This window comes from Citrobacter sp. LUTT5 (assembly GCF_009905315.1).
GTDB classification, from domain to species: Bacteria; Pseudomonadota; Gammaproteobacteria; order Enterobacterales; family Enterobacteriaceae; genus Citrobacter; species Citrobacter freundii.
Genome location: NZ_CP047606.1, coordinates 1,841,566 through 1,956,908, shown reverse-complemented (window position 1 = coordinate 1,956,908; position 115,343 = coordinate 1,841,566). Strand labels below are relative to the sequence as shown.

Genomic DNA, 115,343 nt, shown 5'->3' with positions numbered 1-115,343 from the left:
AAAGAACGGCAGGATCACCAGCGCCACTACCATGCCCAATATAATCAGCGTCTTTTTCATCGTTAATGTCCTTGTGCGGTTATTAACTGGCGTTTGGTTAGCTGATCGTAAATCAGCACGGTGAGTAACCCTTCCGCAATCGCGATTGGGATCTGCGTCAGACAGAAAATCCCCATGAACTTAATGATTGAACCGGTAGCGCCAGCAGAGGGATCCGGGAACGCCACGCCCAGCTGTACCGACGTCACGAAATAGGTGACGAGATCCGCCAGCATCGCGCACAAGAAGACGCAAACATCACGACGCAGCCCTGCACGGCAGGCCATTTTCCACACCATGTAACCCACTACCGGGCCAATTACCGCCATCGACATGCCGTTCGCGCCGAGCGTCGTTAAACCACCGTGTGCCAGCAGCAGTGCCTGGAACAGCAGAACGATCGCCCCGAGGATGGCCACTACGCCAGGTCCAAACAGGATAACCGCCAGGCCTACGCCGGTAGGGTGTGAACAACTTCCGGTAACGGAAGGAATTTTCAGCGCCGACAGCACAAAAATAAAGGCGCCGCACAGTGCCAGTAAAACTTTCTGGTGGTTATCTTCCTGCACGATTTGGCGCAAGCGCACCAGCCCGTACCACAGGCAGGGTAAAAACAACAGCCACCAGGCCAGCGCCCACATCGGTGGCAAGAAACCTTCCATAATGTGCATGGCGAACGCTTGCTCAGGAACAATCATCAGTAATAGCGCCGCAGCCAACCCGCTGAAAGACAGCTGTTTTAGCTGTTGTTCAAGCTTCATTGTGCATACTCCCACTGTTTGTTGACCAAAATGGTCGAGAAATAAGGCAGCGGCTGATCGTCGCTCACCTCATCGAGATGACGCCAGCACTGTTCACCTGGCAGCGTGGCTTCAGACATCATTAATGCGCAGCCCAACAAACCTTCTTGTTGCAGCAGCGCTTTGATACGCGCAAAACGACCGTACACTTTCATCAACACCAGACTGTCATGCTGCTTTAACGCCTGCTGAATTTCAGCTTCCGGCGCGGTACAGGAGACCACTGCCAGCGATTGTTGCTCCATAGCGAGCGGGGTTTTCGAACGCGCGGCAATCGCAGCGAAAGAAGTCACGCCCGGGACGATTTCTAACCAGTCAGGCGAACCAATGCGCTGCAGTAAAAAGACCCAAGTGCTGAACAGCATGGCGTCGCCGAGCGTAATAAAGCCTACTTTTTTTCCAGCTTCTACTTCCTGAACCAGCGCGGTTGCAACCTCATCCCAGACGGCCTCTTTTTCCGCGCTGTCGGCACTCATGGGAAAATGGCAGCAGCGAACCTCGGTCTGCTCGCCGATATACTCCCGTACAATCGACAGCGCCAGGCTATCGCCGCCTTTACGCCCGGCAGGCGCATAGAGAATATCCAGCATGCCCAACGTACGCGCAGCGCGTACGGTGATCAGATCGGAAGCGCCAGGTCCGGTGCTTAATGCGTACAGTTTCCCGCTCATGCTGCTTCCTCCAGCGCCACATTAAGCGCCTGCTGTAAATGTGCCACGAACATGGCGCGAACCGCCGGATTCTCACCCAGTCCACTGAGCCATGGCGTAGCCTTTATCCCGGCCGCATTGAACAATGTTTTCCACGAATCATCTTCGTCAGAGGCCATATCATTGATGGCATGGTCACCAGCAACTAACATCAGCGGCATCAGATGCACCGCCGTCACCCCTTCCTGAGATAAACTTTCAATCAGCACATCTACTTCCGGATAGCTTTCCACCGCCCCAACCCGCGCCGGAAAGCGCTGCGCCGTCATCATATGGTCGAGACAGGCATAGGCGGCAAAGGCATGATGGCTGGCGCCGTGTCCCATAAACACCACTTTTTCATTTTCTCTAAGCGTCGGCATTTGCTGTTGCAGCGCCAGCATCAGCTGGGCGTAATCTTCATGGCTGCTCAGTAGCGGTACACCCAACGTCAGGCGTGAAAACAGCGGACGCATACTTTGCACTTCGCGGACAATTTTTTCGTATTCGTCGCCATTGATAATGTGCAGCGACTGAATAGCCACATCCTGATACCCCTGCTCCGCCAGTTTTTGCAGCGCCTGCAGCGGTGTGTCGATTTCAATGCCGTCACGCTGCTTGAGCTTGCGGATAATCATCCCGGAGGTAAACGCCCGGAACAGGTCGCGATCAGGGCAACTGGCTGCGAGATCGCGCTCACAGGCCACAATATTTTTTTCACAGGTGTCGTGATAGCTGGTGCCAAAGCTGACCACCAGAAGCGCCTTTTTCATCTCTAACTCCTTAAGCCGCGGCCAGCCAGCGCGTTAAACGCGCCGCAAAGGCGGCCTGACTTTCCAGTAACTCGTCTCCCGTCACCAACGGTGCCGGACGTGTAATCACGATGCAGGGGATACCGGCATCCAGACAGGGTTGAACTTTTTCCTGATAACCACCTTCAGCGCCTGAAGCCTTAGTGATCACCACATCAGCCTGACACTGGCGATAAAACGCGGCGTTGAACTCGGCGCTAAACGGCCCACACAGTGCGAAGATTTCACCGACGCCAAATCCCAGATCCGCGCATTGCTGAATGACCTCAGGAACAGGCAGAACACGCGCCAGCAGCGTTTTTTCAGGCAACCCTTCGCGCCAGGTGGCCAGATCTTTACTACCGGTCGTCAGCAGCACGCGATCGCCGAAGCGTCGCGCCACCTCACAGGCTTGCGGAATACTTTGTACGGTATAAAGCTGCGGGTGAGTTAATCCGCTCAACTGCTCAGGGCGCTGGTAGCGGCTCAGCAGTACGCCCGCCGCTTCGCAGGCATTCATAATGTTGCGACTCACCACCTCGGCGTACGGATGCGAGGCATCGATCACCCAGCGCGTCTGATTTTCCTGCAGCCAGGCAATCATTTGCTCGCGTTCCAGACGCCCGCAGCGCACCTGGCCTTTGATGTCTCCCGCCAGCTGCTTTCCCGTCGGGGTCGCAACGGACAGGGTGTAGGCCACGTTTGCTGCATCCAGTTGCTGGCACAGCATGCGCGCGTCGCTGGTGCCGCCCATGACCAGCACATCACCATAATTCACAGCACATAACCTCGTGGCGTGATCATCAGGCCGTCCTGAACATAGGTTGTTTTATTGCCCACGATCACAAGACTGGTCATATCAACCGGCTCAAAGTCCATTTCACCCAGCGTAGTCAGCCATTTTTCCTGCTTTTTACGTCCGGCTGACTTCACAATACCAACCGGCGTTTGTGCGCTCTTGCTGGCAGATAACAGCTCAAATGCGCGCGCCAGATGTCCTTCGCGACCCCGACTGCGTGGGTTGTAGAAACAGATAACAAAATCGGCCTCACCGGCGGCAACGATGCGTTTTTCGATAACCGGCCACGGCGTTAACAGATCGCTTAAGCTGATGTGGCAGAAATCGTGCATCAACGGCGCACCCAGCAAAGAGGCGGCGGCAATGCTGGCGGTCATCCCTGGGATTAGCCTGACCTCAACGTCCAGCTTTTGCTTGCTGACCAGTTCGAGCACCAGCCCGGCCATACCGTAAATCCCCGCGTCACCGCTGCTGATCAGCGCCACGTTGTGCCCCGCCTGCGCCAGTTCGATCGCCGCCTGACAGCGTTCAATCTCTTTGCACATCCCGGTTTTGATCACCTGCTTGTCGCCAGTGAACGCTTTTACCAGATGGGTGTAGGTTTTATAGCCCACGATGATTTCCGCTGCCTGCAGTGCTTCAACGGCTTCCATGGTCATCATTGCCTGCGAGCCAGGGCCAATTCCAATTACGCTTAACATCAGTGTGAAACTCCCAAAGTGATAGTGACGCCCTGTTCTCGCAGGGTCTCGCCTAACAGTTGTCCGTGGCTCAACAGCCAGGCTGCAGGACCAGAAACGCTTCCTGTACCCACCGTTTTGCGAACAAACGATGAGGCCGGAAAACGGTGCTCATGCTCACGCAGCGCGTCAGCAGTAAAGGTTTCGAAAGGAACGCGGCAGCATGAAGCCAGTTGGATAAGTCCCTGTTCATCTTTTTTCAGCGTGATGCTGCCAATCGCTTTTAGCGCCAGCGGATCGAGCTGTTGGGCTTCGAGTTGGCGGGCAAGCAGCGCAGCCAGCAGCGGGAACGGCGTATCACGGCGACAACCAATTCCGGCCACAACCCGCTGCGGCACCAGCTTCCAGTGCGGAACAGGCAGCTCAGGTAAATTGGTGCGTAAGGTGATGCACACCAAAGCATCCAGTTCAGGGAGTTGGTTGAGATCGGTGACCGTAATAAATCCGCGCCGGTCGCAATGGCTGACATCCTGCGTCAGTTCGTCATCCCACCACAGCCCAACCCGCTTATTGCTGACCAACATCTGATTGACGATCTTCACCGCCGAACGGAAATCACTCATTCGGGCATTCAGTTGAAATGCCAGCGTATCCAGTGCCGCCATATCGTTCACATCCGTCGCGGTGGTGATAACCGGGTCGGCACCCAACATGCCCGCCAGATAACGAGCCAACGCATTAGCACCGCCCGCATGACCGGAGAGCAGGCTGATGACATGCTGGGCACGTTCATCAATGACCACCACCGCCGGATCGCAAAACTTGTCGTTGACCAGCGGGGCCAGTACGCGCACCGCAATGCCGGTCGCCCCGATAAAAATCAGCGCCGAATAATTCGTAAACGCTTCGCGAGCGGTATTCGCAAAGCCGTTTTCGAAGGGAATAAACCCCTCCTCCAGCAGCTTTTCACTGGTAAAACAGGTAACCGGCAGCATAGCTGCCAGACGTTTCGCCAGCACAACGCCGCCAGGAGTCAGGCAAAAAAGCGCAATTGACTCAGGCTTTACGGTATTCATGGCTAAAGTCCGCCGCATAGAGTTTGGAGTAGTGATACTCCGAGCCCAGGAAATTACCGACCAGAATAAGGGCCGTTTTACGGATGCCAGCATCGCGAACCTTGTCGCCAATATCCGCCAGGGTCCCGCGCACGGTCTGGCTTTCCGGCCAGGTCGCTTTATAGATCACCGCTACGGGCGTGGTCGCCGGATAGCCGCCTTCAATCAGACGCTCAGCCACCCGATGAATACGCTGGACGGAAAGATATATCGCCATTGATGTCTGGTGGCTGGCAAAAGACTCCAGCTGTTCACGCTCTGGTACCGGGGTGCGGCCTTCCAGGCGCGTAATGATCAGGCTCTGTGACACTTCGGGCACGGTATACTCAACACCCAGCTCCGCCGCCGCGCCGAGGAACGCGCTGACGCCGGGCACCACCTGCCAGTCAATCCCGCGTTTGGTCAGCTCCTCGCCCTGCTCGCGCACGGAACCATACAACGAGACATCGCCGGTTTGCAGACGCACAACGGTCTTACCCGCTTTCACTCCGGCTTCCATCAGATCAAGGATCTGCTCCAGATGCAGTTCGGCACTGTCGTGACATTCAGCACCAGCAGGGCAATACTCCAGCAGTTCGGTGTTAATCAGCGATCCGGCGTAGATAACAACCTGCGCCTGTTGCAGCAACCGGTAACCTTTGAGGGTAATCAGCTCGCGATCGCCAGGACCTGCGCCAACAAACCACACGCTACGGGGATCAAAAATCTCAGACATGGTTTCCTTCCTTCTGACAGGCGATAACAAATACGGGGTTATTCGGTTTAAAATAGTGACCACTGCCAAGCGCGGTAAGCGAGGAAACCTGTAGCTGCAGGCAATCCACTCCCTGTACGCCAAGATGGTCCAGATGTGTTAGCGCGGTGTTGAGGTTTTCCTGGAGGATAAATGTCATCACCAAACGCCCTGCGGGATGCAATTGACGCATCGACCAGTCAATCAGGTCGGTCAGATGACCACCGCTGCCGCCCATAAAAATGGCATCGGCTTTTTCCGCGATGGTCATGGGAGCAACGCCGGGAAAAATATCGATATTTGCGCAGGCAAAATGCTGGCGGTTTTCATCCAACAACCTGAGCGCCGCCGGGTTACGTTCGATGGCCGTTACACGTAATCCGGGATATTGCAACGCCGCCTCTATCGACACGCTGCCGGTTCCGGCGCCTATATCAATCAGGTGACTGGCGCGGTGTAATTCAAGTTTTGAGAGGGCAAGTGCGCGTACCGCTTCTTTGGTCATCGGCACTTTCTCTCCACGCAGAAACAGCTCATCTTTCATCGAGGATCACCACTGCATTCATGTCATAGTCGGCGTTAACTTCACGCACAGGCAGGAAATGGATCTTTTCGTTTTCCATTGCCAGGTTTTCGCCAATCACCATCCAGCGATGCCCCTTGCCTCGGGCAATGAGCTGCTGCGCGATTTCACGCGGGCCACACAGCGCATCAGTCACCATCGCTACCTTGTTATGTCGCGCCAGCTCATCAAAACAGACGCTGCGGCCATGGCTACTGGTCAGCCACATATCGTTCATATCAATACCGGACTGCGCACACAGGTACTGCACCGCACTAATGCCGGGAATAATCCGCACATTCTCAATACCAAAATGCGCCACCATGCGCGTCCCGATGCCGTAAAACAGCGGATCGCCAGATGCCAGTACCACAACATGCTTCTCCTGGTGCGCGCTAATCCAGCTCAGGAGTTCCGGGATATTGGCGCCAAGAGCAAACTGTTCACCGGCAAAATCCGGGAATTGCTGCAAATGCCGCTTTCCACCGACCAGAACATCCGCCGCCGCGACCGCTTCACGTGCCGCAGGCGTCATCAAATGCAAACCGGCGGGGCCCATCCCTACAACGGTTAACATTGCATCTCCTCAGCAATTTCTGCGACCGGACGATTACTGCCAAGAACCTGATTATCAAAGGAAAACATGATGGCATCGCAGGTCGGTGGATTTTTGGTAAAGCGCAATGTTTGCAGAACACGCATACAAATGCGCTGAGCCAGATGGTCATAAATGTGCTGGAAACCGTATGCGTCGATATGTTCCATCGCCGCTTCGGTGGTATCGCACTCGCTGACCAGCGTCAGCAGCTCCAGCGGTGCGCCAAGTAATGCGAGGTGGGCCACCAGCGTTTCCATGCGGGCATCGGCAATATGGCTATGGGTATGGAAGATCCCCGCCGCGATTTTGACGAGCTTACCGGGATGTCCCACCAGCACAATTTGCCGGAATCCAAGACGTACGGCTTCTTCAATCATGTAGCCGACAAAGTTGCTCATGGTGACCACAACCTGGGTGTCGATACCCATCTGCTCGCGCACAAAACGCTCGCCGTGGTTTCCCGGCACCAGTACGACACGCTCCAGCCCAGCCGCCCGCTTAATTTCCAGCTCCAGCGACAGAGAACGTTTCCAGCTCTCTTCCGACATCGGCGTGACAATACCCGTGGTGCCGATAATCGAAATGCCGCCCAGAATGCCAAGGCGGGAGTTGTAGGTTTTTTGCGCCCGTTCTTCACCTTCTGGCGCGAAGATTTCAATCTGCGCCCCACGATTTGGGCCAATCGCTTCGCGGACGGCAGATTCAATGGTCTGGCGAGGTGTACGGTTAATCGCCGAACTACCGACCGGTAGGCCAATCCCTTTGCGGGTTACCGTACCAACCCCTTCACCGCCCTGTAAGGCAATCACGCCACTATCGTCTAACGTCACGCGCGCAAAAATCAGCATCCCATGTGTGGCGTCCACATCATCACCACCGTCTTTGCGGATGGCGGCTATCGCCTGCTGCCCTTCGATATGTGGCGACTCAACGTTCAGGCACAACGTCACCCCGGAAGGCGTGACGATGGAAACCTGATGGATGAGGTGTTGGCGCAATACCATCAACGCTGCCACTTTTGCCGCCGCCGTGGCGCACGATCCCGTGGTATATCCTTTACGCAGCGCTTTACCGTTGTGCCACACCGGCGTATCGAAGGCCTCGCTCATCGCGCCCCCTGCATGTGATAAAGCATGGCGTTGACGATAGCGGCAGCGACATTACTCCCCCCTTTACGGCCTAACGCGGCAATGGCGGGCAACTTGCTTTGGGTCAATGCATCTTTCGACTCTTCTGCACCAACGAACCCGACCGGTACGCCAACCACACCGCTGACAGCGACATCATGCTCAAGCAGGCGAAACAGCGCTGTTGGCGCGTTGCCAAAGACAAACAGCTTTTCCCCCTCTTCCTTCACCGCAATGTCGACAGCAGCCATGGACCGGGTAATCCCCTGCTCTTTTGCCGTACGCACAACTCTCGGGTCACTGATGTAACAGCGGCATTCACCGCCGAATTTTGCCAGCAGCGTTTTATTGATCCCGGAAAGCGCCATCGTGGTGTCGGTATAAATCACGCTCGAACGGCTAAGCGCCGCACAAAACTGCTCCAGCACATCACTGGAAAACCACAGAATGTCCAGCCAGTCGAAATCTGCCGTCGTGTGAATGACCCGCTTGATAATGGCTTCATGTAACGGACTGGCAAACTGATAGTCCGGACGGGTTTCACGGATGATCTCGCCAATAATGTCGAAACTTTTGGCTTCAATCGCCTGGGGTTGCTGGATATATTGCATTATGTTGTCCTCAGGCTACACCGGCCCACAGCCACCGCAGCGCAATAAACAGCGCCAGTGCCAGCGTCGATGCCACCCACATCAGTCGAATCGTATGGGAAATGTCGTCTACCGAAATGTCGCGTTGCGCATCACCGATCCACGGTTTCTCAACGCGCTCGCCAAAGTAGTCATTAGGACCACCCAGACGAATGCCTAATGCCCCGGCTACGGATGCCTCTGACCACGCACAGTTTGGGCTGCTGTGGTTGTAGCGATCGCGCCAGCCAATCTGTAAAGCTCGCGAGCCGTCTTTACGGCATAAAAATGCCGCCACGCCCAGCAGCAGCCAGCTCAGTCTTGCAGGAATAAAGTTCGCGACATCGTCCAGACGCGCGCTGACCATACCGATAGCGCGGTATTTTTCATGTTTGTAGCCCACCATGGAGTCAAGGGTGTTTACCGCTTTGTAGGCCATCGCAAGGGGCGCACCGCCGAGAAGGAGAAAAAACAGCGGCGCGATAATGCCGTCTACGGTGTTTTCAGCCACGGTTTCCACCACCGCACGATTGATCTGTTGCGGTTGCAGTTGCGAGGTATCACGCCCCACTATCCACGACAGTTTTTCCCGACTCGCAGCAAGGTCACCGGCCCGTAGAGGACGTTCGACATCCTGTGCGGCATTCGCCAGGCATCGCCCGGCCAGCACGGTAAAGATCATCCATACCTCTACCACCCAACCCAACCAGGGATGAACAGATTTTGCCAGTACCAGCACGCCCCAGGACGCAGCCCAGGTCAAACCAACCACCACAATCCACATCACCGCGCCACCAATGCGCAGCGCACGGTCGCTATGACAATAACGCCGAATAATTCGTTGCACGGCAGAAATCAGATTGCCAATCCAGCGCACCGGATGCGGCCAGTTCTGCGGATCGCCGATGATAAAATCAAGCAGCCAGGCAACACACCACGCAAGGATCGTCATAGCGCGCTCCTCGCGGCTGTCAGCCAGTGGTTAAGCATCTGCGGACGTTGAGCAAAATGAACGTGTAGATAGCTGGCGAAGGTGTTTCCGACCTGCCAGCCGCCAGACCAGGCTTGCAGCGTTTTACCATCGCGCACTTTGCGACAGTTCATCACCGCTGGTGTTTCAGGGGTAAAATCGGAATAGTGGAATTCATGCCCGCGCAGCACTTCGCCTTCTGCTGCTAACAATGTTTGTTGTGCGGCCTGCGCTTCGCAGTAGCCAAATCGGGTCAGACGTTTTCCCATTTTGCTGTGGCCGGGAATGATATCCGCCATCAGCCAGGTATCGCCGCTACTGTCCTCAAGCGAACTGCCGAGATACATCAGCCCCCCACACTCTGCGTAAATCGCGACGCCACGTTGATGTGCCGCTCGCAGTTGCTTCAGCATCGAGACATTGCGAGCCAGCGCCGCAGCGTGTAGCTCAGGATATCCACCGCCTAACCAGATCATCTGACAGTCGGGTAAGCAGATGTCGTGCAACGGGCTAAAACGAACAATATTAAGTCCCGTACGTTCCAGCAGCGTAATGTTGTCCGGGTAGTAGAAGTTGAAGGCTTCGTCATCGGCAATTGCAAGCGTTAGCCCTGCTCCAGCATCTGGGGCAGGCAGCGCGGGCCATTCGCCAGCAGGAAGATTGGTTGACTGGCTTAATGTCAGCAGTGCGTCAATATCAAGGGTTTGCTCCAACGTGGCAGCAAACTCCTGCCACGGTTGCTGATTGATAACCGACTCACGTGCGGTGACTAAACCCAAATGTCGTTCGGGAAGGGCAACCCCATCCATACGGGGTACGTAACCTAAGACGGGTACATCGCAGTAACGTTCGATTGCGACTTTCAGTAACTGGTAATGCGTTTCGCTGTTAACCCGATTAACAATAACGCCGGCGATGTTCAGGGTGGGATCAAAATGCTGAAAACCCATTACTGTTGCGGCGATTGAGGTGGAAACGGCTTTGCCATCAACCAGTAAGATGACCGGACAGCCTAACTGTTTAGCCATCGCGGCGGTGCTGCAGTAGTTTGGGTCGGTACCATAGCCGTCATACAACCCCATCACACCTTCAATAACGGCGATATCCGCATGTCGCATCTGCTCGTTGAATAGAGCGTTCAGCGTGGGGACGGGAAGCATAAAGCTATCAAGATTGCGGGAAGCAGTACCGCATACCGCTGTATGCCAGCCGGTATCAAGGTAATCAGGACCCACTTTGCAAGGCTGGACGCGCAAACCGCGTTTTTTCAACAAGCTCAACAAGCCCAGCGTCACCGTGGTTTTACCACAGCCGCTTCCGGTACCTGCAAGAACAAATGCGTGAAAATTGGCCGCCATACCCTGATCCTGTTCAGGGTGGTAGGGGTGTAGAGATACCCAGTCTCTCGACTGTATGCATCTGAACCACCCACTTCCCACCGAAGTTGTTGGTAGTCACTGACAGGCAGGTCTTCTGGCTTAGCGTCATCCTCACCCGTCCTTCCCAATCTTGCGATCAGTGGTCCATACGGGGTCGTCAGCATCACAGCAGCGGGGGCTGCGGGGGATTCTCACCCCCTTCCCTACCACAAATGTGGCAAACCTGTCAGTTCAAGAGCCTGGTTAATTAAGCTCTCTGTTATGAGGTAAATTCACGACCTCATGACAATAATTCAGTTTAATATCTTTCCGAATTCATTCAGCCAATTTCCTGGCCTTTTCCCACATATTCATACGTTCACTTTTTGAATGAAAGTATCAGCTAAGAATAAAGAAAGTCATTCACACAGACACTGTATCTCATCACAAAAATAAAAACTGGTGCAGTTTATCCCTCTAATACCATTATTTTGTTGCGCTATGACAATTTATTGGCAGCTGTCATTATTTTTCATTTTATAATGACGGGCATAGCACCACATATCAAAAATCGGCAATAGCAAAATATTGCTATTTAAGCGGACTCTCCGCGTGAAATGACATTAATTTGCTGGCGAAATGCCTGCGGCGTAACCTGATACGTTTGACGGAACACTTTGCAAAAATAGCTGGTTTGCGAAAAGCCTAAATTACGCGCAATGCTGGCTATGCTCCAGTCACTGTGGCAAAGCAGCTCTTTGGCACTTGCCATTCTCTGTTGGTTTACCCATGCGTTAAAACCGATACCCTGATATTTTTTGAACAATTTACTGAAATAGTACGGGCTAAGGAAAACATGAGAGGCAACATCTTCCAGACGCAGCTCGTCTGATAAATGCGCATCAATATAGCGCAGGGCTTTTTTCATTTTACTGTCATGCGGATTGGTACTGCGGTTAGCGCGTACCGGCTCTGACTGCTGCGGGTTATCTTTGATAACAACAAAATTGAGTTGTTTCTTAAGGCAATTTTCGACGATGAGCTTGAGTAAATCCGCTGAGGCAATGACTCGAGAATAGTCCATCTCAGGTACATTACGGAACTCGTTGACCAGCTCAGGATCGGCTTGCCAGCGGTCATCGACGTTCAGAATATCAACGAGGCCTACATCGTTACTTAAGCGTACTTGTCCACAAAGCACAAACCCTACCAGGTGTCCCGCGATGACCAGCGGAATTGAGAAATCGGTAAGCCCGGCATGGCATCGATAAATGCAAGGTTGATCGGACTTAGAGGCTTCCAACCCGCCACAGCGGTCGCTCATACGACAACGCGTACTATGCTGAGGATGCTGGCGCATCAACTGGCAAAAAGGAGTGAAATTAAAAAGCTCAGAAATTTCATCACCGTGAATATTGACAACCACAACAGCCAGACTGGTGGCCTGTGCAAAATCCTGTGCGATTTTATTAATGAGTTCTGAGTTCAGGGCACTCGCAGAAATCATGATAAAACCTCTCAGTTAATTTATTGTTATAAATAAAACATATTATTCACACATTCATTTTCATCTCGCGATCCAGCGCTCTGATGAAAGTCAGCATTGAACATAACAAAAGTCTCCCATTCTTGGGAGACTTTTTAAGCCGTTCAGGAAACCGGATCACGAAAACAGTTTTTACCTTTCAATAATAAACATCTTTCATGAAGCTAGCTCTCGTTTTCCTCCAACTTACACGAATTACACGGTAAATTTTTGCCAATAAAATAACGATAAATTGCTGCGCCCGCACAGGCGCCGATGATGGGAGCCACAATCGGCACGATGAAATAAGGGATATCGCGCCCACCGGTCATCGCAACATCACCCCACCCGGCCATCCAGGCAAACAATTTAGGACCAAAATCACGTGCCGGGTTCATCGCAAAACCGGTAAGTGGACCGGTTGATGCGCCGATAACAGCAACCAGAATACCAATCAACAGTGGTGCCAGAGGGCCTTTGGGAACACCGTTACCGTCGTCCGTTAGCGCCATAATCATCCCCATCAGAATGGAGGTAATCACCACTTCGACCAGTGCGGCCTGCCAGACACTCAGTGCGGCGGCAGGATACGTGCTAAAAATACTGGCAAGTTGCAGGCTTTCCAGACTGCCGCGTACCATTTGGTGGGCTGATTCATACTCAATAAATAAACTGCCGTACAACAAATAGGCCAGCATAGCGCCACCAAAGGCACCTGCTATCTGAGCGACAGAATAAGGCAGTACTTTACGGCCAGGAAAACAGGCAAACAACCAAAGTGCGATGGTAATAGCGGGATTGAGATGGGCCCCAGAAATCCCGGCTGTCAGGTAAACTGCAAGCGAGATCCCCAAGCCCCATATGATACAGATCTCCCACAATCCCAAACTGGCACCCGCGACCTTCAGGGCGCTCAGGCACCCAATACCAAAAAACAAAAATAGCCCGGTACCCAAAAACTCAGCAATACATTGCGCTCTTAGTGAATCGTTCATTGTGACACCTTCTAAGCAGAGTTCGTGTCTTTACCAGCGGACTCCTTGCTGGCAGGAAGGTTACTTCAAGACTTACTATAAAAATCTGTATCGGCAAATTGTTGGCAATCTGCAAGCGACATACCCTTAAAAATCGTGTTGTGATAGCAAATTTTTGCTATCACCTTTATTAAAACAGGCGACAAAACGTGGATTCACCCAATTAAAAGTACATTTTCAAAATAATAAAATATTGCGAACAGCAGAATTCCATTTTCAAACGATCATCACAATTTCATTTTTCTCGCATAGCAAATGATATTTAAACTGTCACTCAGAAAAGTGTAAATATGGAATTAACATAACCAAATAGTCATATCGATTAAGATTAAAATAACCAATAAAAACATAGTATTACAATAACTCACAGCAATTTTATCTCACCGTTACCCCACTATTTTTTCACTCTTACTTTCAACTCAGCCATTCTTTTTCCTCGCTTCTTTTTATAGTCATGAAAATCGGGACAACCCAGGCGAGGTCTTTATGCAACAAGAAGCGTTAGGAATGGTAGAAACCAAAGGCTTAACTGCAGCCATAGAGGCCGCAGATGCAATGGTGAAGTCAGCCAATGTAATGCTGGTCGGCTACGAAAAAATTGGTTCGGGGCTGGTAACAGTTATTGTCCGCGGCGATGTCGGCGCAGTCAAAGCAGCAACAGATGCCGGTGCCGCCGCAGCCCGTAATGTGGGAGAAGTGAAAGCCGTACACGTTATCCCACGCCCGCATACCGATGTAGAAAAAATCTTACCGAAGGGAATTAGCTAATGAGCAGCAATGAACTGGTTGAACAGATCATGGCGCAGGTGATTGCTCGTGTGGCAACGCCAGAACAGCAGGCTATCCCAGAAAATAATCACCCAACACGAGAAACGGCTATGGCAGAGAAAAGCTGCAGTTTAACGGAGTTTGTCGGTACCGCGATTGGCGACACCGTCGGTCTGGTAATCGCCAACGTAGACAGTGCCCTCTTGGACGCAATGAAACTTGAAAAACGCTATCGCTCCATTGGCATCCTTGGCGCCCGTACTGGTGCGGGTCCACACATCATGGCCGCTGATGAAGCGGTGAAAGCCACCAATACTGAAGTCGTCAGTATTGAGTTACCACGTGATACCAAAGGCGGCGCAGGTCATGGCTCGCTGATTATTCTTGGCGGCAACGATGTTTCCGACGTGAAACGCGGCATTGAAGTCGCACTGAAAGAACTGGATCGCACCTTTGGCGACGTTTATGCCAACGAGGCCGGTCACATCGAGATGCAATACACCGCACGCGCCAGCTACGCGCTGGAAAAAGCCTTTGGCGCACCGATTGGTCGTGCCTGTGGCGTCATCGTCGGCGCACCAGCATCCGTTGGTGTCCTGATGGCTGATACTGCCCTGAAATCCGCCAACGTGGAAGTTGTGGCTTACAGCTCCCCTGCTCATGGCACCAGCTTCAGTAACGAAGCCATTCTGGTTATTTCGGGTGACTCTGGCGCTGTTCGTCAGGCTGTTATCTCCGCCCGTGAAATCGGTAAAACCGTACTCGGGACCCTCGGCTCAGAGCCGAAAAACGATCGTCCGTCCTACATCTGATATCAGTGAGGCTGATTCATGAGATCGAAAAGATTTGAAGCACTGGCGAAGCGCCCTGTGAATCAGGATGGCTTCGTTAAGGAGTGGATCGAAGAAGGCTTCATTGCGATGGAAAGCCCGAACGACCCCAAACCGTCGATTAAAATCGTCAACGGTACAGTCACTGAACTGGACGGTAAATCCGCTAGTGAATTTGACTTAATCGACCATTTTATTGCCCGCTATGGCATTAACCTGGCGCGCGCTGAAGAAGTCATGGCGATGGATTCGGTCAAACTGGCCAATATGCTTTGCGATCCTAACGTGAAGCGCAAAGACATTGTGCCGCTGACCACCGCAATGACGCCGGCAAAAATTGTCGAAGTCGTGTCCCATATGAACGTCGTTGAGATGATGATGGCCATGCAGAAAATGCGTGCTCGTCGTACACCATCTCAACAAGCGCACGTCACTAATGTCAAAGATAACCCCGTGCAAATTGCCGCTGATGCCGCTGAAGGCGCATGGCGTGGATTTGACGAACAGGAAACGACCGTTGCCGTTGCGCGTTATGCGCCATTTAACGCCATTGCGCTGTTAGTCGGCTCACAGGTTGGACGCCCGGGCGTGTTAACTCAGTGTTCTCTGGAAGAAGCAACCGAACTCAAACTCGGGATGCTAGGCCACACTTGCTACGCTGAAACTATCTCCGTCTATGGTACTGAACCCGTCTTTACCGACGGCGATGACACGCCATGGTCTAAAGGCTTCCTCGCCTCGTCCTACGCATCCCGTGGTCTGAAAATGCGCTTTACCTCCGGCTCTGGTTCAGAAGTTCAGATGGGTTACGCCGAAGGCAAATCGATGCTTTATCTGGAAGCCCGCTGTATTTACATCACCAAAGCTGCTGGCGTACAGGGTCTGCAAAACGGTTCCGTAAGCTGCATCGGAGTCCCTTCCGCCGTGCCGTCAGGAATTCGTGCAGTGCTGGCTGAAAACCTGATCTGCTCCTCTCTGGATCTGGAATGCGCCTCCAGCAACGACCAAACCTTTACCCACTCGGATATGCGTCGTACTGCGCGTCTGCTGATGCAGTTCCTGCCGGGTACTGACTTCATTTCTTCTGGTTATTCCGCAGTGCCGAACTACGACAACATGTTTGCGGGTTCGAACGAGGATGCTGAAGATTTTGACGACTACAACGTTCTCCAGCGTGACCTGAAAGTAGACGGTGGTCTGCGCCCGGTTCGTGAAGAAGACGTTATCGCCATTCGTAACAAAGCGGCGCGTGCGCTGCAGGCCGTCTTTGCCGGGATGGGATTACCGCCAATCACTGATGAAGAAGTGGAAGCGGCGACCTACGCCCACGGTTCGAAAGATATGCCGGAACGTAACATCGTTGAAGATATCAAGTTTGCACAAGAGATCATCAACAAAAACCGTAACGGTCTGGAAGTGGTGAAAGCCCTTGCTCAGGGCGGATTTACCGATGTCGCTCAGGACATGCTCAACATCCAGAAAGCCAAGTTAACCGGGGATTACCTGCATACCTCCGCCATTATCGTTGGCGACGGACAGGTGCTATCCGCTGTCAATGATGTTAACGACTATGCCGGTCCGGCAACAGGTTATCGCCTGCAAGGCGAACGCTGGGAAGAGATCAAAAACATCCCTGGCGCACTTGATCCCAACGAGCTTGGCTAAGGGGTGAAAAATGGAAATTAATGAAAAACTGCTGCGCCAGATAATTGAAGATGTGTTGTCTGAAATGCAGACCAGCGACAAACCCGTCTCTTTCCGCGCATCTACAGCGGCAAGCGCACCTCAGGCTGCTGCGGCACAGGGCGACAGCTTTCTGACCGAGATTGGTGAAGCCAAACAAGGCCAGCAACAGGACGAAGTGATTATTGCCGTAGGGCCGGCGTTTGGCTTGTCACAAACCGTCAATATTGTTGGGATCCCGCATAAGAATATCTTGCGCGAAGTGATTGCCGGTATTGAAGAAGAAGGCATTAAAGCGCGCGTTATCCGCTGCTTTAAATCCTCCGATGTGGCGTTTGTTGCCGTTGAGGGTAACCGTCTGAGCGGTTCCGGGATCTCTATCGGTATCCAGTCAAAAGGCACGACGGTTATCCACCAGCAGGGGTTACCGCCGCTTTCAAACCTGGAGCTGTTCCCTCAGGCACCGCTTCTGACGCTGGAAACCTATCGTCAGATCGGTAAAAACGCCGCGCGTTATGCCAAGCGTGAATCTCCGCAACCGGTCCCTACGCTGAATGACCAGATGGCTCGTCCTAAGTACCAGGCGAAATCAGCCATTCTGCACATTAAAGAGACCAAATACGTTGTGACAGGCAAAAACCCGCAGGAACTGCGCGTGGCGCTTTGATAAAGGATACCTCCATGAATACCGACGCAATTGAATCGATGGTTCGGGATGTGTTGAGCCGGATGAACAGCCTGCAAGGCGAGTCCGCGACTCCGCCCGCGGCGAGTTCATCAGCACATACCGCGAAAGTCACGGATTACCCTCTCGCGAATAAACATCCTGAGTGGGTAAAAACTGCGACCAACAAAACGCTGGACGACTTCACGCTTGAAAATGTTCTGAGCAACAAAGTGACCGCGCAGGACATGCGCATCACTCCTGAAACACTGCGCCTCCAGGCGGAAATCGCCAAAGATGCCGGACGTGACAGGCTGGCGATGAACTTTGAGCGCGCTGCTGAGCTAACCGCTGTTCCTGACGATCGCATTCTTGAGATCTACAACGCGCTGCGCCCGTACCGCTCAACAAAAGATGAGCTGATGGCTATCGCCGACGATCTCGAAAATCGTTATCAGGCAAAAATCTGTGCAGCTTTCGTTCGTGAAGCGGCAGCGCTGTACGTTGAGCGTAAAAAACTCAAAGGCGACGACTAACTCAGGGACAGGATCATGCGATATATAGCTGGCATTGACATAGGCAACTCATCAACGGAAGTCGCTCTGGCTACTCTGGATGAGTCTGGCGTGCTGAGCATCACCGGCAGCGCGCTGGCAGAAACCACCGGAATTAAGGGCACATTACGTAATGTGTTTGGCATTCAGGAGGCCCTTACGCTGGCGGCAAAAAACGCCGGTATCAATGTCAGCGATATTTCGCTCATCCGTATTAACGAAGCCACCCCGGTCATTGGCGACGTGGCGATGGAAACAATAACCGAAACCATCATCACTGAATCCACCATGATCGGCCATAACCCTAAAACACCGGGCGGCGTCGGGTTAGGCGTGGGCGTCACTATTACGCCGGAAGACCTTCTCAGTCGCCCGGCGGATACGCCCTATATTCTGGTGGTGTCATCGGCATTTGATTTCGCCGATGTTGCTACGATGATTAATGCCTCCGTCCGCGCCGGATACCAGTTAACTGGTGTTATTTTGCAGCAGGACGATGGTGTGTTGGTCAGTAATCGTCTGACTCATCCCCTGCCCATCGTCGATGAAGTTCTTCATATTGACCGTATCCCGTTGGGGATGCTGGCTGCCATTGAGGTCGCAGTACCAGGAAAGGTCATTGAAACGCTTTCTAACCCCTACGGTATTGCAACTGTCTTTGGCCTCAATGCCGATGAGACTAAAAACATTGTTCCGATGGCACGGGCGCTGATCGGCAACCGTTCAGCCGTGGTGGTGAAAACGCCGTCAGGTGATGTGAAAGCGCGAGCGATTCCTGCCGGAAATCTGGAGCTACAGTCTCAGGGTCGTACAGTACGGGTCGACGTTGCAGCGGGCGCCGAAGCGATTATGAAAGCGGTTGGTGAATGCCCAAAACTGGATAACGTTACCGGAGAAGCTGGCACCAATATTGGCGGCATGCTGGAGCATGTGCGCCAGACGATGGCTGAATTAACCAATAAACCCAGTCATGAAATTTTTATTCAGGATCTGCTGGCGGTCGATACCTCGGTTCCTGTCAGCGTGACGGGTGGACTTGCCGGTGAGTTCTCGCTGGAACAGGCTGTCGGCATAGCCTCCATGGTGAAATCAGACCGCCTGCAAATGGCGACGATTGCCCAGGAGATCACGCAAAAGCTCAACATTGACGTCCAGGTTGGCGGGGCCGAAGCCGAAGCTGCCATTCTGGGGGCCTTAACTACTCCGGGCACCACGCGACCACTGGCTATTCTGGACCTCGGCGCGGGTTCAACCGACGCTTCTATCATCAATCCTAAGGGCGAAATTATTGCCACGCACCTGGCGGGTGCAGGCGATATGGTCACGATGATCATTGCCCGTGAACTGGGTCTGGATGACCGTTATCTCGCGGAAGAGATTAAAAAGTATCCGTTGGCGAAAGTTGAGAGCTTGTTCCATCTTCGCCACGAAGACGGCAGCGTTCAGTTCTTCCCTACGCCTCTCCCGCCAACGGTTTTTGCGCGCGTGTGCGTAGTGAAGCCCGATGAACTGGTGCCACTGCCGGGTGAACTGGCGCTGGAGAAAGTACGGGCCATTCGTCGAAGTGCTAAGGAACGCGTTTTCGTTACTAACGCACTCAGAGCGCTACGTCAGGTGAGTCCGACCGGGAACATTCGGGATATTCCCTTTGTGGTACTGGTTGGCGGCTCATCCCTGGATTTTGAAGTTCCGCAGCTGGTCACCGATGCTCTGGCGCATTATCGACTGGTTGCCGGGCGCGGCAATATTCGTGGTACCGAAGGTCCGCGCAATGCGGTTGCGACAGGGCTGATTCTCTCCTGGCATAAGGCATTCGCTCATGGAAAGTAATCTCACCACGCCAGCCATCGTTATCTTCACCAGTGCTGACTGCGCTGACGTCTGGAATGACGTACTGCTGGGTATTGAAGAAGAAGGGATCCCCTTTGTGATTCAGGAGAATGACTCAACTGACGTTATCCACAACGCATGGTTGGCCGCCTGCCAATCACCATTGCTGGTTGGTATTGGCTGTAGCCGTGAAAAACTGGTCGTGCACTACAAAAACTTACCCTCATCAGCACCGCTTTTTACGCTGACGTATCAACAAAATAGCCACGATCGCCGCAGCATTGGTAACAACGCTGCGCGGCTGGTTAAAGGCATTCCGTTCCGGGAATGCCACTCATAACCCACAGGAGAAAAGCAGTATGAATAACGCACTGGGACTGGTTGAAACAAAAGGGCTTGTCGGCGCTATTGAAGCCGCTGATGCCATGGTGAAATCCGCAAACGTGCAGTTGGTTGGTTACGAAAAAATCGGCTCTGGCCTCATCACCGTTATGGTTCGCGGTGATGTCGGCGCGGTGAAAGCAGCCGTAGATGCTGGAAGCGCAGCCGCAAGCGCCGTTGGCGAGGTGAAATCCTGCCACGTTATCCCGCGTCCGCACAGCGACGTTGAAGCCATTTTACCTAAATCCGCATAAGTCGTTGCAACCAAGGAGCACAGCGTGAAGCAATCACTGGGATTACTTGAAGTTAGTGGTCTGGCATTAGCCATCAGTTGCGCGGACGTCATGGCGAAAGCCGCCTCCATCACGCTGGTGGGCCTCGAAAAAACCAACGGTTCAGGCTGGACGGTGATCAAGATAATCGGGGATGTGGCCTCCGTCCAGGCGGCCATTTCCACCGGTGTCAGTTTCGCTGACCAGCGAGATGGACTGGTGGCTCACAAAGTCATTTCCAGACCCGGGGACGGGATCCTGTCGCATAGCGTTGTCCTGGAGCCTGAACCAACGCCCGACCCCATACCAGCCATACCGCATGAAGAGATATTTGTAGACCATGCGGCACCCGAAGCACCGCAAGATGCAGAATTGATTAGCTGCAATTTGTGTCTTGATCCTGCCTGCCCTCGCCAAAAAGGTGAGCCGCGCACACTTTGTCTTCATTCCGGCAAACGAGGTGAAGCGTGATGGATAAACAGCAACTGGAAACCACTGTCGCTAAGGTTCTGGATGAAATGCGCGAGCGCCCGATTCCGCTGGGGATCTCTAATCGGCATATTCATCTGTGCGCTGAAGATTACGGTCGCTTGTTTCCCAATCACCCAATTAGTGAGAAAAAAGAGCTGCTGCAGCCAGGGCAATATGCAGCAGAGCAGACTGTCACGCTGGTGGGGCCAAAAGGTCAGTTAAAAAATGTGCGTTTACTCGGTCCGCTGCGCAATACCAGCCAGGTCGAAATTTCCCGTACCGACGCCCGCACGTTGGGAATTGCTGCTCCGCTGCGGATGTCGGGCAATATTCAGGGCACACCCGGTGTTCGTCTTGTCAGCCCATTTGCTGAACTGGACTTAGCATCCGGGGTGATCGTTGCCCAACGGCATATCCATATGTCGCCGCTCGATGCTCTGATTCTGCGAGTTTCCCATGGTGATAAAGTCTCGGTCGCCATTAATGGCGATGAACGTCGACTGATTTTCGATAACGTCGCCGTACGCGTTTCGCCGGATATGCGCCTCGAAATGCATATCGATACAGACGAAGCCAATGCTGCAGGCGCTGATAATCCCCAGGCATTTGCCACACTGGTGACCTCACGATGAACAACGAACTGCTGCAACGCATTATCGAGGAGGTTGTTTCCCGATTAAAAAAACGCGCGGAAAGCACGCTCACTCTTAGCGTCGCGCAGTTACGGGAAATCGATTCACGGACAGTATGCTGCCAGTACTCGTCGCTCCATCTCCAGCAAGTGGACCTGCCATTTCTGGAGCAAATTGCCGAAGGCTGCCCAGTCAACATGTCGGTGGTAACGATTCACGACGCGCTGGCATGCGGAGTCCGCGTGAAGATTTCACTACAACACCGATTTTTACCCGCAATCCCCGTGAAAAAACTCGCGCGTCTGCCACTGGAGTTCAGTGACGAACTGGGGCGAATCATCTTTTTGCATCCTGAGAAGCTTCTCAGCTATGCCGACGTCGCCCAATTGAGGGATGGCGTACTGGTGTTACGCCGTCGATGTGTCGTGACGGCTCTGGCTCAGGAAGCTGTCAGTCTGCGAAATGTCCAACTAATTAAGCAGGAGTGAGCTATGCATCTGGCACGGGTTACAGGCGTTGTGGTTTCCACGCAAAAATCCCCATCACTGGTGGGAAAAAAACTGTTGCTGGTACGTCGGGTAAGTGCTGACGGAGAGCTTCCTGCGTCCCCAGTGAGTGGAGATGAAGTCGCTGTTGATTCTGTCGGCGCGGGGACCGGCGAACTGGTATTACTCAGCAGCGGGTCCAGCGCCAGACACGTATTTTCCGGCCCTAATGAGGCCATTGATCTGGCTATCGTCGGCATTGTCGACACGCTTTCTCGTTAGGAGGAACTATGGCGATTTATACCCGCACAGGTGATGCCGGAACAACAGCCCTATTTACCGGACAGCGCGTGAGCAAAACGCATCCGCGCGTGGAAGCCTACGGTACGCTGGACGAACTGAATGCGGCGCTTAGCCTGTGCGTTTGCGCGGCGAAAAACCCTCAGCACCGGCAGTTACTTGAAAATATCCAGCTGCAGCTTTTTTGGTTCAGCGCCGAACTGGCAAGCGAAAGCGAAGAACCAACGCCAGAGCAGCGCTACATCAGCTCAGAAGAAATTGCGGCATTGGAAGCTGCCATCGATATCGCAATGGGAAGAGTACCGCCCCTGCGCAGCTTTATTTTACCAGGCCGCAGCGAAGCCGCCAGCCGACTGCACTTTGCCCGAACTCTGGCACGTCGCGCAGAGAGACGACTGGTCGAGCTGTCCACCGAGATCTCCGTCAGACACGTGCTGATGCGTTATATCAACCGCCTGTCCGACTGCTTATATGCGCTTGCACGAGCAGAAGATCATGACGCCCATCAAAACGAAATCATTCAGAAAGTGGCTGAGCGCTATCTCGCTGCCGTTCAACCACCAGCCACAAAGGAGCCGACTATGTCTCTGTCTTTTCAGGAGCTCCACCAACTCACTCGCGCTGCGGTGACGAGAGCAGAAGAACTTCAGGTTCCGGTCGTCATTAGTATTGTTGATGCGAACGGGACCCAAACGGTGGCCTGGCGCATGCCTGACGCATTACTGGTGAGTAGCGAACTGGCACCGAAAAAAGCATGGACTGCCGTGGCGATGAAAACCGCCACGCATGAGCTGACATCAGCAGTGCAACCAGGCGCCGCGCTTTACGGTCTGGAAAGCCATATGCAGGGAAAAGTCGTCACCTTCGGTGGCGGGTACGCATTATGGCGTGAGGGTTTACTCCTCGGGGGTCTTGGCATCAGCGGAGGAAGCGTTGAACAGGATATGGACATTGCAGAAACGGCCATTGCGGCGATTAACGTGAGAACACATCAATGAATACTTCAGAACTTGAAACCCTTATTCGTAACATTTTGAGTGAGCAACTCGCCCCGGCAAAAGCAGAAGTTAAGGGTAACGGTATTTTTCCGTCCGTTGGCGAAGCGATCGATGCCGCTCATCAGGCTTTTCTGCGTTACCAGCAATGTCCATTGAAAACCCGCAGCGCCATCATAAACGCCCTACGCGAAGAACTGACGCCTCATCTTGCTTCACTGGCCGCTGAGAGCGCTGCCGAAACGGGTATGGGCAACAAAGAGGATAAGTTCCTTAAAAATAAAGCCGCGCTGGACAACACTCCGGGTATCGAAGATCTCACCACCACGGCGCTAACCGGCGATGGCGGCATGGTGTTATTCGAGTATTCACCGTTTGGCGTAATTGGTTCTGTCGCCCCCAGTACTAATCCGACAGAGACCATTATTAACAACAGCATCAGCATGCTGGCGGCAGGGAATAGCGTTTACTTCAGTCCGCATCCGGGTGCTAAAAAGATTTCACTCAAGCTGATTGCCATGATTGAAGATATTGCTTTCCGTTGCTGCGGAATTCGTAATCTTGTCGTCACGGTCACAGAACCCACTTTTGAGGCTACCCAGCAGATGATGGCGCACCCTAAAATCGCAGTTCTGGCGATTACCGGTGGCCCAGGCATTGTTGCTATGGGCATGAAAAGCGGGAAAAAAGTCATCGGCGCAGGCGCAGGAAATCCCCCCTGCATTGTTGATGAAACGGCCGACCTGGTTAAGGCGGCGGAAGATATCATCAATGGCGCATCCTTTGATTACAACCTCCCCTGCATTGCTGAGAAGAGCCTGATTGTTGTTGATGCCGTTGCCGAACGACTGGTTCAACAGATGCAGTCTTTTGGTGCGATGCTTCTCAATAGAGAAGAGGTAGACAAACTGCGAGCCGTCTGCCTACCAGAAGGCATAGCCAATAAAAAACTGGTAGGTAAAAGCCCGGCAACCTTACTGGAAGCAGCAGGAATACCAGTTCCGGCAAAAGCACCTCGATTACTGATAGGCATCGTCCAGGCGGACGACCCGTGGGTTACCAGCGAGCAACTGATGCCAATGCTCCCCGTCGTAACGGTGAGCGATTTTGATAGTGCATTAACGTTGGCCCTGAAGGTTGAAGAGGGATTGCATCACACGGCCATTATGCATTCGCAAAATGTGTCACGTTTGAACCTTGCCGCGCGCACGCTTCAGACCTCCATCTTTGTGAAAAATGGCCCCTCTTACGCCGGGATCGGCGTTGGTGGTGAAGGCTTTACAACCTTCACTATTGCGACGCCAACCGGTGAAGGAACAACATCTGCGCGCACTTTCGCACGCTCTCGTCGTTGCGTGCTGACAAACGGTTTTTCTATTCGTTAATGGGGCCGTTATGAATAGCTTTTCACTGCAAACTCGATTGTACAGCGGCCAGGGAAGTCTGGATGTGCTCAAGCGCTTCACGAATAAGCATATCTGGATTATTTGCGATGGTTTTCTCGCGCGTTCTCCCCTGATTGAAAAGCTGCGCAACGCTCTGCCAGCGGATAACCGCATCAGCATTTTCAGCGATATCACCCCCGATCCCACCATCAGCACTGTAGTTCAAGGGATTGCACAAATGCAGTCCCTGCGGCCGGACATCGTGATGGGTTTTGGTGGCGGCTCAGCACTGGACGCCGCAAAAGCCATCGTCTGGTTCAGCCGCCAGTTCGGTATTGAAATTGAAACCTGTGTCGCAATTCCCACTACCAGCGGTACGGGCTCCGAGGTAACCAGCGCCTGCGTGATTAGCGATCCGGATAAAGGCATTAAATATCCATTGTTTAATAATGCGCTTTATCCAGACATGGCCATCCTTGATCCAACGCTGGTCGTCAGCGTACCGCCAGCCATAACCGCGAATACCGGCATGGACGTGTTAACGCATGCGTTGGAGGCATACGTGTCCACGAAGGCCAGCGACTTCACCGATGCACTAGCTGAAAAAGCGGCTCAAATCGTCTTCCAGTATCTGCCTGTCGCCGTCAGCAAAGGCGAATGCCTGGCAACCAGAGGGAAAATGCACAATGCGTCAACGCTCGCGGGAATGGCATTTAGTCAGGCTGGACTGGGGATCAATCATGCGATTGCCCATCAGTTGGGCGGTCAGTTTCATCTGCCACACGGACTTGCCAATGCGCTGCTGCTGACCCATGTCATTCATTTTAATGCTCGCGATCCGCGGGCTGCGAAGCGCTATGCCCGTTTCGCTAAAGCCTGCCATTTATGCCCGGATAACGCGAACGATACAGCGGCATTGAATGCGCTCATTCATCATATCGAGCTACTCAAAAAACAGTGTGCGTTGCCTTCTTTAGTTGACGCGCTTAAAGACGGAAAGCAAGCCTGGTCGCAACGTATCCCGGTGATGGTTCAGGCCGCGCTGGCTGATGTCACGCTGCAAACCAATCCTCGTGTTGCCGACGCCAGTGCCATGCAGGAACTGCTTGAGGAATTATTATGAAGACAGCCATGACGGCAGAGTCCACGCTCTATGATGCGCAGACAATTCGCGAACGCGTTCGCGCAGCGGGTGTTGTCGGAGCCGGAGGCGCAGGCTTTCCTGCTCACGTAAAATTACAAGCGCAGGTCGATACTTTTCTGGTCAATGCGGCTGAATGTGAGCCAATGCTGAAAGTTGACCAGCAGTTGATGGCCGTCCAGGCTGAGCGACTTATCCACGGCGTTCAATATGCCATGACGGCTACCGGAGCCAGTTCCGGAATTATTGCGCTCAAAGAGAAATACCAAGAAGCTATCAATGCATTAACGCCCCTTCTGCCTGCCGGGATCCGCTTACATATTTTGCCCGATGTCTACCCGGCAGGTGACGAGGTTCTGACCATCTGGATGGCAACAGGCCGGAGAGTTCCGCCTGCCGCGCTGCCGGTCAGCGTCGGCGTAGTGGTCAATAACGTCCAGACCGTGCTCAACATCGCGAGAGCAGTTGAGCAGCAGTACCCCGTTACGCGTCGTACCTTGACCGTTAACGGCGCAGTCGCCAGTCCCATCACACTCACAGTCCCTGTCGGCATGTCTTTACGTGACGTTCTGGCGCTGGCCGGGGGTGCAACCGTTGACGATCCCGGCTTTATTAACGGTGGTCCGATGATGGGCGGCCTGATTACTTCACTGGATACCCCAGTCAGCAAGACCACCGGGGGCCTGCTGGTTTTGCCTAAGTCTCATGCGTTGATTCAGCGGCGGATGCAGGATGAACGCACTGTGCTTTCTGTTGCAAAAACCGTTTGCGAGCAGTGCCGTTTGTGTACGGATTTGTGCCCAAGGCATTTGATCGGTCATGAATTATCCCCGCATCTGCTGGTTCGTGCGGTTAATTATCAGCAGGCGGCCACGCCGCAGCTACTGCTCACGGCCCTGACCTGCTCAGAATGCAATGTGTGTGAAAGCGTTGCCTGTCCGGTTGGGATTTCGCCGATGCGAATCAACCGCATGCTTAAACGCGAGCTGCGGGCGCTCAACCATCGTTATGAAGGGCCGCTAAATCCTGAGGATGAAATGGCGAAGTACCGGCTGATCCCGGTTAAGCGCCTTATTACCAAACTGGGCCTTAGCGACTGGTATCACGATGCGCCACTGGCTGAGACTGACTACTCCACAGATAAAACGACGCTGTTGTTACGCCAGCATATAGGTGCCAGCGCCATCCCATGTGTAGAACAAGGCGAACGCGTTATTCGCGGTCAATGCGTTGCCGATGTGCCGTCCGGTGCATTAGGCGCGCCTGTTCACGCCAGTATTGACGGTATTGTCAGCGAAATCACTGAGCAATCCATCACGGTAATAAGAGGTTAAACATGTCTCAGGCTATAGGGATTTTAGAACTCACCAGCATTGCCAAAGGAATGGAAGCTGGCGATGCCATGTTAAAAAGCGCGAATGTGAATTTACTGGTCAGCAAGACCATCTGCCCGGGAAAATTTCTACTCATGCTCGGTGGTGACGTAGGTGCCGTACAACAGGCGATTGCCACTGGAACATCTCTTGCTGGCGATATGCTCGTTGATAGTCTGGTACTCCCCAACATTCATGCCAGCGTACTCCCCGCAATCAGCGGACTAAACAGCGTAGATAAGCGCCAGGCAGTTGGTATTGTCGAAACATGGAGCGTTGCTGCCTGCATCTGCGCCGCCGACAGGGCGGTTAAAGCCTCCAACGTCACGCTAGTCCGCGTCCATATGGCATTTGGTATTGGCGGCAAGTGCTACATGGTCGTTGCCGGCGATGTATCCGATGTGAATAACGCGGTAACGGTTGCCAGTGAAAGTGCGGGTGAAAAAGGCCTGCTGGTTTACCGCTCGGTCATTCCTCGCCCGCATGAAAGCATGTGGCGACAGATGGTGGAGGGATAATGGAAAGGCAACCCACCACGGATCGAATGATTCAGGAATATGTACCTGGCAAACAGGTCACATTAGCGCATCTTATCGCTAATCCGGGTAAGGATTTGTTCAAGAAACTGGGATTACCTGATTCGGTTTCTGCGATCGGTATTCTGACCATTACCCCTAGCGAAGCCTCAATCATCGCCTGTGATATCGCCACGAAATCAGGGGCGGTAGAGATTGGTTTTCTCGACCGGTTTACCGGCGCGGTGGTACTGACGGGCGATGTTTCAGCCGTTGAGTACGCGCTGAAACAGGTAACCCGAACGCTGGGCGAAATGATGCGTTTTACCGCGTGTCCCATCACCCGGACGTAATCTCATGAAACGTATCATGCTAATTGGTCCCAGCCAGTGCGGTAAAACGTCGCTCACGCAGTGCATGCGCGGAGAGGTGCTCCACTATCAGAAGACCCAGGCCATAGTCTGGTCTCCTACGACAATAGACACACCGGGTGAATATCTTGAGAACCGCTGCCTGTACAGTGCGCTGCTGGCCAGCGCCTGTGAAGCGGACATTATTGCGCTGGTACTCAATGCTGACGCGCCGTGGTCACCATTTTCTCCCGGTTTTACCGGACCAATGAACCGACCCGTTATTGGCCTCATTACCAAAGCCGATTTAGCCAACCCGCAGCGTATTTCTCTTGTGGAGGGCTGGTTAGTTCAGGCTGGCGCGCAAAAAGTATTTGTCACCAGCGCGCTGGAGAATACCGGGGTCGATGAGATGTTCATTTTTCTGAATGCAAAGGAACCTTCATGTCTCACAAAATAATGGCCATTAATGCAGGTAGTTCCTCGCTTAAGTTTCAACTACTGGCGATGCCGCAGGGTGAAATGATCTGCCAGGGGTTGATAGAACGTATCGGTTTGTCTGATGCACAGGTCACCCTAAAAACACCAGCGCAGAAATGGCAGGAGACTTTGCCTGTAGCAGATCACCGTGAAGCCGTAACGTTGCTTCTGGAAAAACTGCTCAACCACCACATTATCAGCAGTCTGGAAGAGATCGACGGCGTGGGCCACCGCGTCGCACACGGCGGGGAATCCTTTAAAGACTCCGCCCTGGTAACTGATGAAACGCTGGCAGAAATCGAGCGCCTCGCGGAACTGGCTCCTCTGCATAACCCAGTAAATGCGTTGGGGATCGCGGTATTCCGCCAGCTATTGCCCAAAACGCCAGCCGTTGCAGTGTTCGACACCGCGTTTCATCAAACGCTTGATGAGCCTTCTTTCATCTATCCCCTGCCCTGGCGTTACTATGTCGAGTTGGGTATTCGTCGTTACGGTTTTCATGGTACCAGCCACAAATACGTTAGCTCACAGCTTGCTGAAAAACTGGGTGTGCCACTCAGCGCCCTGCGCGTTGTTTGTTGTCATCTGGGCAACGGCAGCAGCATCTGCGCGATCAAAGGCGGACAATCGGTGAATACGTCAATGGGCTTTACACCACAGTCTGGCGTGATGATGGGCACGCGAAGTGGCGATATTGATCCATCCATTTTGCCCTGGATAGCCCTGCGAGAAGGCAAAACACCCCAGCAGCTCAACCAATTGCTCAACAATGAGTCCGGATTGCTCGGTGTTTCTGGCATCTCACCTGACTACCGCGACGTTGAACATGCCGCAGATACGGGCAATCACCAGGCTGCGCTGGCGTTGACGCTTTTTGCTGAGCGCATTCGTGCCACCATTGGTAGCTATATTATGCAGATGGGCGGTCTGGATGCCCTGGTGTTTACCGGTGGTATTGGCGAAAACTCCGCACGGGCGCGCGCTGCGATTTGCCGTAACCTGAATTTCCTGGGTCTGGCCGTTGATGAGGAAAAAAATCAGCGTAATGCCACCTTCATTCAAACGGAAAATGCGATGGTCAAAGTAGCAGTGATTAATACCAATGAAGAGCTAATGATTGCGCAAGACGTTATGCGTTTAGCGATATCTGAAACTGTGACATTGGGCATTCCTGCATAATACTGCCGCACCGCAAATTGCGGCAAATCATGGTAATAGCGCGATCGCCATGACACTATGCGCCGAGGATTGCTGATCACATAGGTGAAGACGTGGCTGTTGCGCAATGTCCCGCATCGTGCGGAGAACTTATCCAGGGCTGGATTCTGGGCAGTGAGAAATTGGTCTCCTGCCCGGTTGAATGGTATAGCACCGTTGAGGTCACTTCAGGTTCACCGCTGACAGATGAACGTCCACTTTCGCGGGCAATGGTTGAGAGGTTATTGCTGCACTGGCAATACCCGGCACACATGAGTCAGGATATCCGAATAGATGTCCAGTCAACCATTCCTGTCGCTAAAGGGATGGCCAGCAGCACAGCGGATATCGCCGCCACGGCAATCGCCACGGCACAGTATCTGGGGCATCAGCTAGACGAATCCACTCTGGCGCAGCTTTGCGTTTCGCTGGAACCTACCGACAGCACCGTTTTCCGCCAGCTTACGCTGTTCGATCATAACGACGCCTCCACGCAAATTGCCTGTGAATCCCAGCCACAACTCGATCTGCTGGTTCTCGAAAGCCCGGAAACCTTGCTTACTGCTGATTATCACCGTACTCCACGTCAGTCAGGGCTACTGGCGGGCGCCCCAGCTCTGAAACGCGCATGGGAAAAGGTACAGGAAGCCTGTATCAGTCAAAACCCTTATCGGATGGGCGAAGCCGCCACGCTGAGCGCGATCGCCAGCCAGTTGCTGTTACCTAAACCAGATTTTGATTCACTATTAGCACTGGTAGAAGAATGTGATTTATACGGCGTCAACGTCGCGCACAGCGGCAGCGTCGTCGGTCTGATGCTCGACAGAAGGCGTCATGATGTGGACTACATTAAATGGATGCTGACGCAGAAAAAATTGACAGTGCACTGGCCGGAACAACATTTGTTGCGGATGGTAACTGGCGGGGTCGAACTGCAATAAGGGCCGCCGCTAAGCAGCGACCCAAACGAGCATAAAATCGTTACTCAGCTTTCGCATCGGCGTTTTTCACTTCGCCCATCGCTTTCAGCTTTTTAGAGATGTCGCGGCGCTCTTTAGAGATCTCAGCGTTTTTGATGATGTAATCATCAACACGATCTTCATAATCGCTTTTCATGCTGGCGATAATGCCCTGAATCGCTTCCACGCTCATTCCAGGCTTGATGTAGTCGCTCAGGTTGTCCAACAGCAGAACGCGTTTCTGGTTGTCACGGATCTTTTTCTCAACGTCCTGAATTTCACGTTGCAGTTTGTTTTTACGACGGAACAGACGAACAAATTCCAGCACGTCCTGGAAAGAAGGCTTGGTAGTTTCCATTTTTACACCCCTGATAATGTGAGATTCGGATTCGTTAAAACAACGGCTAAAGTGGGTCAACATTACTTTCATGCCCGCCATACTTCAAGTTGCATCTGCATCGACAATGCATGGTTGAAACCTGAATTATCGAGGGTAAAGCCATTGCAGTTACCAATGGTTTTAGCCTTTTTCAGTATCATACCTCTAATCTTTGCTGAATCGAAGCAGCAGTAGAACCTATCGCCTCATCTGCTCTTTATTTGCGCAGCGCGCGACAGATTAAATGTGAGAGCAACTCCAGCTGTCGCGCCATTTCCATGTTCAACCAAACGTAGCCGTGAATGGGCGTTTCTGCGACATTATCGCCTTTATGCTCAGCAATGAGCTGACGCAACTCCGCCACGGTGTCATTGAGCTTTTCCGTATTGGCAAGCACCGGCTGCGGATTTCCTTCGTACAAGGCGTGGGTTATGGTCAGTAGCGCCTGCTGCGTCCTGAGCTGAGTTTCACGCAAAGTTTGTGCATTCAGCATGACAAAATGGCTGGTGCGGCTGGCCCAAAGCGCATTAATTTGCAGCTCAAGCATGCAGACCAGATTGCGGTTAACCGTTTGAATAGCCTCAAAAATGGATTTTTGAATACGGGTTTCTTTACTGGCGGGAACGATGAGTCCGCGCATTTTGACAACGTCGCTTAAGAGCTGCTGTAAATGCTTCTCAAGCCGCGGTTGCTCAAGCAAATTAGGGGATAGCGCGGCCTGATACACCCGATTGTATCCCGTCACACAATGTGCCAATTGGATACGCCAGTGTATAAATGCCCGCTGCGGCCAGATGCCAGTAAACAGCATCGCCAGTAACGAACCCAAAATAACGTCGCCACCGCGCCATAACGCGGTATTCATATCTCCGGCAGGCGCCCCCACGACCACGGCAAGCGTAATGCCAATCAGCAGCGCCTGATACGGCCTTTTACCCAACGCCAACCAGCCACAGAGGAACATCGCCACCGCGCACCAGATCAGCATTAGCGGAAGCGAAAAGAGTTCCAGACGCAGGGCAATCAATCCAAGCACCGAGCCCAGGATCGTTCCGCCTATACGCTCAAACGCTCTGGGAACAACGTTACCCCAAAAAGAAATTGGCCCCATAATCACCACCAGCGTGATCAGAGGCCATGTACCTTCGGGAATGTTTAACAGGCGTACCAACAGAAAAGTAAGAAGAAACGCCAGCGCAATGCGAATGCCATGCACCACACGATAATGACGATACAAACGAATTTCAAAAGGACTCAGCGACTTATCTGCACGCACTCATGCACTCCGTCAGGGAATAGCAAAGAAGCGAATTGTACCTGTTTTTACGGTGAAAACATCATCCTGATGACCAGGACATTCATCCTGATTTACACCAAAAACAGTTACTTCAACTGTACCGGCACGTACATTTCAATGTCCCAGTAACCGTCCTCCATGCCGTTGTTCAGATAAACTTCAAAACAGGGTTTAGCGGCTATCGCATACGTCGAATCCTGCATCAGGCGCTCAAAAAACTGATACCACGGCGTCGCGAAGTCATGATTTTCAACGCGCGCAACGGCTATAGCATAGTCGCCACCTGCCAGCTCGGTCTGGATCACCCCTTCACTGTTTTCCGGGATCTCAAAACCTTCAGGCACAGACACCACGGTATCACAACGCAGTTTTTCCGCCGGAACAACGTCAGGATTGTCGTAATAAACGGCTATCCATTCCAGCGGTACGATCTGCTTACCGTCGACCCACATCATTAACTGTTCGAAACCTTGCTTTACCGTTTGTTCCCACGGTCCAACCATATGGAAACCGGCAATTATGCGTTTCTCGACCTGCTTTATCTCGTACTCCATATAACCTCCGTTATTACACTGTATTTATATACAGTGTAATTTTTAGGTATGGCGGCCACAAGGAATCAGTGATTATTATGTGAGCAGATTCGCACTCTTGCCAGTCAGGCACATCAGGAAAAACTACGCCTTATGGCGGAAGTAATCGCTCAGACGCGAGAAGACGCCACCTTCGTTGACAGACTCCAGCGTAACCAGAGGCCAGTGCGCCACCAGTTTATCCCGATCGTAGAGTTCAATTTCCCCCACACGTTGATGGGCAGCGATGGGGGCGACCAGTTCTTTCTTATCAAGAACATATTTTGCCTTGATATTCGCGACTTCGGCTTTAGGCAGGGCCATCCAGAAATCCTGCTCTGTGCCAAGGCTAATTTTTTCTTTATCGCCATACCAGATCCGTTCAATACCGACCTGCTTACCGCTACGTAAAACCTGCACGGTATCGAAGTTCTTTTGTCCCCATTGCAGCAATTTTCTCGCCTGGTCTTCACGTCCTTTCGCACTCTCCGCCCCCATCACAACCGCAATCAGGCGGCGCTGCCCATCAACAGCAGAAGCAATCAGGTTGAATCCAGCGCCGGAGGTATGCCCAGTCTTCAGACCGTCGACGTTCATGGTTTTATCCCACAACAAACCGTTACGGTTTTGCTGCGTGATTCCGTTCCAGGTAAGGCTTTTTTCACTGTACATATGGTAGAAATCCGGCTCTCCATGGATGATAGCTCGCGACAGCACGGCCAGATCGTAAGCTGAGCTATGCTGACCTGGCGCATCCAGACCATGTACCGTTTCAAAATGCGTGTCACGCAGGTTCAGCTTTTGCACATAGTTATTCATCATCGCGACAAACTGTGGCTGCCCTCCGGCGATGTAATCCGCCAGCGCCACACAGGCATCATTACCGGAATCAACAATTAACCCGCGACTCAGGTCGCGCACAGAAACGCGATCCCCTTCTTTCAGGAACATTAAGGATGAACCGACGAATACCGGATTATCTTTCGCCCAGGCGTCGCGCCCAACGGTGACAATATCTGTCGGACTAATACGCTTGCTGTCGATTGCGCGATCGACAACATAACCAGTCATCAGCTTGGTCAGGCTGGCAGGGTTGCGCTGCTGGTGTTCATTTCCGGCTGTCAGGATTTGGCCCGTGGTGTAATCCATTAATACCCACGCTCCGGCATTAATCGCAGGTGGCTGTGGGGAAAAGCTTACGACCTCGGTCGCGTACGCGGGCGAAAAACTCATCGCAAAGAGTGAAGCGGCAATAAACAAACGGCGTTTCAACAGCATGTCCTCAGGAAATGGAAAAATAGCCGTTCTTTTTACGGAAGTTCTGGCGAACAAACATGGATAAATTGCAAGAAAATGTGACATAAGGCACATTTTCTTGCTGTAAGGAAAGGTTTTCAGATATCAACCGCGGCGGGCATTAGCCTTTGCGCGGTGCTGTCTCTGCGTGATGGCTGCGATGACGATGATAGCCATCTATCATGCTGCGGAAAATTTGCCCCGGTGTGTCACCCAGCGTGCACAGGTAAATATGTGCACAGATGAACAGTAAGCCGACAATCGCCAACACCATATGCAGCACCAGCATCACAGGCCCTGCCCCTATTACCTGCGGGTAGAGACATAACAACCCGGTAATGATCAACAGCGGAACCAGCGCATACATGATGGCCAGATAAGCCAACTGTTGTAGCGGGTTAAATTTACTCTCTGCCGTTGCTGCAAACGGGTGCGGCTCACCTTTCATGATGCCATACAGATAAAAGCGCGTTTGCAACAAGCAGCGTGATATCAACCCGTTAAACTTCACCCGATAATGACAACCGTTGCCGCTGGTTGCGTTGATTAGCACAAAACCAACCCAGAAGGCCAACAGGGCGAAACCGCACCAGGTATGTACCTGCACCATCAATGCCACCGGTCCGACAGAGAAGTGCCCAAACAGGCCACTCAGCAGAAGCAGGATAAAAAGCAGCGCATTACCCCAGTGCCAGCGGCGAACTGCCAGCGAATAGAGGTAATCCCGATGTTCTTCTCCAGTAGCTGTTTTGGGTGACAACATCCGACGTAACAGCGCGTGTATAACCAGGCCCGCAATCATCAGCACAATAACAACGCCTGCATAAATGAGCCACAGCGGCCAGTAGTCCGGCGCATAGTTAAGCTCTGCTCCCCAGATAGAATTCATGCTTTACCCTCCTGATGGATCTCTTTACGCCGATAAACACTCACCGGGCCGCTACGCGTATCCTGCTGGCGATAAACCTCTTTTTGATTTATCCAGTGCTGAATTTCCGGGTCGTCACGACGACCAAATTTCAGCGCATCCGTCGGGCAAACGGAAACGCAGGCGGGCGATTGTCCAGTCTCCAGTCGGGTATCTGCACAGAAGTTACATTTGTCGGCAATTCCCGTTTGCGGATTGAGATAACGAACGTAGAACGGACAAGCGGCAACGCAATAGTCACAGCCAATACAGCGAGACTTATCCACTTGCACAATGCCATTTTCGTCGCGAAATGACGCACCGGTCGGACAAACGCTGACACACGGCGCATCTTCACAATGCTGACAGGAAACGCGAACAAACTGGAAGTGGGATAGCACCTCGGGTTCATGTTCGGGTGAACGGATCTGCACCTGTAGACGGCTAAATCCCTCTGGCACGTCATTCAAAACTTTGCAGGCAACCGTACATGCCTGACAGCCGATACAGCGTTTCTCGTCATGCAGCATGACATAAGGGTTTGTTGCTTGATTCATGATGTTCTCCTTTCTCATGCCCGACGAAGCGTAACGCCAGCGGTGTGCACCACTGTACCGGAAACCGGACTGGTGACATGCGGAAGCAAATTACCGCAATGGATACCGTGCGTTGTCGCCGCGGTTTTGGCTCCCGCCTTGGCGCCAAACCCCATATAAACAAACAGCGTATCGGGCCGAATTCCGGCGGTGACCAGCGCTTTGCCTTTTTCCTTGCCGGTCGCATTTTCCAGCCAGATGTCATCGCCGCTTTTGATGCCTTTTTCACGGGCCGTTTGCGGGTGGATCCACACCGCGTTGTCCCACATCAACTCGCTAAGCAGTGGCACGTATTGCGTCGCACCGTTGGTATGAACCGCCACTTTTCCCTGGATAAAATAGAGCTCACTATCGCCTTTGAGCGCAAAATTGCGCGCGCGCGGAATACCGTAGCCAGGCAGGAGCGTCTCCAGCTCTTCAGAATAAAGCTCTATTTTTCCTGAAGGAGATTTAAAGCGCAGTTGCTCGCCATAGGTACCGTCGCTGTCAACCGCCACCGCACCCGGATAGCGTTCCACAAACTGACGCACCGCTTCAGGTTCACGCAGCAGTAACGGAACACCCCACTCCCGATACCCTTTCTCACGCAGTTCAGCAGACAGCGCATGATCGCCATTAAGCTGGTATAACTGACGCGTTTGCATATCCTGCCATGGGTAGAATTGCCCAAGGCCTAACTGCACGGCCAACTCTTTCCAGATTTGCCAGCTTGGACGCGCATCACCAATAGGTTCTACTACCTGCTGGCGCAGGGCATAGGCTGGGTTCAGACCCGACATGTCTGAAACTTCTTCATCGCGCTCAAGGTAAGTACATTCAGGCAAAAGGTAGTCGGCATACGCCGTGCTTTCGCTTAGATAAACATCACAACTGACCACAAGGTCGAGCTGTTCAACGGTTTTGACCAGATCCGGTCGGCAGGTAACGGTTTGGAAAGGGTTGTGTCGGGACATAATCCATCCCTTCACCGGATAAGGCGTCTGGTTTAACACAGCATCAATGATGCTTTGCACCACACCACCGCCCGCCGCGATGTACTTAAACTGCGGGGCTACCAGATCGATACGCTGCGCCGTTGGCTTGGGTAATTTGACATCGGGTTTTGCCAGCACCGGAGCGACCTTCTCTCCGGCCAGCTTATTATAAGTTGCCGCCGCTTTTTTCTGGTATAAACCGCCTTCACGCTCAATATTGCCAAGCAGCACGTTGAGGGTAAAAATCATGCGCCGCATATCAATTTCTTCTTGCGAGAACGTCGCACGATGGCCCGGGCTGACGATAGCATGAGGCGCGCAGGCGGCCATTTCTCGGGTGACCCGAACAATGACATCAGCAGGCACATCAGCTTGCTTTTGCGCCCATTCCGGCGTGGTCTCTTGTACTGCTTCTGCCAGTTGGTCAAACCCTGTGGTGTAGCGCGCAACGAAGTCCGCGTCATACAATTTTTCATTGATCATGACGTGACACATGGCCATCAACACCGGCAAGTCGCCGCCCGGTTTGAGCGCATGCCATTCATCCGCCTTGCTGGAGAAGACGGACAGACGAGGGTCGAAGCTGACCATTTTTGCGCCCTTTTCCTGCGCCATCATCAGTTCATGCGTTTCGGCAACCTCAATTCCTTCATAAAGGTTGTGACCAAAAGAGACCATATAACGGGTATTGGCGATATCCATGGCCAAATCGCCGCCCATCATCACTTTGGCGGCAATCGATTTTCCGGCCGGGCATGTCGACGCGTGCGTAAAGGTGTTTGGCGATCCGAAAGCCGTCGCCAGTTGAAATAAATGCCCTGAAAGCGAACCGGATTTAGAAGAAAAGACGACGCCCTGAGGACCATGCTGCGTTTTAATTGCCGTCATTTTTTCGGCAATTTCTTTATACGCTTGTTCCCAGCTAATAACCTGCCATTCTCCGCTCCCGCGAGGTCCTGTGCGTTTCATGGGTTTAACAATGCGATGAGGGTCGTTGACCAGGCTAACGCCGCTGCCGCCACGAGCGCAGACACGCGTGCCTTGTTGAGGAGCATTAGGGTTCCCTTGAATAAAAACCGTTTTGTTATTAATTACCTGCGCCTGTATCGGGCAACGATAAGAACACATTTCACACAAACTTGGCGTCAGGGATGTTTTCCCTTTGATACTCTCAGGAGAATTTCGTGCCAGTGCGCCTGGCGGAAAACTGCCTATCGCACAGGCTGAACAGCCTATACCCACTCCTCGCAAAAAATTACGCCGACTAATGCTCATATAACCTCCTGTTATTAGATATATCCAATGATTATATGGCGTTTAGAATATTTATTTTTTACATCAATCACATTTCATTACAATGCATGACAGCGAATTGACACAAATAAAAACTCTTTGTTTATAAAAGACTTTTAAAGTTTCCAGAACCCAATAAAAGAAGAAGAAAATAACAATAATGGTTATCAATTAGATTGTTTACAAATCCGCAACTCCAAGATATTTTATTTCCGTAATTTATTTTAACAGTGCGGAATTTATTTATTAATTCTATAAAAGTCCTGTTTATCTCAACTTTATTGCGTACACAATCCAGCTTCGATAATACCATAGCTGATTATCTCACTATTTTTTGGTATTCTTGGACGAGCGCTAAATTGATCCCGGACATAACTGAACAATGAATGACGGCAAGCAGCAACCTGGTTTTCTCTTCCACGATTACGAGACCTTTGGCACCCATCCGGCGCTGGACAGACCCGCGCAATTTGCGGCTATCCGCACAGATAATGATTTCAACATCATCGGTGAACCAGAAGTCTTTTATTGCAAACCCGCGGACGATTATCTGCCGCAGCCTGAGGCGGTGTTGATTACGGGTATCACACCGCAGGAAGCACGTGAAAAGGGAGAGAATGAAGCCGCTTTTGCTGCGCGCATCCACGCCCTGTTCACCGTGCCGAAAACCTGTATCCTGGGCTATAACAACGTGCGCTTCGATGATGAGGTGACGCGCAACATCCTGTATCGCAATTTCTACGATCCCTATGCCTGGAGTTGGCAGAACGATAATTCGCGTTGGGATCTGCTGGATGTGATGCGCGCCTGCTATGCCCTGCGCCCTGAAGGCATTAACTGGCCGGAAAACGACGACGGCTTACCCAGCTTCCGCCTGGAGCATTTGACTAAAGCCAACGGTATTGAGCATGCCAATGCTCACGATGCGATGGCGGACGTATACGCCACGATCGCAATGGCGCAATTAGTGAAGTCGCGCCAGCCGCGTCTGTTTGATTATCTCTACAGCCATCGTAATAAGCACAAGCTGGCCGCGCTGGTTGATGTCCCGCAAATGAAACCTCTGGTCCATGTCTCTGGTATGTTCGGCGCATGGCGCGGTAACACCAGTTGGGTGGCGCCATTGGCGTGGCATCCGGAGAATCGTAACGCGGTTATTATGGTCGACTTAGCTGGTGATATTTCGCCGCTGCTCGAACTCGACAGCGACGCCCTGCGCGAGCGGCTCTACACGTCTAAAGCGGATCTGGGTGATAACCCGGCCGTACCGGTTAAATTGGTGCACATCAACAAATGCCCGGTACTGGCACAGGCGAATACCCTGCGTCCGGAAGACGCCGACCGTCTTGGCATTAACCGCCAGCATTGTCTGGATAATCTCAAAGTTCTGCGCGAAAACCCGCAGATACGCGACAAAGTAGTCGCGATCTTTGCCGATGCGGAACCCTTTACTCCATCAGATAACGTGGATGCCCAACTGTACAACGGCTTTTTCAGCGATGCTGACCGTGCGGCGATGAAAATCGTTCTGGAAACCGAACCACGCAATTTACCGGCGCTGGATATCTCCTTTGTCGATAAGCGCATTGAAAAATTGTTGTTTAATTACCGTGCACGTAACTTCCCGGGAACGCTGGACGAAGCTGAACAGCAGCGCTGGCTGGACCATCGTCGCCAGGTATTCACACCGGAGTTTTTGCAAAATTACGCCAATGAATTGCAGCTATTGAGCCAGCAATATGCGGATAACAAAGAAAAGTTGATGCTGCTGAAATCACTCTGGCAGTATGCCGAAGAGATTGTATAAATCCCACGTATAAAAAAACGGAGAACATGTCTCCGTTTTTTTTCAGCTAAATGCAGTTATTACGCGATATCTTCGTCGTACTGTGGGACCGGGTTGCGGAAGCTTTTGGTCACGCAAGCAAGGTAGATCAGACCGATACCCGCCCAGATCAGGCCCAGAACCATTGAGCTTTCTTCCAGGTTCACCCACAGCGCGCCAACGGTCAGCGCACCGCACATTGGCAGGAACAGGTACTGGAAGTGATCTTTCAGCGTCTTGTTACGCTTCTCACGGATCCAGAACTGGGAGATTACCGACAGGTTAACGAAGGTAAATGCCACCAGCGCACCAAAGTTAATCAGCGCCGTCGCCATCACCAGGTCGAAGTTGATTGCCAACAGAGCAATCGCCCCAACCAGAATGATGTTCATGGACGGAGTACGCCATTTCGGGTGTACATAACCGAAGAAGCTTTTCGGGAATACGCCGTCACGACCCATCACGTACATCAGACGCGCAACGCCTGCATGCGCCGCCATACCGGACGCCAGTACGGTAATGGTAGAGAAAATCAGCGCGCCGACCTGGAAGAACTTACCGGCAACATACAGCATGATTTCCGGCTGCGAAGCATCTGGATCCTTAAAGCGCGAAATATCCGGGAAGTACAACTGCAGCAGATAGGTGGAGACGATAAAGATCAGGCCACCAATCAGCGCAGTCAGGAAAATCGCACGCGGGATCACGCGCTCAGCGTCTTTGGTTTCTTCTGACAGGTTGCTGATACCGTCAAAACCGGTGAACGAGAAGCACAGGATGGTCGCACCGGTGATCATCGGGATCACGTGCGCATCACCGGACCAGAATGGACGACTGCTCGCCAGCGTACCGGCACCTTCCCCTTCGAACACGCCATAAACGACCATGCCGAGGATCACCGCAATCAGCACCACCTGCAACAACACGATCACGGTGTTGAAATTCGCAACGGATTTAAGGCTGCGCAGGTTGAAGGCTGTCATAAAGGCCACCAGCGCCACCACGAACATCCAGGATGGAATCGAGGGCACCAGCGCTTCAAAATAAATTTTCGCTAACAGAATGTTGATCATCGGGGCGAACAGGTAGTCCAGCAGTGATGACCAACCCACCATAAAGCCAACTGTCGGGCTAATGGATTTCTGGGCGTAAGTGTAGGCAGAGCCTGCAGACGGATAGCGGCGTACCAGTTTACCGTAGCTCAGTGCGGTAAAAAGGATGGCGATCAGTGCAAAGGCGTAAGCTGTCGGGACGTGACCATCGGTCATTCCTGATACGATACCGAATGTATCGAACAGCGTCATCGGCTGCATATAGGCAAGGCCCATCATGACAACCGGAACCAGCGTAAGCGTTTTACGTAATTCCACGCGAGAGGTGTTTGGAGTAGCGTTATGCGACATGGTTATCCCCCATTACGGCGAAAACCGTCGCGTAAGCAAAAAATTGCCCCATTTTTTGTTAATCCTCAGCGACAACAACTGTCGATTTTTAAGTAAGTATCTATCCGGTACGAAGCCCGGCCTCTTTTATGAATGATTGGTTTGATGCAAAAAAATAACCGACGCGTATTAAAACGTCGGTTAATGTCATTTTTTGCAAGCGGCGTATTTTGCACTAAATTGGGGAGAAATAACAAGAGATTGAAGTGGCCACAAAAGAATATTTTTTCTTAACTGATTGATTTGTCAGCAGCCGTTTTAACATACACCCCCGCAATAGCACTATTTGCTAAAATTTCATCTCGCCACCAGGCACTGGCCAACCCGGCGGTCTGTTCATTCCAGCCTATCCACACGGGTTCAAGGACAATTTGCGCAACCACTTTTTTCTCAATCAGTGCGCCGCTCTCCAGAAATCGCTGCGCCAGATAGCGCGGAATATAGCCACATCCCAGGCCGCTGATTTGTAGTTCCAGCTTGGTTTTGAAGTCAAAAACGGTAATGGCTTCCTGATCGTCAAGCACCTGAGAACCTGAGACATTGGCATGCTGCGCATTGTCGCCCACTACAATGGCGCGAAAACGGCGAATAGTGCGACGATTTAACGGTTCCTGTTCCTGCGCCAGCGGGTGATGCGGCGCAACCACAAACACCTGTTCCAGAACCCCCAGCCGTGCAAAGCCAAATTCGCTCGCTGCAGGGGGTTCATGCATGGCACCGACAATAATATCCGCCCGGCCCTGAATTAGGGCATCCCATGAGCCGCCCAGCACGCCATTGATAAATTTCAGACGCGTCACGCTGTGGTGTTGATAGAAAGACTCGATGAGTGGGGCCAGCAATGAAAAGGGAAAGGTATCATCTACGCCAATAACCAGTTCATTCTCCCAGCCTTCGTGTAGTTTAATGGCCTGCTTTTCGAGTTCACGGACGGTATGCAGCACCTCCCGCCCCTTTTCCAGCAGCATCTGTCCGGTGCGGGTGAACTTAGCCCGGTGCCCGCTGCGATCGAGTATCTGAATATTAAGATCGCTTTCCAGCTTATGGACGGTGTAGCTAAGCGCAGACGGCGTCTTAAATAATTTTGCCGACGCCGCCGCGAAACTGCCCTCTTTTTCTAAGGCATCGAGGATGATAAGAACGTCCAGCAGTGGTTTCATACTCGCCCCCTGGCGGTATACAGCGGCACTCTGCTGGCTTGTCACTCCATCGGCATCACCAGCGGATCAGGATACTGGTACTCAAACCCAAGCTCATTACAAATACGGTTGCCATCAATGACTTTACCTTTACCGTTATCCGTACCGTCGCGAAATTCCGGCGGCTCCATCCCCAACTGGCGGGCCATCTGCGGATAGAACACGTTACGCGCCGGATGCATAGGCGCACATATATTATAGATGTGTCCCCCTTTAGGCGCTTGCAGCAGTAACGTGATGGCAGAAACCACATCGTCCAGATGCACCAGATTGACGCCATGATGTCCGTCTGGCGCCGTCTTGCCGGCAAAGAAGCGACCAGGATGTCTTCCCGGACCAACTAACCCGGCCAGACGCAAAATATCCACCGACGTGCCAGGTAAATTGTGCAACCAGTCTTCAAGTTCTTTCAGAACACGGCCACTTGCCGTGACCGGATTACGCGGCGTCCCCTCTTTCACTGTTCCTTGAACGTCACCATAGACTGATGTCGAACTGGTAAAAATAATTCGCGGGATCCGATACGCCAGCGCGCTGTCGACCAGTTCCTGCATTGCCTGCAGGTAAAATGCTTCCCCAGGACCGCTACGGCGTGCAGGCAGCGTAATAACCAACGCATCGGCGTCCATCAGTGCGTCTAGATCGTCAGCCTCACAGACCAGTTCAGGTTCCAGGCGCAGCGAGTAACTCTCGATACCGCTCATGCGGGCCGCTTCCACCCCATCCAATGTGGTTTTGCTGCCGGTAACCTGCCAGCCTCTCGCCGCCAGCGACATGGCTAACGGCATGCCTAACCAACCTAATCCGACAATTGCGACCTTTTTCATGCCTTCTCTCCTGACTTTTGGCCTATAACGCAAGGCTACGCCAGCCCACGGTGGCTGACAATTCATAGTATCAATATGAAATGAATTAATGATCAAAAAAAGCCCTTGCTTTCCGTAGCTAAAGTGGTTTAGGTTAAAAGACATCAAATGAATAAACATTCATCGAGAAAATTTATGACACGCGCTCAATTCAAACACCATCATCACCATCATCCTGACTAGTCTTTCAGGCGATGTGTGCTGGGAGACATTTAAATCTTCCAGCGGTGCATGAGCGTATGAGAAAGCCCCCGGAAGATTTCTTCCGGGGGCTTTTTTTTGTGCGTGACCCAAACTGATTCAGACAGGATAACGAGGAATAAAGAATGTTAGACAACACCCGTTTACGCATAGCTATGCAGAAATCTGGCCGTTTAAGCGATGATTCACGCGAATTGCTGGCCCGTTGCGGCATTAAAATTAATCTTCACACCCAGCGCCTGATTGCAATGGCAGAGAATATGCCTATCGATATTCTGCGCGTACGTGATGACGATATCCCGGGTCTGGTGATGGATGGCGTTGTTGACCTCGGCATCATCGGGGAAAACGTTCTCGAAGAGGAACTGCTCAACCGCCGCGCACAGGGTGAAGACCCTCGCTATTTTACCCTGCGCCGTCTTGACTTCGGCGGCTGCCGTCTCTCGCTGGCTACCCCGGTTGATGAAGCCTGGGATGGCCCGGCAGCGCTGAACGGTAAGCGTATCGCTACCTCTTACCCACACCTGCTCAAACGCTATCTCGATCAGAAAGGGGTGTCGTTTAAATCCTGTCTGTTGAATGGCTCTGTAGAAGTCGCACCTCGTGCAGGCCTGGCAGATGCGATTTGCGATCTGGTGTCCACCGGCGCAACGCTTGAAGCCAACGGTCTGCGTGAAGTGGAAGTCATTTACCGCTCTAAAGCCTGCCTGATTCAGCGCGACGGCGAAATGGCCGAAGCCAAGCAACAACTGATCGACAAACTGCTGACCCGTATCCAGGGGGTGATTCAGGCACGCGAATCCAAATACATTATGATGCACGCGCCGAGCGAGCGTCTGGACGAAGTTATCGCCCTGCTGCCTGGCGCTGAGCGCCCGACCATTCTGCCGCTGGCCGGCGACCAGCAGCGTGTTGCCATGCACATGGTCAGCAGCGAAACCCTGTTCTGGGAAACAATGGAAAAACTGAAAGCGCTCGGTGCCAGCTCAATTCTGGTGCTGCCAATTGAGAAGATGATGGAGTGATAGCCATGAGCTTCAATACCCTGATTGACTGGAATAGCTGTAGCCCCGAGCAGCAACGCGAACTGCTGATGCGCCCGGCTATTTCCGCCTCGAAAAGCATCAGCCGTACGGTGGCCGAGATCCTTGAGAACGTCAAAAATAACGGCGACCGGGCGCTCCGTGAATACAGCGCGAAGTTTGATAAAACCGAGGTCGGCGCGCTGCGCGTCACCGAGGAAGAAATCCAGCAAGCCAGTAGTCGCCTGAGCGACGAACTGAAACAAGCTATGCAGGCGGCGGTGCGTAATATTGATACTTTCCACACCGCGCAGATCCTGCCGCCGGTGGATATCGAAACTCAGCCGGGTGTGCGCTGCCAGCAGGTTACCCGCCCTATCGCTTCCGTGGGCCTGTATATTCCTGGAGGTTCGGCGCCGCTGTTCTCTACCGTATTAATGCTGGCGACCCCGGCGCGCATCGCCGGCTGCAAAAAAGTGGTGTTGTGCTCACCGCCGCCGATTGCCGATGAAATTCTCTACGCCGCGCAGCTGTGTGGTGTAAAAGAGGTGTTTAATGTGGGCGGCGCGCAGGCTATTGCCGCGCTGGCGTTGGGCACCGAATCCATTCCTAAGGTCGATAAAATCTTCGGGCCGGGCAATGCGTATGTGACCGAAGCCAAACGTCAGGTCAGCCAGCGTCTTGACGGCGCGGCCATCGACATGCCTGCTGGTCCGTCCGAAGTGCTGGTTATCGCCGACAGCGGCGCAACGCCAGATTTTGTCGCCTCCGACCTGCTCTCTCAGGCCGAGCACGGCCCGGACTCGCAGGTGATCCTGCTGACGCCGGACGCTAAGCTTGCCGAAGGCGTGGCCGAAGCCGTTGAACGCCAGCTCGCTGAGCTTTCCCGCGCTGAGACCGCCCGCCAGGCGCTCAGTGCCAGTCGGCTGATTATCGCCAAAGATCTGGCGCAGTGCGTGGCCATTTCTAACGCCTACGGTCCGGAACACCTGATTATTCAGACCCGCAACGCACGTGAACTGGTTGATGAGATCACCAGCGCCGGTTCGGTGTTCCTCGGCGACTGGTCGCCGGAATCCGCAGGCGACTACGCTTCCGGTACCAACCACGTGCTGCCAACCTACGGTTATACCGCAACCTGTTCCAGTCTGGGGCTCGCTGATTTCCAGAAACGCATGACCGTACAGGAATTAACACCACAAGGTTTCTCTGCGCTGGCCGCCACCATTGAAACCCTGGCCGCGGCTGAGCTACTGACCGCCCACAAAAATGCCGTTACCCTGCGCGTTAACGCCCTGAAGGAGCAAGCATGAGCACTGACAACTTTCTCAGCGTCACTGATTTAGCCCGTAAGAATGTTCGCGAATTAACGCCCTATCAGTCTGCCCGTCGTCTCGGCGGTAACGGCGATGTCTGGCTCAACGCGAATGAATATCCCACCGCCGTGGAGTTCCATCTCAGTCAACAAACGCTGAACCGCTACCCGGAGTGTCAGCCGAAAGCGGTGATTGAGAATTACGCGCAGTATGCTGGCGTCAAACCGGAGCAGGTGCTGGTCAGCCGCGGCGCAGATGAAGGGATCGAGCTGCTGGTGCGCGCGTTTTGCGAACCCGGTAAAGATGCCATTCTCTACTGCCCGCCGACTTACGGCATGTACAGCGTCAGCGCCGAAACGATTGGCGTCGAATGCCGCACCGTTCCGCCCCTTGAAAACTGGCAGCTGGATTTGCAAGGCATCGCGGACAAGATTGATGGCGTGAAGGTGGTCTACGTTTGCAGCCCTAATAACCCAACCGGCCAGTTGATTAACCCGCAGGAGCTGCGTTCACTGCTCGAAATGACGCAGGGTAAAGCTATTGTGGTCGCTGATGAGGCCTATATTGAGTTTTGCCCGCAAGCCACGCTGGCAGGCTGGCTGTCTGAGTATCCGCATCTGGTGATATTACGCACGTTGTCAAAAGCGTTTGCTCTCGCCGGTTTACGCTGCGGGTTTACGCTGGCGAATGAAGAGGTTATCAATCTGCTGTTAAAGGTGATTGCCCCTTACCCACTCTCTACGCCGGTGGCAGATATCGCCGCCCAAGCCCTGACGCCGCAAGGGATTTCCGCCATGCGTAAACGCGTAGAGCAGATCCTGGAAGAGCGTCAGTATCTGGTAGATAACCTGAAAACGATTCGCTGTGTAGAACAGGTTTTCGACTCTGAAACCAACTATGTTCTGGCGCGCTTCACCGCATCAAGTAGCGTATTTAAATCTTTGTGGGATCAGGGCATTATCTTACGAGATCAGAATAAACAACCTTCGTTAAGCGGCTGCCTGCGAATTACTGTCGGAACCCGTGAAGAGAGCCAGCGCGTCATTGACGCCTTACGTGCGGAGCAAGTATGAGCCAGAAGTATCTTTTTATTGACCGTGATGGAACCCTGATTTCCGAACCGCCGAGTGACTTTCAGGTCGATCGCTTTGACAAACTCGCCTTCGAGCCGGAAGTTGTTCCCGTTTTGCTGAAACTGCAAAAAGCAGGTTTTAAGCTGGTTATGATCACTAACCAGGATGGACTCGGAACGCAGAGTTTCCCACAGGCTGATTTTGACGGTCCGCATAACCTGATGATGCAAATTTTCACCTCTCAGGGTGTGACATTTGATGAGGTACTGATTTGCCCGCACCTGCCAGCGGACGAGTGCGATTGCCGTAAGCCAAAAGTGAAGCTGGTTGAACAGTATCTGGTTGAACAGGCCATGGATATGGCGAACAGCTACGTCATTGGCGACCGGGCGACCGATATTCAGCTCGCTGAAAACATGGGCATTAGCGGATTGCGTTACCATCGCGACACCCTGAACTGGGTGATGATCGGCGAGCAGCTGACCAAACGTGACCGCTACGCGCACGTTGAGCGTAATACCAAAGAAACGCAGATTGACGTCAAAGTCTGGCTGGACCGCGAAGGTCAAAGCAAAATCAACACAGGCGTTGGCTTCTTTGACCACATGCTGGACCAAATCGCCACCCATGGCGGTTTTCGCATGGAGATAGCCGTCAAGGGCGATCTATATATAGACGATCACCACACCGTTGAAGATACCGGTCTGGCGCTGGGTGAAGCTTTAAAGCTGGCATTAGGCGATAAACGCGGCATCAATCGTTTTGGTTTTGTGCTGCCGATGGACGAGTGCCTGGCGCGTTGCGCACTGGATATCTCCGGCCGCCCGCACCTGGAATACCGCGCGGAGTTTACCTACCAGCGTGTTGGCGATCTGAGCACAGAGATGATCGAACACTTCTTCCGCTCACTCTCTTACACCATGGGCGTCACCCTGCACCTGAAAACCAAAGGCAAAAATGACCACCACAGAGTGGAAAGTCTTTTTAAAGCCTTTGGTCGTACGTTGCGTCAGGCGATTCGCGTCGAAGGCGACACGCTGCCCTCTTCAAAAGGAGTGCTGTAATGGACGTGGTGATTCTGGACACCGGCTGCGCCAACCTGCACTCGGTAAAATCCGCCGTCGCACGCCATGGATACGATCCTGTTGTCAGCCGCGACCCGGACGTAGTGCTGCGAGCCGATAAGCTGTTTCTGCCAGGCGTCGGTACCGCCCAGGCGGCGATGGACCAGTTGCACGAACGTGAACTGATTGAGCTGATCAAAGCCTGTACGCAACCAGTGCTGGGGATCTGCTTAGGCATGCAACTGCTTGGTCGTCGCAGTGAAGAGAGTAACGGCGTATCCCTGCTGGGCATTATTGAGCAGGATGTCCCGAAGATGACCGATTTCGGTCTGCCGCTGCCGCACATGGGCTGGAATCGCGTCTATCCACAAGCGGGAAATCGTCTGTTCCAGGGCATTGAAGATGGCGCATATTTCTACTTTGTACACAGCTACGCTATGCCGGTAAACCCGTGGACCATCGCCCAGTGCAATTACGGCGAACCGTTTACCGCGGCAGTACAAAAAGACAATTTCTTTGGCGTACAGTTTCACCCGGAACGTTCGGGCGCGGCTGGGGCGCAGTTGCTGAAAAACTTTCTGGAGATGTAATGATTATTCCGGCATTAGATTTAATCGACGGCACGGTAGTGCGTCTTCATCAGGGCGATTACGCAACGCAACGTGATTACGGCAACGATCCGCTCCCCCGTTTGCAGGATTACGCCGCCCAGGGTGCCGAAGTACTGCACCTGGTTGATTTAACCGGCGCGAAAGACCCGGCGCTGCGCCAGCTCCCGCTGATTAAAACGCTGGTCGCTGGCGTCAACGTTCCAGTGCAGGTTGGCGGCGGCGTGCGTACCGAAGCGGATATTGAAGCGCTGCTTAACGCTGGTGTTGCACGTGTAGTGGTGGGTTCGACGGCGGTAAAATCTCCCGAAGTCGTCAAGAACTGGTTTGCCCGTTTTGGTGCCGACGCGCTGGTGCTGGCACTGGACGTTCGTATTGACGAGCGCGGGAACAAACAGGTGGCGGTTAGCGGCTGGCAGGAAGATTCCGGGGTTTCACTGGAAGAACTGGTTGAGACCTATTTACCCGTCGGCCTGAAACACGTGCTGTGCACCGATATTTCCCGCGACGGTACGCTGGCAGGTTCAAACGTCGCGCTTTATGAAGAAGTGTGCGCCAAATATCCGCAAGTGGCGTTTCAGTCATCTGGTGGTATTGGTGGAATCGAGGACGTAGCGGCCCTGCGCGGGACCGGTGTTCGTGGTGTTATCGTCGGACGAGCCTTGCTGGAAGGTAAGTTCACCGTTGAGGAGGCCATTCAATGCTGGCAAAACGCATAATTCCTTGTCTGGACGTCCGCGATGGGCAGGTAGTAAAAGGCGTTCAGTTCCGCAATCACGAGATTATTGGCGACATTGTCCCACTGGCAAAACGCTATGCCGATGAAGGCGCAGATGAACTGGTGTTCTACGATATCACCGCTTCCAGCGATGGCCGCGTAGTGGATAAAAGTTGGGTATCACGCGTGGCGGAAGTGATCGATATTCCGTTCTGTGTTGCCGGTGGCATTAAATCCATCGACGATGCGGCACGTATCCTCTCTTTCGGGGCGGACAAAATCTCCATCAACTCCCCGGCGCTGGCCGAACCGGAACTTATCACCCGTCTGGCGGATCGCTTTGGCGTGCAGTGCATCGTGGTGGGCATTGATACGTGGTATGACGTCGAAACCGGCAAATATCACGTTAATCAGTATACCGGGGATGAAAGCCGTACCCGCGTCACGCAATGGGAAACACTGGACTGGGTGCAGGAAGTCCAAAAACGCGGCGCGGGCGAAATCGTCCTGAACATGATGAATCAGGACGGCGTACGTAACGGTTATGACCTGGAACAGTTGAAAAAAGTACGTGACGTTTGTCACGTCCCGCTGATTGCCTCCGGCGGCGCGGGCACCATGGAACACTTTCTCGAAGCCTTCCGGGATGCCGACGTTGACGGCGCGCTTGCCGCCTCCGTCTTCCACAAGCAAATCATCAATATTGGCGAATTAAAAGCGTACCTGGCAACACAGGGCGTGGAGATCAGGATATGTTAACGAAGCAACAATGCCGCGAGCTGGACTGGGAAAAAACCGACGGGCTGATGCCAGTCGTCGTGCAGCATGCGGTTTCCGGTGAGGTGCTGATGCTGGGTTATATGAACCCGGAAGCGCTGGATAAAACGCTCGAAAGCGGCAAAGTGACCTTTTTCTCGCGGACCAAGCAGCGCCTGTGGACCAAAGGAGAGACCTCAGGTCACTTCCTGAATGTGGTGAGCATTGCGCCTGACTGCGACAACGACACTCTGCTAGTGCTGGTTAACCCGATTGGCCCGACCTGCCATAAAGGGACTTCAAGCTGCTTTGGCGACGCCAGCCACCAGTGGCTGTTCCTGTATCAGCTTGAGCAACTGCTGGCCGAACGTAAAACCGCTGACCCAGCCAGTTCCTACACCGCGAAACTGTATGCCAGCGGCACCAAACGCATCGCACAGAAAGTGGGTGAAGAAGGCGTAGAAACCGCGCTGGCTGCGACGGTGAACGACCACTTTGAGCTGACAAACGAAGCCTCTGATCTGATGTATCACCTGCTGGTGCTGCTGCAGGATCAGGACCTTGACCTGACGACGGTGATTGAGAATTTACGTAAGCGTCATCAGTAAGTTGCAGAGCAGATATGAAAAAACCGGGCACTGCCCGGTTTTTTGTTGTCAGGTTCAGGTTTACTCTGCTTTTGCGTTGTAACCACGCAGAGCATTTCGCCCCAGCACCACGCCAGCCCCAATCATCCCGCCGAGCAGAACCGCCAGCACCAGGGTAATCGCTTTTTTCGGACTGTCACGACGAACCGGTAACGTTGGTTTCATCACGTAGCGGTAGGCGTGTAACTCAGCCCCATCAAGCTTAAGGCTTTTAATATCCAACAGTTTTTGTTTTGTCTGGAAATAATTGTCAGATAATATCAACGGACGCGTAGATTCGTGCTCAATCATGGACTTCAGGGCATCGCTACCCAACAGGAACATGCTGTCCTGCGTAACATCCTGAGTTTGCTGAATCTGCGGCTTGGTCACACCCGCCTGCACTGCATACCGCAGCGCTTCCTGGATTTGCTTGATTCGCAGATCTTTTTGCTCCTGAGCGACCACTTCCTGAGTTTTCAGAGAGTCTTGCAACGTAGTTGTTTGCAATTTGATGTTATCAACCAGGTCAAGTTCCAGCTCTTTGGCAACCTTTTCATCTGTTTGTTGAATGTATTTGGCGAGTTGACGCTGAGCGTCTTCTGGTGAGCCACCCACATAAGAAACCGCCAACGGTAATGGTTGCCCTTTTACAGACTGCTCAATCGATAGTTTTTCAGGCTTTTCCTGATTATCCAGCGTTTCCGCCAATGCAGAAAATGACGTACTAAAACGGCCAATCACGTTTGCCTGTAACTCAGTAACCTTAGGGGCGCTGACACCATACAACACGTTGAGGGCGTTGTTATATGTGGCTATCTGACCAACATCCGGTTGAGTGATAATTGCTGTAGAGGTCCATTTCTCCTTAGCAACTGCCAGATAGCCCACAGCAAGCACTATGGCAATAACAATCGCAATAACGATTGTTACTTTCCCGCGCCACAACTGTACTAGTAAATCAATCAGATCAATCTGTTCCGGATCATGACTGCTCCCGGACATGTTGTTATCACTTACAGACATAGAAACCCTAGATAAGGAAAGAATTAAACTGGGATTAGTTTAGCTATAAATTGAGGCAATGCCATAGGATTAATGATAAAAAAATCAAATTGTTTGAGGGATTTTGATTGGTATTTCAATCACTACTGAAAATCAATACGATTAAACAAAAGTGTAAATACTCAAAGAACACTTTCATGAGCAAAAAAACAGCAACAATCAGATTTCATGCCCGCCAATCGTTGCACTTTACAATTCATTTTAATGAATTCATGTCGTGAATACTTACCGTCTAACCAGTAAAGATGGTAAGCGTAAAAAATATAACAATTAGCTTTTTTACCATCTAACGGTATCATTCCACTTTTTAGTAGCGCCTGTTGGTGCTTGGCTATTATTTAGCCAAAAAGAGGAATAAACATGAAATACCTGGTTACGGGTGCCGCTGGTTTCATCGGCTTCCACGTTAGCAAACGCCTCCTTGAGGCTGGCCATCAAGTAGTCGGTATTGATAATCTGAACGATTACTACGACGTCAGCCTTAAGCAGGCTCGTCTGGCGTTACTGGTACATCCCGGTTTCCATTTTCATAAGATTGATTTAGCCGACCGGGAAGGCATGGCTTCGCTCTTCGCATCAGAGCATTTTGAACGCGTAATTCATCTCGCCGCCCAGGCTGGCGTACGTTATTCACTCGAAAACCCGCATGCCTATGCAGACTCAAATCTCACAGGCTTTCTGAACATACTGGAAGGGTGTCGCCATAATAAAATTCAGCATTTACTCTATGCCTCATCCAGTTCAGTTTACGGCCTGAATCGCAAAATGCCTTTCTCTACGGATGATTCCGTCGATCATCCCGTGTCGCTGTATGCAGCAACCAAAAAAGCCAACGAGCTGATGGCTCATACTTATTCCCACCTGTACGGATTGCCCACCACCGGGTTGCGTTTTTTCACCGTGTACGGCCCATGGGGTCGACCGGATATGGCGCTGTTCAAGTTCACCAAAGCGATGCTGGAAGGGAAAAGTATTGACGTCTATAACTACGGCAAAATGAAGCGTGACTTTACCTATATCGATGATATCGCAGAAGCGATCATTCGCCTGCAGGATGTCATTCCACACGCAGACACACAATGGACCGTTGAAACAGGCACGCCAGCAGCCAGCATTGCGCCCTATCGCGTCTACAATATCGGCAATAGTTCACCGGTTGAGCTAATGGACTATATCCAGGCTTTGGAAGATGCTCTGGGTATTGAAGCGAAGAAAAACATGCTACCACTACAGCCAGGTGATGTACTGGAAACCAGCGCAGACACTAAAGCACTGTATGAGGTAATTGGTTTTAAACCTGAAACCACGGTAAAAGATGGGGTGAAGAACTTTGTTGACTGGTATCGTAATTTCTACAAAGTTTAATTACTGACCTGATTAAAATAAAAAGGCCTTTTATAAGGCCTTTTTTATGGAGACGAGATTAATCACTACCAAACAAATCGCGGGTATAAACTTTATCGGCAACATCAGCTAATTCTGACGTCATGCGGTTAGAAATAATAATATCCGCTTCATTTTTGAACGCATTAAGATCACGCACAACTCGGGAATGGAAAAATTCATCCTCTTCCATGACCGGTTCATAGATAATAACGGGTACGCCCTTGGCTTTAATGCGCTTCATGATGCCCTGAATCGATGATGCCCGGAAATTATCGGAACCACTTTTCATGATCAAACGGTACACGCCGACCACCTTAGGCTTACGCGCAAGAATAGAATCTGCAATGAAGTCCTTACGCGTACGGTTAGCATCAACGATCGCGCCAATAATGTTATTCGGTACAGACGCGTAGTTAGCCAGCAACTGCTTAGTATCTTTCGGCAGACAGTAGCCGCCATAGCCGAATGACGGATTGTTGTAGTGATTACCGATACGCGGATCCAGGCACACACCTTCAATAATCTGCCGTGAGTTCAAGCCAAGACTTTCTGCATAGCTATCCAGCTCGTTAAAGTAGGCCACACGTAACGCCAGATAGGTGTTAGCGAACAACTTGATGGCTTCGGCTTCAGTCGAGTCGGTAAACAGCGTCGGAATGTCCTTTTTAACCGCTCCTTCCTGCAGCAGCGCCGCAAAACGCTCGGCTCGTTCGGAACGTTCACCAATAACGATACGGGACGGATGCAGGTTGTCGTATAGCGCACGACCTTCACGCAGGAATTCTGGCGAGAAGAATATATTGTCGATACCTAACTGTTCTTTAATCGAGTTCGTAAAGCCAACCGGAATCGTTGATTTAATTACCATCACCGCATTTGGGTTGATTTCGACCACATCGCGGATCACTGACTCGACGCTTGAGGTGTTAAAGTAGTTAGTTTTCGGATCGTAATCAGTCGGTGTCGCAATGATAACGTAGTCCGCGTCACGGTAAGCATCGTACTTATCGGTCGTTGCACGGAAATTCAGCTGTTTTGTCGCCAGATATTCTTCGATCTCCTTATCAACGATCGGCGATTTTTTCTGATTCAGCATCTCGACCTTCGTCGGAACGATATCAAGAGCGACCACTTCGTGGTGCTGGGCAATCAGAATACCGTTCGACAAACCTACATAACCTGTTCCTGAGATAGTTATCTTCATTCGCTGTGTAACTTCTTCCGGTTGAACATTTTAGGGTGAACACGCTGCCAACAACGTGGCGCATCGGCTCTGCATCGCGCCAGTATATCGTGATTTGCTACAACACCGGATATCGGACCTGACTGAATCCCATTTTTTGGCAATAAAAAAGCCCGGAGGAGCGCTCCGGGCCTGGATTCACAGTTTGACTAAATCAGATTAATCCAGCCATTCGGTGTGGAACACACCTTCTTTATCAGTACGTTTATACGTGTGCGCACCGAAGTAGTCACGCTGGGCCTGGATCAGGTTAGCCGGCAGTACCGCAGAGCGGTAGCTGTCGTAGTAGGCTACCGCTGCAGAGAAGGTCGGTACCGGAATACCGTTCTGCACAGCATAAGCCACTACATCACGCAGCGCTTGCTGATATTCGTCAGCGATATTTTTGAAATACGGGGCCAGCAGCAGGTTCGCGATGCCTTTGTTTTCAGCATAGGCGTCGGTGATTTTCTGCAGGAACTGCGCACGAATGATGCAGCCCGCGCGGAAGATCTTCGCGATTTCGCCGTAGTTCAGATCCCAGTTGTATTCGTCAGATGCGGCACGCAGTTGAGAGAAGCCCTGAGCATAAGAGACGATTTTGCCCAAATACAGCGCGCGACGGACCTTCTCAACAAACTCTGCTTTATCACCAGCCAGTTTAGCCTGCGGGCCAGACAGCACTTTAGATGCCGCAACGCGCTGGTCTTTCAGAGAAGAGATGTAGCGAGCGAATACGGATTCGGTGATCAGCGACAGCGGTTCGCCCAGATCCAGAGAGCTCTGGCTGGTCCATTTACCGGTGCCTTTGTTCGCCGCTTCGTCCAGGATCACATCAACAAGGTATTTACCCTCTTCGTCTTTCTTGGTGAAGATATCTTTGGTGATGTCGATCAGATAACTGCTCAACTCGCCTTCATTCCACTCGGTGAAAGTAGTTGCCAGCTCTTCGTTAGACAGGTTCAGACCGCCTTTCAGCAGAGAATAGGCTTCCGCAATCAGCTGCATATCGCCGTATTCAATCCCGTTGTGCACCATCTTCACATAGTGACCTGCGCCATCGGCACCGATATAGGTCACGCACGGTTCGCCATCTTCAGCAACAGCGGCGATTTTAGTCAGAATCGGCGCAACCAGTTCGTACGCTTCTTTCTGCCCGCCAGGCATAATAGACGGACCTTTCAAGGCCCCCTCCTCGCCGCCGGACACGCCGGTACCGATGAAGTTGAAGCCTTCAGCTGACAGTTCACGATTACGACGAATGGTGTCCTGGAAGAAAGTATTACCACCATCAATGATGATATCGCCTTTGTCCAGATAAGGCTTCAGGGAATCAATGGCAGCATCGGTGCCAGCACCCGCTTTCACCATTAACAGGATACGACGTGGGGTTTCAAGAGACTCGACGAACTCTTTCACCGCGTAATAAGGAACCAGTTTCTTACCCGGGTTCTCGGCAACAACTTCTTCAGTTTTCTCGCGGGAGCGGTTGAAGATAGAGACGGTATAACCACGGCTTTCGATGTTGAGCGCCAGGTTGCGCCCCATCACTGCCATACCGACGACGCCGATCTGTTGCTTGGACATTACATACTCCTGTCAGGTGTGGTCACCGCGCGACGTATGCGCGGCTTGAATGTGTTCTAGATGTTAACTCAGGTTAATGTCACTGAATAGAGATAGGTTCTCTTATGGTTCTTTTTGACTTAAAAATAATTATTGTTTGGCAGGTTGAATATCGCATATTTTCTACGACAAAAACTCAATTCCTGAACGGCAATCTAATTTTGAGCTTATAAGCTAATTTTCTAAATACGTTACTAAATCTGTATTTGACTATTTTCCCGTCAAAAACAATATATTCATCTTTTACTGATAGGGTATGAATTCCATTATTGTAAGGCGACAATGGAAGAATCTCCATATGCTCTTTTTCTTTATAATCACTTGGGTTAATATACAGTATTTTACTTACAACAAGACTACCGCCATATGTTTTAGAACAGTTTTGAGATACTCTGTATAGCTTATCATCAAAGCAAAGCATACCCCCTCCATTTCGCCCAACCCTACTGTTTTTTACAATAGGGGACATTTTATGCTCGACAAAATCATTTAGAAGTGAATCAGAGTAGAACAATCTTTGTTTGAAAGGCTCGTTTATAGTCGAAGTAAATAAATAATAGACGCCATTTACATTATGAATAAAGGAGTCAACATACATATCATCACACAATATCTTTCTAACAAATTCAAAACATTTTAATTCACTATTAAATTTATACAGATAAATGCCATTACGGTCTCCTTCTTCCGGGATACAATATAAACCGTCTTCGGCCTCAAATATATATGGAAAAGACTTATGGCCTAAGTTCTTATTTATCTCATCAAAAAAAGGATACTCATTCCCATTTAGATCTATACACTTTAGCTTCGCATTACCTGATATGTAGTTAAAATCTTCGTACGCAACATAATATACTTCAGAAATTTTAAATATGAATGGATCTGCTTCATAATCGCTTTTAACATTAATATCAAGCCATTTAACTTTCTGTTTTGATAGTTCTCCATCTAAAACAAGCGACAAGTCGCAAGATGCGATACCTATACGCCAAATATCTTGTCCGAATAACTTATAGAAAATTTTATTTAACAAACTCATAATCAATTATCACAAGCAGCAAATGAAATGTAACGACCGTCAGCACAAGGAGATTCAGAACTGAAATCTGTCATAAAGTAATTTATATTGGAGCCAATTCGTCTGTCATAAAAATACTGCTTATAATTATCATCCTCTTCTAGTCCACTGAAAGAAAAAATTCTTGGACAAATTTTTGAATTGAAAACTTTACCTTCAGAGCCAGGATTTACGATATAATGGATAACCCTATCGATAATACCTTTAAATTTTACAGAAACGATCACACCAACAAGTTTAAATTTATCGTAAATAAATTCAACATTATACTTTTTAACCGGATGATTTATATAGCGCCATGTTAAAAAATCCATGTCACTAGCAACTATTAAATTGCTACTGCTACAAAGTATATTAATTATATCTTGTTTTTCAGACGTTCTGACTTGTGCAACGTCTATAATGACTTTTCTTTTATTGCATAGCGATGGTTTAGATAAAAAAGAATTTATAATAGGCTGAAAATTCATTTTCGTCCTTTTCCATCCCGGTAGCGCATTACTATTTGGATGACCAATAAGACAAGCACTTTGCTCTTTCAAATACTCAATGCTTCGACGGATCAATTTCACAAAAAGGTTTTTATCACGATGGTGTGGATGAGTCAAAACATCAGTAGCATAGTAAGCATATTTTTCATTGCCATCCTGAATTAGCCTCACAGGAATCAAGAACATATTTGCAACAAGCTCATTGTCAATTTTGATATTTACGCTAATACCTTCTCCATGCGGATTGTTATGCAAGAGCCATGGCAAATACATCTCATTAAAAATCTTATTATCTGCAGCATAGTAACATTTATAAAAAACTTTAAGTTCAGTAATTAGTTTTAAGTCAACTTTTTCTAAAGCAATTATCATACCCCTCCTCCAATACATGAATTAAAAAATAAATAATGATAGAAACAGCCAAGCGATTATATTATTTACTCACATATATTTAAAAAATCAGCTTATGCCTTTAGTATTAATGTAGATAGACTCCCATTGCACCACTATATTATCAATGGAAAAATTCCGCTGTACTCTATCCCTATTCAGCGTACCAATGTGCAACAATTCTTCATTATTTAAATTTAAAATTGATTTTATTTTATGCATTAGTAAGTCAGATCGGGATGGCGGAACTAAGAAATTAGCATCACCAACTACCTCTTCCACCCCACCAACGTTTGTAGCAATAACAATCCTTTCACATGCCATTGCTTCAGCGAGTACAATTCCAAAACCTTCCCATACAGAACTCAAAACAAACAAATCGCATGCTGATAACCACTCTTCAATATTATTTTGTTTACCTAACCAAAAAATATTACTGTCAACTTTCAGGTTTATCGCTAATTCCTTCAAGCTAGAATTTAGTTCGCCATCACCTATTATTGCAAGATAAGTGGAACTTTTGCATTCAAGCGATGCAAAAGCATTGATTAAATTCGGGTAGTCTTTTGCCTCTGTCAGTCTCCCAACTGTCATAATCAAGCGAGCATCATCAGGAATATTCAGTAATTCCCTCATTACTCTACGGTTTTTACTACTATAACAAAACTTATGAGTATCCACTCCATTATAGATCGGTATCATTCGTCCAAGCTTAGAAGCTTTCTTAGCAATAAATTCATTGACTGCTTTTTCACTAACATTAGTAGATATCTCAGCCAATGAATCAGTAAGTCTGTATGCCAACATCCTTAAGGAGCCACCTTCATTATTGCTATGAGCGGTAGATATCAACTTTTTAAATGGTAACGTCAGACGAATTAATCGAGCAAAGATATTCGCATGAAACATGTGACTATGCACAACATCAGGGTTGAATTCCTTTATTATTTTACGAACACCCCAGTATGTTTTTATAATTGAAACTATTCCCTTGGTCATATTCATTTCAATGACGTTTACTTCTGAGGGAGTTTTCATTAACTTATCCCCAGTCAAGGAGATAATTAAAACTTCATGTTGATTATTTACTAGTTTTTCTGAAAGATCACTAACGATTTTTTCAGCGCCGCCAATACCCAGTCCAGTGATAATCTGAATAATTTTCATTTCAGCATCCCATAATATTTGCACTGAATATATCGCACGAGCATTTTTCCTTTTTTCAGCAAATCACTTTCACGATAAAATTGGTTTCGGTAATACTCAGAAAAGCCTCTATAATTATTTTTAAGGTGTTTTTTAAAATTCATGGTAAGACCATCATCAAGATAACCATAAAGATAGATAACCTTATTGATATAAAATCTCACACAGGCAAAATCTGTGATTTGCGTCCAAATTAAGCCTTCCGGTACAAATTTTTCACCAGCATGCAATGGAAATGGGATCTTCAGCATTAAATCTCTTTTGAAACAAAATGCCATTTCACCTTTTAGCAAATTTGAAGCATCAGTCGCATTAAGATACAAGGCATGATCAAGAGAATGATTATCGAATGCTATCCCTGATAAAGTTCCATTAAATTCGCTTTTTCGGAAGCCAACGCCAGAATACTCAATTCCTTCAGCCTCAGCTTCTTTAATACCTTTAAGTACCCATTCAATTGCATCATTAGTTAAGCAATCATCACTATCAACAATTAAAATATAATCACATCTTGAAAGTCTGCATCCATGATTAATAGCACTGGGTTTTCCTTGATTGACCTGAAAAGCAGTTACTATATCGAAATCGGAGTTTTTCTTGTATTCTTCAATTTTATCTGAAGTCGCATCACTACTCCCATCATCAATAATTATCCACTCAAAATTCTTATTGGTTTGCTGTTGTAGTGAATAATACAAATTATCAAGTGTGTTTGCTCTGTTGTATGCGGGTGTTAATACCGTAACCATTAATGATACCTATAAAAATTTCAAATTATTATCTATCTAAACCATATAGGTACTATAGATAAACCCACCGTCGAAATGAGTTAAGAAGACATTCAATCTAACAGCACAGTAGATAAATAATGCAACGAACAAAAGCACTTTATTTGCTATCTTTTCTTGTCTTGATATATAACTGACGGTCATTAGTATATAAAAGAATTTAATATATTCGCTTAACCTTGCCATAACAGGCAGCAAGTATGAAACAAGTAAAATACCAACTCCAAGAACCATTATTACCTGATAGATTTTCTTTTCTTTTTCATGTATTAACGTTCTTTGATTTGTTGAAAGGAAATATATAAAACAAGCAAACAAAAAATCGATTAGTAAAGAACCGCTAATAAAAGGTGGCTCACTCAAATATGCTTCAATATTACCATTATGAAGAATGGTTTGATTCAGATAAACGACAATTATCTTTATCCACCATAATGAAACTACACTAACTAGTAGAATTTTAATATAATGCCTTGAGTTTGTTTTATATAAAATAACACCAGCGATTGCTATTACAACTGTAACCTCGTGAAACATAGTGGCAAAAGTTAAAAATATAAGAGCCAGCAGATTTTTCCTTCTAAAGAAAAAATCTGCTGCAATCAATAGCAAACCTGCAGCTATCGACTGTCTAATCAAAACCATATCGAGCCAGATAAAACTAACTGCATAAAACATCATCAAGCATAAAGTTGGTTTATTCGAGTTTTTATAAAAATACCAACCTTGCATGAGTACTGCAGACATACCAGAAACAGCAATTAAAAGATTAAAGTCATCACAGAACAATTTAACAACATAGTTTAATCCAAAATAGCCAAGTCCATAAGAGTATATAGCATCAGGTATCGATTCAAAATACAACTTATACACATCGTAATCAGTTCCGCCAACGCTTCTAATACCAACAAAGATGACCATAGCGACTAGTGGAATTAAAAATATAAAGAAGTTTTTTCTACTACAGAATAGTTCCAGAAGTGAAAAAAAAACGACCAGTATAAATATAGCATTAACAATCATTTAATCAACCATTATTCCTTTTTTATGACCTTTACTTGATCTTCTCATCAAAACAAGATAATAAATAGAAGTCAATAAAACCATAACTAAATAGTTTAAATTATAAATGAGATAGACACTTTTCTGGCCCATAAGACCAAGCCAAATATAATACGAGGTACATGATAAAATCATCATAAAAGTCCATTTGAAGAGTATAAATCCGTTTTCTCTAAACCTATACATGATTTGCATCAGTACTAAATCAATGCCATAGAAAGTAATAGCTGGTAGTAACATCAACGCCATCTGTCCTGACATTTGAAACTTCATACCAAAGATCAGCAATATTAGTTTACTCAAGATTAATAAACAGCCTAATTGAATTACTGTTGAAACAGCAACAACTGTCCATATACACTTTTTCACATTAAGCTGTAATGTCATACGATCGACTGTCGCAAATAAATATCTCGGAGCTACAGACTGGACAATTATGCTTAAAAGTAAAAAAGCCTGCTCCAAAAACTGCACAGATACGCCATATATTGCAAGATAATCATAAGTTAAATAATGTTCGATAAAAAAACGATCAACCCTAAGATAAATCATCATAGTTACCAAAGGCACCCATAGCTTAATGCCTCTGAAGAATACTATTTTTAACACTGTTGCATTGAGGGTTATTTTTAGCTTTGAAATAAAAAAAAGGCCACCTAAAAATACAGCGAGGGCCAATGTTTCGGCACTTCGAGAGAAATATATATAGTAATTATTCGCTGTGTGAAATGCGAGCATCACACAGAACACACGGATAGCCAAAGCTACACAACGACAAATTACTGCTCTTTTTATTTTTATAATCGATTGTAAATAATTGGTAACGACACCAAATGGTTCATTTAACAGGAGAACAAATGACAAACAATATAATATTCGTTTTATTTCTTCGTCTGTAACGAAAAACACAGCATATGTCCATATAAAGATGAAAGCCAATAAGGCTCCTATCATCCTTATGAGAAAAGCAGCACTAATAAGCTCATTGACTATCTTTTTATGACGGCTCAATGCTGGAATTAGAACTTCACTACCAGCTACAAGAGCTACGGATGATACAACCACAACCCAATTTACTGAGTAAACCCATTTACCATAATCTGTAACACCAAGACTTCGGCTTATCATTGCCTCACTAAGAAAAACAAGAATAACGAAGTACATTTTCTCAATAATAAGCCATATGATATTTTTAAAAATATCTGAAGAAAAGAAAATACGCTTAAGCATAAACTAGCAACCTATTATTTGGATATAATAATCATTCTAATAATAGTATTGTTTTCATAAAAGCAGCTAAAGGATGTGGTTCTAAATAAAACCACAACAGAATTAAACTGTCAAAAGCACTCAACAATATATTACATGAAAATCATTAATACAGTAGACAGTAGATTGAATATATTAATTTAATATCAGCTTCTTATAATCATCAGCATATGAGTCAAAGACAAACTTCCCTTTTACCTCTCGTGACTTAAGTAAATAATCATCATAATTATCAAATATACTAATGATACTACGTTCAACATCTTGTTCGGTATTGTTAACAAGGAGACCATTGCCTTCTATTAACTCAGTACATCCACCAACGTTACTTAAGACAAGTGGGATTCCTGCAGTATGCGCTTCTAAACCTGACATCGGTAATCCTTCACTATCAGATACCAAAACAAACAAGTCATAATTAGAATAATTATTAAATCCTTTAACTTCTCCCACAAAATTGATATTAGAAATATCTTTGTTAGTTTCTTTTAGGGTCTTTAGGTATTCACCCCCACCTACTATATCCAACTTCATATCTGGATGCTTCGCTACTACATTAATAAGCAAATCAGGTCTTTTGGGGTAAGTAAGACGCCCCACAAAGATAATTCTCTTCTGACAATCATTACCTTCTTTTTCTTTCATCTGCACTACTGAATTTGTTAATGTCTTGATCTTACATTTGTTAATACCAATAATTCTTATAGCTTTATCTTCATCGCTTCTGGATACACACCAAATAACATCCGTTATGTATGATAGATACTTTTCTATTTTTATAAAGACAGATTTCAGCATCCCTCCATTGTATATACATGACCATCCATGTGATACATAGATACATTTAAACTTGGAAATTAACCTTGCCATTCTGGAGTAAATACCAGCATTTGCTGAACTGGCGATCATAACGTCAATATTTTCCTTTCTTATAAATTTAAGTAAGGAAATATATCCAGAGAAACTGAAATGTTTTTTAAGCTGAGGTAAAATCAAGACCTTCTCAAAGTTATTTTGTTCAGTTAACCAACCATCCTCTGAGGTTATCAAATAAACAGAACCTTCATTTTTTACTAATTTCATCATCTCATTTGTCCAAGTCTGAGCTCCACCGATTTCAGACTTGGTAACAATAAAAGCTATTTTTTTCATGTGTTATTTTAAATATCAAGGTTAGTTGATTATATAGTATCTGTATGTGGCTGAAATCTATTGCAGACTTTAATTATTTAACTTATTGCACGCTACCGCCCCTGGCTCACAAGCTACCAGAGTACTTCACACATTGCTCTTCGATGTTCGGCCCTCACACAGAACCTTTTAATAATTTTCTTACCAAATACAGCGCTACAGAGAAAGAATACTACATTCCGAAGAATATTTCCTAAGCTTACTCTTTTAAGTAAATTGTACAAAACAAAAACGGCAGCGCCTCCCCATATGCAACCAGACTAATATTCAGGGTGTTCACTACCGTTTGTTTAACAATTTATTATCAAGCAGATATTTGATGATCTATTCGCTTAACAATTTCTCAATACTCTTACGAAACTTCGGACCTTCTTTCAGGTTACGCAGCCCATACTTAACGAATGCCTGCATGTAGCCCATCTTTTTACCGCAGTCGTAGCTGTCACCCGTCATCAGCATGGCATCAACAGACTGTTTTTTAGCCAACTCTGCAATGGCATCAGTCAGCTGAATACGTCCCCAGGCACCTGGAACAGTTTTTTCCAGCTCTGCCCAGATATCAGCAGAAAGCACATAGCGTCCTACGGCCATCAGATCGGAATCCAGCGTTTGCGGCTGATCCGGTTTTTCGATGAACTCAACGATACGGCTGACTTTACCTTCGTTGTCCAAAGCCTCTTTGGTTTGAATAACAGAGTATTCAGACAGATCGCCCTCCATACGCTTAGCCAGCACCTGGCTGCGCCCGGTTTCATTAAAACGAGCAACCATAGCAGCGAGGTTGTAGCGCAACGGATCCGCACTTGCGGTATCCAGAATAACGTCAGGTAATACCACGACAAACGGGTTATCACCAATGATAGGGCGAGCACAAAGAATAGAGTGACCCAGACCCAGTAACTGAGCCTGACGGACGTTCATGATAGTCACGCCCGGAGGACAGATAGACTGCACCTCAGCTAATAACTGGCGCTTAACACGTTGCTCAAGCAACGATTCGAGTTCGTAAGAGGTGTCGAAGTGGTTCTCAACCGCGTTCTTAGACGCATGAGTTACCAGAACGATTTCTTTGATACCTGCAGCTACAATTTCGTCGACAATGTATTGAATCATCGGCTTGTCAACGATCGGCAGCATCTCTTTAGGGATTGCCTTCGTGGCTGGCAACATGTGCATCCCCAGGCCCGCTACCGGGATAACTGCTTTCAAATTAGTCATTCTCTCTCCTACCTCCAAACGGCTGATAAAGTATAGACTTTAGCCGTACGTTAGCCAGTATTGCTGGCTCCATCCTCAACACGATATAACCAGGTTGAGGTAAACCGAATGCAAACTCTACACTTCACCAGCGCCGAGGTGAACTCGGATTCCTCGGAAACAAACTCATCTCGTCAGTTTTATAGCATTCCCGAAAAATCGAAGTTAACTAAGCCCCAGACACTCTACAAACAACAATCACTCAGAGACAAACGTAATGTCATCTTTCTTATCGTGCAAAAATTCGTATTTTAAAGTGCGATCCAGTCCCTGAGATAATGTGTAAGGAGCAACAAAACCGGATGAGTGGACTTTCGTTGCATCAAACTGTGTGGTGGCACAGAACTTCTTCACGCGCACAGAGCTGACGGCATATTTTTTGCCGGTCACTTTACCCAAAATATCAAAGCAATAGCCACCTAACATGCCTAAAGCGTAAGGTAAGTGTGCTGAGGGGATTTTTTTACTTAAGCTCTGTTCAACTTCGGTAACCAGTTGATTCATATTGAGATCAGGTTTATCAACGTAATTATAAACCTCATAACCAGCAGTCACATTCTTCAGTTTATACTTGATAAACTCAACAATATTACCCACATAAGCCATTGATTTATAATTCGTACCCGCCCCAACCATCATAAACTTACCGCCAGCAATCTGTTTCAGCAGATTATAAACGTTACCGCGGTTGCGTTCGCCAAAGATAACCGTCGGGCGGATGATGGTCAGCGAACGTTCATCTGGAGCTTTAGCATGCCATTCACGCAGAACCTCTTCCGCTTGCCACTTGCTTTTACCATAGTGGTTGAAGGGATCGTGAGGATGATTTTCATTAGGGTTGGTTTTGTTCAGGCCATAGACCGCAACAGAACTGGTGAAAATGATGTTCTTAACATCATTTTTCTCCATAGCGGCCAATACATTGCGCGTCCCCTGAACATTCACATCATAGTAGAGTGAAGTAGGACTGACATCATCACGATGTTCTGCCGCCAGCAAAACGACCGTATCATAGCCTGAAAGCGCCTGATCCAGAACTTGTTGGTCGCGAACATCGCCGATTTGCGTGATTTGCGGATAGAAATGACTCTGCTGTTTATCCAGATTCTTGATATCAAAATCCGCAACAGCCGTCTCCAGGAGTCTGGTCCCCACGAATCCGGAGGCACCGATGAGCAAAACTTTATCGTTCATAAATCACTTTGTCTGTTCGTAACACAAGAAACATATGATAAAGATGAGCGTCTTCCCTGAGTAGTCAATGCTGCCCAGCCCCAGCTTTAACAGTAATCGGGTGATTATAATCTTTTAGCCAATGATATCCAGTAAGAATATAGTGGGGTTACCTCCCCTGCCCCGGTAGTCGAAAATTCACCGCTTCTACATTCACTACCTGATGGTTTATACGGTCGATGTCAACTGAACTTTGCCCGACTTCGTTTACTGCATGTACGTTGGCCAGTGAGAGTAATGTGTCCTGCCTGGCCATAAACTTACCGCGTACGTCCTGGCGCAGATCGAAGTGCATCTTAAGTGCGGGACCCGTAGCTGATTGCTGCATCACCCTGACGTTACGTAAAAAAAGGTGCTGCGGTTGGTTGTGCAACTCAAGCGTGGCATGCTTCATCTCCACGTTGGTGATGGCCACGAATGACGTTGCATTACCAGAGGAGATCTGAATTCCGCGTAATTTGTATTCACGTTTGGTGTTATCGAGATGGATATTATTTAGCTTAAAGTTTTGTGGAATGGATAAATATCGACCTTTGATAACGCCATAACCAATGAGCATACCTGCGCTGTTCTCCATATTGATATTATCGATCACGAAGTTATCACATCCATAAATAGCAACCGTCGCATTATCAATGCCTGCTTTCTTACTGAAATCCGGGGTGATATTTCGCGCGGTAATATTACGAATGATAAAGTGTTTGCCGTTCTCAACATGAACTAACTGCCGACAGTCGGTACCGGTGATGTTCGCCACCACGAAGTTTTTTACCGCCAGTTCATCGGGATAGCTATTGTCATAGGTACTGCCCGCCAGCCCGATACCGATGCCCCAGTTCACATTGCCATTGGTACAGTTAATACGTTCAATGACGTGGTCAGAAATGAGGATGTTGCTGTCGTTGATAGCCACATTCCACTCAATGGCATCTCCCTGGAGATCGCTAAATCGGCAGTTTGTAATCTTTACGCCATCCATTCGGTTATGAAAACCCTGACGCAAAATCCCATAGTTTGCGCGTGTGACAGTAATATCATCGATAATCAGATTACGCATCAACCTTGAAGTTTTACCGCCGATATAAATTTGCGTCACCGGACCGAAGCCGCTCATGGCAATCCTTTTTATTACACAGTCCGAACCACGCACATCCAGGGTAACGTTCTTCAGGCTCCCGCCCTGCTCGCCCACCACTTTGCATCCATCCTGCAGAATAAAGCGCCCACGGCCATTGCCACTTATTCGCCCTTGTATGAAGAGCGTTTTGCCTGTCGGAATAACAATAGCAGTATTGAGATCCTTACATTCCAGGCCTTTTGGTACGACGACCATTTGCCCTTCTTTGAACGCCTGCCTGAAAGAGGCCACCCAATCCTGTGGGTTGTAATCCTGAATGTTGACGCTGCCCGACGATTCAAGCGCGCGAACAACGGGAGAATGCAGCATGACAAGCGCAGAGCCCGCCGTCAGAAAAGTACGGCGTGAGAGTTTGTTCTCTGACATACAACCTCGATTTACATCGTTTGCAGCAGACTGGCTAACTGTTTATTGATAGCTAACTGATTAAATTCATTTTCAATTTTTTCACGCGCACACTGAACAATCGACTGTACCTGCTCACTGTCGAGCAGGCTAAATGCCGCTAAACGCTCTGCCAGTGCCTGCGCGTCGTTTTCCGGTGCCAGCCAGCCTGATTTACCCGACTCGACCAGCTCCGGGATCCCGCTGTGAACGGTGGAAATCACCGGAATACCCACCGCCATTGCCTCCATCAGTGCCACCGGGATCCCTTCCATATCGCCGTCTCTTCCGGTGATCGAAGGCAGCAAAAATACATCCGCCTGTTCAAGCATCTCCTTTACCTGATGACTGGGCTTAAAGCCGGGCATCTCAATAACGTCATCGAGTTGATATTGCTCGATCAGCGTACGTAAACGACGCTCCCAAGGGCCGATACCCAGAATTCGATAACGAAATGAAACGCCCTGCTCTTTTAACTGACGACAAGCTTCGATGGCGAGGTGCAGTCCTTTTTTCTCGGTTAACCGGGCAACAGAGATAATCTCCAGCGGTGTAGTTGGCGATTTCAACTGGCGTGGCGTAAAGCGTGTCATATCGATTCCCATACGCGAGACGGCAATTTTTTGCGGCGGGCATCCCATGTTTTTTAAACGTCCGGCCCAGAGATTGCTGATGGGCAACATTAAATCACCGCGTTGAAACAGCTGCTGATACTCAGGGGTATAGCGGGCCAAAACGCCCCGGTGCGAAACATCAACCCCATGAAATACCGTGGCGATTTTTCCGCGGATCATCCCAAGCTCACGCAGCTTGGCGGCCGTTACGCCTGCGGGCCCAAAATGAGCAATAAAGACATCCGCCTCAAACGCTCGCGGATTCCCGCCGCAAATAGCTGCCAAAATCAGATTGCGCGCCTCCTCACCATAGCGTGCAACATTAAGCGCTTTCCAGGTCGCTGCGCGGGTAATACCGTGCAGAGCCGCCGCTGCCCTATATTTCAGTTTCGCCAGTTTGCTTTCCGGTTCATTCAGCAACCAGCGAGTTTTTTCACCCAGACGGTAGGTATTAAAGGAGGCATGAGTATTTTCAAGATCGCCCTTCTGCAAAGCGACAATCTCCACGTCGTAGCCCATATCGATAAATGCGGTTATCTGATTGAGTACAAATGTCTCGGAGGAGAGCGGAAATTTAAGCAGAAAAAAACCAATCTTCATTTTTCCCCCTCAATACGCGTTAAAACCGACTGCACCATGCGTACCCCACGTTCGCGTTCGCGCATAACCGCGTCGCCGAGACGTATGCGCAGCTCAGGTAACTGTCCGAGAGTATCGGCAACCTTCCCTTCGAGACTGCCATCGAGAAGATGACGAATATCAACAGCCATCTCCGGTAACCCCAGTTGTTGCATGATTCCGGCCGATTTGTGCTCGTAGTTAATGGCGATGGCAGGCGTCATAAAATTCATCGAGATGATGGCAGAATGCAAGCGAGTCCCCACCGTCAGATCGCATGCGCCCAGAATCTTCCCCATCTCCAGATCGTTAAGTTCATCCATCACCACGTGATATCGGGCCGGATCGTTAACATACTGGCGCAGGTTTAACGCCACCATGCGGTCATCTTTGTTGTAACTATCAATACCGGTGCAAGTTGACAGCGCTATCACCTGGTAACCTTCGTCGAGGATGCGGTTCACCACCCCGGAAAAGGCTTGCTCATAGGCCTGCTGCGTTGTCCCCAGACGCTTATCAAAAGGAGCCAGCTCACGCAATGTAATGGCAACGGTCTTCTGTTTAGCCGCCATGTCTAACCAGTGCTGTACCGCATAACCTGGCTCAAAATCCTCATGATGGTTGTCAACCAGCCAGGCCGTATCCACGCCAGTTTCGACTTTATCCGTGGTAATTGCGCTGCGCTTCATCAGATCCAGACTGACGGATTCACGTAAAATCAACGCATTACAGTGACCAAACACGTAGTTCGCCAGTTGATTAAACTGCCCATCCTGGAATGGCCCCACGCTGTGACCAATCATGTACAGCGGTTTTTTCGCCATAAACGAACACAGGGCATGTTCAAACTGCGGCACGCCATACAGATCGACAAAGAACGATCCGCCGACCTGGATGATGGCGTCATAGCGCGACAGCAGACGGACAAAATCGGTAAAGCCCTTGGCGATAGCGATATTGCGCAGATTACCGGAATCGGTAACACGCGAGAGCAGTACCTGATGCTGATAGCGACGACGCAGCACTTTCTTCACGCGCCCCATAACACCCGCTGCGTTGTTATGTTGCTTCATCTGCAAATACAGCGGGTCGCCCATCACCGGGCGGTTTAACAACCACGAAGAGCTCACCGGGTAACGGCTCATCACATCCACTTCGGTCTCGGGACGCAACGCGTTAATGGCATCCAGCAAACCGCGCAGGATCGCGCTATCCCCTCGGTTCCCGCAGGTATGGTTGCCTAAAATTAGTAATTTCATTATGACCTCTTAAAACGTTGTTCTTATCCCGCACGGAGCAAGGTTTTCATTTTTTCACTGCGACAGAGTTGGCGTTTTATTTCCACCACCAGCGGATGGCGCGACAGCACAATCATTAGCGCAAACACCAGTGCTCCTGCCGCTATCTGGATCCCCAGCAGCGCGCTTAATGGCACCTGGTTACGCAGGGTTAAGCCCAACGTATAGCTCACCACAAGGGTTGGTAAGGAGAGATACAACGGCAGCCACAGGCTGAGCATGTACTGACGGTAGCTGGAGCCAAGAACAGGTTTGATCATCACGAAGTAGCTGAGGATCGTGTTAATCACCTGGACCAACAGAAAGCCCAGCGTCACGCCAATCGCCCCCGCCAGATGACCGCCAATGAAAATGGCAGGAATAAACAAAAAGGTTTTGAACACATTGAATTTGAAGCTGATATCGACCCGGGCTTTCGCCATCAAAAGCGATCCTATTGGATTCCCCACGGATCGCAGCAAACCCACAATGCACAATAGTTGCAGGACCGGAATAATGCCGTTCCACTTATCGCCGAATACCAGCGGCACCACGTTATTCGACACCACCATCAGTCCCAGTAGCGCCGGGAAGTTGATAATCCCAACCACTGACAGCAACTTGTAAAAATTCACTCGTAGTTTTTCGCTGTCGTCCTGGATTTTGGCAAACGCCGGAAACAGCACGCGGGTGATAATCGGGTTCAGTTTGATCGGCGGGACAACCGCCACGTTCCAGGCGAGATTGAATCCGCCCGCCACGCCAGCTCCCAACGTGCGAGCTAAAACCAGCGTGGAAAGGTTGGTATTGATGTAATTGATGATGCTGTCTGCCGTCAGCCATGCGCCAAAACGCAGGTTCGACGAAACGGATGCCAGCGAAAAATGCAGCCCGGGTCGGTAAATCCGGCGGCCAAAATAGCCGAACAGCAGCGTACGTAGCGTACTATTCACCAGATACCCAAGAATGGCCGTCAGCGCGAGCGGCCAGAAATGGGCGCTGACCACGGTAAAGGTAAATCCAGCCAGCACCGAACTGGTTTCAATCATGCCAATTTTGTTGAAGGCCAGCTCTTTTTGCATCAGCGCGCGAAACTGCTGCCCGTGCGGTATCACCACAAACGCCAGTGATAAGGTTTTGATGAGCGGTGCCAGTTCTGGGTTATTGAGCACATGGGCAATCGTCTCGCTCAGCAGAAACATCGCCACGCATACCACGATACCCAGCCCAACGTTTAGCCAGTACAGCGTCGTCAGCTCCAGATAACCAATCTCTTTGCGTTGAATAATTGAGTTGGCGATACCGAAATCCGACAGCGTATCGGCCAGCGCTATGATCACCAGCGACACGGTTAACAACCCGAACTGGTGGTTATCAATAATTCGCGCCAGGACGGTCATCTGAATAAGTCCGAGCCCAATAATGATCACCGTGGCAATCGCCGACCACTTTGCGCCATTAAGCGTTTTTTCTCGTAAGCTCATGTTAATACGCCGCTTTGTTAACAAAGCCTTTGAATATCGTCAGAAAAACAATTTTGATATCGAACCACACGCTCCACTCGCGAATGTATTCGAGGTCAAACTCCACACGTTTCTCCATTTTTTCCAGCGTATCGGTTTCACCGCGCCAGCCGTTGATTTGCGCCCAGCCGGTAATACCCGGTTTCACCTTATGGCGTAACATGTATCCCTCAATCAGTTGGCGGTACTGTTCGTTATGCGCCACCGCATGCGGACGTGGTCCGACGATAGACATCCCCCCGGTGAGCACGTTAATAAACTGCGGCAGCTCATCGAGCGACGTCCGGCGCAGGAAATTTCCCACAGGGGTAACGCGCGGATCGTTTTGCGTCGCCTGCGTCACCACCGCATCGTTTTCCATCACTTTCATTGAGCGAAACTTCCAGACTTTGATCGGCTTCCCATCCATGCCATAGCGAGTCTGGCGGAAAATCACCGGTCCTTTGGAGGTCAGTTTTACCAGTAGTGCTATGCCACACAGCACCGGGGAAATAAGTAGCAGGATCAGTGAAGCCAGCACGATATCTTCCGCGCGTTTTAACAGACGATTAATCCCCGAGAGTGGCGTGTCATACAGCGGCACCACCGGAATGCCGTTCATCTCTTCAATCCGGGAATGCAGAATGTTGAAGGTAAAGACATCAGGAATAAGGATCACTGAACAGGTGGTATCGGCCAGCTCGCGCACTAATTTTTTGACGCTGGCACCATCGCTCATCGACATGGCGATATAAACGTTATGAATGCGTGAGGCTTTGGCGTCATCCACCAGTTGTTGCAGATTACCGGCCCAGTCGCGGGAGTTTTTTCCAGGGATAGGGTCGTGATAGACCCCCGCTACTTCAAACCCCAGCCACGGTTCATGGCGAAAACTGTCCAGCAGCATTTGTCCAGCTGGCAGGTCCCCTGCCACCGCCACCCGACGAGTGTTGTACCCGCGATTACGCAGCCATCCCGCACCGTAGCGAATAAACGAACGACTCAACACCAGGCCAACACTGGACAGCAGATACCACGCCAGCCAGACGGCGAGACGGTTATCAAAATCGTTATTAAAGGCGATCAGACCTGCGCAAAAAATCAGGCTCAGCGTCCAGTTTTGCAGCAACAGCACCAGCTCAGTGGTCATTTTGACACCACGCCAGGAGCGATAAAAATCCGTTATGCCACCGAGCATCTGAAAAACGACCAGCGTGATCAGCGCCACCAGCAGGTGCATGTACAGGAAAGGCAAACCGCTTAATTCGCAGATTACCCACAACCCGCCAAACATGATGGTGATATCTGAAAAGCGTTGCACCATCGAAATTAACGACGCATTGGTTTTGGCGCGCTCGCGCTTCTTTAGATGTGTCATCGTGGTTCCTGTTAGTCACCCTTTGCCCAGAATCGGGCAAAGGAAGCACCAGCATTACTGATTCAGTAACGCCAGAAGAGTGCGCGTTCGCGCTTCCATCAACGGAATATCTCCGCGCGATTCCACGTTCAGGCGCACCACCGGTTCGGTATTGGAAGAGCGTAAATTGAAGCGCCAGTCGACAAACGACATGCTGATACCGTCCGTTCTGTCAACCGTCAGCGCCTCACGGGAAAAATGCTGCTCCACGCGCGCAATCGCTGCCGCCGGCTCTGCCTGCGTGCTGTTTATTTCACCACTCGCCGGGTAGGCCACCATCCGGTCGCGGACCAGTTCGCCCAGCGACTGTCCTTTCAGAGACAACAATTCCGCCACCAGCAGCCACGGGATCATTCCGCTGTCACAGTAGGCAAAGTCACGGAAATAGTGATGCGCACTCATCTCACCGCCGTAGACGGCATCTTCGTCGCGCATCCGCTCTTTGATAAACGCGTGTCCGGTTTTTGACATCACCGGTTTACCGCCTGCCGCCGTCACCACGTCCACGGTGTTCCAGGACAGACGCGGGTCGTGGATAATCTTCGCCCCCGGATTCTTCTCCAGAAACGCCTCCGCCAGCAGGCCGACAATGTAGTAGCCCTCAATGAACTGACCTTTTTCATCGAACAGGAAGCAGCGGTCAAAATCACCGTCGAAGGCAATTCCCATATCGGCGCCGTGTTCAATCACCGCGTTGCGCGTGTCAGCCCGACATTCCGGCAGCAGAGGATTGGGAATACCGTTGGGGAAGTTGCCATCCGGCGTGTTGTGGATTTTGATGAACTCGACCGGCACGCCCAATGTTTTAAAACGGGCTTCAATGGCGTCCACTACAGGGCCTGCCGCGCCGTTACCGGAATTGAGCACCAGCTTCATCGGTTTCAGATTGGCGGGATTGATGTAACCCAGCAGGTGGTCAATGTAGGCATCACGGATAGTAATACGCTGGTAGCGGCCACGTTTTGTCTCATCAACCGCCGGGAAGTCGTTGGCTTCCGCCAGGCGCTGTACGTCGCGCAGACCGGTATCACCGCTGATGGGCCGTGCCCCTTCCCGCACCAGCTTCATGCCGTTGTAATCCATCGGATTATGGCTGGCGGTCACTTCAATACCGCCGTCAATACCCAGGTGGAAGGTGGCAAAATAAATCTCTTCGGTACCCGACATGCCAATATCCAGCACATCCACCCCCGCATCCTGTAGTCCTTTCGCCAGCGCCAGCTTTAGCGTCTTGCTGGTCAGGCGCACATCACCGCCGAGGACAATCGTTTTTGGCTTCAGGAACTCGCCGTAAGCGCGGCCAATACGCCACGCGATATCTTCATTCAATTCTTCGCCCAGCCTGCCGCGAATATCGTAGGCTTTGAAACAGGTTAATTTCGTCATGATTTACCCTTCTTCAGGCAACAGGAGGCCCTGACTCTTAATGAGCCTTTTAATGAGTGTTAAATGCATTTCCCGGCGCGCTTCGCTTACCGGGCCTACGGTGTTGTAGGCCGGATAAGCGCGGCGCATCCTGCATCAGGCACGCCCGTATCTGTCCGCAAACCGCACCACATCATCCTCATCGAGGTAAGATCCGGAGCGCACTTCAATCAGATCGAGCGGGATTTTCCCGGGATTCTCCAGACAATGGGTCGCCCCAAGCGGAATATAGACAGACTCGTTTTCAGCGAGCAGTTTGATGTCATCATTGATCGTCACTTTCGCGGTACCGGCCACCACCACCCAGTGTTCAGCCCGGTGATGATGCATCTGCACGGACAATCCTTCACCGGGTTTAACGGTAATTCGCTTCACCTGGTAACGGTCTCCGGCATCAATGGAGTCGTACTTGCCCCACGGACGGTAAACTTCGCGGTGAATATGGTGTTCATGTCGTCCGTCAGCTTTAATTTGCTCCACCACTTTTTTGACGTCCTGCACCGCGTTGCGATCGGCTATCAGCACCGCATCTTTGGTCTGCACCACCACCAGATCCTTCACCCCGACGGTCGTCACCAGGCCAGATTCGGCATACACGTAGCTGTTCTCCGTTTTGTGGCTAATGACGTCGCCATGATGCACATTGCCTTCGGCGGTATGGGCGCTGATTTCCCACAGCGATGACCAGGAGCCAACGTCGCTCCAGCCTGCGTTCATGGGCATTACCACCGCATCCGCCGTACGTTCCATTACCGCATAGTCCACAGACTCTTCCGGACAGGCGAGAAACGCCTGTTCATCAACGCGGATAAAATCGAGATCGGGGTCGACCGTACTCATGGCATTCACACAAGCCTCAAGAATGTCGGGGCGGTACTTTTCCAGTTCTTCCAGGTAACGTCCGGCGCGGAACAAGAACATGCCGCTGTTCCAGTAGTAATCGCCGTTCGCCACATAAGCCTGCGCGGTTTCCAGATTGGGTTTTTCAACAAACTGCGCCACTTCGAACGCCACGGCGTCGGTATTCGTTGGCGAAACCACGCCACGGCGGATATAGCCATAGCCCGTTTCCGGCTGGTCCGGCACGATACCAAACGTCACCAGCTTACCCGCACTGGCATAGGGCATTGCATTGCGAACCGCCTCGCGAAAAGCCTCTTCGTCGGCAATCATGTGATCGGCCGCCAATACCAGCAGCAGCGGATCTTCCTCCGGGCTTTGACGTTTTGCCGCCAGCGCGGCCAACGCTATCGCCGGTGCCGTGTTACGACCGGCGGGTTCGAGAATAATGTTCTCAGTCAGCTTGTGCAGTTGTCGTAGCTGTTCCGCGACGATGAAACGGTGCTGTTCATTACAGATAACCACCGGGCTTTCACACTCCACACCGTTCAGACGACAGATCGTTGTCTGCAGCATGGTGAGATCGCCTTTCAGGCACAGGAACTGCTTTGGATACAATACGCGGGACAGAGGCCATAAACGGCTACCCGAGCCACCGGCCATCACTACCGGAAAGAGTTTGCTTTGACTCATCATTAACCCCGAATATCAGCAATAAATTGGCTAAGCACGTTATCTTTATCCAGCGTGCGTTCGGCATAGTCACGTGCCACCGTATTGACTTTTGGCATCCTCAACGCTTGTTGGATACCGCAAACCAGCGCGTTTACCGATTCCGGCTCCACGCATACTGCGATGCCTGGAACAATGTTACAGAGCTGCCCCAGCTCGGTTTCCGGCTCGGCGGTAATCACCGCGTTACCACCAACGGCGAGGATATTGGTCAGTTTGGAAGGCAGTACAGCATCCGCCGCACCGCGCTTTTGTACCACCAGATGACAGTCCGCCATTTTGAGCAGTGCAGGCAGCGCGTCATAAGATTGCAGCGGAAAGAACATCACATTGTTCAGGCCGCGTTCGCTGGTCATGTTCTCCAGCCGCGCTTTACCCCCGCCCTGCCCGACAATCACAAACAGCCAGGGCCGCTCGCTCAACAGGGCCGCTGCGTCGATCACACTCTCCAGTCCTTGCTTTTCACCAATATTGCCAGAGTAGAGAATGATTTTTTTTCCATCAGGCAAGCCCAGCTGCTGGCGCAACGCCAGAGCATCGGCGGCGTCCACATCGCGAAAACGCGCTACTTCTGACCAGTTCGGAAAGAAAATAACCTTCTGTGCATCAACGCCCTTTTCCTGTGCTTTATTCATCATTGAGCGAGAAATGGTCGAAATATGATCCATATTCAACAGCCCACTGCGCTCAAAAGCGCTGGCCAGTTTTGCCACCATACCGCGCTTGCCTTTGCCCGCCATGCCAAGTCCCAACATGGCATCAACTTCGTAATCCTGAATATGCAGCAGCGTGCGCGCCCCGGACAGCTTCGCCAGCAGGCGCATTCCCGGCGTACAAAACAGCGTCGGTACTACCCCAATGATGCGATCCGGCTTCCAGCGGCGCTGCGCCAGCAGCGGGAAGAAACTGCTCAGGGCGAAACTGCCTAAATGCAGTAGACGCTTGAGCGTGGAGGGCTGCTCAGGCACATACAGCGGGCAACGCCAGACGATGGCATCGCCCTCTTCACGACGGTAGCGCCAGGATGAATAGCGACCGTTGACTTTCCACTGCGGATAATAAGGCGGCGCAGTGATCACCCGTACGTCATGCCCCTGTTGCGCCATCCACGCCACCATTTCACCGGTGTATTTACCGATACCGGTCAACTCCGGCGAATAGTTGATGCCATACACAAGGATCTTCATAACCCGGGTGCTCCGGCCTGACTCTTCTCACAGAAGTAAGCCCGGCTGTTGTCGTGCACGTGGTCACTGACCAGAATCTCTTCAATTGCCAACCAGCGGTACGCGTCATGTTGAACGTCAGGCAGTTGCAGGTCGTTTTCCGACACCCGCAGACGAAATCCCAGCACGATGTAATGCGTTGAGAAATCTTCCCCGGAAAAGTTGTCGTCATAGAAGTGCTGCCAGACACCGTAAAACTGCGCAGCGGACAGCGGTAAACGTAACCCCAGCTCAGCTTCAGTAAGCCGCTCAAAGGCCGCGTGCAACGGTTCATCTTTTTGCACCCGACCGCCGGGCACAAACCAGTACCCCTGCGCAGGACGATTGAGGCGCTTGCCAAGCAGAAATTCACCGTGGGCGTTTTCCACGATCAAATCGATGGAAATCAGCGGAGTTGAACGTACAACGGTGGCAAAATCCTCATGACGTAAAAACATGCTTACCCCCGGTAACGCTGCTGGTTTTCAAGGAACCACTGATATGTACTGGCAAGCCCCGCTTGCAGAGATATCTCGTGATACCAGCCCAACTGATGCAGACGCGTAACGTCAAGCAATTTGCGCGGCGTGCCGTCCGGTTTGCTGGCGTCAAACACCACGCGCCCCTTGTAACCCACGACCTCCGCAATAGTCTGCGCCAGTTCACGGATGGTGCAGTCCACGCCGGTACCCACGTTGATATGCGACAGCATCGGCTGGGTATATTCCTGCAACACTTCCTGAGCCAACTCCATCACGTGGATACTGGCCGCCGCCATATCGTCGACATGCAGAAATTCACGCATTGGCGTCCCGCTGCCCCATACCACCACATCCGGCGCATTTTGCCCGCGAGCTTCATGAAAGCGGCGCAGCAGCGCCGGGATCACATGCGAATTACTCGGATGAAAGTTGTCATGCGGCCCATACAGATTGGTCGGCATCACCGAGCGATAATCACGGCCATACTGTCGGTTATACGATTCACACAACTTGATACCGGCAATTTTGGCAATCGCATACGGCTCATTGGTCGGTTCAAGTGTCCCCTGCAACAGTTCACTCTCGGCGATTGGCTGGGTAGCTTGCTTGGGATAAATACAGGATGACCCGAGAAACAACAGTTTATTCACGTTATGCAGATGTGCAGCATGAATAATGTTGCTCTCAATCATCATATTTTCATAAATAAAATCAGCAGGATAAGTATTGTTTGCCACAATCCCTCCTACTTTTGCCGCCGCCAGATAAACCTGGTCAATACGTTCAGCGGCAAAAAACGCCTGCACCGCACTGGCGTCCAGCAGGTTAAGCTCATCTCGGGTACGCAGCGCCAGCTCCACATTATTTCGCTGCGACAATTGTCTGACGATGGCGGCCCCCACCATCCCGCGATGGCCCGCCACAAAAATACGTTGTGTCTTCATCCTCAGTACTCCAGCGCGATGGCGACCTCGTAACCGTGCGACTTAAGAAGGGAATGTTTCTTCGCCGCAGCAAGATCGTTAGCAACCATTTCCGAGATCATCTGGCGCAGCGTGATTTCCGGTTTCCAGCCCAGTTTTTCATGTGCTTTGGCCGGATCGCCCAGCAGCGTTTCCACCTCAGCCGGACGGAAGTAGCGCGGGTCAACGGCAATCATGACATCGCCTGGCTTCACGCCCGGCGCATCATGTCCGGTCACGGAAACCACGATGCCTTTTTCATTCACGCCCTCACCTTCAAAGCGCAATTTAATCCCCAGTTGAGCTGCCGCCATTTCTACAAACTGGCGCACGGAATACTGCACGCCGGTGGCAATCACAAAATCTTCCGGCTTATCCTGCTGCAGCATCATCCACTGCATCCTGACGTAATCTTTGGCATGCCCCCAGTCGCGCAGTGAATCCATGTTGCCCAGGTACAGGCAAGACTCCAGCCCCTGAGCGATGTTGGCGATCGCCCGGGTAATTTTGCGAGTGACAAAGGTTTCGCCGCGGCGCGGAGACTCGTGGTTAAACAGAATGCCGTTACAGGCATACATCCCGTAAGACTCACGGTAGTTGACGGTTATCCAGTAGGCATACAGCTTAGCAACGGCATACGGTGAACGCGGATAGAACGGCGTGCTCTCTTTCTGCGGGATTTCCTGAACCAGACCGTACAGCTCAGAGGTGGACGCCTGATAAAAACGGGTCTTTTTTTCCAGACCAAGGAAGCGGATCGCCTCCAGCAAGCGCAAGGTGCCGATCGCATCAACATCTGCGGTGTATTCCGGTGAATCAAACGACACCGCAACGTGGCTCATGGCACCCAGGTTATAGACTTCATCCGGTTGGACTTCCTGTAAAATACGGGTCAGATTGGAGGAGTCCGTCAAATCGCCATAGTGCAGATGAAATTTGGGATTGCCTGAATGCGGATCCTGGTAGATGTGGTCCACACGTTCGGTGTTGAATGATGAAGCGCGACGCTTAATACCGTGTACTTCGTACCCTTTTTCCAGCAGGAGTTCTGCCAGGTAAGAACCATCCTGCCCGGTTACGCCAGTAATGAGAGCGACTTTTGACATGTTATAACCTCTTCAGTGATCCCCTCAGGGAGTAACTTTCTCGACGCGTTCGCGCGTGACTACTGCGGGATTTCCCCGACAAATGACATTTGCTGGCAGCGATTTAAATACGCTGCTTCGTGCCCCGACGACGGTGCCATCGCCAATCGTCACGCCAGGCGCGACAAAGACATCTGTCGCCAGCCAGCATTTATCGCCAACCACTATCGGTGTGGCGTTAATATCAAAATGTTGGCTGGCATAATCATGACTCCCGGTGCATAAATAACTTTTTTGCGAAATAACTGCGTGGGCCCCAATCGTAATATCACCTAACGTATATAAAACCGCGTCATCACCCACCCAGGCATAATCTCCCAGAGTTAGTTTCCACGGATAAGTAATTTTTACTGAAGGCCGAATGACTACGTTTTTTCCTATTTTTGCGCCAAACATCCGTAATAAAAATGCACGCCAGCGATACATGACCTGTGGAGACCAGCGAAATAATGTTGCTTGCACCGCCCACCATAATTGCACTTTAATAGCGCCGCCGCCGCGAAAACCTCCAGGCACTTTAAATCCGCTTAAGTCTTGCATACTGTGCCCTTACGTTTTTCCATATAAGGTTTTTGTTTTATCGGTTGTGCGCAGACGTAAACATTCTGACAAACCGGTCCAAAAACCTGGCATGTGTAATATCTGGCGCTGTACTTTTTTGGCATCCCGGCACAATTCCAGATTATTCGTCGTTGACACTCCGCCCATAGAAAATTCCGACACCAGCCCGCGCAGCTTTTTAAAAGCGTAACCGGACTTGTATAATTTGGCTGCCAACGCGTAATCTGACGATATTTTATATTGCAAATCATAATGCCAGACATTCAGTCCTGAGAGCGGAAAAAATATTGCCTGATGGCTGGCGGGCAGGCTGTGATAAATATACCAACCCGGTTTTGCCCGACGCTTAATTTTGTTGCCATTGCCGAAATCCAGCAACGCATCGCCAATGACCATAGTTTGGTCACTCTGCATTTTTAGCTGGCGGATAAAACAAGCCGCATTCTCATGCAGAATATCCCCGGAGTTGAGGAACAGTGCAAACCGCCCGCGCGCCATGGCGATGCCTTTGTTCATCGCATCATAGATACCGTTATCCGGCTCGCTGACAAACCGTAACCGGTGTTCTCCACTGAGTCCTTCAAGAAACGCCGACGTACCATCCGAGGAGCCGCCATCAACAACAATCCACTCAAAACTGATATCACCCGCTTGCGCCAGATGTGCCAGCGACGCGTGAGTTTTGACGATCCCTTCCAGATTGCGAAAGGCGACGGTAATGATACTGAGCAGCATGTGAGTTACCTCGCGATATTCAGCGCCTTGCGCAAAATAAACGGACACACAATTAAAAATGCGTATTCCGGACTAAATACTGAACCTGTAAAAAACAGTGACAATGGTGTAAAAAGATAAAGCTGCACCCGATAATTCTGATTATCGCCAAACGCATTGATCATCATTTTCATGACCTTCCCCATGTACCATAGGGCTAATATCACCGCGAACCATGAAAAATAAATAATCAGCAGATACAAGCCATTGTCTATTGTTTTACCGACATCTGCACCGTTAAAAATTCCGAATGACGCGACGTATTCATAAAGTGAGCCAAATCTCACTACGCCATCAACGTTCAGTAATGAATAACCGACCATCACTAATGGTCCTACGATACGATAATACGATGACGAACCTTCAGTTCCTAAATCACCAAGCCGCGTTGCGATGTACGGAAAAGCAAATATCACACCAACTAAAAACACGCTCAATGAGATTATCGCCAGAGGTAGCTTCTTTTTTATCGCATCCTTATTTAGGTACTGAAACGCCCATTCCAGGAGGTAAAACAAAATAAACGTCATTACTCCTGAAAACGATCCCGATAATATTATCCCTACCAGAATCATAGCATCGGACTTAGGTGTTTTGATACCAAACTGTTTGATACTGAGCCAAATTGAGATTAATGCCAGAGCGAAGAATGCCGGTTCGAAATAGAGCGCCGTGGTTCGTTTCCCACCAAACTTAATAAAGTTCAGAACATAGCTGTTACTGTAAATAAGATATTTCGAAATAACTTCCATTAAACTGCTGCCGCCGCTGAGAATTATCTGCGCCATTTCAGCTGCAGCTAACCCCACCACCAGTCCCACAACCAGCCAGAAAAAGCGCAAGATTTTAATGTAGTTATGCGATGAAATGGTTTTGAAGCGAATACTCCATACCATGCCAATAATCACCACGGTATAGATAAACAACATGGCGGACGTCACGTACTTGCTGGCATCCAGTGACTGACCGAACAGATAGTTAAATGCCGTCAGTCCGCCCCCTACGCCCAGCGCGATCATTAATTTTTTGATATTGATGCGCTCGATAAACAGCAACAGCAGAACGGGTAAAAAGGTGACAATAGTTATCGGGAAGCTCTCGCCAAGCTGGGCGAGTTTGACGTTTACCAGCAGATAAAGCAGCGGTAGCACCAGATAGCTACAGATTCTGATAGAACGAGACATATTCCTCCAGCATCTGTTGTCCACTGTATGCCAACCGGCTGCGCTGGCTAAATGCGGCAAGCGACGTGTCAAAAACCGCCTGCGCAATGTCTGATTTTTTCAGCTGCACCAGTTGCAACACTTCAGCTTCGCTGAACGTTTTTCCGCCTGATTTAGCCAGCACTTCCTGCGCGGCATCGCTGTGCGTGGCTATTACCGGTACGCCGATGGACAGCGCTTCGCACAGAATCAGCGGGTAGTTATCGACACGGGAGCTGAACACCAGTCCATCCATCTGATTAAGCGCACTCATCAACGTGCGCTTATCGCTCTCAAAACCGTGATTGATGACGTTATCTCCCGCAAATGGCGAAAATTTGCCGAAGGTATGCAACTCAATTTTGTCTCCGAGCGCGGTAATCGCTCGCACCAGTTGCTGACTGGTTTTGCCGTCATAGCGTAGGTCATGAGCCACCACGGCAATTTTCGGCCGACCGCTCTCCTCAGGCATCGCGGGTAGTTCGGCAAGAATGGTTTCAGTTGCCACATCAATGCCATTATTGATAATGCGGCAGCGTCCCGCGCCATACAGGCTGTTGAATGCGTCGGCCACATGCTGACTGGGCGAGATAAACTGGCAACCCAGCGCCAGCATCGCACGAAACATCTGCCGCTTACCGGGTAACTGCTGATGTGCTTTATCGATTTTTACCGGCGGATAGTTGCTAAGCGTTGGGCATTGCAGACAGCCAGTTTTCCAGCCTTCGCAGCCATCGGTAAAGGCACAGCGCCCGGTCACACTCCAGTGATCGTGCAGCGTCCAGACGAAGGTGATATCCGGTTTATGCGCTTTCACTTTTTGGCAAAAGGAGACTACCTCTTCCAGGTTCAACCAGTAGCTGTGCAACACATGAAAATGCAGTACCAGCGGGCCGTTAGTGCGGGTAACCGTACGATATAGCTTGTCGAGATTGCCGAACATGTCGCGGTTCGCGAAACGAAACAGCGCAATGTTCGCCGCCGACGTCAGGCGCGGCGTATATTTGATAACCTGCGGGTATTTCGCATGGCTGGCGCTTTTTTTACCGCCTTTGCCATAGCCATAGACAAAACGCGACGACAGCCCTTTTTCCAGCGACCTCAGATGCAAATCTAACGCCACGCCTGCCGCCCCACCTTCTGCGAGTCGCACATTAAATTGTAATATCTTCATTTTATTACCTTCACCCGTGCCTTCTCGCCTACGACCAGCGCATTGTCCGGAACGCTATCCACCACGACGCTCCCGGCACCAATCGTCACGTTATCGCCAATAGCAACGTCGCCAAGCAGAGTGACATTGGCCCCCAGCTCAACGCTGTTACCGATTACCGGGCAGGACAAATCGTTGGTGCCAAGATTGCCGATGGTGACGCCGTGACGTAGGGTAAAATCATCCCCCACAACCACGTGTTTATTGATAACCACCCCATAGCCATGATGGATGGTGAAACGACGACCGATTGATGCAGCAGCCTGAATCTCATAGCCAAACAGGCATTCGGTGATAAGGCGGTACATCACCAGTACCGGGGCGGCCCACAGGTTGTTTAAGATGTTTTTTTTACGCCAGACGGAGCAAAAATGGGCAATCCGATAGGCCACCACCATGCAGCAGGGGCGCAGACTCCAGCCGTTCACGCGTAAATCTTCCAGCATAATTAGCGTCCTCGCAGTCCGTCGGCCAGACGCTTACTGTTGCGAACAGAAAGCAGCGTCAGCAGCGTGCGCCAGTTCATCCGTTTGTTGCGGATCTGATAGAGGGTAAACAGCTGATACTTCTTGCTGGCCCGGTCAAATTTGCCTTTGTGCTTGCGGTAAAACTGAAAGTAGCCGGAGAATTTATTCGGCGATGAGGTAATGCGCATCTCACCGTGATTTACATGCAGGATCTGCGTCGCCTCTTTGACCTTCCACGGTTTGCCATACGCCACCACCATGCGCAGGAAGATGTCGTAATCCTGCGCCGCTTTTAGCGTGGTATCGAACAGACATGCTTTAAACCGCCATGCCCAGGTAAATACCTGGTTACCAATGATGTTGCGCTTATAAAACCTGCGGCGTGAATAAACGGACTTAGGATAGAGCGGCAGACTGGTCGGCTGCGAATACACTTCGCCCTCACAGACATAGTCATTGGCATACAGAAACGCCCGCGTGACCAAATGATGGCGATAGTTGAGAAATACACTCAGTCGGTTCGGCGTCCATTCATCATCATCATCAATCCCCGTAACGTATTGTCCGTTGGCCTGCATAATGGCCTGATTACGCACCGCGCAGGCCCCGGAGTTGGTGGAATTATGCGTATACGACACGCGCGGATCGTTGAGTTCCTCAACAAACTGCTGCAACTGCTCATATGAGGAAGAGCAATCATCCACAATGATCATCTCCCAGTGAGGATAGTCCTGGCGCAACACTGATTTAATCGCCCGAATGGCCAGCTGCTGGCGGTTCCAGGTTGGCATGTAAATTGAAATTAGCGGGTTTTCTGTGGTCATTTTCGTTTCCAAAAAAAGTTGCCTGATGGCACTACGCTTATCAGGCCTACATTCGATATGCGTTGCTGTTAGTTATTTCGAATCCGACGTGTATTCGTATTCGTAGTAGCCGTAATCCTGATACCCGCTCGCGCGGCGGAAGATCGAGTTGAGGATCACCCCTTTCACCTGAATGCCATTTTGCTCGAAGCGGCCCAGGCTGGTTTCCACCTCTTTCAGCGTGTTGACCGCATAACGCGCAACCATCAGCGTGGTTCCGACGTGGCGCCCTACGATAGCCGCATCGGTCACCGCCAGAATTGGTGGGGTGTCAATCAACACCAGGTCATAGTGCGAACTGGCCCAGGCAATCAGTTCGCCGAAGCGCTCGCTCATCAACAGTTCGGAAGGATTGGGAGGAATTTGACCGCGAGGGATCAGATCAAAATGCGGAATCGATGTCGGTTTAGCGCTGGATGAAATATCCCCTTTGCCAATGAGGATCTCAGACAGGCCGTTAACATTATTGGTCCCCAGCAGTTCGTGGGTATAGCCTTTGCGCATGTCGCAGTCGATCAATAGCACGCGTTTGTTAGTCTGGCTAATAACTGCCGCCAGGTTAGCGCAGACAAATGTTTTCCCAATCGACGGACTGACGCCGGTCAGCATCAATACGTTGTTACGCGCCTGCATCATGGCAAAGTGCAGGCTGGTACGCAGGCTACGGACCGCTTCTATGGCGAGATCCGTTGGATTCCCAACGGCCAGCAGTTGGCTTTGCTTGTAGCGTTTCACACCTTTAATGGTCTGAACGTTATCACGCGCTTTTTGCCATTCAGACAGCGGAATACTGGCATACACGCTGATACCATGCTCTTCCAGCGCCTGGGGGCTTTCAATACCGCGATTAAACAGAGAACGCAGCAGTACGCCCACCACGGAAAGCATTAAACCGAGAATGATACTGCCGAGAATAATCAGCGCCGTTTTCGGCTTCAGCACGCCAGGCTGAGCAATCGCGGGATCGACAATGCGCACATCACCGACCGTACTGGCCTCGGTAATCTTCAGTTCCTGTTGCTTGTTCAGCAACTGCATATAGACCTGCTGACCGGACTCCACATCACGCGTCAGGCGAACAATTTCCTGCTGTGTTTTCGGCATCGCCGTTACACGCCCGTTCAGCTTACTTTTCTCATCTTCCAGCGCCTGGCGTTTTTCCAGCAGCGTGCGGTACGCCGGGTGCGCTTTGGTGAACAGCTTGGAAATCTCCGCTTCTTTAAAGGTCAGTTCATTCAACTGCGCGTCGATATTCACCATCGAATCCAGCACCGCTTTGGCTTCCAGCGGCAAATCCACGGAGTCTTTATCCTGACGGAAGGCGTTCAGCTTGTTTTCAGCAACATCCAGGTGGTTACGCACTTCGGGCAACTGTCTGGCCAGAAACGCCAGACTTTTGGCGGCCTCTTCGGATTTACGTTCCACGTTTTGTTGCAGATAGTTACGGGTAATACTGTCGAGGATCTGGCGGATTTGCTCGCGGTCTTCACCGGTAAAAGTCAGGCTCAATACACCGGTATCTTTGCCTGTTTCCGTCACCATCAGGTTATTTTGCAGGGTGTTTATCATGCCCAGCGTGGAGAATTTACGGACGGTAAATTGGCTCTCCGGGCTGGCATGAATCGCCTCAACCAGCATCGTCACGCCATCGTGTTCCAACACCTTGCCGACTTGCCCCCGAACGCTAAAACCCCCGTCACTCACCAGTTGATAACTTTTGTCATTCAGCACATTGAGCGTGAAGGTCTGTTCATTCATTGCCTTTGGCAGCGTGAAGGTAGTCACATTAACCGTTTCGTTCTGACGGCCCATCAGCCGGTCCCAGCCCGCGCCAAAAATAGGGAACGTATCTTTGGTAACGCCGATATCGAGGTTGAGATCGTCTACCGTTTTCCCTAATACCAGTCGTGACTGAATGAGCTGAATTTCCGCTTCCGAGGCCGGGGGTTTGTTCGACAACGCCGAGCCAATATCCTGCACCAATGAATTTCCAGTATTTTGCTCAATTTGCACCAGCGCGTCCGCACTATAGATGGGGGTGGCGAACAGTGTGTAGACCGCGGCACACAATGCAAAAGCCGCGGTAATGCCAAGTACCCACCAGCGGGCTTCCACCACCGTTGCGACCAGACGACCAATATCGATTTCATCATTGCCCGTTACCGGCGCAGCAGACTGTTTTACTTTTTCTGTCATCGTTTTCCCTGCTCTGCGTTCAGTGCCTGAGCCCATTGGCGGGCAGACCGTTCAAGTAATGTGTACACCGCGTCAAACGCATCACGGCTTTTACGATATGGATCGGGAATTTCGCGCTCGCTGTCCCAGTGACCAAAAAGCATCACTTTGCCGCGCATCTCCGGCACCATTTCACACAGGGCAGAGATATGGCGCTTTTCCATGGCCAGGATCAGGTCATACTCCCGGCACATTCGTCCCGAGATCTGCCGGGCACAATGATTATCCAGTGACAGGTTGTGCGCCTGCGCAACGCTAATGGCGCACGGATCCGCGCCTTTCCCCACCAGCGCCCCAAGACCGGCAGAAGAGACCGTCAACGCCGGGTGAAATTGCCTTAACAAGCGCTCTGCCGTCGGGGAACGGCAAATGTTCCCCACACAGACAACTAAGATTTTGTTAAACATGACGATTACCAGTTGTGAAGGTCGCTGGCCGTGTCCGTCATATAGCGAACACCGCTAATAGTCGGCAGCAACTGATTGATCAAACGGTTCCAGCGAGCAACCGGCGCAGTAGTGACGTACACCACATCGTATGGCTGGAGTCGGAATGATGTTGCCATCACCAGCGACGTCGCATCGGACATATCAAGCTGATAGATATTGGCGATCTTGCCGTTGTTCCCGCCCTCGCCTTTCAATGGTCGAATAACGAAAATACCGCTGGCATTGGAGGTGGTCAGGTCAATACCTTCGGCATTGCCAAGCGCTTCGGTAAGCGTCATGCCACTGAAGTCCATTTTGAGGGTGCTCTGTTTTTTCACTTCCCCCATTACAAAGACTTTCAGATCGTCATTACGCGGGACAAACAGAATGTCGCCAGGATAGAGCAGTCGGTTCTGGCTCAGGTCGCCATTTTGCATCAGTGCTTGCAGTGAAATGCGTTGCTCCTGCCCTTTATGAGTCAGCACAACGTTGCGCCAGTCTGCCGCTTCGGTGAGACCGCCAGCGGCGTTAATGGCATCGAGAACGGTAAGTGGCACGTTGGTGATGGCCTGCTGACCGGATTTGTTCACCTGTCCGGAGACATAGACCTTCTGCGAGCGGAAAGCGGCGATATTAACGTCCACCTGCGGGTCAGCAATGTACTTCGCTAAGCGCCCGGTAATATCACTACGAATCTCTGCCAACGTTTTCCCTACCACGCTGACTTTGCCGATGTAGGGGTAAAACATCGTGCCATCAGGTTGCACCCAGTTGCCGGTATCGCTTGAGCTACGGTACTGCCCGGCTGGTGTGGTGAGTTCAGGATGGTCCCAGACGGTCACATTCAGGACATCCCCCGGACCGACCCGGTACTGATACCCGGCAATCTCCTGGTCCAGCGACATATTAGGTTGTGCAACATTTGGTCGAGGACGTAATTGTTCTACCAGTCGTGGGGTGAGTGGATAAACATTCACCATGCGATCGATATCAAAATCAGCGTCCTGCTGTTTAATCACATCTTTGCCCATCGTAGACATATTGCTGCCCGGAAGCACGGTACAACCGTTTATCAAGATTACCGATACCAATACTGGTATCAATTTAAGTTTGGATTTCATCATTGATTATTTATCACTTTGGCAGAGTAATTATCACATGCAATCTAAATAGCGACTTCGCCTGTACGTATTTACCTTGCCGTTAATTGAAATGGAATTTAACTGGCATCAGTCCTAAAAAAAATGAATTCATCTGCGGTCTCTTGACAGAATAATTTAGGCTTGTTTCAGGCGACCAGACACGCTACCGCCCCTGGCTTCACTAGCTACCAATGCACTGATTAATTTAAATTTTTATCTTCTCCTTTATTTTCATCACATTTACAGCGGCAACGCATCGGGAATACGTGCCACTGGTTAATGAGGAAATATTTATCTTTTGATTATTACCGCAAGAATTGTTGCAGCTAAGCGAATATCAGGCAAGATAACAAACCACCGATACCAAGCTTTTAAGATTAATATTAAGCGTTGGATTTGTATATTTTTAGGATTTTATTGATGTTGACAATATTGATATAAAAACATTTTACCTGCGATATTTCCTAAATACATCTAGATTAATGAAATAATTTCCTGTAGTTACATTAAGGCTATTATCCTGCATCTGTTCTAATATAATCGACAGAGAAATCCCCTCTCGCCATTGCATTTTTCGCCAGTTTTACCCATGATCGAATTGTGACAATTGTCATACAACTATGGGTATAGCATTTACTATGGAATGGATTGCCGATCCGTCAATCTGGGCCGGACTGGTCACGTTAATCGTGATCGAACTTGTTCTTGGCATTGATAATCTTGTTTTTATTGCCATCCTCGCGGAGAAACTACCTCCTGCCCAGCGGGATAAGGCGCGTATTACCGGGCTACTGCTGGCGATGGTTATGCGCCTGCTGCTGCTGGCATCAATATCCTGGCTGGTAACACTGACCACGCCGCTGTTCAGCATTCGCGATCTCAGCTTCAGCGCCCGCGATCTGATCATGCTGTTCGGCGGTTTCTTCCTGCTGTTTAAAGCCACTATGGAGCTCAACGAACGGCTGGAAGGAAAAGACAGCGACAATCCCACCCAGCGTAAAGGCGCTAAGTTCTGGGGTGTGGTCGCGCAGATCGTGGTGCTGGACGCCATATTCTCTCTCGATTCCGTCATTACCGCTGTTGGCATGGTCGATCACCTGGCCGTGATGATGGCTGCGGTGATTATTGCCATCAGCCTGATGGTGCTGGCGAGCAAGTCGCTGACACGCTTTGTCAACAGCCATCCAACTATCGTTATTCTGTGCCTGAGCTTCCTGCTGATGATTGGTTTCAGTCTGGTGGCCGAAGGATTTGGTTTCCATATCCCGAAAGGTTACCTGTACGCGGCCATCGGCTTCTCGGTGATGATCGAAGCATTGAACCAGTTGGCTATCTTTAACCGTCGTCGCTTCCTGTCAGCCAACCATACTCTGCGCCAGCGCACCGCCGAGGCGGTAATGCGGCTGCTGAGCGGGCAAAAAGAAGATGCCGAACTGGATGCCGAAACCGCGGCAATGCTGGCAGACCATCATGAAGGTCAGATTTTCGCGCCTCAGGAGCGGAGGATGATTGAACGTGTGCTGAACCTTAATCAGCGTACCGTCAGCAGTATCATGACCTCGCGTCACGATATTGAACACATCGACCTCAATGCTCCCGAAGCAGAAATCCGCGCCTTACTGGAAAAAAACCAGCATACGCGTCTGGTGGTCACTGGCGAAGACGGGCAGGAAGAACTGCTTGGCGTGGTGCATGTCATCGATTTGCTGCAACAGTCTCTGCGCGGCGAGCCGCTCGACCTGCGCGTCCTGATTCGCCAGCCGCTGGTGTTCCCGGAAACTCTGCCGCTACTTCCGGCGCTTGAGCAGTTCCGAAACGCCCGGACGCACTTCGCGTTTGTAGCCGATGAATTTGGTTCCGTCGAAGGGATTGTGACGCTGAGTGATGTGATGGAAACCATCGCCGGCAATCTGCCAAACGAGGTAGAGGAAATCGACGCCCGCCATGATATTCAGAAAAACGCCGATGGTTCATGGACCGCTAACGGGCATATGCCGCTGGAAGACCTGGTGCAGTACGTCCCTATCCCATTAGATGAAAAACGTGAGTATCACACCATTGCCGGGCTTTTAATGGAATATTTGCAGCGCATCCCAAAAACCGGGGAGGAAGTCCAGGTTGGCGACTATCGGCTAAAAACCCTGCAGGTGGAAAATCATCGCGTGCAAAAAGTCCAGCTGATACCGCTACACAGTGAAGAAGAGATGGATTACGAGGTGTAAGTCACGAGCCGGATGGGGCATTAGCCACCATCCGGCAATATGAATCAGAGCTTATCCAGCAACTTTTTAACATCTTTGCCGTTGCGGGAATCTTTATTGCGATCGGCCCAGTCATTCAGGCGACGTTTTGCTTCATCCTGCAGATGTTTACGCAAAAGCTGATCAACTTGCAGACTGTAGTTCAGTGATTGCCATTGACCATAGACTCTGAGAGGAACCGGGGTGGCCTTCAGGAAATTAATCAACTTACTTTCGCCATCCCAACCGCCCAGAACGCGAATGTTAAACAGCGTGTCGCAATTCTGCTTCACCAGATCTAACGTTCCTTTGCCGGTCAGTGCCAACATAGCGGACTCCCCTACCATGTTATCCAGCGTCACCTCACCGTTATCCAGCGTCATATCGGTTACAAAACGATCCAGACGGGTCACGTTCTCCATATTTTGCTGGGCTTTAGCATCTCCACCGCTACGCTCGACGGCCTGCTGTATCATCTGCTGGAAGTTCATCCCTTCCATTCGCGTATCGTTCATTTCGACATGGGCCTGCCCTTGCCAGCTGTGACGAAACGCCTGGGCGTCAATATCCGAGCCGGAAAAATCTCCCGTCAACGACAGCTTGCCGGTGAGTGCGATGGGGTAATCAAAGGCCTTCAGAATAGTGCCAATTTCAACACCTTCCAGGCGCGGATGAAAGACCGCTCGCGGTTCTCCCTTTCTGGCATCCAGCGTGCCGGGCAATGAGATCAGCCCGCCATCACTTTTTCCCTGCAACTGTGCAATGTTCAGTAAGCCGAACCGGTTGTCTATTTTTGCCGAGACATTCTCAAACGCCATTTTCCGCCACAGCACCTTGTCAGCCTGCAAAGCGATGTCTGCCGAAAAACCCTTGAGTCCCTGATACGAAACAGCATCAACCTGGGAAGCAATAACGGGGCGCGCCAGCGTTGACTGACTCTGACCTTGCTGAACTTCACCTTTTGCTGTCACCGCTGCGTCATGTTGTACGAGCAGGTTATCCAGATTGAGCTGACCAAATTTTAGGTCAACGGCCCATTCCGGTTTTTCCAACAAGGCCACATGCGCTTGCCCGGAGAAAGAAGAGTCATTAGCGGTCAAATTTATCTGGCTAAATGAAAGCTGTTTTTTCTCTTCCAGCCATTGCGCCTGAAGATGTCCCTGACCGTTGATCCCCTGCGGCGGCAGATCGGCCCCCTGCAGTTGCCAGCTTAACTGTTCAATATTCGCAGATAAGTTGTGCGGATAATCGGAGGCATCGACCGTACCGTTAAAGGATAACGCGAGATCGCGCTGATCGCGGTTCACACGCCCGGAGAAATCAAACGTGCCGCGGTGCTGGCTATCTTGTTCCATCTCCAGACGAATATCGCGAACGGTAACCTGTTCATCGTCTTCATGTTGGAACACCAGAACACTGTCGGCAACACGCAGACGGGCGATATCAAACGACCATCCTTTGTCTTCCGCCAGATCGGGCAACATATTGTCTTTTGGGGCAACGGGTGCATCTTTGCCGCGTACCGCCTCAGTTTGCGGGGTCAATTGAATCACTGCGCCTTTGAGCATCACCTGCTTCACGCTGAGCTGGTGGCTCAACAGCGGCCACAATGCAACGTCGAGACGCATATTATCAGCACGAACCAGGGGTTCGCTGGCGCCTTCAGCCGTTAACATCACTCGCCCTGAGAGGATACTCAGTTGCGGCCATACGTGCCAACGCAGGGGGCCATCCAACTGCAGCTGATACCCGCTACGTACGGCAACCTGCTTGACCATATACGCGCGGAAATCATTCGGATTCACCAACAGTACTAACGCAGAAAAACCGGCCACCAGCACGACCAGAAGAATCATCAGCGTCGTCAGAAATCGTCTCATGCTATCCCCAATAGACTGATAAACACTCAGTCTTTATCGATCCGGCTGGCAACGGCGCCCTGCTGGTCGCGATATTTCGCATCCTGACGACGGTTGTAGGGTCGCGCTGCCGGACCGGAAAGCGGCTCGAAACTTAACGCGCCAATCGGCATCCCCGGACGCAGAGCCAGCGGTAATTTTCCGGAGTTGTAAAACTCCAGTACGATACAGCCAGACCAGCCCGGATCGATACGGTGAGCGGTGACGTGTACCATCAGTCCCAGACGAGCCAGCGAAGAACGGCCATCTAACCAACCGACGAGATCGGAAGGCAGTGTCACGGATTCGAATGTTACCGCCAGTGCAAGTTCCCCCGGATGCAGGAAAAAGGCTTCGCCGTCCTTAAGGACGATTTCATCACTCATCACGCGATCCAGCGCGGCGCTGACTTCATCTTTCGGTCCGCTTAAATCGATATACGCCGCCGTATGACCGCGGAACGTACGGAATTTATTGCCAAGGCGCACATCTACCGTGGCGCCATTGATTCGCTCGACAGGAGGGCGTGGATTGATCGACAGGCGACCTTCATCCAACCAGGCTTCAATATCTCGGTCACATAAACGCATGGCACTTTCTCCTTTCGTGCTTCAAACCCTTAATGCCAGGTGCGTTAAGGGTGAACCAGGTTATCACTGAACGGTACACAATTCGCTGAACTTATTCAAAGAACTGACTGATTTTAGCCTTCAGAATATCGATGGCGATGCGGTTTTTACCCCCGCGCGGCACAATGATGTCGGCGTATTGTTTTGAAGGCTCAATAAATTGCAGGAACATTGGGCGGACGGTTTTCTGGTATTGCGCCATCACCGAATCCATTGAACGACCACGTTCGTTCACGTCCCGCTTGATACGGCGCATCAGGCAAATATCCAACGGCGTATCAACAAAAATAGAGAAGTTCATCTCGTCACGCAAACGCGCATCCGTCAGCAGCAAAATGCCTTCCAGGATGATGACTTTCTTGGGTTCGATATGAATAGTGTCTTGCGTACGCGTGTGCTCAACATAGCTATATACCGGCAGCTCAATGGCAGAGCCGCGTTTCAGCGTTTGCAGATGTTGAAACAGCAGGCTATGGTCCATCGCGTTCGGATGGTCGTAGTTGGTTTTTACACGTTCTTCCATCGACAGATGGCTTTGATCTTTGTAATAGCTGTCTTCGGGAATAACGCCAATATGTTCGTCACCGACTTGTTCACGCAATTCGCGATAAAGAGTACTGGCAATAAGGCTCTTGCCGGAAGCCGATGCGCCGGCAATGCCGATAATGACGCACTGATGGGACTGATCAGTCATAAATTTAGCGACCTGATTAACCTGGATGTAAGGAAGGGCGGCGCCGAAACGCCAAACGCGGCAATTATAGGGATTTCAGCGGCGCGATGCCACCCCAGGCTGCACCAATGCTGTCCCTGTCGCAAATTAAAATGGTCAGATTTAGAACAGCCGCTATATTTATTCACCTGCCTTAGGAATTAATAGCTTGGGAGTGTTAATTTATGAGCAGCTGGCGTATAAATTGTAAATTGTTTGTACTAGCATAATCCCAGATTAAATGTGATGCGTCCGGCATCTCTGCTGGGCGACAACGGCTATTTGGGTAGAGTGGTAATGAGTAAACAATCCCAACATGTTTTAGTTACCTTACCCCATCCTCTACTGCGCCTGGCCAGTTTAGGTCTGGTGGCTTTCATCTTTACGTTGTTTTCGCTGGAACTGTCACGTTACGGCGCACAGCTTGCACCGCTGTGGTTTCCAACCTCTATCATGATGGTGGCTTTTTACCGTCACGCTGGAAAGATGTGGCCTGGGATCGCGCTGGCTTGCTCATTCGGTAGCATCGGCGCCTCTTTACTCTTCTTCCCCGGACAGTCGCTTAATTTCGCCTATACGGTCATTAACATTATTGAGGCTGTTGTTGGCGCAATGTTATTGCGTAAACTGCTGCCCTGGTACAATCCCTTACAAAATCTTAACGACTGGGCGCGTCTGGCATTTGGCAGCGCGGTTGTTCCGCCACTGCTGGGCGGCGTATTGATGTGGATGTTGCTGCCGAAGGAAACTACGTTAAATACCTTTCTCATTTGGGTACTGTCAGAATCCATTGGCGCACTGGCGTTGGTGCCGTTAGGTTTGCTGTTTAAACCACATTACCTGCTGCGCCATCGCGACCCGCGATTATTGCTTGAGACCCTGATTACGCTTCTGGTGACCTTAACGTTCAGTTGGCTATCCATGATGTACATTCCATGGCCATTTACCTGCGTTATTGTCCTGCTGATGTGGAGCGCTGTCCGTCTGCCGCGTATGGAGGCGTTTTTAATATTCCTCAGCACCGTGATGATGGTTTCGCTGATGCTGGCCGCCGACCCTTCACTGCTTTACACCCCGAAACAGAACATGATGACGGACATCCCCTGGTTGCCGTTTTTGATGATCCTGTTGCCCGCCAACATGATGACCATGGTGATGTACGCGTTTCGAGCCGAACGCAAGAACATTTCAGAAAGCGAGTCACGCTTTCGCAACGCCATGGAATATTCCGCGATTGGCATGGCACTGGTTGGCACCGAGGGGCAATGGCTACAGGCCAATAAAGCCTTGTGCCAGTTTCTGGGCTATAGCCAGGAGGAGCTACGTTCGCTGACCTTCCAGCAGTTAACCTGGCCGGAAGATCTGAACAACGACCTTGAACAACTCAACATGCTGGCACGCGGAGAGATTAATAGCTATTCCATGGAAAAACGCTATTACACCCGCGCGGGCGACGTCGTCTGGGCGTTGCTGGCCGTTTCGCTGGTGCGTCATAGCGACAACACTCCACTCTACTTTATCGCGCAGGTTGAGGACATTAACGACCTGAAGCATACCGAGTGGATTAACAAACGGTTGATGGAACGCATTACCCTCGCCAATGAAGCCGGGGGTATTGGGATTTGGGAATGGGAACTGCAGCCTGACGTGATCAGTTGGGATAAACGGATGTTCGATCTGTATGAAGTTCCTGCGCATATAAAGCCCAGCTGGCAAGTCTGGTATGAGTGCGTTGTACCCGAAGATCGCGAGTACGCCGAAAATGTGATTCGTGATTCGCTGGCCGCGCGGGTTCCGTTTAAGCTTGAGTTTCGTATCGCAGTAAAAGATGGCATACGCCATATCCGCTCGTTGGCCAACCGGGTGCTGAATAAAGACGGTGAAGTTGAACGCTTACTTGGTATCAATATGGATATGACCGAAGTGAAGCAGCTTAACGAAGCGCTGTATCAGGAAAAAGAGCGCCTGCACATTACGCTGGACTCAATCGGCGAAGCGGTAATTTGTATTGATGTCTATATGAACGTGACCTTTATGAATCCGGTCGCTGAGAAAATGAGCGGCTGGCAGCAGGACAGTGCCATCGGCATTCCGCTATTGACGGTACTACATATTACTTTTGGCGAGAACGGTCCGCTGATGGAAAATATCTACAGTGCTGACATGTCGCGTACGGCAATCGAGCAGGAAGTGGTCCTGCATTGTCGTAACGGCAACAGTTATGACATTCAGTACAGCATCACGCCCCTCAGCACCCTTGACGGCGGCAGCATTGGTTCGGTGTTGGTTATTCAGGACGTCACAGAGTCACGGAAGATGCTCCGCCAGCTTAGCTACAGTGCCTCACATGATGACCTGACGCAGTTGGCAAACCGGGTCAGCTTCGAAAACCATCTAAAACAATTGCTGCATTCAGTACACGACACGCGCCAGTGCCATGTACTGGTTTTTATCGATTTGGATCGTTTTAAAGCGGTGAACGACAGCGCGGGCCATGCCGCCGGCGATGCCCTGCTGCGTGAACTCTCTGCGCTTATGCTCAGCATGTTGCGATCCAGCGATATGCTGGCGCGCCTTGGCGGCGACGAGTTTGGTCTGTTGCTGCCGGATTGTAATATCGAAAGCGCCCGCTTTATCTCAGGACGCATCATCAGTGCTATTAACAATTACCAATTTATGTGGGAAGGCCGTTTGCACCGTATTGGCGCCAGTGCGGGAATTACGCTGATTGATGAGAAAAACCATGTCGCGACTGACGTTATGTCTCAGGCCGATATCGCCTGCTACGCGGCGAAAAACAGCGGCCGTGGGCGAGTCTGTGTCTATGAGCCTCAGCAAAGCCAGGCCCATGCCGCGCGTAGCCAACTGTCATTGGATGAACAAAGACACACTATTACACACAACCCTATGCTGATGATCGCCAGAGGTGTTGCTTCTCCGCGTATACCGGAGACTTTTAGCTTCTGGATTATCTCGCTTCGCTTAGGCACCGCTGAGGGTGAAGTCATTGAAGATCAAGCCTTCCATGCCGGGTTGGTCGATCCCACGTTGAGTCAAGCGCTCGATCGTCGGGTGTTCGGCGAGTTCTTCCAGAGTGCTGCCCCGGCTGTCGCCAACAAGGGCTTCAGTATTGCCCTGCCCCTTTCCGCCGCCGGCCTGCTCAACACAGAGCTGGTAGATGAGCTGCTGGAGCACTTGCAACGCAGCCCGCTACCGCCACGATTGCTGCATCTGACCGTTCCATCAAGCGTCATCAAAACAAACCCAACGCAGGCGGTATCCGCCCTGCATCGACTGCGGCAGTACGGTTGTCGAATTGTGTTAAGTCAGGTTGGTCGCGACTTAGAGCTTTTTGACAACCTGAAATATCACATTGTCGATTACCTGTTACTCGACAGCGAGCTAAGTGCCAGCGCTCCCGGCAACTTGATCGACGAAATGTGGGTGTCCATTATCCAGGGTCATGCTCAGCGCCTGGACATAAAAACCATCGCCGGTCCGGTGCAACTGCCGCTCATCATGGATACGCTTTCTGGCATCGGTATTGATATGATTTATGGCGATATTATTGCCGACGCCCAACCGCTGGATCTGCTACTGAATACCAGCAATTTCGCCATCAACTGACGGTTGCCAACCATCCGTATACCAGATATGCAACAGCGCATAGGAGCGCCAGGGTTTCCAGCGCTCTGCATACCGCCGGATCTGGGCTGGTGTCATGCCGGGAAAACGCTGCTTAATCAGATAATCATCCGGCAGAAAAACGTCCTTCGCCTGCCAGCCGCGCAGCGCAAAGTAGTTGGCGGTCCAGCGCCCTATCCCGGGAAATGTTTGTAGCTGCTTAACGCCTTGTTCGATATCGGCAGGGGCTGTTGTCGCGAGCGTTCCTTCAAGGGTTGCATGAGCAAGGTGAATCAACGCTTCAGCGCGTTTGAGCGGCATTCCTAACGTTTTCAGGTGCAGCGGATCGGCGTTGGCAAGCTCTTCTGGAGAGGGAAAACACACATACTCGGGCGCATCCTCCAGCGTATTGCCATAAGCGTGCGCTACTTTCGCTGTCAGTTTTGCGGCCATCGCCACGCTGACTAACTGTCCTAAAATCGCCCGTACCCCTTGCTCAAAAGCATCGACACATCCCGGCAGGCGCAATCCCGGACGCGCCGCGCCGAGGTTACCCTGCGCGCGGACAATTTGCTGCGGGCAACAGGAAAGATCGAACAAGCGCGTTATTTTTGCCAGGCACTCAGAGGCTACAGGCTGTAACCCTGAGCTCAACGTCACGTGTAGCACGTTGGCGTGCAGATCCGGGACAACGCTCACCAGACCACGATGCTCCCCTACGGACAGACTTCGGACATAACTCAGTTCTTCTACGGTTTCGACACCTTCAACCGCACGGGCGGCAAGAAATCCCAGCATCCAGGGCCAGTCATAAGGCGGTTGCCAGCTCAGCGTGAACATTCGGTTTTCCTTTTAAAGCAAACTTACAGCATAAACGGTATTCAATCAGTACGCCTTGCTTTCATATTCCAGTTGTCGGGGCGTCAACTATTCGTTAAAGTCACGCCCCTTCTTCACTGGCATGGGGATTTTTACGGTGTTTATTGGTTTTGACTACGGTACGGCAAACTGTTCAGTGGCCGTTATGCGTGATGGGCAGCCCCACCTGCTCAAAATGGAAAATAACAGCACGCTGCTACCCTCAATGCTGTGCGCACCAACGCGCGAAGCGGTTAGCGAGTGGCTGTATCGCCATCACGACGTTCCAACCACGGACGATGAAACACAGGCGCTGCTTCGCCGTGCGATGCGCTACAATCGCGAAGAGGACATCGACGTTAACGCCAACAGCGTGCAGTTCGGTCTGACATCGCTGGGTCAGTATATTGAAGACCCGGAAGAGGTGTACTTCGTTAAATCGCCAAAATCATTTTTGGGTGCCAGCGGTCTGAAGCCGCAGCAAGTTGCGCTGTTTGAAGATCTGGTCTGTGCAATGATGCTGCACATTCGCAACCAGGCGCAAAGCCAATTGCCGGAAGCTATCACTCAGGCCGTAATTGGTCGCCCCATCAACTTCCAGGGATTAGGTGGCGATGACGCCAACATCCAGGCGCAGGGGATTCTTGAACGTGCGGCCAAACGTGCCGGTTTTCAGGATGTCGTCTTCCAGTACGAGCCGGTAGCAGCGGGGCTGGATTACGAAGCCACACTGCAGGATGAGAAACGCGTGCTGGTGGTAGATATTGGCGGGGGTACGACCGACTGTTCACTGCTGCTGATGGGGCCGCAATGGCATCAGCGCGCCGATCGCGAAAACAGCCTGCTGGGACACAGTGGCTGCCGTGTAGGCGGGAACGATCTGGATATCGCGCTGGCGTTTAAACACCTGATGCCGCTGCTAGGTATGGGCGGTGAGACTGAAAAAGGGATCGCCTTACCTATTCTCCCCTGGTGGAACGCGGTCGCGATCAACGATGTTCCCGCGCAAAGTGATTTCTACAGCAGCGCCAACGGTCGTTTACTGAACGATCTTGTCCGCGACGCGAAAGAAGCCGATAAAGTAGCCTTGCTGCTTAAAGTCTGGCGCGAGCGTCTGAGCTATCGCCTGGTGCGCAGCGCAGAAGAGAGCAAGATCGCGCTTTCCGACCAGACCATTGTAACGGCGGCGATACCGTTTATCAGCGACACGCTGGCAACCGATATTAGTCAACATGGATTGGAGGCCGCGCTCAATCAGCCCCTGGCGCGCATTCTGGAGCAGGTCCAACTGGCGCTGGACAACGCGCAGGAAAAACCGGACGTGATTTATCTGACCGGCGGCAGCGCGCGTTCACCGCTGATTAAAAAAGCCCTCGCCCAGCAGCTTCCTGGGATCCCTATCGCGGGTGGCGATGACTTCGGTTCTGTCACCGCCGGTCTGGCCCGCTGGGCTGACGTTGTTTTCCGCTAAGCCGCTCGCAAGCTGAAAGGTGTGCGTATTGACATCACCGTTGCTGTGGCTTATTTTCAGGAGTGAGGGTTAGGGAAGGTTTCCCCTCCCCCTGGTGTCTTAGTAAGCCGGTAAGCTAATGACTAAGAGTATCACCAGTATGATGACGTACTTCATCATAACCCTTTCCTTATTTTGGCCCCTTCCTCGGGAGGGGCTTTCCCGTTCCAGCGTCCCGCTGAAATCTCTGGCTTACCTCCTTTTGCCTTGACCGCACTCTAACGCACAATGACGCATTCGCTATTTTCGCCGCAAATTGTTGCGTAACGCCTCGCAAAGCCGCGTCAGCATTCAGACGAATCCCGACAGTGTTTCATAATTCCTCCATTTTTCTCCCTTGTTCGCTGGCTAAACTAGTATCATTCCGCGAATCGTTTCAGGATGAGAAACTCATAACAATGAAAGGCAGTAATAAATCCCGCTGGGTGATAGCAATCGTGATCGTCGTGGCCGCCGTCGCCGCCATCTGGTTCTGGCAAAGCCACAGCGCTTCCCAGGAAACCGCACCGGGCGCTACCAAACCAGCGCAGCACACGCCTGGGTCGGCACGCCGTGGAATGCGCTCCGGACCGTTGGCTCCCGTGCAGGCTGCCACCGCCACCGAGGAAGCCGTTCCACGTTACCTGACAGGGCTGGGTACCATTACTGCCGCCAATACCGCCACGGTACGTAGCCGGGTGGACGGTCAGCTCATTGCCTTACACTTTGAGGAAGGACAACAGGTAAAAGCCGGCGACCTGCTGGCAGAGATAGATCCCAGCCAGTTCAAAGTCGCTCTGGCTCAGGCGCAGGGACAACTGGCAAAAGATAAAGCCACGCTGGCGAATGCCCGTCGCGATCTTGCCCGCTATCAACAGTTGGTTAAAACCAATCTGGTCTCCCGCCAGGAGCTGGATGCCCAGCAGGCGCTGGTCAATGAGACGTTAGGCACAATCAAAGCGGATGAAGCCAGTGTCGCCAGCGCTCAGTTGCAGCTCGACTGGAGTCGGATAACCGCACCTGTCGATGGTCGTGTCGGCCTGAAGCAGGTCGATGTCGGTAACCAAATTTCCAGCGGCGATACCACCGGGATCGTCGTCATTACGCAAACTCATCCCATCGACCTGATATTTACTTTGCCTGAAAACGACATTGCTACCGTGTTGCAGGCACAAAAATCGGGGAGCCAGGTGAAGGTCGAAGCCTGGGACCGAACCAATTCACAAAAACTGAGTGAAGGCGTCCTGCTCAGTCTCGACAATCAGATTGATGCCACTACAGGAACCATCAAAGTTAAAGCCCGTTTTAACAATCAGGATGATGCGTTATTCCCTAACCAGTTCGTCAACGCCCGCATGCTGGTCGACACACAGCAAAATGCCGTTGTGATCCCAACAGCAGCCCTGCAGATGGGCAACGAAGGGCACTTTGTCTGGGTACTGAATAGCGACAACAAAGTGAGTAAGCATCTGGTTAAACCGGGTATTCAGGACAGCCAAAAAGTGGTGATCGCCGCTGGGTTGTCCGCAGGCGATCGGGTCGTGACTGACGGTATTGACCGTCTGACGGAAGGCGCAAAAGTCGAAGTCGTTGAGGCGCACGACGCCTCTGTTTCCGATGAGAAAACAGCGCCACGCGGATACGGCAAAAAAGGAGCCAACTCCTGATGCAGGTGTTACCTCCGGACAACACAGGCGGACCATCGCGCCTGTTCATTCTGCGCCCCGTCGCCACTACGCTGCTGATGGTCGCGATTTTGCTTGCCGGTATTATCGGTTATCGCTTTCTGCCAATCGCCGCCTTACCTGAAGTGGATTACCCCACGATTCAGGTCGTGACGCTCTACCCTGGCGCCAGCCCGGACGTTATGACCTCGGCGGTAACCGCGCCGCTTGAACGTCAGTTTGGCCAGATGTCTGGCTTAAAACAGATGTCATCACAAAGCTCCGGTGGCGCATCGGTCGTTACGTTACAGTTTCAACTGACGCTCCCGCTGGATGTTGCCGAGCAAGAAGTTCAGGCCGCGATTAACGCCGCCACCAATTTATTACCTAGCGATCTACCTAACCCTCCGGTCTACAGCAAGGTAAACCCGGCAGATCCGCCGATCATGACGCTGGCGGTCACTTCCAGCGCCATGCCGATGACGCAGGTGGAAGATATGGTCGAAACCCGCGTCGCGCAGAAAATCTCTCAGGTATCCGGCGTGGGTCTGGTAACACTTTCCGGTGGGCAACGTCCGGCGGTCCGCGTGAAACTTAACGCTCAGGCCATTGCCGCACTCGGTCTGACCAGCGAAACCATCCGTACGGCCATTACCAGTGCCAACGTCAATTCAGCAAAAGGGAGTCTTGATGGCCCAACGCGCGCCATTACCCTTTCAGCTAACGACCAGATGCAGTCCGCAGATGAATATCGTCAGCTCATTATTGCCTATAAAAACGGTGCACCGGTTCGCCTGGGCGATGTCGCTACCGTCGAACAAGGAGCAGAAAACAGCTGGCTGGGTGCATGGGCAAATAAGCAACAAGCTATAGTGATGAATGTGCAGCGCCAGCCTGGGGCGAACATCATCGCCACGGCAGACAGTATCCGCCAGATGCTGCCACAGCTCACCGAAAGCCTGCCCAAATCGGTTAAGGTCAGCGTACTTTCCGATCGCACCACCAATATTCGTGCCTCTGTTGCAGACACCCAGTTCGAGTTGATGCTGGCGATAGCGCTGGTGGTGATGATTATCTACCTGTTTCTGCGCAATGTTCCGGCGACGATTATTCCTGCAGTCGCCGTACCGTTGTCGTTAATCGGCACCTTCGCGGTGATGGTATTTCTTGATTTCTCCATCAACAACCTGACCTTAATGGCGCTAACCATCGCGACAGGCTTTGTTGTGGATGACGCTATCGTGGTTATCGAGAATATTTCACGCTATATCGAAAAAGGCGAAAAACCGCTGACTGCTGCCCTGAAGGGCGCGGGCGAGATTGGTTTTACCATCATCTCTCTGACGTTTTCATTGATTGCGGTATTGATCCCACTGCTATTCATGGGCGATATCGTCGGGCGTTTGTTCCGTGAATTCGCCGTTACGCTGGCGGTGGCGATTCTGATTTCCGCCGTTGTCTCGCTCACTCTTACGCCGATGATGTGCGCGCGTATGCTGAATCAGGCCTCATTGCGTAAGCAGAATCGCTTCTCCCGCGCCTCAGAGCGAGTGTTTGATCGCGTCATAGCCGGGTACGGTCATTGGCTGGCAAAAGTACTTAACCACCCGTGGCTGACGCTGAGCGTAGCGCTCGGCACGTTGGCATTGAGCGTCATGCTATGGGTTTTTATCCCCAAAGGTTTCTTCCCAATCCAGGACAACGGCATTATCCAGGGTACGCTACAGGCACCGCAGTCCAGCTCATTCGCCAGCATGGCCGAGCGCCAGCGTCAGGTTTCAGATGTCATCCTTAAAGATCCGGCGGTAGAGAGCCTGACCGCTTTTGTCGGCGTGGATGGTACTAATCCGGCATTGAACAGCGCGCGTTTGCAAATCAACCTTAAACCACTGGATGAACGTGACGATCGGGTGCAGAAAGTGATTGCGCGCTTACAGGACGCGGTTGACAGGGTTCCCGGAGTTGACCTTTATCTTCAGCCTACTCAGGATCTGACGATTGATACTCAGGTGAGCCGGACGCAATATCAATTCACGCTGCAAGCGACATCCCTTGATGCCCTCAGCACCTGGGTTCCACAGCTGATAGCAAAACTAAATCAGCTACCGCAGCTGTCCGACGTCAGCAGCGACTGGCAGGACAAAGGGCTGGTAGCGTATGTGAACGTCAATCGCGACAGTGCAAGCCGTTTGGGCATCAGCATGTCAGATGTCGACAACGCCCTGTACAACGCCTTCGGCCAGCGTTTGATTTCGACTATTTACACCCAGGCAAATCAATATCGCGTGGTGTTAGAACATAACACCAACAATACGCCGGGGCTTGCGGCACTGGATACAATACGTCTGACCAGTAGCGACGGTGGCATAGTACCGCTCAGCGCGATCGCCAGTATTGAACAGCGTTTTGCCCCGCTGTCGATTAACCACCTCGATCAGTTCCCGGTCACCACCATCTCGTTCAACGTGCCAGACGAACATTCGCTGGGTGATGCGGTACAGGCGATTCTGGACGCCGAAAAAACGCTTAACCTGCCCGCAAATATTACGACCCAGTTCCAGGGTAGCACGCTCGCCTTCCAGGCCGCGCTGGGAAATACCATCTGGTTGATTGTGGCTGCGGTTGTCGCGATGTATATCGTCCTCGGCGTGCTGTATGAGAGCTTTATTCACCCAATTACTATTCTCTCCACGCTGCCGACGGCGGGCGTCGGGGCACTGCTGGCGTTAATGATTGCCGGCAGCGAACTGGACGTCATCGCGATTATTGGCATTATTTTGCTCATCGGTATCGTCAAGAAAAACGCCATCATGATGATCGACTTTGCCCTTGCCGCGGAGCGCGAACAAGGCATGGCGCCGCGCGATGCTATTTTCCAGGCCTGTCTGCTGCGTTTCCGCCCAATTCTGATGACTACGCTGGCGGCACTGCTCGGCGCGTTGCCGCTGATGTTAAGTACCGGTGTGGGCGCAGAGTTACGCCGTCCGTTAGGCATTGGCATGGTCGGTGGACTGCTTGTGAGTCAGGTATTAACCCTGTTTACCACCCCGGTAATTTATCTGCTGTTTGACCGTCTGTCGCTGTATGTGAAAAGCCGCTTCCCGCGTCAGGAAGAGGAAGCGTAAATGAAATTTTTCGCGCTTTTCATTCATCGGCCGGTGGCGACCATTCTCATTTCGGTGGCTATCACCCTGTGCGGTATTCTGGGCTTTCGTCTGCTGCCGGTCGCTCCGCTGCCGCAGGTGGATTTTCCGGTGATTATGGTCAGCGCATCATTACCCGGTGCCTCCCCTGAAACGATGGCGTCTTCGGTCGCAACTCCGCTGGAGCGCTCGCTGGGCCGCATCGCGGGCGTAAACGAAATGACTTCGAGTAGTTCGCTTGGCAGTACGCGTATTATTCTCGAATTCAAATTCGACCGTGACATCAATGGCGCGGCGCGGGACGTTCAGGCCGCGATTAACGCCGCGCAAAGCCTGCTGCCCAGCGGGATGCCGAGCCGACCAACGTATCGCAAAGCTAACCCTTCCGATGCGCCAATCATGATCCTGACGCTGACGTCGGACACTTACTCGCAGGGTGAACTGTACGATTTCGCATCAACACAACTGGCGCAGACCATCGCGCAAATCGACGGTGTGGGCGACGTGGACGTTGGAGGCAGTTCTCTGCCTGCCGTGCGGGTAGGACTCAACCCGCAGGCGCTGTTTAACCAGGGCGTGTCGCTGGACGACGTGCGTAGCGCGATCGACAATGCCAACGTGCGTAAGCCGCAGGGCGCTATCGAGAATGATACCCATCGCTGGCAGGTACAAACTAACGATGAGCTGAAAACCGCCGCCGAATATCAACCTATTATCATCCACTATAACAACGGCGCAGCGGTGCGACTGGGTGATGTTGCGTCTATAACCGACTCTGTACAGGACGTTCGTAACGCGGGGATGACCAACGCCAAACCGGCCATTCTGCTGATGATCCGCAAGCTACCGGAAGCCAATATTATTCAGACGGTAGATAGCATTCGCGCCAAATTACCGGAGTTACAAACGCTGGTCCCGGCCGCCATCGATCTGCAAATCGCCCAGGACCGTTCACCGACCATTCGCGCTTCACTAGAGGAAGTCGAACAGACGCTGATTATCTCCGTGGCGCTGGTTATCCTGGTGGTCTTTGTTTTCCTGCGATCCGGGCGTGCGACTCTGATCCCCGCGGTAGCGGTTCCGGTCTCGCTGATCGGTACCTTTGCCGCCATGTATCTGTGCGGATTCAGCCTGAACAACCTGTCGTTGATGGCGTTAACCATTGCCACGGGATTTGTCGTAGATGACGCCATCGTGGTGCTGGAAAATATTGCCCGCCACCTGGAAGCGGGAATGAAGCCACTCCAGGCGGCGTTACAGGGTACGCGCGAAGTGGGATTCACCGTGCTTTCCATGAGCCTGTCGCTGGTGGCGGTATTCCTGCCGCTGCTGTTAATGGGCGGATTGCCTGGACGCCTGCTGCGCGAATTTGCCGTCACGCTGTCGGTTGCCATCGGTATCTCGCTGCTGGTGTCGCTGACATTAACGCCAATGATGTGCGGCTGGATGCTTAAATCCAGCGCCCCGCGTGAACAGTCGCGTAAACGGGGATTTGGTCGCATGCTGGTAGCGCTGCAGCAAAGCTACGGCACTTCACTTAAATGGGTACTGCGCCACACGCGACTGGTGGGCGTGGTATTACTCGGCACCATTGCGCTGAATATCTGGCTTTATATTTCCATCCCCAAAACCTTCTTCCCGGAGCAGGATACGGGCGTATTGATGGGAGGGATCCAGGCTGACCAGAGCATCTCTTTCCAGGCGATGCGCGGTAAACTGCAGGATTTTATGAAGATCATCCGCGACGATCCCGCGGTGAACAATGTCACCGGCTTTACCGGTGGGTCACGGGTTAACAGCGGGATGATGTTTATTACCCTCAAGCCACGCGATGAGCGCCGTGAAACCGCTCAGCAGGTGATCGACCGCCTACGCGTTGCGCTTTCAAAAGAACCAGGTGCGAATCTGTTTCTGATGGCGGTGCAGGACATCCGCGTTGGCGGACGGCAGGCCAACGCCAGCTATCAATACACATTACTGTCCGACGATCTGGCGGCGCTGCGTGAGTGGGAACCGAAGATCCGTAAGGCGCTTGCCGCCCTGCCCCAACTGGCGGACGTCAACTCCGATCAGCAGGACAATGGCGCGGAGATGAATCTGATTTACGATCGCGACACCATGTCTCGTCTTGGGATCGACGTGGCGGCCGCCAACAGCCTGCTGAATAACGCCTTTGGTCAGCGACAAATTTCAACCATCTATCAGCCGATGAACCAGTACAAAGTGGTGATGGAGGTCGATCGACGTTACACCCAGGACATCAGCGCGCTGGACAAAATGTTCGTCATCAACAATGAAGGTAAGGCGATCCCGTTATCGTACTTTGCCAAATGGCAGCCAGCGAATGCGCCACTGTCGGTAAACCATCAGGGATTATCTGCCGCCTCAACCGTGTCGTTTAACCTGCCGACAGGTTCTTCACTGTCAGAAGCGACAGAGGCCATCAACAGAACCATGACCCAGCTAGGCGTCCCCTCCACGGTTCGTGGCAGCTTTGCCGGTACCGCCCAGGTATTTCAGGACACGATGAACTCGCAGGTGATCCTGATTATCGCCGCCATCGCCACCGTCTATATCGTGCTGGGTATGCTGTATGAAAGCTATGTACATCCGCTGACCATTCTCTCCACGCTACCTTCGGCAGGGGTCGGGGCTTTGCTGGCGCTGGAGCTGTTCAATGCCCCATTCAGCCTAATCGCCCTGATAGGGATCATGCTATTAATTGGAATTGTGAAGAAAAACGCCATCATGATGGTCGATTTTGCGCTGGAAGCGCAGAGAAACGGTAAGCTGCAGCCGGAAGAAGCTATTTTCCAGGCCTGCCTGTTGCGCTTTCGCCCAATAATGATGACCACGCTGGCGGCGTTGTTTGGCGCACTGCCGTTGGTGTTATCCGCAGGGGATGGCTCTGAGCTGCGCCAGCCGTTGGGGATAACCATTGTCGGTGGACTGGTCGTGAGCCAGCTCCTGACGCTGTACACCACGCCTGTGGTCTATCTCTTTTTCGACCGTCTGCGTCTGCGTTTTTCGCGTAAAAACAGCAAACCGGTAGCAGAGTTATGACAGAACTTCCCGACAGCACCCGCTGGCAACTTTGGATTGTGGCATTTGGTTTTTTTATGCAGTCGCTGGATACCACCATCGTTAATACCGCGCTTCCCTCGATGGCGGCAAGCCTCGGGGAAAGCCCGTTACACATGCATATGGTCATTGTGTCATATGTTTTAACCGTTGCCGTGATGCTGCCCGCCAGCGGATGGCTGGCGGACAAAGTTGGCGTGCGTAATATCTTCTTCACCGCCATCATCCTGTTTACGCTTGGTTCGCTGTTTTGCGCCGGGTCCAGCACGCTCAACGAGCTGGTGATGGCGCGCGTCTTACAAGGCGTTGGCGGTGCGATGATGGTGCCAGTCGGTAGGCTGACGGTGATGAAAATCGTCCCGCGTGAGCAATATATGGCGGCGATGACGTTTGTCACTTTACCCGGTCAAATCGGCCCGCTGCTGGGCCCAGCGTTAGGCGGAATTCTGGTTGAATACGCCTCCTGGCACTGGATCTTTTTGATTAACATTCCGGTAGGCATTGTCGGCGCGATAGCGACGTTAATGCTGATGCCCAACTACACCATGCAAACCCGACGCTTCGACCTCTCCGGATTCGCGATGCTGGCGGTCGGTATGGCGGTTCTGACGCTGGCGCTCGATGGCAGCAAAGGAACAGGCCTCTCCAGTATCACGCTGGCGGCGTTGGTTATCTGCGGGGTGCTGGCTATTGCGCTGTATCTGAAACACGCCCATCGAAATCCCCGCGCGCTGTTTAGCCTGAATCTGTTTCGCACATCGACCTTCTCGCTAGGTCTGTTCGGCAGTTTTGCCGGCCGCATCGGCAGCGGTATGCTGCCGATGCGGCCGGTGTTTTTACAGATTGGCCTCGGTTTTTCACCGTTTCATGCCGGACTGATGATGATCCCGATGGTGCTGGGCAGTATGGGCATGAAGCGCATTGTGGTGCAGGTCGTTAACCGCTTTGGTTACCGTCGCGTACTGATTACCACCACGCTTGGCCTGTCGCTGGTCAGTCTGTTGCTAATGACCACGGCACTGCTGGGCTGGTATTACGCCCTGCCCTTCGTGCTGTTTTTACAGGGAATGGTCAACTCAACGCGCTTTTCATCCATGAATACCCTGACGTTAAAAGATCTGCCTGACGATCTCGCCAGCAGCGGCAACAGCTTGCTGTCGATGATCATGCAGCTGTCGATGAGTATCGGGGTGACCATCGCGGGTCTGCTGTTAGGCATGTTTGGCCAGCAGCATATCGCCATCGACAGCGGTAGTACGCATAGCGTCTTTATGTATACCTGGTTGTGCATTGCATTCATTATTGCGCTGCCCGCCATTATTTTTGCCCGCGTGCCGAACGACACGCAAACCAATGCGGTGATTTCACGACGCAAAAGGAGCACCTGATGAAGTTCTGGCGGCCCGGTATCACCGGCAAACTGTTTCTGGCGATTTTCGCCACCTGCATTGTGTTGCTGATCAGCATGCACTGGGCCGTACGCATAAGCTTCGAACGCGGTTTTATCGACTATATTAAGCACGGTAACGAACAGCGGCTGCAAATGCTCAGCGACGCGTTAAGCGAGCAGTACGCGCAGCACGGCAACTGGCGATTCTTACGCAATAACGATCGTTTTGTTTTCCAGATCCTGCGCTCTTTTGAACACGACAACGACGATGATAAACCGGGTCCAGGCATGCCGCCACACGGCTGGCGTACACAGTTTTGGGTTGTCGATCAAAATGCCCACGTACTGGTCGGCCCGCGGGCTCCTGTCCCCCGCGACGGTATGCGCCATCCCATCCGCGTCAACGGTAGCGAAGTGGGTGCTGTGATTGCCTCTCCGGTGGAGCGTTTAACGCGTAATACCGATATCAATTTCGACATGCAGCAAAGACGTTCCAGCTGGCTTATCGTCGCGCTCTCCACGATCCTGGCAGCACTGGCAACGTTTACGCTGGCGCGCAGCCTGCTGGCCCCGGTTAAACGGTTGGTAGAAGGCACGCACAAACTGGCGGCGGGCGATTTCACCACTCGCGTTACGCCAACCAGTACGGATGAGCTAGGCAAGCTGGCGCAGGACTTCAACCAGCTCGCCAGTACGTTGGAAAAAAACCAGCAGATGCGTCGTGACTTTATGGCCGACATTTCTCACGAACTGCGCACGCCGTTGGCGGTGTTGCGCGGTGAACTGGAGGCCATTCAGGATGGTGTCCGCCAGTTCACGCCCGACTCCGTTGCCTCTTTGCAGGCTGAAGTGGGTACGCTCACCAAACTGGTTGACGACCTTCATCAGCTCTCCATGTCAGATGAAGGTGCGCTGGCCTATCAGAAATCATCGCTGGATCTTATCCCGCTGCTTGAGGTGGCAAGCGGCGCATTTCGTGAACGCTTTGCCAGTCGTGGACTAACGCTTCAACTCTCGCTCCCGGACAGCATGACGGTATTTGGCGACAGGGATCGTCTGATGCAGTTGTTCAACAATCTGCTGGAAAACAGTCTGCGTTATACCGACAGCGGTGGCGGGCTGCACATCAGCGCCGAACAACGCGAACGTATGGTGTTATTAACCTTCGCAGATTCCGCTCCCGGCGTAAGTGACGAGCAGTTACAGAAGCTGTTTGAACGATTTTATCGCACCGAAGGCTCGCGTAACCGCGCCAGCGGAGGTTCCGGACTGGGGCTGGCGATTTGCGTCAATATCGTACAAGCGCATAATGGTCTGATCCGCGCCGCCCATTCGCCTTTTGGTGGGGTTAGCATTACAGTAGAGTTACCGCTGGAACGCGATTTACAGAGAGATGTATGACTGAGTTACCCATTGATGAAAACACGCCGCGTATTCTGATCGTGGAAGACGAACCCAAGCTGGGGCAACTGCTCATCGACTACCTGCGGGCAGCGAGCTACGCTCCTACGCTCATCAGCCACGGCGACCTGGTTCTGCCTTACGTGCGCCAAACACCGCCCGATCTGATCTTGTTGGATCTGATGCTGCCCGGTACCGATGGTCTGACCCTGTGTCGGGAAATCCGCCGCTTCTCAGAAGTCCCCATCATGATGGTAACCGCTAAAATCGAAGAGATTGATCGCCTGCTGGGGCTGGAGATCGGTGCAGATGATTATATTTGTAAACCGTACAGCCCGCGCGAAGTCGTCGCGCGTGTTAAAACGATCCTGCGCCGATGCAAACCGCAGCGCGAACTACAACAAATGGATGCAGAAAGCCCGCTTATCGTCGATGAAGGCCGTTTTCAGGCCTCCTGGCGTGGGAAGATGCTCGATTTAACGCCCGCCGAATTCCGCTTACTTAAAACGTTGTCACATGAGCCGGGAAAAGTATTCTCCCGAGAACAATTACTTAACCATCTCTATGACGATTATCGCGTCGTTACCGACCGCACCATCGACAGCCACATTAAGAACCTGCGACGCAAGCTGGAGTCGCTGGATGCTGAGCAGTCGTTTATCCGCGCGGTCTATGGCGTGGGGTATCGCTGGGAAGCCGACGCCTGCCGAATTGCTTAAACACTCCTGCCCTTCAGGGCCCGCTGCTCCATGGGGCCCTGGTGACTAGCAACTCTCCAAATATCGCTCATACTCTTTCTGACAACACTGTCGTCAATAACTGTTTGATCTAAAACTTTTAATCAAGGAGTTCATATGGCTGGTTGGTTTGAATTAAGTAAAAGTAGCGATGATCAGTACCGCTTTGTTCTTAAAGCTGGGAACGGGGAAATAATCCTTACCAGCGAGCTTTACACTACCAAAGGCGCTGCGGAAAAAGGGATCGCATCTGTCCAGGCTAACAGCCCTCTGGATGAGCGTTATGAGAAAAAAACAGCGGCTAATGGAAAATTACATTTCAACCTGAAAGCTGCAAACCACCAGATTATTGGTAGCAGTCAACTGTATGCGAATGAACAGTCACGCGAGACCGGTATTACTTCGGTTAAGACCAATGGTGTCAGTCAGACGATAAAAGATAAGACCTGATAAGTACTCGCTCAGCCGGGTAACGTAACGCTGTCGCCCGGCGTTTTTCTTTACCTGCCTTCCCTGCAGCGCTACAATGCCCGCCCTTAATATGGGGGCACTCCCCTAACCGCCTCATTGAATGAGGCGAGTCTGACCTGTCATCAGAACGAGAAAATTATGTTTAAACCGGAACTCCTTTCCCCGGCGGGAACGCTGAAAAACATGCGTTACGCTTTCGCCTATGGCGCAGACGCTGTGTATGCGGGCCAACCGCGTTACTCACTGCGCGTACGCAACAACGAATTCAACCACGAAAACCTGCAGCTCGGTATTAATGAAGCCCATGCACTGGGTAAAAAATTCTATGTGGTGGTTAACATTGCCCCACATAATGCCAAGCTGAAGACTTTCATTCGTGATCTGAAACCGGTGGTGGAAATGGGGCCGGATGCACTGATCATGTCAGACCCTGGTCTGATTATGCTGGTGCGCGAAAACTTCCCTGACATGGACATTCACCTTTCGGTACAGGCTAACGCCGTAAACTGGGCGACGGTGAAATTCTGGAAGCAGATGGGGCTGACCCGCGTGATCCTCTCCCGTGAGCTGTCGCTGGAAGAGATTGAAGAGATCCGCACCCAGGTGCCGGATATGGAGCTTGAGATCTTCGTTCACGGCGCGCTGTGCATGGCTTACTCCGGCCGTTGCCTGCTCTCTGGCTACATCAACAAGCGTGACCCAAACCAGGGTACCTGTACCAATGCCTGCCGCTGGGAATACAACGTGCAGGAAGGGAAAGAAGATGTAGTGGGCAATATCGTGCATAAGTACGAGCCTATCCCGGTACAAAACGTCGAACCCACGCTGGGTATTGGCGCACCAACAGACAAAGTCTTTATGATTGAGGAAGCCCAGCGCCCGGGTGAGTACATGACCGCATTCGAAGACGAACACGGCACTTACATCATGAACTCGAAGGATTTGCGTGCCATTGCCCACGTTGAGCGCCTGACGCAGATGGGCGTGCATTCCCTGAAGATCGAAGGCCGCACCAAGTCGTACTATTACTGTGCACGTACCGCGCAGGTCTATCGTAAAGCCATTGATGATGCCGCAGCCGGTAAACCGTTCGACCCGCAACTGCTGGAAACGCTGGAAGGCCTGGCGCATCGTGGTTACACCGAAGGGTTCCTGCGCCGCCATACACATGACGACTATCAAAACTACGAATACGGCTTCTCTGTTTCCGAGCGTCAGCAGTTTGTCGGCGAATTCACCGGCGAACGTAAAGGTGAACTGGCGGCCGTGCTGGTAAAAAACAAATTCACCGTCGGCGACAGCCTGGAGCTGATGACCCCACAAGGCAATATCAACTTTACTCTCGAGCAGATGGAAAACGCGAAAGGCGAAGCCATGCCAGTTGCGCCGGGCGATGGTTACACCGTGTGGATGCCTGTACCAGAGGATATCGATCTGAATTATGCATTGTTGATGCGTAATTTTGCCAGTGAGTCCACACGTAACCCGCATGCTAAGTAGTTAATTACGGTTATTTTTCAGCGTTCGGAAGATTCTTAGAAATCGATCACATACCGTTTCGTTCATTAAGGGTATTATCCACTCCGCTGAAAAACATAACCCATAAATGCTAGCTGTACCAGGAACCACCTCCTTAGCCTGCGTAATCTCCCTTACGCAGGCTTATTTTTTGCCTGCCGTTTAAACTCTCCGAATCTCCCCAATTCAAATCTTTACTTTCAGGCGAAAAAAAACCGGGCATTACGCCCGGCTCAATTAGGTGATTAAAGATTAATGTGCTGCTTCTGGCTTGTGCTTTTGTGCACTCTGGAAACCATAGGTCAGCTCATTTTTCTCTTTATCCAGCGCAACGGTCACCTGACCGCCATCCACCAGCGAACCGAACAGCAGTTCGTTAGCCAATGGTTTTTTCAGGTTATCCTGGACAACACGCGTCATTGGACGTGCGCCCATTGCGCGGTCATAGCCTTTCTCTGCCAGCCAGTCACGTGCTTCCTGACTCACTTCAAGAGAGACACCTTTCTGATCCAGCTGAACCTGAAGCTCGACGATAAACTTATCAACAACCTGATGAATCACCTCGGTAGAGAGATGATCGAACCAGATAATGTTGTCGAGACGGTTACGGAATTCCGGCGTAAACACTTTTTTGATTTCGCCCATCGCATCAGTACTGTTGTCCTGATGAATCAACCCAATCGATTTACGCTCAGTTTCACGTACACCAGCGTTGGTGGTCATGACCAGCACCACGTTGCGGAAATCCGCTTTACGCCCGTTATTGTCGGTCAGCGTGCCGTTATCCATCACCTGCAGCAACAGGTTAAAGACATCCGGGTGCGCTTTTTCGATTTCATCCAGCAGCAGTACCGCATGCGGATGCTTAATAACAGCATCAGTCAGCAAACCGCCCTGGTCAAAACCGACATATCCTGGAGGCGCACCAATCAGACGGCTGACCGTGTGGCGTTCCATATACTCGGACATATCAAAACGCAGCAGTTCAATGCCGAGGGCTTTGGAGAGCTGCACCGTGACTTCGGTCTTACCGACACCAGTTGGTCCGGCAAACAGGAACGAACCGACCGGCTTATGCTCATGTCCCAGACCGGCACGGCTCATTTTGATCGCTTCAGTCAGCGCCTCAATGGCTTTATCCTGTCCGAATACCAGCATTTTCAGACGGTTGCCCAAGTTTTTCAGCGTGTCGCGATCGCTCTGCGATACGCTCTTCTCCGGGATCCGCGCAATGCGGGCCACTACGGACTCAATATCCGCCACGTTGACGGTTTTCTTGCGCTTGCTGACCGGCATCAGACGCGCACGTGCGCCCGCTTCATCAATCACGTCAATCGCTTTATCCGGCAGATGACGATCGTTAATGTATTTCACCGCCAGTTCGACCGCTGCACGCACCGCTTTGGCGGTATAGCGGACGTCATGGTGCGCTTCGTATTTCGGCTTCAGACCATTGATTATCTGCACGGTCTCTTCTACCGATGGCTCAGTGACATCGATTTTCTGGAAACGGCGCGCTAACGCACGATCTTTTTCAAAGATATTGCTGAATTCCTGATAGGTTGTGGAGCCAATCACACGGATCTTACCACTGGAGAGCAGCGGCTTGATCAGGTTAGCCGCATCCACTTGGCCGCCCGATGCCGCACCCGCACCGATAATGGTGTGGATCTCATCGATAAACAGAATGCTGTTAGTATCCTGTTCCAGCTGTTTCAGCAGCGCCTTAAAGCGTTTCTCAAAATCACCGCGATATTTGGTGCCAGCCAACAGCGAGCCGATATCCAGGGAGTAAAGGGTGCAATCAGCCATGATTTCAGGCACATCACCCTGGACGATACGCCAGGCGAG

Annotated in this window: 107 protein-coding genes, 1 pseudogene, 1 riboswitch and 1 other annotated feature (2 of these 110 only partly in view); of the genes and pseudogenes, 43 read left to right on the top strand and 65 right to left on the bottom strand. The window is 51.1% G+C overall.

Features of this window, described 5'->3' with window-relative positions; translation table 11 throughout:
• The 16 genes from GUC46_RS09170 to pduF all read right to left on the bottom strand — a co-directional run.
• Window positions 1-60, bottom strand: partial view of an energy-coupling factor ABC transporter substrate-binding protein gene (locus GUC46_RS09170; RefSeq protein ID WP_003030289.1) — the 5' portion only. Its footprint begins 222 nt before the window's first position; 60 of the gene's 282 nt are visible here — the first part of the coding sequence; the start codon lies at window positions 58-60; its stop codon lies beyond the left edge, outside the window.
• Window positions 61-62: 2 nt separating this feature from the next.
• Entirely contained in the window at window positions 63-800 is a 738-nt protein-coding gene (gene cbiM, locus GUC46_RS09165; RefSeq protein ID WP_003834098.1) for a cobalt ECF transporter S component CbiM, read from the bottom strand.
• Complete coding sequence (locus tag GUC46_RS09160) at window positions 797-1,510, bottom strand: cobalt-factor II C(20)-methyltransferase (protein WP_003839034.1); 714 nt, start codon at window positions 1,508-1,510, stop codon at window positions 797-799. The genes cbiM and GUC46_RS09160 overlap by 4 nt, the downstream gene beginning before the upstream one ends.
• Window positions 1,507-2,301: a sirohydrochlorin cobaltochelatase gene (locus GUC46_RS09155; RefSeq protein WP_003030283.1), complete on the bottom strand. Its 795-nt coding sequence runs from the start codon at window positions 2,299-2,301 to the stop codon at window positions 1,507-1,509. Before GUC46_RS09155 ends, GUC46_RS09160 begins: the two co-directional genes overlap by 4 nt.
• A gap of 10 nt (window positions 2,302-2,311) precedes the next feature.
• On the bottom strand, window positions 2,312-3,097 hold the full coding sequence (locus tag GUC46_RS09150; RefSeq protein WP_048217360.1) for a cobalt-precorrin-6A reductase: 786 nt from the start codon (window positions 3,095-3,097) through the stop codon (window positions 2,312-2,314).
• Window positions 3,094-3,819: a precorrin-3B C(17)-methyltransferase gene (locus tag GUC46_RS09145; protein ID WP_003030278.1), complete on the bottom strand. Its 726-nt coding sequence runs from the start codon at window positions 3,817-3,819 to the stop codon at window positions 3,094-3,096. The genes GUC46_RS09150 and GUC46_RS09145 overlap by 4 nt, the downstream gene beginning before the upstream one ends.
• Window positions 3,819-4,874, bottom strand: a complete 1,056-nt coding sequence (gene cbiG, locus GUC46_RS09140) for a cobalt-precorrin 5A hydrolase (RefSeq protein ID WP_003030276.1) — start codon at window positions 4,872-4,874, stop codon at window positions 3,819-3,821. The genes GUC46_RS09145 and cbiG overlap by 1 nt, the downstream gene beginning before the upstream one ends.
• Window positions 4,855-5,628, bottom strand: coding sequence for a cobalt-precorrin-4 methyltransferase (locus GUC46_RS09135; RefSeq protein ID WP_003030275.1), 774 nt, complete (start codon window positions 5,626-5,628; stop codon window positions 4,855-4,857). Before GUC46_RS09135 ends, cbiG begins: the two co-directional genes overlap by 20 nt.
• Complete coding sequence (locus GUC46_RS09130; protein WP_003030273.1) at window positions 5,621-6,190, bottom strand: decarboxylating cobalt-precorrin-6B (C(15))-methyltransferase; 570 nt, start codon at window positions 6,188-6,190, stop codon at window positions 5,621-5,623. The genes GUC46_RS09135 and GUC46_RS09130 overlap by 8 nt, the downstream gene beginning before the upstream one ends.
• On the bottom strand, window positions 6,180-6,785 hold the full coding sequence (locus GUC46_RS09125; RefSeq protein ID WP_003030270.1) for a cobalt-precorrin-7 (C(5))-methyltransferase: 606 nt from the start codon (window positions 6,783-6,785) through the stop codon (window positions 6,180-6,182). Before GUC46_RS09125 ends, GUC46_RS09130 begins: the two co-directional genes overlap by 11 nt.
• Window positions 6,779-7,915, bottom strand: coding sequence for a cobalt-precorrin-5B (C(1))-methyltransferase CbiD (cbiD, locus tag GUC46_RS09120; RefSeq protein WP_003030269.1), 1,137 nt, complete (start codon window positions 7,913-7,915; stop codon window positions 6,779-6,781). The genes GUC46_RS09125 and cbiD overlap by 7 nt, the downstream gene beginning before the upstream one ends.
• Window positions 7,912-8,544: a cobalt-precorrin-8 methylmutase gene (locus GUC46_RS09115; RefSeq protein WP_003030267.1), complete on the bottom strand. Its 633-nt coding sequence runs from the start codon at window positions 8,542-8,544 to the stop codon at window positions 7,912-7,914. The genes cbiD and GUC46_RS09115 overlap by 4 nt, the downstream gene beginning before the upstream one ends.
• Before the next feature lie 10 nt (window positions 8,545-8,554).
• A complete protein-coding gene (cbiB, locus tag GUC46_RS09110) occupies window positions 8,555-9,514 on the bottom strand; it encodes an adenosylcobinamide-phosphate synthase CbiB (RefSeq protein WP_003839024.1) in 960 nt (319 codons plus the stop codon).
• Complete coding sequence (locus tag GUC46_RS09105; protein ID WP_130714539.1) at window positions 9,511-10,890, bottom strand: cobyrinate a,c-diamide synthase; 1,380 nt, start codon at window positions 10,888-10,890, stop codon at window positions 9,511-9,513. The genes cbiB and GUC46_RS09105 overlap by 4 nt, the downstream gene beginning before the upstream one ends.
• An 87-nt stretch (window positions 10,891-10,977) precedes the next feature.
• A riboswitch (cobalamin riboswitch) is annotated at window positions 10,978-11,153 on the bottom strand.
• 332 nt (window positions 11,154-11,485) lie between these two features.
• Window positions 11,486-12,397, bottom strand: a complete 912-nt coding sequence (gene pocR / locus GUC46_RS09100; RefSeq protein WP_003030260.1) for a regulatory protein PocR — start codon at window positions 12,395-12,397, stop codon at window positions 11,486-11,488.
• A 203-nt stretch (window positions 12,398-12,600) separates the two neighbouring features.
• Window positions 12,601-13,410 (bottom strand): propanediol diffusion facilitator PduF, encoded by an 810-nt coding sequence (pduF, locus tag GUC46_RS09095; RefSeq protein ID WP_003030258.1) that lies wholly within the window; start codon window positions 13,408-13,410, stop codon window positions 12,601-12,603.
• A gap of 525 nt (window positions 13,411-13,935) precedes the next feature.
• Between pduF and pduA the strand changes: the two genes are divergently transcribed.
• From pduA to GUC46_RS08990, 21 genes are all read left to right on the top strand, one after another.
• Entirely contained in the window at window positions 13,936-14,217 is a 282-nt protein-coding gene (gene pduA, locus GUC46_RS09090) for a propanediol utilization microcompartment protein PduA (protein ID WP_003030255.1), read from the top strand.
• Window positions 14,217-15,029 carry a propanediol utilization microcompartment protein PduB gene (gene pduB / locus GUC46_RS09085; protein ID WP_003030252.1) on the top strand — a complete coding sequence of 271 codons (813 nt, stop codon included), beginning with the start codon at window positions 14,217-14,219 and terminating at the stop codon, window positions 15,027-15,029. Before pduA ends, pduB begins: the two co-directional genes overlap by 1 nt.
• Before the next feature lie 18 nt (window positions 15,030-15,047).
• Window positions 15,048-16,712, top strand: a complete 1,665-nt coding sequence (pduC, locus tag GUC46_RS09080; protein ID WP_003030249.1) for a propanediol dehydratase large subunit PduC — start codon at window positions 15,048-15,050, stop codon at window positions 16,710-16,712.
• 10 nt (window positions 16,713-16,722) lie between these two features.
• Window positions 16,723-17,397 (top strand): propanediol dehydratase medium subunit PduD, encoded by a 675-nt coding sequence (gene pduD, locus GUC46_RS09075; protein WP_003844241.1) that lies wholly within the window; start codon window positions 16,723-16,725, stop codon window positions 17,395-17,397.
• A 14-nt stretch (window positions 17,398-17,411) separates the two neighbouring features.
• The gene (gene pduE / locus GUC46_RS09070; protein WP_003030243.1) at window positions 17,412-17,930 is read left to right on the top strand and encodes a propanediol dehydratase small subunit PduE; all 519 of its coding nucleotides are present in this window, start codon (window positions 17,412-17,414) and stop codon (window positions 17,928-17,930) included.
• 15 nt (window positions 17,931-17,945) lie between these two features.
• Window positions 17,946-19,778 carry a diol dehydratase reactivase subunit alpha gene (locus GUC46_RS09065; protein ID WP_130714538.1) on the top strand — a complete coding sequence of 611 codons (1,833 nt, stop codon included), beginning with the start codon at window positions 17,946-17,948 and terminating at the stop codon, window positions 19,776-19,778.
• Window positions 19,768-20,118: a glycerol dehydratase reactivase beta/small subunit family protein gene (locus GUC46_RS09060; RefSeq protein WP_003844243.1), complete on the top strand. Its 351-nt coding sequence runs from the start codon at window positions 19,768-19,770 to the stop codon at window positions 20,116-20,118. The genes GUC46_RS09065 and GUC46_RS09060 overlap by 11 nt, the downstream gene beginning before the upstream one ends.
• A 19-nt stretch (window positions 20,119-20,137) precedes the next feature.
• Entirely contained in the window at window positions 20,138-20,413 is a 276-nt protein-coding gene (pduJ, locus tag GUC46_RS09055) for a propanediol utilization microcompartment protein PduJ (RefSeq protein ID WP_001057752.1), read from the top strand.
• Between the two features lie 24 nt (window positions 20,414-20,437).
• A complete protein-coding gene (locus GUC46_RS09050) occupies window positions 20,438-20,902 on the top strand; it encodes a BMC domain-containing protein (RefSeq protein WP_003839007.1) in 465 nt (154 codons plus the stop codon).
• Window positions 20,902-21,534: a phosphate propanoyltransferase gene (locus GUC46_RS09045; protein WP_003839005.1), complete on the top strand. Its 633-nt coding sequence runs from the start codon at window positions 20,902-20,904 to the stop codon at window positions 21,532-21,534. The genes GUC46_RS09050 and GUC46_RS09045 overlap by 1 nt, the downstream gene beginning before the upstream one ends.
• The gene (gene pduM, locus GUC46_RS09040) at window positions 21,531-22,022 is read left to right on the top strand and encodes a microcompartment protein PduM (protein WP_130714537.1); all 492 of its coding nucleotides are present in this window, start codon (window positions 21,531-21,533) and stop codon (window positions 22,020-22,022) included. The genes GUC46_RS09045 and pduM overlap by 4 nt, the downstream gene beginning before the upstream one ends.
• A 3-nt stretch (window positions 22,023-22,025) precedes the next feature.
• Entirely contained in the window at window positions 22,026-22,301 is a 276-nt protein-coding gene (locus GUC46_RS09035; RefSeq protein WP_003030211.1) for a EutN/CcmL family microcompartment protein, read from the top strand.
• Between the two features lie 8 nt (window positions 22,302-22,309).
• Entirely contained in the window at window positions 22,310-23,317 is a 1,008-nt protein-coding gene (gene pduO / locus GUC46_RS09030) for a two-domain cob(I)yrinic acid a,c-diamide adenosyltransferase PduO (protein WP_130714535.1), read from the top strand.
• Window positions 23,314-24,699, top strand: a complete 1,386-nt coding sequence (pduP, locus tag GUC46_RS09025; protein WP_044701542.1) for a CoA-acylating propionaldehyde dehydrogenase PduP — start codon at window positions 23,314-23,316, stop codon at window positions 24,697-24,699. The genes pduO and pduP overlap by 4 nt, the downstream gene beginning before the upstream one ends.
• 10 nt (window positions 24,700-24,709) lie before the next feature.
• Window positions 24,710-25,822 (top strand): 1-propanol dehydrogenase PduQ, encoded by a 1,113-nt coding sequence (locus GUC46_RS09020; RefSeq protein WP_044701544.1) that lies wholly within the window; start codon window positions 24,710-24,712, stop codon window positions 25,820-25,822.
• Window positions 25,819-27,174: a cobalamin reductase PduS gene (pduS, locus tag GUC46_RS09015; protein WP_149911059.1), complete on the top strand. Its 1,356-nt coding sequence runs from the start codon at window positions 25,819-25,821 to the stop codon at window positions 27,172-27,174. Before GUC46_RS09020 ends, pduS begins: the two co-directional genes overlap by 4 nt.
• Window positions 27,175-27,176: 2 nt before the next feature.
• Window positions 27,177-27,731: a propanediol utilization microcompartment protein PduT gene (gene pduT / locus GUC46_RS09010; RefSeq protein WP_003030201.1), complete on the top strand. Its 555-nt coding sequence runs from the start codon at window positions 27,177-27,179 to the stop codon at window positions 27,729-27,731.
• Complete coding sequence (pduU, locus tag GUC46_RS09005) at window positions 27,731-28,081, top strand: propanediol utilization microcompartment protein PduU (protein ID WP_003030198.1); 351 nt, start codon at window positions 27,731-27,733, stop codon at window positions 28,079-28,081. Before pduT ends, pduU begins: the two co-directional genes overlap by 1 nt.
• Window positions 28,082-28,085: 4 nt before the next feature.
• Complete coding sequence (pduV, locus tag GUC46_RS09000; protein WP_130714532.1) at window positions 28,086-28,538, top strand: propanediol utilization protein PduV; 453 nt, start codon at window positions 28,086-28,088, stop codon at window positions 28,536-28,538.
• Entirely contained in the window at window positions 28,523-29,737 is a 1,215-nt protein-coding gene (locus GUC46_RS08995; protein ID WP_003030191.1) for an acetate/propionate family kinase, read from the top strand. Before pduV ends, GUC46_RS08995 begins: the two co-directional genes overlap by 16 nt.
• A 92-nt stretch (window positions 29,738-29,829) precedes the next feature.
• Window positions 29,830-30,696 (top strand): L-threonine kinase, encoded by an 867-nt coding sequence (locus GUC46_RS08990; protein WP_003844259.1) that lies wholly within the window; start codon window positions 29,830-29,832, stop codon window positions 30,694-30,696.
• A gap of 40 nt (window positions 30,697-30,736) precedes the next feature.
• On the opposite strand, the gene GUC46_RS08985 is transcribed toward GUC46_RS08990, so the two are convergent.
• From GUC46_RS08985 to phsA, 7 genes are all read right to left on the bottom strand, one after another.
• A complete protein-coding gene (locus tag GUC46_RS08985) occupies window positions 30,737-31,072 on the bottom strand; it encodes a DUF496 family protein (RefSeq protein WP_003030187.1) in 336 nt (111 codons plus the stop codon).
• Between the two features lie 238 nt (window positions 31,073-31,310).
• Complete coding sequence (locus GUC46_RS08980) at window positions 31,311-32,369, bottom strand: FUSC family protein (protein WP_003844262.1); 1,059 nt, start codon at window positions 32,367-32,369, stop codon at window positions 31,311-31,313.
• 107 nt (window positions 32,370-32,476) lie between these two features.
• Window positions 32,477-32,944: a DNA gyrase inhibitor SbmC gene (gene sbmC, locus GUC46_RS08975; RefSeq protein WP_003838984.1), complete on the bottom strand. Its 468-nt coding sequence runs from the start codon at window positions 32,942-32,944 to the stop codon at window positions 32,477-32,479.
• 123 nt (window positions 32,945-33,067) lie between these two features.
• Window positions 33,068-34,240 carry a serine-type D-Ala-D-Ala carboxypeptidase DacD gene (dacD, locus tag GUC46_RS08970; protein ID WP_032936755.1) on the bottom strand — a complete coding sequence of 391 codons (1,173 nt, stop codon included), beginning with the start codon at window positions 34,238-34,240 and terminating at the stop codon, window positions 33,068-33,070.
• Between the two features lie 139 nt (window positions 34,241-34,379).
• Window positions 34,380-35,147: a thiosulfate reductase cytochrome B subunit gene (gene phsC / locus GUC46_RS08965; RefSeq protein WP_003838979.1), complete on the bottom strand. Its 768-nt coding sequence runs from the start codon at window positions 35,145-35,147 to the stop codon at window positions 34,380-34,382.
• A complete protein-coding gene (gene phsB / locus GUC46_RS08960; protein WP_130714531.1) occupies window positions 35,144-35,722 on the bottom strand; it encodes a thiosulfate reductase electron transport protein PhsB in 579 nt (192 codons plus the stop codon). Before phsB ends, phsC begins: the two co-directional genes overlap by 4 nt.
• 14 nt (window positions 35,723-35,736) lie before the next feature.
• On the bottom strand, window positions 35,737-38,010 hold the full coding sequence (phsA, locus tag GUC46_RS08955; RefSeq protein ID WP_096890444.1) for a thiosulfate reductase PhsA: 2,274 nt from the start codon (window positions 38,008-38,010) through the stop codon (window positions 35,737-35,739).
• 400 nt (window positions 38,011-38,410) lie between these two features.
• Between phsA and sbcB the strand changes: the two genes are divergently transcribed.
• Entirely contained in the window at window positions 38,411-39,835 is a 1,425-nt protein-coding gene (gene sbcB, locus GUC46_RS08950; RefSeq protein ID WP_003838973.1) for an exodeoxyribonuclease I, read from the top strand.
• Between the two features lie 59 nt (window positions 39,836-39,894).
• On the opposite strand, the gene plaP is transcribed toward sbcB, so the two are convergent.
• The 4 genes and pseudogenes from plaP to GUC46_RS08930 form a co-directional block, all read right to left on the bottom strand.
• Window positions 39,895-41,256, bottom strand: coding sequence for a putrescine/proton symporter PlaP (gene plaP, locus GUC46_RS08945; protein WP_003030167.1), 1,362 nt, complete (start codon window positions 41,254-41,256; stop codon window positions 39,895-39,897).
• The gene (gene yoeI, locus GUC46_RS24230) at window positions 41,246-41,308 is read right to left on the bottom strand and encodes a membrane protein YoeI (RefSeq protein WP_099045591.1); all 63 of its coding nucleotides are present in this window, start codon (window positions 41,306-41,308) and stop codon (window positions 41,246-41,248) included. Before yoeI ends, plaP begins: the two co-directional genes overlap by 11 nt.
• A 162-nt stretch (window positions 41,309-41,470) precedes the next feature.
• Window positions 41,471-42,455: pseudogene (locus tag GUC46_RS08935) on the bottom strand (LysR family transcriptional regulator).
• Window positions 42,456-42,496: 41 nt separating this feature from the next.
• On the bottom strand, window positions 42,497-43,321 hold the full coding sequence (locus GUC46_RS08930; RefSeq protein WP_003030163.1) for an SDR family oxidoreductase: 825 nt from the start codon (window positions 43,319-43,321) through the stop codon (window positions 42,497-42,499).
• A 174-nt stretch (window positions 43,322-43,495) separates the two neighbouring features.
• On the opposite strand from GUC46_RS08930, the gene hisL reads away from it, so the two are divergent.
• The 9 genes from hisL (at window position 43,496) to hisIE (ending at window position 50,726) form a co-directional block, all read left to right on the top strand.
• Window positions 43,496-43,543: a his operon leader peptide gene (gene hisL, locus GUC46_RS08925; RefSeq protein ID WP_100250077.1), complete on the top strand. Its 48-nt coding sequence runs from the start codon at window positions 43,496-43,498 to the stop codon at window positions 43,541-43,543.
• Window positions 43,519-43,641, top strand: a sequence feature (His leader region). It overlaps the preceding gene by 25 nt.
• A gap of 45 nt (window positions 43,642-43,686) precedes the next feature.
• A complete protein-coding gene (gene hisG / locus GUC46_RS08920; RefSeq protein WP_003834191.1) occupies window positions 43,687-44,586 on the top strand; it encodes an ATP phosphoribosyltransferase in 900 nt (299 codons plus the stop codon).
• 5 nt (window positions 44,587-44,591) lie between these two features.
• Window positions 44,592-45,896 carry a histidinol dehydrogenase gene (hisD, locus tag GUC46_RS08915; RefSeq protein ID WP_088903312.1) on the top strand — a complete coding sequence of 435 codons (1,305 nt, stop codon included), beginning with the start codon at window positions 44,592-44,594 and terminating at the stop codon, window positions 45,894-45,896.
• The gene (hisC, locus tag GUC46_RS08910; RefSeq protein ID WP_130714530.1) at window positions 45,893-46,972 is read left to right on the top strand and encodes a histidinol-phosphate transaminase; all 1,080 of its coding nucleotides are present in this window, start codon (window positions 45,893-45,895) and stop codon (window positions 46,970-46,972) included. The genes hisD and hisC overlap by 4 nt, the downstream gene beginning before the upstream one ends.
• Window positions 46,969-48,036, top strand: coding sequence for a bifunctional histidinol-phosphatase/imidazoleglycerol-phosphate dehydratase HisB (hisB, locus tag GUC46_RS08905; protein ID WP_049002718.1), 1,068 nt, complete (start codon window positions 46,969-46,971; stop codon window positions 48,034-48,036). The genes hisC and hisB overlap by 4 nt, the downstream gene beginning before the upstream one ends.
• A complete protein-coding gene (hisH, locus tag GUC46_RS08900) occupies window positions 48,036-48,626 on the top strand; it encodes an imidazole glycerol phosphate synthase subunit HisH (protein ID WP_048218057.1) in 591 nt (196 codons plus the stop codon). The genes hisB and hisH overlap by 1 nt, the downstream gene beginning before the upstream one ends.
• Entirely contained in the window at window positions 48,626-49,363 is a 738-nt protein-coding gene (gene hisA / locus GUC46_RS08895) for a 1-(5-phosphoribosyl)-5-[(5-phosphoribosylamino)methylideneamino]imidazole-4-carboxamide isomerase (protein WP_088903310.1), read from the top strand. The genes hisH and hisA overlap by 1 nt, the downstream gene beginning before the upstream one ends.
• Window positions 49,345-50,121, top strand: coding sequence for an imidazole glycerol phosphate synthase subunit HisF (gene hisF / locus GUC46_RS08890; protein WP_003838956.1), 777 nt, complete (start codon window positions 49,345-49,347; stop codon window positions 50,119-50,121). Before hisA ends, hisF begins: the two co-directional genes overlap by 19 nt.
• A complete protein-coding gene (hisIE, locus tag GUC46_RS08885; protein WP_130714529.1) occupies window positions 50,115-50,726 on the top strand; it encodes a bifunctional phosphoribosyl-AMP cyclohydrolase/phosphoribosyl-ATP diphosphatase HisIE in 612 nt (203 codons plus the stop codon). The genes hisF and hisIE overlap by 7 nt, the downstream gene beginning before the upstream one ends.
• A gap of 60 nt (window positions 50,727-50,786) precedes the next feature.
• Here the strand turns inward: hisIE and wzzB are convergent, their stop codons facing one another.
• On the bottom strand, window positions 50,787-51,770 hold the full coding sequence (gene wzzB / locus GUC46_RS08880) for an LPS O-antigen chain length determinant protein WzzB (protein WP_088903309.1): 984 nt from the start codon (window positions 51,768-51,770) through the stop codon (window positions 50,787-50,789).
• 399 nt (window positions 51,771-52,169) lie between these two features.
• Between wzzB and GUC46_RS08875 the strand changes: the two genes are divergently transcribed.
• The gene (locus GUC46_RS08875; protein WP_103798173.1) at window positions 52,170-53,174 is read left to right on the top strand and encodes an NAD-dependent epimerase; all 1,005 of its coding nucleotides are present in this window, start codon (window positions 52,170-52,172) and stop codon (window positions 53,172-53,174) included.
• A gap of 58 nt (window positions 53,175-53,232) precedes the next feature.
• Here GUC46_RS08875 and ugd read toward each other — a convergent pair whose 3' ends face one another.
• The 31 genes from ugd to GUC46_RS08720 all read right to left on the bottom strand — a co-directional run bounded on the left by ugd (window position 53,233) and on the right by GUC46_RS08720 (window position 88,619).
• A complete protein-coding gene (ugd, locus tag GUC46_RS08870; RefSeq protein WP_003030115.1) occupies window positions 53,233-54,399 on the bottom strand; it encodes a UDP-glucose 6-dehydrogenase in 1,167 nt (388 codons plus the stop codon).
• Between the two features lie 198 nt (window positions 54,400-54,597).
• Window positions 54,598-56,004, bottom strand: coding sequence for an NADP-dependent phosphogluconate dehydrogenase (gndA, locus tag GUC46_RS08865; RefSeq protein ID WP_044711288.1), 1,407 nt, complete (start codon window positions 56,002-56,004; stop codon window positions 54,598-54,600).
• A 175-nt stretch (window positions 56,005-56,179) separates the two neighbouring features.
• On the bottom strand, window positions 56,180-57,085 hold the full coding sequence (locus GUC46_RS08860; protein WP_048232307.1) for a hypothetical protein: 906 nt from the start codon (window positions 57,083-57,085) through the stop codon (window positions 56,180-56,182).
• Between the two features lie 2 nt (window positions 57,086-57,087).
• Window positions 57,088-57,987: a GNAT family N-acetyltransferase gene (locus tag GUC46_RS08855; RefSeq protein WP_157676230.1), complete on the bottom strand. Its 900-nt coding sequence runs from the start codon at window positions 57,985-57,987 to the stop codon at window positions 57,088-57,090.
• Window positions 57,988-58,074: 87 nt separating this feature from the next.
• Window positions 58,075-59,172 carry a glycosyltransferase gene (locus GUC46_RS08850; RefSeq protein ID WP_048232311.1) on the bottom strand — a complete coding sequence of 366 codons (1,098 nt, stop codon included), beginning with the start codon at window positions 59,170-59,172 and terminating at the stop codon, window positions 58,075-58,077.
• Entirely contained in the window at window positions 59,169-59,960 is a 792-nt protein-coding gene (locus GUC46_RS08845; RefSeq protein WP_088903304.1) for a glycosyltransferase family 2 protein, read from the bottom strand. Before GUC46_RS08845 ends, GUC46_RS08850 begins: the two co-directional genes overlap by 4 nt.
• A 36-nt stretch (window positions 59,961-59,996) precedes the next feature.
• The gene (locus tag GUC46_RS08840) at window positions 59,997-61,022 is read right to left on the bottom strand and encodes an EpsG family protein (protein ID WP_048232314.1); all 1,026 of its coding nucleotides are present in this window, start codon (window positions 61,020-61,022) and stop codon (window positions 59,997-59,999) included.
• Window positions 61,023-62,291, bottom strand: a complete 1,269-nt coding sequence (locus GUC46_RS08835; protein ID WP_160180119.1) for a lipopolysaccharide biosynthesis protein — start codon at window positions 62,289-62,291, stop codon at window positions 61,023-61,025.
• A gap of 174 nt (window positions 62,292-62,465) precedes the next feature.
• Entirely contained in the window at window positions 62,466-63,482 is a 1,017-nt protein-coding gene (locus GUC46_RS08830; RefSeq protein ID WP_048232318.1) for a glycosyltransferase, read from the bottom strand.
• Between the two features lie 363 nt (window positions 63,483-63,845).
• Window positions 63,846-64,739 (bottom strand): GalU regulator GalF, encoded by an 894-nt coding sequence (gene galF, locus GUC46_RS08825; RefSeq protein WP_130714527.1) that lies wholly within the window; start codon window positions 64,737-64,739, stop codon window positions 63,846-63,848.
• A gap of 237 nt (window positions 64,740-64,976) precedes the next feature.
• Window positions 64,977-65,972 (bottom strand): SDR family oxidoreductase, encoded by a 996-nt coding sequence (locus GUC46_RS08820; RefSeq protein ID WP_049014367.1) that lies wholly within the window; start codon window positions 65,970-65,972, stop codon window positions 64,977-64,979.
• 148 nt (window positions 65,973-66,120) lie between these two features.
• Window positions 66,121-67,515 (bottom strand): colanic acid biosynthesis protein WcaM, encoded by a 1,395-nt coding sequence (wcaM, locus tag GUC46_RS08815; protein ID WP_160180117.1) that lies wholly within the window; start codon window positions 67,513-67,515, stop codon window positions 66,121-66,123.
• Window positions 67,516-67,526: 11 nt separating this feature from the next.
• Complete coding sequence (gene wcaL, locus GUC46_RS08810; protein WP_160180115.1) at window positions 67,527-68,747, bottom strand: colanic acid biosynthesis glycosyltransferase WcaL; 1,221 nt, start codon at window positions 68,745-68,747, stop codon at window positions 67,527-67,529.
• Complete coding sequence (wcaK, locus tag GUC46_RS08805) at window positions 68,744-70,024, bottom strand: colanic acid biosynthesis pyruvyl transferase WcaK (protein ID WP_160180113.1); 1,281 nt, start codon at window positions 70,022-70,024, stop codon at window positions 68,744-68,746. Before wcaK ends, wcaL begins: the two co-directional genes overlap by 4 nt.
• Window positions 70,025-70,047: 23 nt before the next feature.
• A complete protein-coding gene (gene wzxC / locus GUC46_RS08800; RefSeq protein WP_160180111.1) occupies window positions 70,048-71,526 on the bottom strand; it encodes a colanic acid undecaprenyl disphosphate flippase WzxC in 1,479 nt (492 codons plus the stop codon).
• 1 nt (window position 71,527) lies between these two features.
• Entirely contained in the window at window positions 71,528-72,922 is a 1,395-nt protein-coding gene (gene wcaJ, locus GUC46_RS08795; RefSeq protein WP_061549040.1) for an undecaprenyl-phosphate glucose phosphotransferase, read from the bottom strand.
• Between the two features lie 54 nt (window positions 72,923-72,976).
• Complete coding sequence (gene cpsG, locus GUC46_RS08790) at window positions 72,977-74,347, bottom strand: colanic acid biosynthesis phosphomannomutase CpsG (RefSeq protein WP_160180108.1); 1,371 nt, start codon at window positions 74,345-74,347, stop codon at window positions 72,977-72,979.
• Window positions 74,348-74,482: 135 nt separating this feature from the next.
• Window positions 74,483-75,919 (bottom strand): mannose-1-phosphate guanyltransferase, encoded by a 1,437-nt coding sequence (cpsB, locus tag GUC46_RS08785; protein ID WP_003841806.1) that lies wholly within the window; start codon window positions 75,917-75,919, stop codon window positions 74,483-74,485.
• A gap of 2 nt (window positions 75,920-75,921) precedes the next feature.
• A complete protein-coding gene (gene wcaI / locus GUC46_RS08780) occupies window positions 75,922-77,145 on the bottom strand; it encodes a colanic acid biosynthesis fucosyltransferase WcaI (RefSeq protein ID WP_003844321.1) in 1,224 nt (407 codons plus the stop codon).
• Window positions 77,142-77,621, bottom strand: a complete 480-nt coding sequence (locus tag GUC46_RS08775) for a GDP-mannose mannosyl hydrolase (RefSeq protein ID WP_054528560.1) — start codon at window positions 77,619-77,621, stop codon at window positions 77,142-77,144. Before GUC46_RS08775 ends, wcaI begins: the two co-directional genes overlap by 4 nt.
• A 2-nt stretch (window positions 77,622-77,623) precedes the next feature.
• Window positions 77,624-78,589 (bottom strand): GDP-L-fucose synthase, encoded by a 966-nt coding sequence (locus GUC46_RS08770; protein WP_130714524.1) that lies wholly within the window; start codon window positions 78,587-78,589, stop codon window positions 77,624-77,626.
• A gap of 2 nt (window positions 78,590-78,591) precedes the next feature.
• On the bottom strand, window positions 78,592-79,713 hold the full coding sequence (gmd, locus tag GUC46_RS08765) for a GDP-mannose 4,6-dehydratase (protein WP_088903297.1): 1,122 nt from the start codon (window positions 79,711-79,713) through the stop codon (window positions 78,592-78,594).
• 24 nt (window positions 79,714-79,737) lie between these two features.
• Entirely contained in the window at window positions 79,738-80,292 is a 555-nt protein-coding gene (gene wcaF / locus GUC46_RS08760; RefSeq protein ID WP_003036750.1) for a colanic acid biosynthesis acetyltransferase WcaF, read from the bottom strand.
• Window positions 80,293-80,301: 9 nt separating this feature from the next.
• Window positions 80,302-81,048, bottom strand: a complete 747-nt coding sequence (gene wcaE / locus GUC46_RS08755; protein WP_130714523.1) for a colanic acid biosynthesis glycosyltransferase WcaE — start codon at window positions 81,046-81,048, stop codon at window positions 80,302-80,304.
• A 5-nt stretch (window positions 81,049-81,053) separates the two neighbouring features.
• The gene (gene wcaD, locus GUC46_RS08750) at window positions 81,054-82,271 is read right to left on the bottom strand and encodes a colanic acid polymerase WcaD (RefSeq protein WP_003841796.1); all 1,218 of its coding nucleotides are present in this window, start codon (window positions 82,269-82,271) and stop codon (window positions 81,054-81,056) included.
• Window positions 82,246-83,463: a colanic acid biosynthesis glycosyltransferase WcaC gene (wcaC, locus tag GUC46_RS08745; protein ID WP_003844325.1), complete on the bottom strand. Its 1,218-nt coding sequence runs from the start codon at window positions 83,461-83,463 to the stop codon at window positions 82,246-82,248. Before wcaC ends, wcaD begins: the two co-directional genes overlap by 26 nt.
• Window positions 83,460-83,948 (bottom strand): colanic acid biosynthesis acetyltransferase WcaB, encoded by a 489-nt coding sequence (gene wcaB, locus GUC46_RS08740; protein WP_003844327.1) that lies wholly within the window; start codon window positions 83,946-83,948, stop codon window positions 83,460-83,462. The genes wcaC and wcaB overlap by 4 nt, the downstream gene beginning before the upstream one ends.
• 2 nt (window positions 83,949-83,950) lie before the next feature.
• Window positions 83,951-84,793 (bottom strand): colanic acid biosynthesis glycosyltransferase WcaA, encoded by an 843-nt coding sequence (gene wcaA, locus GUC46_RS08735; protein ID WP_130714522.1) that lies wholly within the window; start codon window positions 84,791-84,793, stop codon window positions 83,951-83,953.
• A 72-nt stretch (window positions 84,794-84,865) separates the two neighbouring features.
• On the bottom strand, window positions 84,866-87,028 hold the full coding sequence (gene wzc / locus GUC46_RS08730) for a tyrosine-protein kinase Wzc (protein ID WP_048232343.1): 2,163 nt from the start codon (window positions 87,026-87,028) through the stop codon (window positions 84,866-84,868).
• Window positions 87,025-87,474, bottom strand: coding sequence for a low molecular weight protein-tyrosine-phosphatase Wzb (gene wzb, locus GUC46_RS08725; protein WP_003036763.1), 450 nt, complete (start codon window positions 87,472-87,474; stop codon window positions 87,025-87,027). Before wzb ends, wzc begins: the two co-directional genes overlap by 4 nt.
• 5 nt (window positions 87,475-87,479) lie before the next feature.
• Entirely contained in the window at window positions 87,480-88,619 is a 1,140-nt protein-coding gene (locus tag GUC46_RS08720) for a polysaccharide export protein (protein ID WP_044711342.1), read from the bottom strand.
• A 656-nt stretch (window positions 88,620-89,275) separates the two neighbouring features.
• Here GUC46_RS08720 and GUC46_RS08715 point away from each other — a divergent pair.
• Window positions 89,276-90,859 (top strand): TerC family protein, encoded by a 1,584-nt coding sequence (locus GUC46_RS08715; RefSeq protein WP_003841782.1) that lies wholly within the window; start codon window positions 89,276-89,278, stop codon window positions 90,857-90,859.
• Between the two features lie 44 nt (window positions 90,860-90,903).
• On the opposite strand, the gene asmA is transcribed toward GUC46_RS08715, so the two are convergent.
• The 3 genes from asmA to udk all read right to left on the bottom strand — a co-directional run bounded on the left by asmA (window position 90,904) and on the right by udk (window position 94,098).
• Window positions 90,904-92,757, bottom strand: a complete 1,854-nt coding sequence (asmA, locus tag GUC46_RS08710) for an outer membrane assembly protein AsmA (RefSeq protein WP_130714521.1) — start codon at window positions 92,755-92,757, stop codon at window positions 90,904-90,906.
• Window positions 92,758-92,783: 26 nt separating this feature from the next.
• Window positions 92,784-93,365: a dCTP deaminase gene (dcd, locus tag GUC46_RS08705; protein ID WP_003036774.1), complete on the bottom strand. Its 582-nt coding sequence runs from the start codon at window positions 93,363-93,365 to the stop codon at window positions 92,784-92,786.
• Between the two features lie 91 nt (window positions 93,366-93,456).
• Window positions 93,457-94,098 (bottom strand): uridine kinase, encoded by a 642-nt coding sequence (gene udk, locus GUC46_RS08700; RefSeq protein WP_003036776.1) that lies wholly within the window; start codon window positions 94,096-94,098, stop codon window positions 93,457-93,459.
• A gap of 315 nt (window positions 94,099-94,413) precedes the next feature.
• Between udk and GUC46_RS08695 the strand changes: the two genes are divergently transcribed.
• A complete protein-coding gene (locus GUC46_RS08695; RefSeq protein WP_057101414.1) occupies window positions 94,414-97,743 on the top strand; it encodes a diguanylate cyclase in 3,330 nt (1,109 codons plus the stop codon).
• On the opposite strand, the gene alkA is transcribed toward GUC46_RS08695, so the two are convergent.
• Window positions 97,711-98,580 carry a DNA-3-methyladenine glycosylase 2 gene (alkA, locus tag GUC46_RS08690; protein WP_160180106.1) on the bottom strand — a complete coding sequence of 290 codons (870 nt, stop codon included), beginning with the start codon at window positions 98,578-98,580 and terminating at the stop codon, window positions 97,711-97,713. The two genes, GUC46_RS08695 and alkA, sit on opposite strands and share 33 nt — an antisense overlap.
• Window positions 98,581-98,716: 136 nt before the next feature.
• Between alkA and yegD the strand changes: the two genes are divergently transcribed.
• On the top strand, window positions 98,717-100,069 hold the full coding sequence (yegD, locus tag GUC46_RS08685) for a molecular chaperone (RefSeq protein WP_003841770.1): 1,353 nt from the start codon (window positions 98,717-98,719) through the stop codon (window positions 100,067-100,069).
• 99 nt (window positions 100,070-100,168) lie between these two features.
• Here the strand turns inward: yegD and GUC46_RS08680 are convergent, their stop codons facing one another.
• A complete protein-coding gene (locus tag GUC46_RS08680; protein ID WP_106672390.1) occupies window positions 100,169-100,228 on the bottom strand; it encodes a type I toxin-antitoxin system Ibs family toxin in 60 nt (19 codons plus the stop codon).
• 278 nt (window positions 100,229-100,506) lie between these two features.
• On the opposite strand from GUC46_RS08680, the gene GUC46_RS08675 reads away from it, so the two are divergent.
• The 8 genes from GUC46_RS08675 to yegQ all read left to right on the top strand — a co-directional run bounded on the left by GUC46_RS08675 (window position 100,507) and on the right by yegQ (window position 113,474).
• A complete protein-coding gene (locus GUC46_RS08675) occupies window positions 100,507-101,754 on the top strand; it encodes an MdtA/MuxA family multidrug efflux RND transporter periplasmic adaptor subunit (protein ID WP_044711353.1) in 1,248 nt (415 codons plus the stop codon).
• Window positions 101,754-104,876, top strand: a complete 3,123-nt coding sequence (locus tag GUC46_RS08670; RefSeq protein WP_130714520.1) for an MdtB/MuxB family multidrug efflux RND transporter permease subunit — start codon at window positions 101,754-101,756, stop codon at window positions 104,874-104,876. The genes GUC46_RS08675 and GUC46_RS08670 overlap by 1 nt, the downstream gene beginning before the upstream one ends.
• Window positions 104,877-107,957 (top strand): multidrug efflux RND transporter permease subunit MdtC, encoded by a 3,081-nt coding sequence (gene mdtC, locus GUC46_RS08665; protein ID WP_139935557.1) that lies wholly within the window; start codon window positions 104,877-104,879, stop codon window positions 107,955-107,957. It begins immediately after the preceding gene.
• Window positions 107,954-109,363 carry an MFS transporter gene (locus tag GUC46_RS08660; RefSeq protein WP_160180103.1) on the top strand — a complete coding sequence of 470 codons (1,410 nt, stop codon included), beginning with the start codon at window positions 107,954-107,956 and terminating at the stop codon, window positions 109,361-109,363. The genes mdtC and GUC46_RS08660 overlap by 4 nt, the downstream gene beginning before the upstream one ends.
• Window positions 109,363-110,766 (top strand): two-component system sensor histidine kinase BaeS, encoded by a 1,404-nt coding sequence (gene baeS, locus GUC46_RS08655; protein WP_003841761.1) that lies wholly within the window; start codon window positions 109,363-109,365, stop codon window positions 110,764-110,766. Before GUC46_RS08660 ends, baeS begins: the two co-directional genes overlap by 1 nt.
• Window positions 110,763-111,485 carry a two-component system response regulator BaeR gene (baeR, locus tag GUC46_RS08650; protein ID WP_003036797.1) on the top strand — a complete coding sequence of 241 codons (723 nt, stop codon included), beginning with the start codon at window positions 110,763-110,765 and terminating at the stop codon, window positions 111,483-111,485. Before baeS ends, baeR begins: the two co-directional genes overlap by 4 nt.
• A 135-nt stretch (window positions 111,486-111,620) precedes the next feature.
• The gene (locus GUC46_RS08645) at window positions 111,621-111,953 is read left to right on the top strand and encodes a YegP family protein (RefSeq protein ID WP_003841759.1); all 333 of its coding nucleotides are present in this window, start codon (window positions 111,621-111,623) and stop codon (window positions 111,951-111,953) included.
• A gap of 159 nt (window positions 111,954-112,112) precedes the next feature.
• Window positions 112,113-113,474, top strand: a complete 1,362-nt coding sequence (gene yegQ / locus GUC46_RS08640) for a tRNA 5-hydroxyuridine modification protein YegQ (protein ID WP_130714518.1) — start codon at window positions 112,113-112,115, stop codon at window positions 113,472-113,474.
• Between the two features lie 270 nt (window positions 113,475-113,744).
• Here yegQ and clpA read toward each other — a convergent pair whose 3' ends face one another.
• Window positions 113,745-115,343, bottom strand: the 3' portion of a protein-coding gene (gene clpA / locus GUC46_RS08635; RefSeq protein WP_003036804.1) for an ATP-dependent Clp protease ATP-binding subunit ClpA. Its footprint extends 678 nt past the window's final position; only the last 1,599 of its 2,277 coding nucleotides appear in the window; its start codon lies off the right edge, out of view; the stop codon is at window positions 113,745-113,747.

Bases quoted from the DNA above. Each gene is read 5' to 3' on its own strand.
- cbiM (WP_003834098.1), bottom strand. From the start codon at position 800: ATGAAGCTTGAACAACAGCTAAAACAGCTGTCTTTCAGCGGGTTGGCT.
- GUC46_RS09160 (WP_003839034.1), bottom strand. From the start codon at position 1,510: ATGAGCGGGAAACTGTACGCATTAAGCACCGGACCTGGCGCTTCCGAT.
- GUC46_RS09155 (WP_003030283.1), bottom strand. From the start codon at position 2,301: ATGAAAAAGGCGCTTCTGGTGGTCAGCTTTGGCACCAGCTATCACGAC.
- GUC46_RS09145 (WP_003030278.1), bottom strand. From the start codon at position 3,819: ATGTTAAGCGTAATTGGAATTGGCCCTGGCTCGCAGGCAATGATGACC.
- cbiG (WP_003030276.1), bottom strand. From the start codon at position 4,874: ATGAATACCGTAAAGCCTGAGTCAATTGCGCTTTTTTGCCTGACTCCT.
- GUC46_RS09135 (WP_003030275.1), bottom strand. From the start codon at position 5,628: ATGTCTGAGATTTTTGATCCCCGTAGCGTGTGGTTTGTTGGCGCAGGT.
- GUC46_RS09130 (WP_003030273.1), bottom strand. From the start codon at position 6,190: ATGAAAGATGAGCTGTTTCTGCGTGGAGAGAAAGTGCCGATGACCAAA.
- GUC46_RS09125 (WP_003030270.1), bottom strand. From the start codon at position 6,785: ATGTTAACCGTTGTAGGGATGGGCCCCGCCGGTTTGCATTTGATGACG.
- cbiD (WP_003030269.1), bottom strand. From the start codon at position 7,915: ATGAGCGAGGCCTTCGATACGCCGGTGTGGCACAACGGTAAAGCGCTG.
- GUC46_RS09115 (WP_003030267.1), bottom strand. From the start codon at position 8,544: ATGCAATATATCCAGCAACCCCAGGCGATTGAAGCCAAAAGTTTCGAC.
- cbiB (WP_003839024.1), bottom strand. From the start codon at position 9,514: ATGACGATCCTTGCGTGGTGTGTTGCCTGGCTGCTTGATTTTATCATC.
- GUC46_RS09105 (WP_130714539.1), bottom strand. From the start codon at position 10,890: ATGGCGGCCAATTTTCACGCATTTGTTCTTGCAGGTACCGGAAGCGGC.
- pocR (WP_003030260.1), bottom strand. From the start codon at position 12,397: ATGATTTCTGCGAGTGCCCTGAACTCAGAACTCATTAATAAAATCGCA.
- pduF (WP_003030258.1), bottom strand. From the start codon at position 13,410: ATGAACGATTCACTAAGAGCGCAATGTATTGCTGAGTTTTTGGGTACC.
- pduA (WP_003030255.1), top strand. From the start codon at position 13,936: ATGCAACAAGAAGCGTTAGGAATGGTAGAAACCAAAGGCTTAACTGCA.
- pduB (WP_003030252.1), top strand. From the start codon at position 14,217: ATGAGCAGCAATGAACTGGTTGAACAGATCATGGCGCAGGTGATTGCT.
- pduC (WP_003030249.1), top strand. From the start codon at position 15,048: ATGAGATCGAAAAGATTTGAAGCACTGGCGAAGCGCCCTGTGAATCAG.
- pduD (WP_003844241.1), top strand. From the start codon at position 16,723: ATGGAAATTAATGAAAAACTGCTGCGCCAGATAATTGAAGATGTGTTG.
- pduE (WP_003030243.1), top strand. From the start codon at position 17,412: ATGAATACCGACGCAATTGAATCGATGGTTCGGGATGTGTTGAGCCGG.
- GUC46_RS09065 (WP_130714538.1), top strand. From the start codon at position 17,946: ATGCGATATATAGCTGGCATTGACATAGGCAACTCATCAACGGAAGTC.
- GUC46_RS09060 (WP_003844243.1), top strand. From the start codon at position 19,768: ATGGAAAGTAATCTCACCACGCCAGCCATCGTTATCTTCACCAGTGCT.
- pduJ (WP_001057752.1), top strand. From the start codon at position 20,138: ATGAATAACGCACTGGGACTGGTTGAAACAAAAGGGCTTGTCGGCGCT.
- GUC46_RS09045 (WP_003839005.1), top strand. From the start codon at position 20,902: ATGGATAAACAGCAACTGGAAACCACTGTCGCTAAGGTTCTGGATGAA.
- pduM (WP_130714537.1), top strand. From the start codon at position 21,531: ATGAACAACGAACTGCTGCAACGCATTATCGAGGAGGTTGTTTCCCGA.
- GUC46_RS09035 (WP_003030211.1), top strand. From the start codon at position 22,026: ATGCATCTGGCACGGGTTACAGGCGTTGTGGTTTCCACGCAAAAATCC.
- pduO (WP_130714535.1), top strand. From the start codon at position 22,310: ATGGCGATTTATACCCGCACAGGTGATGCCGGAACAACAGCCCTATTT.
- pduP (WP_044701542.1), top strand. From the start codon at position 23,314: ATGAATACTTCAGAACTTGAAACCCTTATTCGTAACATTTTGAGTGAG.
- GUC46_RS09020 (WP_044701544.1), top strand. From the start codon at position 24,710: ATGAATAGCTTTTCACTGCAAACTCGATTGTACAGCGGCCAGGGAAGT.
- pduS (WP_149911059.1), top strand. From the start codon at position 25,819: ATGAAGACAGCCATGACGGCAGAGTCCACGCTCTATGATGCGCAGACA.
- pduT (WP_003030201.1), top strand. From the start codon at position 27,177: ATGTCTCAGGCTATAGGGATTTTAGAACTCACCAGCATTGCCAAAGGA.
- pduU (WP_003030198.1), top strand. From the start codon at position 27,731: ATGGAAAGGCAACCCACCACGGATCGAATGATTCAGGAATATGTACCT.
- pduV (WP_130714532.1), top strand. From the start codon at position 28,086: ATGAAACGTATCATGCTAATTGGTCCCAGCCAGTGCGGTAAAACGTCG.
- GUC46_RS08995 (WP_003030191.1), top strand. From the start codon at position 28,523: ATGTCTCACAAAATAATGGCCATTAATGCAGGTAGTTCCTCGCTTAAG.
- GUC46_RS08985 (WP_003030187.1), bottom strand. From the start codon at position 31,072: ATGGAAACTACCAAGCCTTCTTTCCAGGACGTGCTGGAATTTGTTCGT.
- sbmC (WP_003838984.1), bottom strand. From the start codon at position 32,944: ATGGAGTACGAGATAAAGCAGGTCGAGAAACGCATAATTGCCGGTTTC.
- dacD (WP_032936755.1), bottom strand. From the start codon at position 34,240: ATGCTGTTGAAACGCCGTTTGTTTATTGCCGCTTCACTCTTTGCGATG.
- phsC (WP_003838979.1), bottom strand. From the start codon at position 35,147: ATGAATTCTATCTGGGGAGCAGAGCTTAACTATGCGCCGGACTACTGG.
- phsB (WP_130714531.1), bottom strand. From the start codon at position 35,722: ATGAATCAAGCAACAAACCCTTATGTCATGCTGCATGACGAGAAACGC.
- phsA (WP_096890444.1), bottom strand. From the start codon at position 38,010: ATGAGCATTAGTCGGCGTAATTTTTTGCGAGGAGTGGGTATAGGCTGT.
- sbcB (WP_003838973.1), top strand. From the start codon at position 38,411: ATGAATGACGGCAAGCAGCAACCTGGTTTTCTCTTCCACGATTACGAG.
- plaP (WP_003030167.1), bottom strand. From the start codon at position 41,256: ATGTCGCATAACGCTACTCCAAACACCTCTCGCGTGGAATTACGTAAA.
- GUC46_RS08930 (WP_003030163.1), bottom strand. From the start codon at position 43,321: ATGAAAAAGGTCGCAATTGTCGGATTAGGTTGGTTAGGCATGCCGTTA.
- hisG (WP_003834191.1), top strand. From the start codon at position 43,687: ATGTTAGACAACACCCGTTTACGCATAGCTATGCAGAAATCTGGCCGT.
- hisD (WP_088903312.1), top strand. From the start codon at position 44,592: ATGAGCTTCAATACCCTGATTGACTGGAATAGCTGTAGCCCCGAGCAG.
- hisC (WP_130714530.1), top strand. From the start codon at position 45,893: ATGAGCACTGACAACTTTCTCAGCGTCACTGATTTAGCCCGTAAGAAT.
- hisB (WP_049002718.1), top strand. From the start codon at position 46,969: ATGAGCCAGAAGTATCTTTTTATTGACCGTGATGGAACCCTGATTTCC.
- hisH (WP_048218057.1), top strand. From the start codon at position 48,036: ATGGACGTGGTGATTCTGGACACCGGCTGCGCCAACCTGCACTCGGTA.
- hisA (WP_088903310.1), top strand. From the start codon at position 48,626: ATGATTATTCCGGCATTAGATTTAATCGACGGCACGGTAGTGCGTCTT.
- hisF (WP_003838956.1), top strand. From the start codon at position 49,345: ATGCTGGCAAAACGCATAATTCCTTGTCTGGACGTCCGCGATGGGCAG.
- hisIE (WP_130714529.1), top strand. From the start codon at position 50,115: ATGTTAACGAAGCAACAATGCCGCGAGCTGGACTGGGAAAAAACCGAC.
- wzzB (WP_088903309.1), bottom strand. From the start codon at position 51,770: ATGTCTGTAAGTGATAACAACATGTCCGGGAGCAGTCATGATCCGGAA.
- GUC46_RS08875 (WP_103798173.1), top strand. From the start codon at position 52,170: ATGAAATACCTGGTTACGGGTGCCGCTGGTTTCATCGGCTTCCACGTT.
- ugd (WP_003030115.1), bottom strand. From the start codon at position 54,399: ATGAAGATAACTATCTCAGGAACAGGTTATGTAGGTTTGTCGAACGGT.
- gndA (WP_044711288.1), bottom strand. From the start codon at position 56,004: ATGTCCAAGCAACAGATCGGCGTCGTCGGTATGGCAGTGATGGGGCGC.
- GUC46_RS08860 (WP_048232307.1), bottom strand. From the start codon at position 57,085: ATGAGTTTGTTAAATAAAATTTTCTATAAGTTATTCGGACAAGATATT.
- GUC46_RS08855 (WP_157676230.1), bottom strand. From the start codon at position 57,987: ATGATAATTGCTTTAGAAAAAGTTGACTTAAAACTAATTACTGAACTT.
- GUC46_RS08850 (WP_048232311.1), bottom strand. From the start codon at position 59,172: ATGAAAATTATTCAGATTATCACTGGACTGGGTATTGGCGGCGCTGAA.
- GUC46_RS08845 (WP_088903304.1), bottom strand. From the start codon at position 59,960: ATGGTTACGGTATTAACACCCGCATACAACAGAGCAAACACACTTGAT.
- GUC46_RS08840 (WP_048232314.1), bottom strand. From the start codon at position 61,022: ATGATTGTTAATGCTATATTTATACTGGTCGTTTTTTTTTCACTTCTG.
- GUC46_RS08835 (WP_160180119.1), bottom strand. From the start codon at position 62,291: ATGCTTAAGCGTATTTTCTTTTCTTCAGATATTTTTAAAAATATCATA.
- GUC46_RS08830 (WP_048232318.1), bottom strand. From the start codon at position 63,482: ATGAAAAAAATAGCTTTTATTGTTACCAAGTCTGAAATCGGTGGAGCT.
- galF (WP_130714527.1), bottom strand. From the start codon at position 64,739: ATGACTAATTTGAAAGCAGTTATCCCGGTAGCGGGCCTGGGGATGCAC.
- GUC46_RS08820 (WP_049014367.1), bottom strand. From the start codon at position 65,972: ATGAACGATAAAGTTTTGCTCATCGGTGCCTCCGGATTCGTGGGGACC.
- wcaM (WP_160180117.1), bottom strand. From the start codon at position 67,515: ATGTCAGAGAACAAACTCTCACGCCGTACTTTTCTGACGGCGGGCTCT.
- wcaL (WP_160180115.1), bottom strand. From the start codon at position 68,747: ATGAAGATTGGTTTTTTTCTGCTTAAATTTCCGCTCTCCTCCGAGACA.
- wcaK (WP_160180113.1), bottom strand. From the start codon at position 70,024: ATGAAATTACTAATTTTAGGCAACCATACCTGCGGGAACCGAGGGGAT.
- wzxC (WP_160180111.1), bottom strand. From the start codon at position 71,526: ATGAGCTTACGAGAAAAAACGCTTAATGGCGCAAAGTGGTCGGCGATT.
- wcaJ (WP_061549040.1), bottom strand. From the start codon at position 72,922: ATGACACATCTAAAGAAGCGCGAGCGCGCCAAAACCAATGCGTCGTTA.
- cpsG (WP_160180108.1), bottom strand. From the start codon at position 74,347: ATGACGAAATTAACCTGTTTCAAAGCCTACGATATTCGCGGCAGGCTG.
- cpsB (WP_003841806.1), bottom strand. From the start codon at position 75,919: ATGAGTCAAAGCAAACTCTTTCCGGTAGTGATGGCCGGTGGCTCGGGT.
- wcaI (WP_003844321.1), bottom strand. From the start codon at position 77,145: ATGAAGATCCTTGTGTATGGCATCAACTATTCGCCGGAGTTGACCGGT.
- GUC46_RS08775 (WP_054528560.1), bottom strand. From the start codon at position 77,621: ATGTTTTTACGTCATGAGGATTTTGCCACCGTTGTACGTTCAACTCCG.
- GUC46_RS08770 (WP_130714524.1), bottom strand. From the start codon at position 78,589: ATGAAGACACAACGTATTTTTGTGGCGGGCCATCGCGGGATGGTGGGG.
- gmd (WP_088903297.1), bottom strand. From the start codon at position 79,713: ATGTCAAAAGTCGCTCTCATTACTGGCGTAACCGGGCAGGATGGTTCT.
- wcaF (WP_003036750.1), bottom strand. From the start codon at position 80,292: ATGCAAGACTTAAGCGGATTTAAAGTGCCTGGAGGTTTTCGCGGCGGC.
- wcaE (WP_130714523.1), bottom strand. From the start codon at position 81,048: ATGCTGCTCAGTATCATTACCGTCGCCTTTCGCAATCTGGAAGGGATC.
- wcaD (WP_003841796.1), bottom strand. From the start codon at position 82,271: ATGTCTCGTTCTATCAGAATCTGTAGCTATCTGGTGCTACCGCTGCTT.
- wcaC (WP_003844325.1), bottom strand. From the start codon at position 83,463: ATGAAGATATTACAATTTAATGTGCGACTCGCAGAAGGTGGGGCGGCA.
- wcaB (WP_003844327.1), bottom strand. From the start codon at position 83,948: ATGCTGGAAGATTTACGCGTGAACGGCTGGAGTCTGCGCCCCTGCTGC.
- wcaA (WP_130714522.1), bottom strand. From the start codon at position 84,793: ATGACCACAGAAAACCCGCTAATTTCAATTTACATGCCAACCTGGAAC.
- wzc (WP_048232343.1), bottom strand. From the start codon at position 87,028: ATGACAGAAAAAGTAAAACAGTCTGCTGCGCCGGTAACGGGCAATGAT.
- wzb (WP_003036763.1), bottom strand. From the start codon at position 87,474: ATGTTTAACAAAATCTTAGTTGTCTGTGTGGGGAACATTTGCCGTTCC.
- GUC46_RS08720 (WP_044711342.1), bottom strand. From the start codon at position 88,619: ATGATGAAATCCAAACTTAAATTGATACCAGTATTGGTATCGGTAATC.
- GUC46_RS08715 (WP_003841782.1), top strand. From the start codon at position 89,276: ATGGAATGGATTGCCGATCCGTCAATCTGGGCCGGACTGGTCACGTTA.
- asmA (WP_130714521.1), bottom strand. From the start codon at position 92,757: ATGAGACGATTTCTGACGACGCTGATGATTCTTCTGGTCGTGCTGGTG.
- dcd (WP_003036774.1), bottom strand. From the start codon at position 93,365: ATGCGTTTATGTGACCGAGATATTGAAGCCTGGTTGGATGAAGGTCGC.
- udk (WP_003036776.1), bottom strand. From the start codon at position 94,098: ATGACTGATCAGTCCCATCAGTGCGTCATTATCGGCATTGCCGGCGCA.
- GUC46_RS08695 (WP_057101414.1), top strand. From the start codon at position 94,414: ATGAGTAAACAATCCCAACATGTTTTAGTTACCTTACCCCATCCTCTA.
- alkA (WP_160180106.1), bottom strand. From the start codon at position 98,580: ATGTTCACGCTGAGCTGGCAACCGCCTTATGACTGGCCCTGGATGCTG.
- GUC46_RS08675 (WP_044711353.1), top strand. From the start codon at position 100,507: ATGAAAGGCAGTAATAAATCCCGCTGGGTGATAGCAATCGTGATCGTC.
- GUC46_RS08670 (WP_130714520.1), top strand. From the start codon at position 101,754: ATGCAGGTGTTACCTCCGGACAACACAGGCGGACCATCGCGCCTGTTC.
- mdtC (WP_139935557.1), top strand. From the start codon at position 104,877: ATGAAATTTTTCGCGCTTTTCATTCATCGGCCGGTGGCGACCATTCTC.
- GUC46_RS08660 (WP_160180103.1), top strand. From the start codon at position 107,954: ATGACAGAACTTCCCGACAGCACCCGCTGGCAACTTTGGATTGTGGCA.
- baeS (WP_003841761.1), top strand. From the start codon at position 109,363: ATGAAGTTCTGGCGGCCCGGTATCACCGGCAAACTGTTTCTGGCGATT.
- baeR (WP_003036797.1), top strand. From the start codon at position 110,763: ATGACTGAGTTACCCATTGATGAAAACACGCCGCGTATTCTGATCGTG.
- GUC46_RS08645 (WP_003841759.1), top strand. From the start codon at position 111,621: ATGGCTGGTTGGTTTGAATTAAGTAAAAGTAGCGATGATCAGTACCGC.
- yegQ (WP_130714518.1), top strand. From the start codon at position 112,113: ATGTTTAAACCGGAACTCCTTTCCCCGGCGGGAACGCTGAAAAACATG.